Origin of the sequence: Paraburkholderia sp. J94, from assembly GCF_905220285.1 — a bacterium.
Lineage (GTDB): Bacteria > Pseudomonadota > Gammaproteobacteria > Burkholderiales > Burkholderiaceae > Paraburkholderia > Paraburkholderia tropica_A.
The window spans coordinates 173015-288357 of the sequence record NZ_CAJMZH010000001.1 but is presented as its reverse complement, the minus strand read 5'-3'; the positions used below and the strand labels follow the sequence as shown (position 1 = coordinate 288357).

The 115343-nt window shown below is 64.9% G+C and carries 106 protein-coding genes, 1 pseudogene and 2 riboswitches (2 of these 109 running past the window's edge); of the genes and pseudogenes, 40 read left to right on the top strand and 67 right to left on the bottom strand.

The annotated features are described in order from the left end of the window. From U4Y88_RS01285 to U4Y88_RS01270, 4 genes are all read right to left on the bottom strand, one after another. Positions 1–301: the start of a fimbria/pilus outer membrane usher protein gene (locus U4Y88_RS01285; protein ID WP_321781679.1), read on the bottom strand. 2069 nt of this gene lie to the left of the window's left edge; the window shows 301 of its 2370 coding nt (coding positions 1–301); the start codon lies at positions 299–301; its stop codon lies off the left edge, out of view. A 145-nt stretch (positions 302–446) separates the two neighbouring features. After that, the gene (locus tag U4Y88_RS01280; RefSeq protein WP_224005490.1) at positions 447–1232 is read right to left on the bottom strand and encodes a molecular chaperone; all 786 of its coding nucleotides are present in this window, start codon (positions 1230–1232) and stop codon (positions 447–449) included. Further along, complete coding sequence (locus U4Y88_RS01275; protein ID WP_415774377.1) at positions 1229–1765, bottom strand: spore coat U domain-containing protein; 537 nt, start codon at positions 1763–1765, stop codon at positions 1229–1231. Before U4Y88_RS01275 ends, U4Y88_RS01280 begins: the two co-directional genes overlap by 4 nt. A 459-nt stretch (positions 1766–2224) precedes the next feature. Continuing rightward, complete coding sequence (locus U4Y88_RS01270; RefSeq protein ID WP_321781677.1) at positions 2225–2782, bottom strand: ester cyclase; 558 nt, start codon at positions 2780–2782, stop codon at positions 2225–2227. A 391-nt stretch (positions 2783–3173) separates the two neighbouring features. Between U4Y88_RS01270 and U4Y88_RS01265 the strand changes: the two genes are divergently transcribed. From U4Y88_RS01265 to U4Y88_RS01250, 4 genes are all read left to right on the top strand, one after another. Next, on the top strand, positions 3174–4709 hold the full coding sequence (locus U4Y88_RS01265) for a methyl-accepting chemotaxis protein (protein WP_224005484.1): 1536 nt from the start codon (positions 3174–3176) through the stop codon (positions 4707–4709). 217 nt (positions 4710–4926) lie between these two features. Further along, complete coding sequence (locus U4Y88_RS01260) at positions 4927–5658, top strand: gluconate 2-dehydrogenase subunit 3 family protein (RefSeq protein WP_224005482.1); 732 nt, start codon at positions 4927–4929, stop codon at positions 5656–5658. Positions 5659–5664: 6 nt separating this feature from the next. Then, positions 5665–7443, top strand: a complete 1779-nt coding sequence (locus tag U4Y88_RS01255) for a GMC family oxidoreductase (RefSeq protein ID WP_224005479.1) — start codon at positions 5665–5667, stop codon at positions 7441–7443. A gap of 13 nt (positions 7444–7456) precedes the next feature. After that, positions 7457–8773, top strand: a complete 1317-nt coding sequence (locus U4Y88_RS01250; RefSeq protein WP_321781675.1) for a cytochrome c — start codon at positions 7457–7459, stop codon at positions 8771–8773. Between the two features lie 91 nt (positions 8774–8864). Here the strand turns inward: U4Y88_RS01250 and U4Y88_RS01245 are convergent, their stop codons facing one another. Together U4Y88_RS01245 and U4Y88_RS01240 are read right to left on the bottom strand one after the other, a co-directional pair. Continuing rightward, positions 8865–9257, bottom strand: a complete 393-nt coding sequence (locus U4Y88_RS01245; protein ID WP_321781673.1) for a hypothetical protein — start codon at positions 9255–9257, stop codon at positions 8865–8867. Beyond that, positions 9254–10276: a DUF6402 family protein gene (locus tag U4Y88_RS01240; RefSeq protein WP_321781671.1), complete on the bottom strand. Its 1023-nt coding sequence runs from the start codon at positions 10274–10276 to the stop codon at positions 9254–9256. Before U4Y88_RS01240 ends, U4Y88_RS01245 begins: the two co-directional genes overlap by 4 nt. Positions 10277–10710: 434 nt before the next feature. On the opposite strand from U4Y88_RS01240, the gene U4Y88_RS01235 reads away from it, so the two are divergent. The 8 genes from U4Y88_RS01235 (at position 10711) to U4Y88_RS01200 (ending at position 19486) form a co-directional block, all read left to right on the top strand. Further along, positions 10711–10914, top strand: coding sequence for a cold-shock protein (locus U4Y88_RS01235; RefSeq protein WP_224005473.1), 204 nt, complete (start codon positions 10711–10713; stop codon positions 10912–10914). Positions 10915–11187: 273 nt separating this feature from the next. Then, positions 11188–11412 (top strand): hypothetical protein, encoded by a 225-nt coding sequence (locus tag U4Y88_RS01230; RefSeq protein WP_224005470.1) that lies wholly within the window; start codon positions 11188–11190, stop codon positions 11410–11412. A gap of 185 nt (positions 11413–11597) precedes the next feature. Then, entirely contained in the window at positions 11598–11930 is a 333-nt protein-coding gene (locus U4Y88_RS01225) for a hypothetical protein (RefSeq protein WP_321781669.1), read from the top strand. 106 nt (positions 11931–12036) lie between these two features. Beyond that, positions 12037–13701: an ABC-F family ATP-binding cassette domain-containing protein gene (locus U4Y88_RS01220; protein WP_224005464.1), complete on the top strand. Its 1665-nt coding sequence runs from the start codon at positions 12037–12039 to the stop codon at positions 13699–13701. A 169-nt stretch (positions 13702–13870) separates the two neighbouring features. Then, positions 13871–14191 carry an antibiotic biosynthesis monooxygenase family protein gene (locus tag U4Y88_RS01215; protein ID WP_224005461.1) on the top strand — a complete coding sequence of 107 codons (321 nt, stop codon included), beginning with the start codon at positions 13871–13873 and terminating at the stop codon, positions 14189–14191. 212 nt (positions 14192–14403) lie between these two features. Further along, entirely contained in the window at positions 14404–16584 is a 2181-nt protein-coding gene (gene glgX / locus U4Y88_RS01210; RefSeq protein WP_321781667.1) for a glycogen debranching protein GlgX, read from the top strand. Further along, positions 16581–18980, top strand: a complete 2400-nt coding sequence (locus U4Y88_RS01205; protein ID WP_321781665.1) for an ATP-binding protein — start codon at positions 16581–16583, stop codon at positions 18978–18980. The genes glgX and U4Y88_RS01205 overlap by 4 nt, the downstream gene beginning before the upstream one ends. Positions 18981–19048: 68 nt before the next feature. Beyond that, positions 19049–19486, top strand: a complete 438-nt coding sequence (locus U4Y88_RS01200; RefSeq protein ID WP_321781663.1) for a response regulator — start codon at positions 19049–19051, stop codon at positions 19484–19486. 3 nt (positions 19487–19489) lie between these two features. Here the strand turns inward: U4Y88_RS01200 and U4Y88_RS01195 are convergent, their stop codons facing one another. The 5 genes from U4Y88_RS01195 to U4Y88_RS01175 all read right to left on the bottom strand — a co-directional run bounded on the left by U4Y88_RS01195 (position 19490) and on the right by U4Y88_RS01175 (position 24748). After that, positions 19490–19858, bottom strand: a complete 369-nt coding sequence (locus tag U4Y88_RS01195; RefSeq protein WP_224011885.1) for a nucleotide pyrophosphohydrolase — start codon at positions 19856–19858, stop codon at positions 19490–19492. Positions 19859–19923: 65 nt separating this feature from the next. Further along, positions 19924–21618: an ATP-binding protein gene (locus tag U4Y88_RS01190; RefSeq protein ID WP_321781661.1), complete on the bottom strand. Its 1695-nt coding sequence runs from the start codon at positions 21616–21618 to the stop codon at positions 19924–19926. A 105-nt stretch (positions 21619–21723) separates the two neighbouring features. Further along, on the bottom strand, positions 21724–22425 hold the full coding sequence (locus tag U4Y88_RS01185; protein WP_321781659.1) for a biliverdin-producing heme oxygenase: 702 nt from the start codon (positions 22423–22425) through the stop codon (positions 21724–21726). A 26-nt stretch (positions 22426–22451) separates the two neighbouring features. Continuing rightward, a complete protein-coding gene (locus U4Y88_RS01180; RefSeq protein ID WP_321781657.1) occupies positions 22452–22622 on the bottom strand; it encodes a hypothetical protein in 171 nt (56 codons plus the stop codon). 209 nt (positions 22623–22831) lie between these two features. Continuing rightward, the gene (locus U4Y88_RS01175) at positions 22832–24748 is read right to left on the bottom strand and encodes a PAS domain S-box protein (protein ID WP_321781656.1); all 1917 of its coding nucleotides are present in this window, start codon (positions 24746–24748) and stop codon (positions 22832–22834) included. A 439-nt stretch (positions 24749–25187) separates the two neighbouring features. On the opposite strand from U4Y88_RS01175, the gene U4Y88_RS01170 reads away from it, so the two are divergent. From U4Y88_RS01170 to U4Y88_RS01145, 6 genes are all read left to right on the top strand, one after another. Beyond that, entirely contained in the window at positions 25188–25373 is a 186-nt protein-coding gene (locus U4Y88_RS01170; protein ID WP_224011881.1) for a hypothetical protein, read from the top strand. 32 nt (positions 25374–25405) lie between these two features. Continuing rightward, the gene (locus U4Y88_RS01165; RefSeq protein ID WP_321781654.1) at positions 25406–27385 is read left to right on the top strand and encodes a putative bifunctional diguanylate cyclase/phosphodiesterase; all 1980 of its coding nucleotides are present in this window, start codon (positions 25406–25408) and stop codon (positions 27383–27385) included. Positions 27386–27449: 64 nt separating this feature from the next. Beyond that, entirely contained in the window at positions 27450–28319 is an 870-nt protein-coding gene (motA, locus tag U4Y88_RS01160) for a flagellar motor stator protein MotA (RefSeq protein ID WP_224011879.1), read from the top strand. A gap of 74 nt (positions 28320–28393) precedes the next feature. Next, positions 28394–29335, top strand: a complete 942-nt coding sequence (gene motB, locus U4Y88_RS01155; RefSeq protein ID WP_224011878.1) for a flagellar motor protein MotB — start codon at positions 28394–28396, stop codon at positions 29333–29335. A gap of 66 nt (positions 29336–29401) precedes the next feature. Continuing rightward, entirely contained in the window at positions 29402–29578 is a 177-nt protein-coding gene (locus U4Y88_RS01150) for a hypothetical protein (protein ID WP_224011877.1), read from the top strand. 137 nt (positions 29579–29715) lie between these two features. Continuing rightward, on the top strand, positions 29716–30201 hold the full coding sequence (locus U4Y88_RS01145; protein ID WP_224011876.1) for a PRC-barrel domain-containing protein: 486 nt from the start codon (positions 29716–29718) through the stop codon (positions 30199–30201). A 63-nt stretch (positions 30202–30264) separates the two neighbouring features. On the opposite strand, the gene U4Y88_RS01140 is transcribed toward U4Y88_RS01145, so the two are convergent. From U4Y88_RS01140 to U4Y88_RS01105, 8 genes are all read right to left on the bottom strand, one after another. Next, positions 30265–31452: an aromatic ring-hydroxylating dioxygenase subunit alpha gene (locus U4Y88_RS01140; protein WP_321781651.1), complete on the bottom strand. Its 1188-nt coding sequence runs from the start codon at positions 31450–31452 to the stop codon at positions 30265–30267. 691 nt (positions 31453–32143) lie between these two features. Beyond that, on the bottom strand, positions 32144–32980 hold the full coding sequence (locus U4Y88_RS01135) for a YkgJ family cysteine cluster protein (protein WP_321781649.1): 837 nt from the start codon (positions 32978–32980) through the stop codon (positions 32144–32146). A gap of 124 nt (positions 32981–33104) precedes the next feature. Further along, positions 33105–33872 carry an ABC transporter ATP-binding protein gene (locus U4Y88_RS01130; protein ID WP_321781647.1) on the bottom strand — a complete coding sequence of 256 codons (768 nt, stop codon included), beginning with the start codon at positions 33870–33872 and terminating at the stop codon, positions 33105–33107. Beyond that, positions 33869–34795 carry an ABC transporter permease gene (locus U4Y88_RS01125; RefSeq protein WP_321781645.1) on the bottom strand — a complete coding sequence of 309 codons (927 nt, stop codon included), beginning with the start codon at positions 34793–34795 and terminating at the stop codon, positions 33869–33871. The genes U4Y88_RS01130 and U4Y88_RS01125 overlap by 4 nt, the downstream gene beginning before the upstream one ends. Positions 34796–34837: 42 nt before the next feature. Further along, positions 34838–35908, bottom strand: coding sequence for an aliphatic sulfonate ABC transporter substrate-binding protein (locus U4Y88_RS01120; protein WP_321781643.1), 1071 nt, complete (start codon positions 35906–35908; stop codon positions 34838–34840). A gap of 160 nt (positions 35909–36068) precedes the next feature. Then, positions 36069–37127 carry a substrate-binding domain-containing protein gene (locus U4Y88_RS01115; protein ID WP_415774376.1) on the bottom strand — a complete coding sequence of 353 codons (1059 nt, stop codon included), beginning with the start codon at positions 37125–37127 and terminating at the stop codon, positions 36069–36071. A 96-nt stretch (positions 37128–37223) separates the two neighbouring features. Further along, positions 37224–38162: an ABC transporter permease gene (locus U4Y88_RS01110; RefSeq protein WP_224011896.1), complete on the bottom strand. Its 939-nt coding sequence runs from the start codon at positions 38160–38162 to the stop codon at positions 37224–37226. Between the two features lie 173 nt (positions 38163–38335). Further along, positions 38336–39877, bottom strand: a complete 1542-nt coding sequence (locus tag U4Y88_RS01105; RefSeq protein ID WP_321781639.1) for a sugar ABC transporter ATP-binding protein — start codon at positions 39875–39877, stop codon at positions 38336–38338. Positions 39878–40178: 301 nt separating this feature from the next. On the opposite strand from U4Y88_RS01105, the gene U4Y88_RS01100 reads away from it, so the two are divergent. The 3 genes from U4Y88_RS01100 (at position 40179) to U4Y88_RS01090 (ending at position 44491) form a co-directional block, all read left to right on the top strand. Then, positions 40179–41444, top strand: coding sequence for an acyl-CoA dehydrogenase family protein (locus U4Y88_RS01100; protein WP_321781637.1), 1266 nt, complete (start codon positions 40179–40181; stop codon positions 41442–41444). Positions 41445–41449: 5 nt separating this feature from the next. Further along, entirely contained in the window at positions 41450–42934 is a 1485-nt protein-coding gene (locus U4Y88_RS01095; protein WP_321781635.1) for an LLM class flavin-dependent oxidoreductase, read from the top strand. An 81-nt stretch (positions 42935–43015) separates the two neighbouring features. Next, positions 43016–44491 carry an APC family permease gene (locus U4Y88_RS01090; RefSeq protein ID WP_321781633.1) on the top strand — a complete coding sequence of 492 codons (1476 nt, stop codon included), beginning with the start codon at positions 43016–43018 and terminating at the stop codon, positions 44489–44491. A 100-nt stretch (positions 44492–44591) separates the two neighbouring features. Here U4Y88_RS01090 and U4Y88_RS01085 read toward each other — a convergent pair whose 3' ends face one another. Together U4Y88_RS01085 and U4Y88_RS01080 are read right to left on the bottom strand one after the other, a co-directional pair. Further along, positions 44592–44945, bottom strand: a complete 354-nt coding sequence (locus tag U4Y88_RS01085; protein WP_321781631.1) for a hypothetical protein — start codon at positions 44943–44945, stop codon at positions 44592–44594. Positions 44946–45237: 292 nt separating this feature from the next. Next, positions 45238–46455, bottom strand: coding sequence for an SfnB family sulfur acquisition oxidoreductase (locus tag U4Y88_RS01080; protein WP_224011864.1), 1218 nt, complete (start codon positions 46453–46455; stop codon positions 45238–45240). Positions 46456–46804: 349 nt separating this feature from the next. Between U4Y88_RS01080 and ilvD the strand changes: the two genes are divergently transcribed. Further along, the gene (ilvD, locus tag U4Y88_RS01075; RefSeq protein ID WP_321781629.1) at positions 46805–48664 is read left to right on the top strand and encodes a dihydroxy-acid dehydratase; all 1860 of its coding nucleotides are present in this window, start codon (positions 46805–46807) and stop codon (positions 48662–48664) included. Positions 48665–49080: 416 nt separating this feature from the next. Here the strand turns inward: ilvD and U4Y88_RS01070 are convergent, their stop codons facing one another. Then, positions 49081–49989, bottom strand: coding sequence for a hypothetical protein (locus tag U4Y88_RS01070; protein ID WP_321781628.1), 909 nt, complete (start codon positions 49987–49989; stop codon positions 49081–49083). Between the two features lie 144 nt (positions 49990–50133). Between U4Y88_RS01070 and U4Y88_RS01065 the strand changes: the two genes are divergently transcribed. After that, positions 50134–50433: a hypothetical protein gene (locus tag U4Y88_RS01065; protein ID WP_321781626.1), complete on the top strand. Its 300-nt coding sequence runs from the start codon at positions 50134–50136 to the stop codon at positions 50431–50433. A 525-nt stretch (positions 50434–50958) separates the two neighbouring features. Beyond that, complete coding sequence (locus tag U4Y88_RS01060) at positions 50959–51531, top strand: cupin domain-containing protein (RefSeq protein WP_224011858.1); 573 nt, start codon at positions 50959–50961, stop codon at positions 51529–51531. 92 nt (positions 51532–51623) lie between these two features. Here the strand turns inward: U4Y88_RS01060 and U4Y88_RS01055 are convergent, their stop codons facing one another. From U4Y88_RS01055 to U4Y88_RS00980, 16 genes are all read right to left on the bottom strand, one after another. Continuing rightward, complete coding sequence (locus U4Y88_RS01055) at positions 51624–54755, bottom strand: multidrug efflux RND transporter permease subunit (protein WP_321781625.1); 3132 nt, start codon at positions 54753–54755, stop codon at positions 51624–51626. A gap of 15 nt (positions 54756–54770) precedes the next feature. Continuing rightward, the gene (locus tag U4Y88_RS01050; RefSeq protein WP_321781623.1) at positions 54771–55391 is read right to left on the bottom strand and encodes a GNAT family N-acetyltransferase; all 621 of its coding nucleotides are present in this window, start codon (positions 55389–55391) and stop codon (positions 54771–54773) included. Continuing rightward, positions 55388–55936: a GNAT family N-acetyltransferase gene (locus tag U4Y88_RS01045; RefSeq protein WP_310629947.1), complete on the bottom strand. Its 549-nt coding sequence runs from the start codon at positions 55934–55936 to the stop codon at positions 55388–55390. Before U4Y88_RS01045 ends, U4Y88_RS01050 begins: the two co-directional genes overlap by 4 nt. A gap of 168 nt (positions 55937–56104) precedes the next feature. Continuing rightward, entirely contained in the window at positions 56105–57406 is a 1302-nt protein-coding gene (locus tag U4Y88_RS01040) for a TldD/PmbA family protein (RefSeq protein WP_321782233.1), read from the bottom strand. Positions 57407–57516: 110 nt separating this feature from the next. Beyond that, a complete protein-coding gene (locus U4Y88_RS01035; RefSeq protein ID WP_321781622.1) occupies positions 57517–58953 on the bottom strand; it encodes a TldD/PmbA family protein in 1437 nt (478 codons plus the stop codon). Further along, positions 58950–60593, bottom strand: coding sequence for a dipeptide ABC transporter ATP-binding protein (locus U4Y88_RS01030; protein WP_321781621.1), 1644 nt, complete (start codon positions 60591–60593; stop codon positions 58950–58952). Before U4Y88_RS01030 ends, U4Y88_RS01035 begins: the two co-directional genes overlap by 4 nt. After that, positions 60593–61705: an ABC transporter permease gene (locus U4Y88_RS01025; RefSeq protein ID WP_224011852.1), complete on the bottom strand. Its 1113-nt coding sequence runs from the start codon at positions 61703–61705 to the stop codon at positions 60593–60595. The genes U4Y88_RS01030 and U4Y88_RS01025 overlap by 1 nt, the downstream gene beginning before the upstream one ends. Then, positions 61659–62714: a microcin C ABC transporter permease YejB gene (locus U4Y88_RS01020; protein WP_065063906.1), complete on the bottom strand. Its 1056-nt coding sequence runs from the start codon at positions 62712–62714 to the stop codon at positions 61659–61661. Before U4Y88_RS01020 ends, U4Y88_RS01025 begins: the two co-directional genes overlap by 47 nt. Positions 62715–62722: 8 nt before the next feature. Continuing rightward, positions 62723–64639 carry an extracellular solute-binding protein gene (locus U4Y88_RS01015; RefSeq protein ID WP_321781620.1) on the bottom strand — a complete coding sequence of 639 codons (1917 nt, stop codon included), beginning with the start codon at positions 64637–64639 and terminating at the stop codon, positions 62723–62725. A gap of 134 nt (positions 64640–64773) precedes the next feature. Next, entirely contained in the window at positions 64774–67491 is a 2718-nt protein-coding gene (locus U4Y88_RS01010) for a TonB-dependent receptor (RefSeq protein ID WP_321781619.1), read from the bottom strand. Between the two features lie 363 nt (positions 67492–67854). Beyond that, complete coding sequence (locus U4Y88_RS01005) at positions 67855–68430, bottom strand: helix-turn-helix domain-containing protein (RefSeq protein WP_224011849.1); 576 nt, start codon at positions 68428–68430, stop codon at positions 67855–67857. Positions 68431–68648: 218 nt separating this feature from the next. Further along, complete coding sequence (locus tag U4Y88_RS01000; protein ID WP_321781618.1) at positions 68649–69860, bottom strand: hypothetical protein; 1212 nt, start codon at positions 69858–69860, stop codon at positions 68649–68651. 8 nt (positions 69861–69868) lie between these two features. Continuing rightward, on the bottom strand, positions 69869–70300 hold the full coding sequence (locus U4Y88_RS00995) for a biopolymer transporter ExbD (RefSeq protein ID WP_321781617.1): 432 nt from the start codon (positions 70298–70300) through the stop codon (positions 69869–69871). A 63-nt stretch (positions 70301–70363) separates the two neighbouring features. Beyond that, positions 70364–70789: an ExbD/TolR family protein gene (locus tag U4Y88_RS00990; protein WP_224011846.1), complete on the bottom strand. Its 426-nt coding sequence runs from the start codon at positions 70787–70789 to the stop codon at positions 70364–70366. A 21-nt stretch (positions 70790–70810) separates the two neighbouring features. Then, entirely contained in the window at positions 70811–71731 is a 921-nt protein-coding gene (locus U4Y88_RS00985) for a MotA/TolQ/ExbB proton channel family protein (RefSeq protein ID WP_321781616.1), read from the bottom strand. Between the two features lie 74 nt (positions 71732–71805). After that, positions 71806–72540, bottom strand: coding sequence for an energy transducer TonB (locus U4Y88_RS00980; RefSeq protein ID WP_224011844.1), 735 nt, complete (start codon positions 72538–72540; stop codon positions 71806–71808). Positions 72541–73276: 736 nt separating this feature from the next. Between U4Y88_RS00980 and U4Y88_RS00975 the strand changes: the two genes are divergently transcribed. Beyond that, the gene (locus U4Y88_RS00975; RefSeq protein ID WP_321781615.1) at positions 73277–73726 is read left to right on the top strand and encodes a hypothetical protein; all 450 of its coding nucleotides are present in this window, start codon (positions 73277–73279) and stop codon (positions 73724–73726) included. Here U4Y88_RS00975 and U4Y88_RS00970 read toward each other — a convergent pair. Then, complete coding sequence (locus U4Y88_RS00970; RefSeq protein ID WP_321781614.1) at positions 73695–74282, bottom strand: PAS domain S-box protein; 588 nt, start codon at positions 74280–74282, stop codon at positions 73695–73697. The genes U4Y88_RS00975 and U4Y88_RS00970 overlap by 32 nt on opposite strands. Before the next feature lie 271 nt (positions 74283–74553). On the opposite strand from U4Y88_RS00970, the gene U4Y88_RS00965 reads away from it, so the two are divergent. After that, positions 74554–75096: a cytochrome b gene (locus U4Y88_RS00965; RefSeq protein WP_224011841.1), complete on the top strand. Its 543-nt coding sequence runs from the start codon at positions 74554–74556 to the stop codon at positions 75094–75096. 41 nt (positions 75097–75137) lie between these two features. On the opposite strand, the gene U4Y88_RS00960 is transcribed toward U4Y88_RS00965, so the two are convergent. Then, positions 75138–75893 carry a DeoR/GlpR family DNA-binding transcription regulator gene (locus tag U4Y88_RS00960; RefSeq protein WP_224011840.1) on the bottom strand — a complete coding sequence of 252 codons (756 nt, stop codon included), beginning with the start codon at positions 75891–75893 and terminating at the stop codon, positions 75138–75140. Between the two features lie 169 nt (positions 75894–76062). Further along, positions 76063–76554, bottom strand: a complete 492-nt coding sequence (locus U4Y88_RS00955; protein ID WP_321781613.1) for a hypothetical protein — start codon at positions 76552–76554, stop codon at positions 76063–76065. A gap of 238 nt (positions 76555–76792) precedes the next feature. Then, positions 76793–76957, top strand: a riboswitch (FMN riboswitch). A gap of 75 nt (positions 76958–77032) precedes the next feature. Between U4Y88_RS00955 and U4Y88_RS00950 the strand changes: the two genes are divergently transcribed. Further along, on the top strand, positions 77033–77530 hold the full coding sequence (locus U4Y88_RS00950; protein WP_321781612.1) for a 6,7-dimethyl-8-ribityllumazine synthase: 498 nt from the start codon (positions 77033–77035) through the stop codon (positions 77528–77530). Between the two features lie 96 nt (positions 77531–77626). Here the strand turns inward: U4Y88_RS00950 and U4Y88_RS00945 are convergent, their stop codons facing one another. The 9 genes from U4Y88_RS00945 to U4Y88_RS00905 form a co-directional block, all read right to left on the bottom strand. Beyond that, positions 77627–78421, bottom strand: coding sequence for a glucose 1-dehydrogenase (locus U4Y88_RS00945; protein WP_321781611.1), 795 nt, complete (start codon positions 78419–78421; stop codon positions 77627–77629). A 25-nt stretch (positions 78422–78446) separates the two neighbouring features. Continuing rightward, complete coding sequence (locus U4Y88_RS00940; protein WP_321781610.1) at positions 78447–79916, bottom strand: FGGY family carbohydrate kinase; 1470 nt, start codon at positions 79914–79916, stop codon at positions 78447–78449. 21 nt (positions 79917–79937) lie between these two features. Next, entirely contained in the window at positions 79938–81020 is a 1083-nt protein-coding gene (locus U4Y88_RS00935) for an ABC transporter permease (protein ID WP_224011835.1), read from the bottom strand. 19 nt (positions 81021–81039) lie between these two features. After that, positions 81040–82596 (bottom strand): sugar ABC transporter ATP-binding protein, encoded by a 1557-nt coding sequence (locus tag U4Y88_RS00930; RefSeq protein ID WP_321781609.1) that lies wholly within the window; start codon positions 82594–82596, stop codon positions 81040–81042. Continuing rightward, positions 82593–83255 carry a DUF2291 family protein gene (locus U4Y88_RS00925; protein ID WP_224011833.1) on the bottom strand — a complete coding sequence of 221 codons (663 nt, stop codon included), beginning with the start codon at positions 83253–83255 and terminating at the stop codon, positions 82593–82595. Before U4Y88_RS00925 ends, U4Y88_RS00930 begins: the two co-directional genes overlap by 4 nt. Before the next feature lie 80 nt (positions 83256–83335). Continuing rightward, the gene (locus U4Y88_RS00920; RefSeq protein WP_224011832.1) at positions 83336–84283 is read right to left on the bottom strand and encodes a D-ribose ABC transporter substrate-binding protein; all 948 of its coding nucleotides are present in this window, start codon (positions 84281–84283) and stop codon (positions 83336–83338) included. Positions 84284–84358: 75 nt separating this feature from the next. Further along, positions 84359–85156, bottom strand: a complete 798-nt coding sequence (locus U4Y88_RS00915) for a GolD/DthD family dehydrogenase (RefSeq protein ID WP_224011831.1) — start codon at positions 85154–85156, stop codon at positions 84359–84361. 64 nt (positions 85157–85220) lie between these two features. Then, entirely contained in the window at positions 85221–86162 is a 942-nt protein-coding gene (locus U4Y88_RS00910) for a transketolase family protein (RefSeq protein ID WP_224011830.1), read from the bottom strand. Continuing rightward, complete coding sequence (locus U4Y88_RS00905; RefSeq protein WP_224011829.1) at positions 86155–87009, bottom strand: transketolase; 855 nt, start codon at positions 87007–87009, stop codon at positions 86155–86157. The genes U4Y88_RS00910 and U4Y88_RS00905 overlap by 8 nt, the downstream gene beginning before the upstream one ends. A 22-nt stretch (positions 87010–87031) precedes the next feature. Here U4Y88_RS00905 and U4Y88_RS00900 point away from each other — a divergent pair, with 22 nt between their 5' ends. Together U4Y88_RS00900 and U4Y88_RS00895 are read left to right on the top strand one after the other, a co-directional pair. Beyond that, a complete protein-coding gene (locus tag U4Y88_RS00900) occupies positions 87032–87958 on the top strand; it encodes a DeoR/GlpR family DNA-binding transcription regulator (protein ID WP_321781608.1) in 927 nt (308 codons plus the stop codon). 367 nt (positions 87959–88325) lie between these two features. Continuing rightward, positions 88326–89759, top strand: a complete 1434-nt coding sequence (locus U4Y88_RS00895; RefSeq protein WP_321782232.1) for a DUF2252 domain-containing protein — start codon at positions 88326–88328, stop codon at positions 89757–89759. An 11-nt stretch (positions 89760–89770) separates the two neighbouring features. On the opposite strand, the gene U4Y88_RS00890 is transcribed toward U4Y88_RS00895, so the two are convergent. Further along, positions 89771–90679: a hypothetical protein gene (locus U4Y88_RS00890; RefSeq protein ID WP_321781607.1), complete on the bottom strand. Its 909-nt coding sequence runs from the start codon at positions 90677–90679 to the stop codon at positions 89771–89773. A gap of 266 nt (positions 90680–90945) precedes the next feature. Here U4Y88_RS00890 and U4Y88_RS00885 point away from each other — a divergent pair, with 266 nt between their 5' ends. Then, positions 90946–91866 (top strand): extracellular solute-binding protein, encoded by a 921-nt coding sequence (locus U4Y88_RS00885; RefSeq protein ID WP_321781606.1) that lies wholly within the window; start codon positions 90946–90948, stop codon positions 91864–91866. Between the two features lie 4 nt (positions 91867–91870). Further along, positions 91871–92659 carry an ABC transporter permease subunit gene (locus U4Y88_RS00880; protein ID WP_321781605.1) on the top strand — a complete coding sequence of 263 codons (789 nt, stop codon included), beginning with the start codon at positions 91871–91873 and terminating at the stop codon, positions 92657–92659. Between the two features lie 65 nt (positions 92660–92724). Here U4Y88_RS00880 and U4Y88_RS00875 read toward each other — a convergent pair whose 3' ends face one another. Continuing rightward, complete coding sequence (locus U4Y88_RS00875; protein WP_321781604.1) at positions 92725–93903, bottom strand: porin; 1179 nt, start codon at positions 93901–93903, stop codon at positions 92725–92727. A 425-nt stretch (positions 93904–94328) separates the two neighbouring features. Continuing rightward, positions 94329–94526, top strand: a riboswitch (cobalamin riboswitch). Positions 94527–94615: 89 nt separating this feature from the next. On the opposite strand from U4Y88_RS00875, the gene U4Y88_RS00870 reads away from it, so the two are divergent. After that, a complete protein-coding gene (locus U4Y88_RS00870; RefSeq protein WP_321781603.1) occupies positions 94616–95677 on the top strand; it encodes a HoxN/HupN/NixA family nickel/cobalt transporter in 1062 nt (353 codons plus the stop codon). A gap of 70 nt (positions 95678–95747) precedes the next feature. On the opposite strand, the gene U4Y88_RS00865 is transcribed toward U4Y88_RS00870, so the two are convergent. The 8 genes from U4Y88_RS00865 to U4Y88_RS00830 form a co-directional block, all read right to left on the bottom strand. Continuing rightward, positions 95748–96116 (bottom strand): BON domain-containing protein, encoded by a 369-nt coding sequence (locus U4Y88_RS00865; RefSeq protein WP_321781602.1) that lies wholly within the window; start codon positions 96114–96116, stop codon positions 95748–95750. Positions 96117–96150: 34 nt separating this feature from the next. Then, entirely contained in the window at positions 96151–97296 is a 1146-nt protein-coding gene (locus tag U4Y88_RS00860) for a porin (RefSeq protein ID WP_310629924.1), read from the bottom strand. A 119-nt stretch (positions 97297–97415) separates the two neighbouring features. Then, positions 97416–97751 (bottom strand): Rieske (2Fe-2S) protein, encoded by a 336-nt coding sequence (locus U4Y88_RS00855; protein WP_321781601.1) that lies wholly within the window; start codon positions 97749–97751, stop codon positions 97416–97418. A 67-nt stretch (positions 97752–97818) separates the two neighbouring features. Next, complete coding sequence (locus tag U4Y88_RS00850; protein WP_405044935.1) at positions 97819–98349, bottom strand: RBBP9/YdeN family alpha/beta hydrolase; 531 nt, start codon at positions 98347–98349, stop codon at positions 97819–97821. A gap of 49 nt (positions 98350–98398) precedes the next feature. After that, complete coding sequence (locus U4Y88_RS00845) at positions 98399–99247, bottom strand: TauD/TfdA dioxygenase family protein (protein ID WP_224011818.1); 849 nt, start codon at positions 99245–99247, stop codon at positions 98399–98401. An 11-nt stretch (positions 99248–99258) separates the two neighbouring features. Further along, complete coding sequence (locus tag U4Y88_RS00840; RefSeq protein ID WP_321781600.1) at positions 99259–100239, bottom strand: quinone oxidoreductase; 981 nt, start codon at positions 100237–100239, stop codon at positions 99259–99261. Positions 100240–100304: 65 nt separating this feature from the next. Then, positions 100305–101615: an MFS transporter gene (locus tag U4Y88_RS00835; RefSeq protein WP_321781599.1), complete on the bottom strand. Its 1311-nt coding sequence runs from the start codon at positions 101613–101615 to the stop codon at positions 100305–100307. An 88-nt stretch (positions 101616–101703) separates the two neighbouring features. Next, positions 101704–102759 (bottom strand): 3-keto-5-aminohexanoate cleavage protein, encoded by a 1056-nt coding sequence (locus U4Y88_RS00830; protein ID WP_321781598.1) that lies wholly within the window; start codon positions 102757–102759, stop codon positions 101704–101706. Positions 102760–103030: 271 nt separating this feature from the next. On the opposite strand from U4Y88_RS00830, the gene U4Y88_RS00825 reads away from it, so the two are divergent. After that, positions 103031–104032, top strand: a complete 1002-nt coding sequence (locus U4Y88_RS00825; RefSeq protein ID WP_321781597.1) for an AraC family transcriptional regulator — start codon at positions 103031–103033, stop codon at positions 104030–104032. Positions 104033–104115: 83 nt separating this feature from the next. On the opposite strand, the gene U4Y88_RS00820 is transcribed toward U4Y88_RS00825, so the two are convergent. Then, positions 104116–104778, bottom strand: coding sequence for a hypothetical protein (locus U4Y88_RS00820; RefSeq protein WP_321781596.1), 663 nt, complete (start codon positions 104776–104778; stop codon positions 104116–104118). Positions 104779–105217: 439 nt separating this feature from the next. Here U4Y88_RS00820 and U4Y88_RS00815 point away from each other — a divergent pair, with 439 nt between their 5' ends. After that, on the top strand, positions 105218–105892 hold the full coding sequence (locus U4Y88_RS00815; RefSeq protein WP_321781595.1) for a hypothetical protein: 675 nt from the start codon (positions 105218–105220) through the stop codon (positions 105890–105892). A gap of 256 nt (positions 105893–106148) precedes the next feature. Here U4Y88_RS00815 and U4Y88_RS00810 read toward each other — a convergent pair whose 3' ends face one another. The 3 genes from U4Y88_RS00810 to U4Y88_RS00800 all read right to left on the bottom strand — a co-directional run bounded on the left by U4Y88_RS00810 (position 106149) and on the right by U4Y88_RS00800 (position 108769). After that, positions 106149–106949, bottom strand: a complete 801-nt coding sequence (locus U4Y88_RS00810) for an SDR family NAD(P)-dependent oxidoreductase (protein ID WP_310629916.1) — start codon at positions 106947–106949, stop codon at positions 106149–106151. A 54-nt stretch (positions 106950–107003) separates the two neighbouring features. Next, positions 107004–107792, bottom strand: a complete 789-nt coding sequence (locus U4Y88_RS00805) for a GNAT family N-acetyltransferase (protein WP_321781594.1) — start codon at positions 107790–107792, stop codon at positions 107004–107006. Between the two features lie 65 nt (positions 107793–107857). After that, positions 107858–108769 (bottom strand): ketopantoate reductase family protein, encoded by a 912-nt coding sequence (locus tag U4Y88_RS00800; RefSeq protein ID WP_321781593.1) that lies wholly within the window; start codon positions 108767–108769, stop codon positions 107858–107860. On the opposite strand from U4Y88_RS00800, the gene U4Y88_RS00795 reads away from it, so the two are divergent. The 3 genes and pseudogenes from U4Y88_RS00795 (at position 108768) to U4Y88_RS00785 (ending at position 109830) form a co-directional block, all read left to right on the top strand. Next, positions 108768–108908 (top strand): hypothetical protein, encoded by a 141-nt coding sequence (locus U4Y88_RS00795; RefSeq protein WP_321781592.1) that lies wholly within the window; start codon positions 108768–108770, stop codon positions 108906–108908. The two genes, U4Y88_RS00800 and U4Y88_RS00795, sit on opposite strands and share 2 nt — an antisense overlap. Before the next feature lie 45 nt (positions 108909–108953). Continuing rightward, positions 108954–109184, top strand: a pseudogene (locus U4Y88_RS00790) (metallophosphoesterase); the annotation flags it as partial. 70 nt (positions 109185–109254) lie between these two features. Then, positions 109255–109830, top strand: coding sequence for an NADPH-dependent FMN reductase (locus U4Y88_RS00785; protein ID WP_321781591.1), 576 nt, complete (start codon positions 109255–109257; stop codon positions 109828–109830). Here the strand turns inward: U4Y88_RS00785 and U4Y88_RS00780 are convergent. Beyond that, positions 109784–110665 (bottom strand): LysR family transcriptional regulator, encoded by an 882-nt coding sequence (locus U4Y88_RS00780; protein WP_310629912.1) that lies wholly within the window; start codon positions 110663–110665, stop codon positions 109784–109786. The genes U4Y88_RS00785 and U4Y88_RS00780 overlap by 47 nt on opposite strands. Before the next feature lie 150 nt (positions 110666–110815). Between U4Y88_RS00780 and U4Y88_RS00775 the strand changes: the two genes are divergently transcribed. The 3 genes from U4Y88_RS00775 (at position 110816) to U4Y88_RS00765 (ending at position 113630) form a co-directional block, all read left to right on the top strand. Beyond that, positions 110816–111973, top strand: a complete 1158-nt coding sequence (locus U4Y88_RS00775) for an alkene reductase (protein WP_321781590.1) — start codon at positions 110816–110818, stop codon at positions 111971–111973. A gap of 45 nt (positions 111974–112018) precedes the next feature. Beyond that, positions 112019–112687 carry a type 1 glutamine amidotransferase domain-containing protein gene (locus tag U4Y88_RS00770; RefSeq protein WP_321781589.1) on the top strand — a complete coding sequence of 223 codons (669 nt, stop codon included), beginning with the start codon at positions 112019–112021 and terminating at the stop codon, positions 112685–112687. A gap of 199 nt (positions 112688–112886) precedes the next feature. Then, positions 112887–113630, top strand: a complete 744-nt coding sequence (locus U4Y88_RS00765; RefSeq protein WP_224011805.1) for an SDR family NAD(P)-dependent oxidoreductase — start codon at positions 112887–112889, stop codon at positions 113628–113630. A 64-nt stretch (positions 113631–113694) separates the two neighbouring features. Here the strand turns inward: U4Y88_RS00765 and U4Y88_RS00760 are convergent, their stop codons facing one another. Together U4Y88_RS00760 and U4Y88_RS00755 are read right to left on the bottom strand one after the other, a co-directional pair. Further along, entirely contained in the window at positions 113695–114933 is a 1239-nt protein-coding gene (locus U4Y88_RS00760) for an alpha-hydroxy acid oxidase (protein ID WP_321781588.1), read from the bottom strand. Between the two features lie 20 nt (positions 114934–114953). Next, positions 114954–115343, bottom strand: partial view of an SMP-30/gluconolactonase/LRE family protein gene (locus U4Y88_RS00755; RefSeq protein ID WP_321781587.1) — the 3' portion only. Its footprint extends 546 nt past the window's final position; only the last 390 of its 936 coding nucleotides appear in the window; its start codon lies beyond the right edge, outside the window — the gene reads right to left on this strand; it ends in the stop codon at positions 114954–114956.

Genomic DNA, 115343 nt, shown 5'->3' with positions numbered 1-115343 from the left:
CGAGATCGACGTTCGCATCGGGCGCGATGTGCAGCTGCGCGGTATCCACGCCCACGGTGCCCAGGTCCTGGCCGGTCGCGAACAGATGCCCGCCCAGTTGCTGGAAATGAACGATCTGGTTCGTGCGCTGGCCGTTCACATCGACTTCGAGATAGAGGTCACGCGTGTCCTGCGCGCCCGCGTTGATCAACTGCCCCTGCGCGTGCGCAGCGGCGCTGAGGAACGCGAAACCCACGGCGACCGCCACGACCGCCATGCGCCTCACGCGGCCATGCCGGGACGCGCCTCGAATTCGTTTCATTCTGCGTCGTTCGTTTCATGTCTTCCGGCCCGCGCCTTGCGGCGACATGCGGCCACCTCCTCGTTCACTGCGGCTCGCGCGCCCCTCCCGAACGGCGCGCGGCCGTTCCCTGCCCTGTACCCTGCGCTGAGCTTGCCTGTCGCGGTCATCCACCTTGCTCGATAGCCACCGCGCCTTCCACCGGCTGCGTGTTGACCGTCGCGCGTACTTTCATGCGGCCGGGTTTCGCGTCGGGCGGCACCGGCACGTTCCATTGCCGCCCCTGATGTCCGAGCGCGTAGCCGAGCAGGCCGCGCGTGACGTCCCAGCTATGGCCCGCGTCGTCGTAGAGCTGCACCGCCGATATCTGCGCGCGCCGCTGGCCCGCGTTGTCGGCGCGCAGCGCGTAACCGTGCGCGCCGCGCACGAGCCGCCAGGTCAGTTGAGGCGGCGCGATGCCGTCGCCGCGCGGCTCGACGAACACCGGCACCGAGTAGCGCAGGCGGATCGTCACGCCGTCCGCACTGGCCGTGCCGGGCGCGGGCAGTTCGTCGATCAGCAGGCGGTAGCTCCGTTCGCCGCCGTCCGCCGATGCAGGCGCACTCGCGCCGTCCGCCGCGGTCGATGCGCCCGATGTGTTGACACGCACGAGCCTCACGAGCTGATCGCCGTGCGGCGCGATTTCGATGAGCGGCGGACTCGCGATGACGTCGGCAGTAGGCGTGAGCACATCGTCGCCGCCGGCCTGCGCCCAATGGAACACGCGCACCTGGCCGTAGAGCGGCGTATCGCCGGGATTGCGCAGCGTGAGCCCGGTCGCGTTCTCGCTCGCCGAGAACTCGATCGTCACCGGCGAGATCTGCAAGGTGGCCGCGAACGCGCCGCCCGCGAGCGCCCACAGCGACGCCGCCGCGACTGCCCGCGCGGCTCGACCCGCCAGGCGCGCGCTCAAAAGTAGACCGTCGCGGTAACCGTGGTCTGGTAGGTGTCCGGCTTCGGCGTGGTCTGCGCCGGCACCTGCCCGTACACCGTGAGTGTCTGCGCGGAGCCGGTGCCCGTGCCGGCCACCGTGTTGGTGCCCTGCGTGTTGCCCCAGATCGTCGTGCGGCCCGCATCCTGATAGAGCTGGAAGCCGACGGTGGTGGTCGTGTTGCCGGTGGCCGTGCCTGCCATCAGCCGGCTCGCGACCGTGCTGCCGGTGACGTTGCCGCCGTCGAGACCCACGTTATAGGGCGTCGTGTTGGTGCAGGTGACGCTCAGCGTGGTCTGCTGGTTGATGGCCGTGCCCAGCACGCCATTCGTGCCGAAGGCCAGCGGGTTCGCGGAGATCGCGCAGTTCGCCTGCAACGTGAGCGTGACGTTGAAGGTGGCCGTGGCGGTGCCGTTCGAATACACAGCCGCGTCGGCGAGCGGCACGAGTGGCATCACGGGCAAAACTGCAATCGATACCCCGAGTACTGCGGACGTTAGATATTGGCGTTTCATCGACCTTGCTCCTGCATGTCGTTCCGCTTGTACGGACCACATCGGAAAACGGGGAAGAAAAACGAACTCGACAAGGAATTTATACGAAGAATGTCACTTTACCTTTAATGGAATTACATTTTGTTACAGATTGCGAATGCAACGAGAATAAAGCCAGTAAGAGCTGCCTGGCACGATGCGGTTTAAATCGAATTCAGTAGTTCTTACGCGCGAATTCATGCGAAATCGATGCGCAGTCGACGCGGCGTCGCGTTCATCGCAATGCATTGCGCAAGGGGTTTTGCGTATACATCCGGGAATACGGATTGCTCGCTTAAAGCGGTTATTCTCCGATATTCTTTAAAACCTTACGCACGATCTTAATGAAGCAATGCTCAATGCGAGTTAAATCGCATTGAGCATTGCGTTAAAGCGGATCGACATCGGCATTAGCCAATTTCCCCTGGATACGACTCGCCGTTATTTCCCCACCGCGCCAACCTGCTGCAAGAACGTGAGGTTATCTTCGAGATGCCAGTTATCGGTGATCTTGCCGTCGCGAATGCGGTAGATATCCGTCGCGATGAAGTCCACCGGCTGGCCCTTGCCCTGCACGCCGTTGAACGTGCCGGTGAAATGCCCCGTGAAGTGCAGATGCGTCACCACGCGGTCGCCGGCCACCAGCATCTGCTCGATGTCGGCGTGCACGTCGGGCACCGCTGCATGAAAAACCTTCGACGCCGCGAGCGGACCCGCCACGCCTTGCGGACGTCCGGGGGGCAGCGTGCGGTCCGTGAAGTCCGGCGCGAGCGCGGCGCGAGCCTGGGCTTCGTCGCCGGTGCTCCAGAACGTGTCGTAGAGACGCGCGGCATGAATCTGCTGCTCGCGCTGTTGCGCGGGCAAGCTGCCGTCGACGATCAGTTCGTGCGGCTGCGCGAGTTCGCCGGCCGCGGCGAAGGCGGGCGTAGCGGCGCCAAGCGAAGCGGCAACGGCAGCAGCAACAAGCGCAGCGGAAGCAAAGCGAAGGGACGTTTTCATGATGGGCTCCAGAGTCGGTGGCTAAGTGGCGAGACGTTTCTCGCGCTGCCATGACGTCATTCTGCGTACCCCTGCAGCCTTTGATAATTGGCGCTCTCGTTGAAGGATTTTCAAATCTTTCAGAAAGATAGCGAAAGACTCGGCAAGACCTGTACGACCATTCGCCAACGTTTGCACCGTCTGGAAGCCTTGCCCGGCGTGCCACGGTCGTTCCCCGCATTTCCTTACAGCCTGATTTCAAAGGGATTTCAGTAGTTCCTTAAAAATATTTTAGATTTGCCCTAAATATGGTCAGACGAATGTCGATAAGGAGGAGACGCCCGCGACAGATCAGCCGCCGCATCCCTAGCTCGTCGCGCCACGTCTTCCCTGGTCAAATCGGTACAGACGCATGACACTAACGATAAGAGCGCGTATCGCGCTAACCTTCGCACTTCTCGCCGCCCTGCTCACCGTTTCCGGCGTGCTGGGCTTCATCAGCACGGAAAAGGCGAACAGCGCGAACCGTGACACCTACCGCAACAAGCTCGCCGAATCCACGGCGATCGACAACGCGGAGATCTACATCGCGCGCACGCGTCTCGTGCTCGACCGCGTGGCGCTGCATCCGGAAGCGCCCACGGTCCCCGACCAGCTGCAACGCGCGGCGGGCTTCTTCAAGAACTCCGACGAGTGGTGGACCAAGTTCCAGCAGATGCCGCACGAGCCGGACGAGCTGCCGCTGATCGAGAAGACCACCGAGCGCCGCACCAACATGCGCGACGCCGTCTCGGCCTTCACGAAGGCGCTGCAATCGGGCGACAAGGCGACGGCGGACAACATCGCGATGACGCAGCTCTCCGACCTCTACAGCGCGATGAGCGCGGCGAACAACGAGGTCAAGAAGCATCTCTACGAGAACGCGAAAACGCGCTACGAGCAGGCTGAATCGAACTTCTACATGTTCTCGACGATCAGCGCCGTGATGGTCGTGCTCGGTCTCGTGGCCGCGGGTCTCGGCTGGATCATGCTGAGCCGCGCGATCATGACGCCGCTGAACTACGCGCTCGACAGCCTCGCGCAGATCTCGGGCGGCAATCTGAGCCAGACCGTGCGCGCCAACCGCAACGACGAAATGGGCACGCTGCTCGAAAGCATCGAAAAGACCCGCAAGGAACTCGGCGGCGTGACGGGCGCGGTGCGCTCGGGCAGCGAGTCGGTGTCGGTGGCGACGCGCCAGATCGCGGCGGGCATGATCGATCTGTCCGCGCGTACCGAAGAACAGGCGGCGTCGTTGCAGGAAACGGCCGCCAGCATGAACGAACTGACCTCGGCGGTGAAGCAGAACACCGACAACGCCCGCACCGGCAGCGACCTCGCGCAGACCGCCGCCAGCGTTGCGGCGCGCGGCACCGAAGTCGTGCAGCAGGTCGTGACCACGATGGACGAGATCGAAGGCAGCTCGCGCAAGATCTCCGACATCACGGCGATGATCGAAGGCATCGCGTTCCAGACCAATATTCTCGCGCTCAACGCAGCCGTGGAAGCGGCGCGCGCCGGCGAACAGGGCCGCGGCTTCGCGGTCGTGGCGAGCGAAGTGCGCTCGCTCGCACAGCGTTCGGCGGCGGCGGCGAAGGAGATCAAGGATCTGATCGCCAACTCGGTCGAGACGGTTTCGCACGGCACGAACCTCGTGTCGTCGGCGGGCGCGACGATGTCGGAACTGCACACGGCCGTCGAGCGTGTCACCGCGATCATGAACGAGATCGCCTCGGCTTCGGAGCAGCAGCAAAGCGGCATCGAGCAGGTGGACACCGCCGTCACGCAGATGGACGAAGTCACGCAGCAGAACGCCGCGCTCGTCGAGCAGGTCACCGCCGCGGCGCAGGCGCTCGACACGCAGTCGACCAAGCTCAGCAGCACCGTGCAGATCTTCCGCGTCGCTTGACGCGTTCGGGCGGGCGCGTTTTCGAGGGATGGGAAACGCGCGCCGCCGGATCGGCCGGATTCAACGCATCCGCTTCGTTTTAACCAGGCAACACCCACGCAGTAACCAGGCAGCACCCACTAGCAACACACGCGCGTCATCGCGGCCTGCGCAGCGCTGCACCGCCACGCCGCCGACTGCACGCACCCCACACGCCACTCGCTGGAGTCCCCCTCTCATGACATCGCCTGACAAGGCGGGCCGCCGCTCGTTCCTCAAAGGATCGATTGCGATCGTGCCCGTCGCCGCCGTCGGCACGGCCTCCGCCGTGCTGCGTCCCACCGCGGACGACATCAAGCGCTCCGCGCCTCCGCCCGACACCCCCGCGCAGGAAAACTATCAGCCCGGCTATTTCACGCCCGACGAATGGGCCTTCGTGAACGCCGCGTGCGACTGCCTGATCCCGAAGGATCACAACGGTCCCGGCGCCGTCGAACTGGGCGTGCCGCAATACATCGACCGTCAACTGCAAACCGGTTACGGCGACGCTTCGCGCTGGTATATGCAAGGACCCTTCCAGAAGGGCGCGCCCGAGTTCGGCTATCAGTCGAAGCTCACGCCGAAGGAACAATATCGCCTCGGCATCCGCGCGATCGACGCCTATTGCAAGGCGCATTTCGGCGGCAAGACCTTCGCGCAGCTCGACAAGGAAAAACAGATCGCATTCCTGAAGGATGTCGAAGGCGGCAAGATCGAGGACGACTTCAACGTCAAGTCGTTCTTCAGCGGCTTCCTGCTCAAGAACACTATGGAAGGCTTCTTCGGCGACCCGATGTACGGCGGCAACAAGGACATGGCCGCGTGGAAAATGATCGGCTATCCGGGCGCGCGCGCGGATTACGTCGAGTGGGTCACCGAATCGAAACCGTATCCGTACGGCCCGGTCAGCCAATACGGAAAGCGAGGTTAAAAGAATATGGCAACAGTGAAAAAGAAGGCCGTGGATGCCGTGATCGTCGGCTTCGGCTGGACCGGCTCGATCATGGCGATGGAGTTGTGCAGCGCGGGCCTCGATGTGGTCGCGCTCGAACGCGGCGACGGCCGCGACACGATTCCGAATTTCGCGTATCCGCAGATCGTCGACGAAATCAAGTATTCGGCGCGCAATGCGCTGCTGCAGAATCTCGCGAAGACCACCGTCACCACGCGTCACACGAAGAACGATACGGCCCTGCCCTATCGTCAGATCGGCTCGTTCAAGCCGGGCGAAGGCGTCGGCGGCGCGGGCACGCACTGGTCCGGCGTGCAGTCGCGCGTGACGGCGGAAGAACTGCGTCTCTATAGCCGCGTGAAGGAACGCTACGGCGAGAAGTTCATCCCCGAAGGCATGCAGCTGCAAGACTGGGGCGTGACCTACGACGAACTCGAACCGCACTTCGACCGCTGGGAATATGTGTGCGGCACCTCGGGCCGCGCCGGCAACATCAAGGGCAAGCCGCAGGAAGGCGGCAATCCGTTCGAAGCGTATCGCTCGCGTGAATTCCCGCTGCCGCCGCTGCCCGATCATCCGACCGGACGCCTGTTCGCCAAGGCCGCGCGCGAACTCGGCTACAAGCCGTTCGCGCTGCCCGCGGGCAACGCTTCGGGCGCGTACACGAACGAGTACGGCTGCCAGCTCGGCCCGTGCAACTTCTGCGGCTTCTGCAGCGACTATGGCTGCCTGAACTACTCGAAGGCCTCGCCGCAAACCGCGATCATTCCGGCGCTGCTGCGCAAGCCCAATTTCGAACTGCGCGTGAATTCGCACGTGCTGCGCGTCGAACTCGACAAGGACGGCAAGCAGGCCACGGGCGTCACCTATATCGATGCTCAGGGCAACGAAGTATTCCAGCCGGCCAACATGGTCGTGCTCGGTGCGTTCCAGCTGCACAACATCCGCCTGATGCTGTCGTCGAAGATCGGCACGCCGTACAACGTCGATACCGGCGAAGGCACCGTGGGCCGCAACTTCTGCTACCAGGTGCTCAACAGCGTCAACATGTTCTGGGACAAGGACGTCTACATCAACCAGTTCATGGGCGCGGGCGGCGGCGGCCAGGCCATCGAAGAGTTCAACGCGGACAACTTCGATCACGGCTCGCTCGGCTTCATCGGCGGCGGCATCATCTGGGGTCGTCAGACCGGCAACGGTCCGGTGCGCGGCATTCCGCTGCCAAAGGGCACGCCCAAGTGGGGCGGCGAATGGAAACAGGCCGTGGCGGATAACTTCCTGCACACGGGCCGTATCGAATCGCAGATCAGCAACATGGCGTATCGCGGCTGCTTCGCCGACCTCGATCCGACCTACAAGGACGCTTACGGCGAACCGCTGCTGCGCATCACGCTCGACTGGCAGGACAACGACCTGCGCGCCTCGGAATACGTGGCCGGCAAGATGATGGAGATCGGCAGGCAGATGAACCCGAAGAGCATCTCGGGCCGCATCCTGAAGCCGGGCGCGCACTGGGATACCCGCGCGTATCAGAGCACGCACGTCAACGGCGGCACGTCGATGGGCGCCGACCCGAAGACCTCGGTGGTCAACAAGTACCTGCAAAGCTGGGACGTGTCGAACGTGTTCGTGCTGGGCGCGAGCGTGTTCGCGCACGGCATCGGCTACAACCCGACCGGCCTCGTCGGCGGTCTGGCGTACTGGGCCGCCGCGAATATCCGCGAGCGTTATTTGAAGAACCCCGGCCCGATGGTCCAGGTTTGAGGAGCCACACGACATGCGCAAACTTTCTGTAGCACTCGTCGCGGTCGTGGTGGTCGTGGGCGGCCTGTGGGCCGGCAGCCACTCGAAGCCCACCGTGACCATCGACCCGCAGGCGCTCGCCACGCCGGGCAACGCCGCACGCGGCGAATACCTCGCCCGCGCGGGCGACTGCATGGCCTGCCACACCGCCAAGGGCGGCGCGCCGTTCGCGGGCGGCGTGCCGCTCGCGACGCCGCTGGGCGCCGTGTATTCGACCAACATCACGCCCGATAAGGAACACGGCATCGGCGACTGGAGCTTCGACGACTTCGTGCTGGCGATGCGCGAAGGCGTGACGCCGAAGGGCCGCCATCTGTATCCGGCGATGCCGTACACGTCGTATGCAAAGGTCAGCGACACGGACCTGAAGGACCTGTACGCGTACTTCACGAACCAGGTCGCCGCCTCGCCGCAGCCGAACACGCCCTCGGACATTCCGTGGCCGCTGAACGCGCGCTGGCCGCTCGCGTACTGGAACCGCGTCTTCCACGACGACACGCGCTTCAAGTCCGACGACGCGCACAGCGTCGAATGGAATCGCGGCGCGTACCTCGTGCAAGGCCTCGCGCACTGCGGCACCTGCCACACGCCGCGCGGCGTGGGCTTCCAGGAAGTGGACCTGAGCGGGCTGGGCGCGCGCTACCTGAGCGGCGCGAAGATCGACGGCAGCGCGCCGGTCAATCTGCGCGGCGACAAGGGCGCGGGCCTCGGCGACTGGAAGGAAGAGGACATCGTGGCGCTGCTGAAGACGGGCCGCAACGCGCATTCGGCCGTCACGGGCCCGATGGGCGAAGTGGTCGAGCACAGCACGCAGCATCTGACCGATGCCGACCTGCACGCGATCGCGGTGTACCTCAAGAGCCTGACGCCGGCTTCGACGGACGCTTCCGCGCCCGCGTACAAGGCCGACGACGCGACGCTCACGGCGATCATGACGGGCCATGCGAACGACATCGGTTCGCGCATCTACATCGATAGCTGCGCGGCGTGCCACCGCCAGAACGGTGAAGGCGCGGCACGCGTGTTCCCGTCGCTCGCGGGTAACCCGTCGGTGCTCGCCGAGCATCCCGACTCGCTGATCGCGGTGATCCTCGCGGGCTCGCGCCTGCCGTCGACGGCATCGGCTCCGGCCCCGCTGGCGATGCCGCCGTTCGCATGGCGCTACGACGACGACGAAATCGCGCAACTCGCGACCTTCGTGCGTTCGGCGTGGGGCAATCATGCGAGCGCGGTCAGCGCGGATGATGTGAAGCGCGTTCGGGCGCAGATGGGTATTGAGGCGAAGCGGTAAGGGCTGAGTCGTGTTGGCTGGTGTCGATTGTGATGGTGGTGATCGACGCCAGCCTTCTACCCTTTTGCCTCAGTTTCGGATGTGTTCGAGTTCAGGGGATTTTTGCGCGTAACCGCTCAAGCCAGTTCGGCGGAATCGCGATTACGCCGGCCCCTGAACCATTGCCTTCTCCTCGCCTGAACAGCACGGCGCTTTCGTCGGGCATGAATTCAGGCAAACCACCGTCCAGCGAATCGAAGTCGGTTCGCGCGAGCAGTTCTCCGCTGCGGACGTCGTACAGTCTCCCAACATAAATGAGCACGTTGCCGTCGCCGCCTGTGACACAGGATTCGGCGCGATATGACCCGCTCTTTGAAATCACGCTTTGGCATTCGCGTGCGACTGCACGCGCTCGTGCATCGAAAACGTATTGCATGACGCTGAACGCCACAAGCACGAAGACGATGAAAAACACGACACGGCGGACCGGATTACGCGCCGTCATTTCTTCACCCGGAACTTGATGGGATCGATTTTCACGACCTGAAAATCGGAGAATAAAACCATATCGCCGCCCGCATTGTGCGTGTCCTGCCAGCGACGGAAATCGCTATTGTGAACAGGCCAGAACGTGCGCCCGAATGGACCTTCGGGCTTGATGACATAGTTGCTCCAGTTTCCCCAGTTTGCCCGCTGCGCGACATAACCTTCGGGAACGAGACAGATCCCGTCCTTGTTCCAATGCCCGAGATATTGCGACCCACCCTGACTCGCATCGTCGAAATAGGAATAGGGATTTTTGACGTACAGCGCGATTTTGGTGACTTCGACGTCGATGCTACCGATCATAGTTGGTTTGAAGCGGGCCTCGGCAACGGCCGCATAGATTGCGAAGCCGCCTAATGCGCCGGCGAGATCGTCGGGCTTGCCGTGATGAAGGATGGCGCCAAAGAATTGCTCGGCTTTTTCAAGCGCGGACGTGTCGACTCTGAACAGTTGAAACTGAAACCTGTTGTGTAACGCGCTGACGCTGCCGCCAGTCAACTCTAGCGCGTCGAGACGTGAGCGATCCCGATAGGGATAGACCGCCTTGACCAGCGCATCCGATGTCCCGGTCTGCAAATACCTCGACTTCTGCAATTTGGCGAATGCGGCTTTCGCGCGAGGAAAGGACAGCACCCAATCGAGCTTGACCGTATCCGTGTCGATCCGATCGCCGGGATACGCACCGGTGCGCCAATCGCTATTGATACCATGCGCTTTTTGAAAGGGATTCCCAGCCTGATTCTTCGGCGCGTAAGCAAACCATTTTCTGAGCAAGGCCGCCGACTTGTGCCAGCCCATTTTCGACATTGCGGCCGGAATTTCGGTGACTTCGAACTGCTCATCGGTCAGAAGATATTGCGCGTCGCGCGCGACGCCGGGAGCATTGCCCGACTGACGGTTCACGTACCAGACATCTCCGGCCTGTTGCCGCCATTCACCGCCGTTCGGCGTAAAGACCGACAATTCCTGAGCGCTCATGGGGTCTCGCTCCAACATGAAGGAATCGTCTGTCTATCACTGGGCAGCGACCTGATTTGCCAAAATCCGTCAAAGCGACGACTACGACAAATCAGAGGGCGTCGAATCTATGCAACCCGCAAAAGTCCAGGCGAAAAGAAACGCCAATGCCCCACAGCGCGCCCCACACGCAATGAACCGCGCAGCCAATCAGGGCCACATTCCCCGCCACCAAACCCGCCATTCAGCACCTGCATAACAAAACAGTTACAAATCAAATCTTGACGCCGACCCACCCGCACGGTTAGTGTGGCGGTCGAAGGTCAAGAAGTTCGATTGCTGTTCATCAATTGCTCGCTTCCCAGCGGTATTCGTGGTCCATTCCCTCCTTGTCGCTTCGCACACGCTCTCTTTAAAAGAGTGAATCTTCGTATTTTTTCCTCAAGGGTAATTTCATGGAAACCGGTACCGTTAAGTGGTTCAACGACAGCAAGGGCTTTGGCTTCATCACCCCGGACAAGGGTGGCGACGATCTCTTCGCGCACTTCTCCGAGATCAAGACCGACGGCTTCAAGACGCTCGCTGAAAACCAGAAAGTGAGCTTCGAAACCAAGCAAGGTCCGAAGGGCCTGCAAGCGGCGAACATCAAGCCGATCTAAAGTTTGAAGGACCCGGCGTCCGACACGGACGCCGGGTTGCAGCGACACCCTCGCGGAGCACAGTCTCCCCAAGTTGGCGCGATCGCATCTGGCTGCCCCTTATATCCGGCAGCTTGTTCGACGCCACACGCCTCGTTGCACCTCATTCTCCCCTTCGGCGACTACGCCTTTTTAGCTTTCCGACTGCTTCAGATTCGGCTCGCAATGGCTTGAATCAGCTCGCCTGTGCACGTTCTCACGGCACACGCGCGTTCGGACATCAATAAAATTAAAATGCAAGACAAACACATTCATCAATACAACGGCTATGCCGTCCAACCGTCCGCACATCGTTTGCCCGACGGCTGCTTTTCCTCCAATCTGCTGCTCGAGCGCACCAACAGCGCGCAAGCCGAAACCAGCTACCGGTTCTATTCGCTCGACTACTTCGCGACTGAAGAACAGGCGCTGGAGCATTCGACACGCTGGGCACGCCACTGGGTCGACACGCGCGGATAAAGCCGCGTCCCCGTGGCCCGTGATTAGCGCCCAGGCGAGCGCAATCGCCTAAGCGCCAATCAAATTTCACCCCGCGTGTGGTGAAAATGCAAAATCCGTCGCGCGCATTTTTGAAATGGATTTTTAGAGCGCCATCATTGGGCAACGAACATTGAATCAGGTTTGTAGCCAAATGGGGGCAAGTTATGGGCAGTGCGCTGGTTTGGGCTGCAATCCCTCACAACAGTGACGGGGTCGTGTTTCAGGTTCGCGTGATTCGCGGACTTCAGCGTTTTCATCTCCCACGCCGGGCGCTCGAGGCCGTTTTCGGCCTGGCGCCTCATGCATCGGATGCGCGGCAACTCGAACTCTTTTACCGGCACACGGCTCACATCCTGAGCCAGGCCATGCGCAAACGCCCGATTGCCGGTGCGGACACCGCGGCGCTCCAGACCACCGATTTCGCTTCCGTCGTGGAAGCAGAGTGGGATGAGGCCGCGTATCGGCCGCAAACGCCAGGCTATCTGGCTTTGGACTGAGGAATAAGCTCAGCCGGCTGGGCGCCGCACAACGCGGACGACGCAAAAAAGACGGCCCCGCACGCCTGGTCGGCTATCATGCCATTCCTCTCCGAAGTAGCTTCTTATGATTTCCGTCCGTAATGTCACGCTGCGCCGCGGCGTCAAGGTCGTGCTCGACAGCGCGTCCGTCACCTTCACCCCAGGCGAAAAGATCGGTCTTGTCGGCCGCAACGGCGCCGGCAAGTCGTCCTTCTTTGCCCTTCTCAACGGCACGCTGCACGAAGACAGCGGCGAATTCTCGATTCCCGCTGCCTGGCGAATGGGCCAGGTCGCGCAGGACATGCCGGAGACCGAGCAGGGCGCGACCGACTTCGTGGTCGAGGGTGACACGGCCCTGCTGGCTGCCCAGGCCGAAGTCGCCGCCGCCGAGGCCAGCGACGACGGCATGCGCATGGCGCACGCCTACATGGCCCTGCACGACGCCGGCGCGCACGACGCCCCCGCGCGTGCCCAGGCGCTGATCCTCGGACTCGGCTTTACCGCCGCGCAGCTCGATCAGCCGGTCAACAGCTTCTCCGGCGGCTGGCGCATGCGACTCCAGCTCGCGCGCGCGCTGATGTGCCCGTCCGATCTGTTGCTGCTCGACGAACCGACCAACCACCTGGACCTCGACGCGCTGGTCTGGCTCGAAGCGTGGCTCAAGCGCTATCAGGGCACCCTGGTCGTGATCAGCCATGACCGCGAATTCCTCGATGCGGTGACGCAGGTGACGGTGCACGTCGATAACGCCAAGCTCGTGCGCTACGGCGGCAACTACAGCAAGTTCGAAGACATGCGCGCCGAGCAGCTCGAGTTGCAGCAGGCCGCGCTCGCCAGACAGGCGGACAAGATCGCCCATCTGCAGAAGTTCATCGACCGTTTCAAGGCCAAGGCCTCGAAGGCGAAGCAGGCGCAGAGCCGCGTCAAGGCGCTCGAACGCATGGAGAAGATCGCGCCGGTGCTGGCGGAAGCGGAGTTCACCTTCGAGTTCAAGGAACCGCTCAACGTGCCGAACCCGCTGCTCTCGATGCTGGACGCGAGCTTCGGTTATCCCGCGCCGGACGACGCCGTGCCGGGCACGCCGCCCACGGTCATCGTGCAGGGCATCAATCGTTCCGTGCTGGCCGGCCAGCGCATCGGCATTCTCGGCGCCAACGGTCAGGGCAAGTCCACGCTGGTGAAGACGATCGCGCACGCGCTGACGCCGATTACCGGCGAAATCAGCGAAGGCAAGGGCCTGAACATCGGCTATTTCGCGCAGCAGGAGCTGGACGTGCTGCGACCGCAAGACACGCCGATGGAACACATGATCCGCCTCGCCCGGGACACGCCGCCGCACATGCGCGCGCCCGGCCAGAGCGGCACCGAACAATCGCTGCGCACCTTCCTCGGCACGTTCAATTTCAGCGGCGACACAGTCCATCAGGCGGTGCACACGATGAGCGGCGGCGAAAAGGCGCGCCTCGTGTTGTGCATGATCGTGTGGCAGCGCCCCAACCTGCTGCTGCTCGACGAGCCGACCAACCACCTCGACCTGGCCACGCGCGAAGCGCTCGCCATGGCGCTCAACGAATTCGAAGGCACGGTCATGCTGGTCAGTCACGACCGGGCCCTGCTTCGCGCCGTCTGCGACGAATTCTGGCTGGTCACCAAGGGCGGCGTCGAACCCTTCGACGGCGATCTCGACGATTACCAGCAGTTCCTGCGCGACGAAGCGCGTCGTATGCGCGAGCAGGCCGACGCGGCGTAAACATCGTCATCTGAGATTCCGCGCGGGATTTCGATCGTCAGTATCCGATGTGCCTGTTTTTCTCTGTCGCTGCAGGGAAAAACAGGCACGGTCATGCAACAGCGCCCCGCCTCCTCACAACCCTATAATCGAAAAGGCACACCCAACCCAAAACCGAGGAGCCCGCCTCATGTACATCGCCATGAACCGCTTCAAAGTCGCGCCCGGTTCCGAATCCGCCTTTGAAGAAGTCTGGAAAAACCGCGACACGCATCTGAAAACCGTCCCGGGCTTCATCGAGTTCCATCTGCTCAAAGGCCCGCAACGCGACGACCACACGCTCTACGCGAGCCACACGATCTGGGCGAACCACGCAGCGTTCGAAGCCTGGACCCGCTCGGACGCCTTCCGCGCCGCGCACCGCAACGCGGGCAATGCAGGCGAGAGCCGCCCCCTGTACCTGAGCCACCCGGAATTCGAAGGCTTCGACGTCATCCAGACCGTGAAGTAAGGCGAGCGCCGCCTCGCACGCGCCCGGAAAAACCGGGTGAAAACTTCACAGCCACCCGGCCAAACTTACACAAAGCGGGGCCACACACGCGCAAACACTGCGCCGAACTCCCCGCCCACACGCGCCACGCGGCCTTGTCCACCTGGGCCCGGACCTTGCTTCCCTCACTGCGCCCCTCCCGCGCCCCCGCCCGCGCCCCTCCACGAGAGCCCATGAGCAAGAAGACCGCCACTGCCATCGCCGAAGGCCAGCCGTTTCCGCTCGGCGCGACCTGGACCGGACGCGGCGTGAACTTCGCACTGTTCTCCGCCAACGCGACCCGGGTCGAACTCTGCCTGTTCGATGCCACCGGCCTGCGCGAAATCGAACGCATCGTGCTGCCCGAATACACGGACGAGGTCTGGCACGTCTTCGTCCCCGACCTGCAGCCGGGCGCGATCTACGGCTACCGCGTGCACGGCCCCTACGAACCGCAGGCGGGCCATCGCTTCAATCCGCACAAGCTGCTGCTCGATCCCTATGCGAAGGCGCACGTGGGCGCGCTCAAATGGCATCCGTCCGTGTTCGGCTACACGCTCGATCACCCCGACGCCGACCTCTCCTTCGACACGCGCGACAGCGCGCGCTACGTGCCGCGCTGCCGCGTCGTCGATCAGACCTTCAGCTGGCACCATCCGCTGCGCGAGCGCGTGCCGCGCGAACGCGCGGTCGTCTACGAAACGCACGTGCGCGGCTACACGATCCGCCACCCCGACGTGCCCGAAGACGATCGCGGCACCTTCGCGGGCCTCGCGCATCCGAAGGTGCTCGAACACATCCGCGAACTCGGCGTGACCTCGGTCGAACTGATGCCGATCCACACCTTCGTGAACGACTCGCATCTGCTCGAACGCGGCCTCACGAACTACTGGGGCTACAACACGATCGGCTTCTTCGCGCCCGACCCGCGCTATTCGGTCGGCGCGCACGGCTCGATCGACGAGTTCAAGAACATGGTGGATCGCCTGCATCAGACGGGGCTCGAAGTGCTGCTCGACGTGGTCTACAACCACACCGCCGAAGGCAGCGAACTCGGTCCGACGCTGTCGTTTCGCGGCATCGACAACGCCTCGTACTACCGCCTGCTGCCCGACGAGCCGCGCTATCACATCAACGACACGGGCACCGGCAACACGCTCAATCTCTCGCATCCGCGCGTCCTGCAGATGGTCACGGACAGCCTGCGCTACTGGGTGCTCGAAATGGGCGTCGACGGCTTTCGCTTCGACCTCGCGACCATTCTCGGGCGCGAACCGTATGGCTTCGACGAAGGCGGCGGCTTTCTCGACAGTTGCCGCCAGGACCCGATTCTCGCCAGCGTGAAGCTGATCGCCGAGCCGTGGGACTGCGGCCCGGGCGGCTATCAGGTGGGCGGCTTTCCGCCGGGCTGGGCCGAGTGGAACGACCGCTTCCGCGACACCGTGCGCGCCTGGTGGAAAGGCGACGAAGGCCAGGCCGCCGATCTCGCCACGCGCCTCGCCGCTTCGGGCGACAAGTTCAACCGGCGCGGCCGCCGTCCGTGGTCGAGCGTCAACTTCGTGACCGCGCACGACGGCTTCACGCTGCACGATCTGGTCTCGTACAACGAGCGCCACAACGAGGCCAACGGCGAAGAGAACCGCGACGGCCACGGCGACAATCTCTCGTGGAATTGCGGCGTGGAAGGCCCGACCGACGACGCGGAAATCCGCGCGCTGCGCGAGCGCCAGAAACGCAATTTCCTCGCCACGCTGCTGCTGTCGCAAGGCACGCCGATGCTGCTGGCCGGCGACGAATTCGGCCGCACGCAGCAGGGCAACAACAACGCCTATTGCCAGGACAACGCGATCAGCTGGGTCGACTGGGACGGCATCGGCGACGAAGGCCGCGCGCTCGCCGAATTCGTGCGCAAGCTCACCACGCTGCGCCACGCGCTGCCGGTGCTGCGCCGCAACCGCTTTCTCACGGGCGAGCACAACGAAACGCTCGGCGTCACCGACGTCGAATGGCTCTCGCCCGCGGGCGTGCCGCTCACGGCGGAACAATGGAGCGATGCGCAGATGCGATGCTTCGGCATGCTGATCGATGGACGTTCGCAGACGAGCGGCATCATGCGGCTCGCCTCCGACGCGACCATGCTCATCGTGCTCAACGCCTATCACGACGTGGTGGATTTCACGCTGCCCTCGGTGCCCGGCAACGACCAGTGGAGCTGTCTCATCGACACCAACATGCCCGTGCGCGATGAACTCCCCGAATTCGAGGCCGGCGACGTCTATCAGGTCACGGGCCGCTCGCTGCTGCTGTTCGCGCTGCACGCGCGCGGCGCGACCAGACGCGTGTTCGAGCGGCTCGAAGAGGACCTCACCGCATGAGCGTGAATCCGCAGACCGATTGCGCACGCGAACCGATCCACGTTCCCGGCAGCATCCAGCCGCACGGCTATCTCGCGAGCCTCGACGACGCGGGGCGCATCGTGCAGCTCAGCGCCAATTGCGGCGCGCTCGCGGGCACCACCGCCGACGCGCTGCTCGGCGCGCCGCTCGCGCGGCTCGTCGGCGAACCCATCGCGCACGCCGCGCGTGAGGCGCTGGCCGCGCCCGGCGCGGACGGCACGCCGCAACTCGTCGGCACCATCGACGATCCGCGCGGCGGCGAACGCGCGCCGCTCGCCGTGGTCGCGCACCGCCACGACGGCGTCGCCATCGTCGAACTCGAACCGGCGCTCGGCACCGGCGACGTGTTCTCCTCGCTCTACCCGCTCGTGCGCACCTTCCTGCGCGGCCTGCAAACGAGCCCCGGCGTCGAAGCACTCGCACGCCTCGCCGCCAGCGAAGTGAAGCGCATCACCGGCTACGGGCGCACGCTCGTCTACGGCTTCGACGAAGCGGGCAACGGTCACGTGATAGCCGAAGCGCTCGATCCCGGCTACGCCTCGTATCTCGACCAGCGCTTTCCGGCCGCCGACATTCCGTCCCAGGCGCGCGCGCTCTACGTGCACAACCGCATTCGCCTGATCGCCGACGCCGACTATGCGAGCGTGCCGCTCGTGCCGCCGCTGCATCCCGCCACGGGACGCCCGACCGATCTCACGTGGGCCTCGCTGCGCAGCGTCTCGCCCGTGCACGTGCAGTACATGAAGAACATGGGCACCGGTTCGTCGATGTCGATGTCGATCGTCGTGCGCGGCCAGCTCTGGGGCCTGATTTCGTGCCATCACGCGAGCGCGCGCCTGCCCGCGTTCGAAGTGCGCGCAGCCTGTGAGCACATCGCGCAGATGCTTTCCTTGCAGATCGAGGCGCGCGAGGACGGCGCCCGGGCCGAGTACGGACTCGCGCTGCGCCGCCGGCTCTCGCGCCTGCTCGCGAGCATGGCGAACAGCGAGCACTTCGTGAGCGCGCTGGCCGCCGAGCCGCACGAACTGCTCGGCCTCACGGGCGCGAGCGGCGCGGCCATCGTGTTCGACGGGCGCATCGTGACGGTCGGCGTCACGCCCGCCAAGACGCAGCTCGAACAGATCCTCAACTGGCTCGACAACCAGCACGGCGACGTGCATGCGAGCGAACAACTCGCGCGCGACACGGGCACGGCGTTCCATCACGACGCGGCCGGCATGCTCGCGGTCTCGATCTCGCGGCTCTTTCGCAATTACGTGATCTGGTTCCGCCCCGAGGTCGTGCGCGCTGTGAAGTGGGCCGGCGATCCGCGCGAGAAGCTCGCGCCATCCGCAACGGACGCGGACAATGCCACGGCCTCGCACGCGCTTTCACCGCGCGCAAGCTTCGACGTCTGGACCGAAATCGTGCGCGAACGCGCGCTGCCGTGGCGCGCCGCCGAAGTCGACATCGCGCGCGAATTCCGCGCCGCACTGCTCGACATTGTGTTGCGACGCGCCGAGGAACTCGCGCAACTCGCGCTCGAACTGGGCCGCGCGAACGAAGAACTCGAAGGCTTCTCGTACACGGTCTCGCACGATCTGCGCGCGCCGCTGCGCCATATCGCCGGTTTCGCCGATCTGCTCGCGCACACCGAAGCCGACGCGCTCTCCACGCGCGGAAAGCATTTCGTCGAGCGCATCGCGGCGTCGGCGCGTTTCGGCGGCAAGCTCGTCGACGACCTGCTCGCGTTCTCGCACATGGGACGCGCGGCGCTGCACAAGCAGGCCGTCGATCTGAACCGGCTCGTCAAGGAACTGATCGCCGATCAGCAGCGCGAGCATCCCGCGCGTGCGATCGACTGGCGCGTGGCGACGCTCTGCACGCTCACGGCCGATCCGGTGCTCATACACGTGGTGCTGCGCAATCTGATCGACAACGCCGTGAAGTTCACGCGCAATCGCGAAGAGGCCGACGAGCGCGCGATCGTCGAAATCGGCTGCGCGCCGGGCGAAGGCGAACTCGCCGATCACGATATCGTGTTCGTGCGCGACAATGGCGTGGGCTTCGACGCGCGCTACGTCGACAAGCTGTTCGGCGTGTTCCAGCGCCTGCATCGCTTCGAGGAATTCGAGGGCACGGGCATCGGACTTGCGAGCGTCAAGCGCATCGTCGAGCGTCACGGCGGACGCGCGTGGGCGGACGGCGAACTGAACGTGGGCACCACCGTGTCGTTCGCGATGCCGCGCGTCTCGCTCGCGCGTGCCGCGCAAACCGCGCCAGGCGTCATGCAGGACGGCGCGCGCAACGATGAATCGGCGGCGGCGGCCGTGGCGCGGCTCGCGTCGGTGACGCCCGGCGCGCAGCCGTTTCGCAACGTGCGCAAGCCGGACTAGCCGCATGCCGCCAACACCGTGCACCCATACCAACGCGCCTTGAGGCGCGGGAGAAAGAGGACACCGTCGTGCTGAGACCCATCCTGCTCGTGGAAGACAATCCGAACGATATCGAGCTCACCCTGATCGCGCTCGAAAAGGCGCGCCTCGCGAACCCGGTGGTGGCGCTGCGCGACGGCGTTGAAGCGCTCGACTATCTGCGCCGCGAAGGTCAGTGGGCCGATCGCCCCGACGAAAACCCCGCGGTCATTCTGCTCGACAAGAAACTGCCCAAGCTCGACGGCCACGAAGTGCTGAAAGTCGTGCGCGAAAATGCGCATCTGCGGCGCATTCCGGTGGTCATGCTCACGTCGTCGCGCGAGGAAAAAGATCTGCTGCGCAGCTACGATCTCGGCGTGAATGCGTATGTGGTGAAGCCCGTCGAATTCGACGACTTCATGGAAGCGATCAACGATCTCGGCGTGTTCTGGGCCGTGCTCAACGAGCCGCCGCCTTACACGCGATGATCTTCACAGATCGGAGTGCTTCTTCGCATTGCCCTTCGCCTTCTCGACCGGATAGCGCGTTTCGTTCACGCGCACCTTGTCCGCTGCGGCTTTCACGAGATCGAAACCGGCCGTGTGCGCGGTCAGCAGCAAATAGATGAACACGTCCGCGCATTCCTGTTCGAGATGGGCGCGCGCGGCGGGATCGTCGAGCATCGCCGCGATCTGCGCATCGTCTTTCCATTGAATCGTTTCGAGCAGTTCGCCCGCTTCGATACTCGTCGACACGATCAGATTGCGCAGCGTATGAAACTGCCGCCAGTCGCGCGCCTCGCGAAACGCGAGCACCTGCGCGATGAGCGCGTCGAGCGGCGTGGGAGTGGAGTCGGTCATGTCGGCGGCGCTCAAGGAATCGGAGCGGCGATTGTACCGCCGCGCGTCGTACCCATTGCGCGCCCTCACCGATACCGCGGCACCACCACCACAAACGTCGCGCCCCGCCCTGCGCCCTCGCTTTGCGCGTGGATCGTGCCGCCATGCAAACGCACGATGCTGCGCGCGAGCCACAAGCCGAGCCCGAGTCCCGACGCGCGGCCGCTGCCGCCCGCCTGATAGAAGCGTTCGAAAATGCGTTCGAGCACATCCGCGCCGATGCCGCGTCCGGTATCGCGCACGCGCAGTTCGGCCTGCTCGCCGCGCACGCCGACGCTCACCGCGATCTCGCCCGCTTCCGTGAACTTGAGCGCGTTCGACACGAGATTCCAGATCACCTGGCGCAGCCGTTTTTCGTCGGCCATCACGATGCAGGATTCGAGATCGTCGGCGACGAGGCGCACGCCCTTTTCCTCGATGCGCATGCGCATGTCCTCGGCGATATTGCCCGCGAGCGCGCCGAGATCGACGGGCGCGGGTTCGATCGACAGCTTGCCCGTGGCGATCGCGCCGCTGTCGAGCAGGTCGTCGACCATCAGCGCGAGCTGACGCGCGTTGCGCTCGATGACCGTGCCCGCGCGCGCCATGTGCGCGAGGTCGGCCGAGCGTTGCAGCAGCGTGGCCCACGACTGGATCGCGCCGAGCGGCGAGCGCAGTTCGTGGCTCACGGCGGCGACGAAATGATCCATCGCGCGCGTGGCCTCCTCGCTGCGCTCGCGCGCGGCGCGCTCGGTCACGGCGGCGGCCTGGTGTTCAAGCTCCGACTCCTTGCGCATCGAAATATCGAGCGCGAGCCCGATGATCGACACCGCCGCGCCCGGCTGCTCGATGCCTTCAATGGCTTCGATGCCTTCAATACCTTCGATGGTTTCGATCCCGCGCGGACGCGTCGCGCGCAGCAGAATCCAGCGCCGCTGCCGGTTCGGCCAGGTCACGCGGAAATCGACTTCCACGGGCATATCGGTGTGACGCGCGGCGTCGAACGCGCTGCGCACGCGCTCGCGATAGGCCTCGTCGATCAGTTCCTCGAAGAGACGACGCTCGGTGATGGTCGCCGCGCCCGGCAGACCCAGCAGCGTCTTGAACTGCTCGTTGCAGGTGAACACGCCCGTGCGCGTCTGCAATTCCCACGCGCCCACGCTCGCGAACGCCAGCGCGTGCTGCAACTGTTCCTGCTGCATGCGCAGCTGCTCGTTGGCTTCGTCCACCAGCACCTGGCGCAGCCGCGCCTGCGAGCGCAGCTTGGCGCGCTCGCGCTGCTCGCGCGCTTCTTCTTCCATGCGTTCGGTGATGTCGTGCACGCAAAGCCCGTAGAGCGGCTCGCCGCGCGCGGTGCGCATGAGCGTCGCGCGCACCTGCCAGTAGCGCGGCACGAGCGGCCCGACGCCGTCGAGCGCGAGGTCGTAGCGCAGCGGCGGCGCGAGGCGGCTCTCGCCGGGCGCGCCTTGCGCAAGCAGGCTTTCGAGCCACTGGCGGCGCGCCTCGCGCTGCGTCGCCGAGCCCGCCTGATTGATCGCGTAAACCGACTGCCCGACGATCACCTCGCGCTCGCACGAGACCAGCGTCAGATAGGCGCGATTGGCCGCGACGACGTTCGCGTCGGCGTCGAGGATCAGCCACGCATCGGGCAGCGCCTCGAAGATATCGGCGACATCGAGCGCCGCCGCGGACTCGGACTCGGCGGACTCGATGGACTCGGGATCGAATAGAGGCTCGGACATCGGCTCGGGGATCGATTCGGAAATCGGCGGGAACAGGGGCAAGGGCTCGGGCTCGGGCTCGGCGATGAGGCGATGACGCGATGAAGCGCCCACGCCGCGTGCCGCTCAGGCCGCGGCCACGCGCGCCTCGGGCATCGCCGTCGCGGCTTCGGTCTGCGACGCTTGCGGCAGCAGCGCGATCAGCCGGTCGAACGCGGCGCGCGCGCCCGCGCAGGCGCGGTCGACGTCGGCGGGTGTATGGACGTCGCGCCGCATCGCCGCGATGAAGGCGTGCCAGCGCGGGCCGGGCGCGTTGCCGTCGCCGCTCAGATAATCGAGCGGATGCGGCGCGAAAGCCAGCGCATGCTTGCGCAGCAGCACCGCACCGCCCAGTTGCGAGCCTTCGATCACGTAGCACGCGCCCCAGCGCCACGCGACGTCGGCGGCGAGCGCGGCGGACGGCGCAGGGGCTTCGGCGCGCTGCCCGCTGCGTGAATCCGCAAATGCATCGGCGAGTTCGGCGGCTTCCCGCGCATGCGCGCGCAACGCCGGATGCGCGAGGTCGCGCTCGATCAGCGGCAGCCGCGCGAGTTGCGGCAGGCTCGCAGCGTCCTGCGGACCATCGGCGAAACGCTCAAGCCACGCTTCGAGCGGCGCGAGCCAGTCGCGCAGCACCTGAAGGTGCAGCCGGTAATGCGCGAGCGAAGGCGCGCCGCCGGCGAGCGGCATCGCGCCCTCGACGGCCTCGTGGCGCGCGGCGGTCGCGAGACGCAGGGCGCCGAGGACATCGACGAACGAAGATTCGGCGGCGGATCGGATAGCGGTCACGGTCGGGTCCTGTCCTGGTAAGCAAATCAAGCCAAACGGCGGTAATGCGGCAGCAAAGCGGCAGCAAAGCGGCAGCAAAGCGGCAGCAAAGCGGCAGCAAAGCGGCAGCAAAGCGGCAGCAAAGCGGCAGCAAAACCGCAGCAAAACCGCAGCATACGACAGCGCCCCATCACGGCGATGAACGGGTTCGCCAGCATGATACCGGCGCGGCAACGCCAGGCACATCTGGCGCGCCCCAATTATCGCGTCGCGGGGGCGTTCATGCGTGGACGCGCGCAGGCGCGCCACCACGGTTCGTCGTTGAGCAGGTTCCGTGCCCGAGCGGGCGAAGAAAGCGCGGGGCGGAACGTGGCCGCGCCGCGCGAAAGAAAGGTGCGAGAGAAAAAACCGAAGAAGTACGACCCGGCTAGGCCGAAACGACCGGAAGCGCCGCGAGCGTTCCGTCCGCAGCGTCCGCACGCTGCACCCAGGCGCCACCGAGCCGCCAGGTATTGCGCCCGGCACGTTTGGCCTCGTACATCGCGCTATCAGCGACCGCGAGCAGATCGTCGCCTAATGCCCCCAACGCGCCCAACGCGCTCCCTGCGCCCGCCGGCTCGCGGATCGCCACGCCCACGCTCGCGCTGGCTTCCACCCGCATGCCGCCCGTCACGAAGGGCCGCGCGAGCGCGTGGCAGATCGACTGGGCGATGCGTCCGGCGGCCTGCGCGTCGGCGACGCCACGGCTCACCACGACGAATTCGTCGCCGCCGAGACGGCTCACGAAGTCGCCCGCACGCACGGTCGCGGCCAGCCGCCGCGCGGCCTCGCGCAACAGCGCGTCGCCCGCATCGTGGCCGAAGCGGTCGTTGATGCCTTTCAGGCCGTCGAGATCGACGAAGAACAGCGCGAAACGGCACGCGCCGAGCCGCGCCGCCGCCAGTTCCTCTTCGAGCGCGCGCCGGTTCGCGAGCCCCGTGAGCGCGTCCACCAACGCGCTCTCGCGCAGACGCTGCTCCGTGCGCCGCTGCTCGGTCACGTCGTGCGCCATCACGTAAAAACCTGTCACGCGGCCGTCGCGCTTCGCCGGAATATAAGTTGTGCACCAGACGCGGTCCTCGTCCTCGCGATACTGCACCTCGTCGCAGGTCACGCGCTCGCCCGCGAGCGCACGCGTGAAATGCGGCTGCAGTTGCGCGAACACCTCGGGGCGCAGCGTTTCGGCCACGTTCGCGCCCACCTCGCCGGGCGCGCGCGGACCGAGCACGCGCTTGAACGTGTCGTTATAGAAGCGGTAACGCAGATCGCGATCCACCACCGCGATCATCACGGGCAGATTGTCGGTAATGGTCTGAAGCGCGTCGCGGCTGCGGCGCAGTTCGCCGGTGCGCTCGCGCACGCGTTCTTCGAGTTCCGCGTGATAGTTGCGCAGCGCTTCCTCGCTGCGCTTGCGGCTGTCGATGTCCTGCACGGCCGCGATGAAATGCGCGGGCACGCCCGCCGCGTCGCGCAGCAGCGTGACCGCGAGATTCACCCAGATCGCCTTGCCATCGGGCCGCATGTAACGCTTTTCGATCGTGTAGGTCGACTGCTTGCCCGCGAGCAGTTCCGACACCAGCGCGAGGTCGGCGGCCACATCGGCGGGATGCGTGACTTCGGCGAAGGTGAGCTTGCGCAGCGTCGCCTCGTCGTAGCCGATGATCTCGGAGAAGGTCGGGTTGACGTCGAGAAAACGCCCGTCGAGCGCGACCAGCGCATTGCCGATCGGCGTTTCGCGAAACACGGTCGTGAAGCGCGCCTCGCTGATCGCGAGCGAGCGGCGGTCGCGTTCGTGCGCCGTGCGCGAACGGATCAGCCTGCGGCGCACGTCGAGTTCGCGCTCGACGAGTTGCGCGTAGTCGATGAGCGTCTGCACGTCGTCGGCTTCGAAGGTGCGCGGCACGGTGTCGATCAGACAGAGCGTGCCGACCACCTCGCCATCCGCGAGACGCAGCGGCGCGCCCGCATAGAAGCGGATATGCGGCGCGCCCACCACGAGCGGATTGTCGAGAAACCGCTCGTCGTCGAGTGCGTCCTCGACCACGAGCAGGCGCTTGCTGAGCACCGCGTGCGCGCAGAACGACATGCTGCGCGGCGTTTCGCAGGCCGCGATGCCGTGATGCGACTTGAACCACTGACGGTCTTCGTCGACCAGCGAAACCAGCACGATCGGCACGCGGAACGCGCGCGCGGCCAGGCGCGCGATGCGGTCGAACGCCTCCTCCGGTTCGGAGTCGAGAATATCGAGCCGATGCAAGGCACGCAGGCGGATGTCCTCGTCGAGCGGAAGCGGAGCAGTAATCATGGGTCGGGATCTCGCAATGGCGGACGCGTCGCGCGTGACGCCGTGGCCGGGGCTCGAACACGGGTCTCGGCTACGTTAACGGCAGGCGGGCGGCAAACCTGACCCCAGCTCCGGTCAAACGTTTTCCCGGCGAACGCTGAATAAAAACGCACGTGCGTGCGCGATCGTCCACGCAAAAACAAGCGGCGCGATACGGGTATCTCCGCATCGAGCGCGGCGCACGATTTCATCCGAATGGCGGCGCGCATGGGTATTCGGCAATTTACTTCCATTATTACGGATGCCTGATTAATTAACACGAACCCGATGCGACACACAATGATCGCGCCCCCGAAAAAAAACTCGCAGGACGACTTCAGCAAGCGGCGACGCCGCCGTAAAAATGGCCAAGCTTCATGTTCGCGCAACAATCATGAGATCACTCGCCCAAGCTGCAAAATTGACTTCACCCTCTTCGTGGGCCAGCGCCGCGCGTCTCGCGGGCCGCCGCACGCCCGCTGCCCGCGTGAGCGCCGCGCCGCACGCACGCCGTGCGGCCGCCGCTCGCCGTGGCCGCGGCAGCGACGCCGCCACCAATTTCGCCACGCGCCGTTTGCTCGCGCGTCAGCGCACCCGGCACGCCTGAGGCTCATCGAGACGACGTCTATGGACCACACGATGAAGCCCGTCTCCCGAGCGCCGCAAGCGCGCGACGCCTGGTCGCTGCGCAGCGCGACCGCTGCGTTGCGCCGCTCGGTCCGCACGCGCACGAAGCTGCACATCGGCATCTTCATCGCGCTGTTTGCCGCGCAAACGCTGTTGCTCACGAGCCAGTTGGTCGCTGTCAACGATGCGCTCGAACACGCCGAACAGGACCTGCCCGAGCACGCGCTCGACACCGTGGACGCGGTGCACGCCATGCCCGCGCGGCTCGTGCTCGCCGCGCGTCAAGGCGAGCACAACGCCGACGGCCTGCGTACGGTCAGCGCCGAAAGCGCGCCCGGCCTGCACGACGATCAGGGCGTCGCAGGCGTGCACGACGCGGCCCGCCACGCGCGCCGGCTCGTCAAGCGCACGCTCGAAGCGGCGCTCGCCATTGCCTGCCTCACGCTCCTGCTCGGCGTGGCGCTGTTCCGTCATGTCGAGCGCACCATGCTGCAGCCGCTGCTCGCGATCACCGATTCGCTCGTGCGCCTCGCGCGCGGCGAGGACCTGGAGACGCTGCCCGAGCTCGAACGCAGCGATGAAATCGGCGCGATGGCGAAGGCCTTCGACGCGCTCTGCGCGAAGTCGCGCGAGCTGAAGGACGCGCACGAAGCCACGCGCGCCGCCGAGGCGCACGCCCAGGCGCTCGCGCGTCACGATCCGCTCACTGGCCTGCCCAACCGCCGCCTGCTCGCGGCCGAGATGGGCGCCGCGTTCGAGCAGGCGCGCCGGCGCGGCAGCGGCTATCTGGTGATCGTGATCGACCTCGACCGCTTCAAGCCCGTGAACGACCTCTACGGTCACGCGGCGGGCGACACCGTGCTCTGCGAAATCGCCGCGCGCCTGCGCCGCACCGTGCGCGAACGCGACACCGTCGCGCGTCTGGGCGGCGACGAATTCGCGGTGCTCGCGCTCGCGCCGCACGACGAACAGGCCGATGTCGCGCGCGAACTCGCACAGCGTTTGCTGGCCGCCGTGCGCGCGCCGATCGACGTGGGCGGCGTGCGCCTGAACGTGGACGCGAGCATCGGCATCGCCTGCTGCCCGCGCGACGGCCAGGATGCCGACGACCTGCTGCGCGCCGCCGATATCGCCATGTATCGCGCCAAATGCGAAGGCAAAGGCACCTACCGCTTCTTCGAACAGAAAATGGACGACGAACTGCGCGAGCAGGCCACGCTCGAATCCGAGGTGCGCCGCGCGCTCGCGGGCGGCGAGATCCGCCCGTACTATCAGCCGCTCGTGCGGCTCGACGACGGCCAGACCGCCGGTTTCGAGATTCTCGCGCGCTGGCATCACGCCGAACGCGGTTGGGTGCCGCCCGATTTATTCGTACCCCTGATCGAACAGATGGGCATCGCGCCGGTGTTCACGGCGGCGATCCTGCGCCGCGCGTGCCGCGACGCGCTGCGCTGGCCCGCGCGCTATCACCTCGCGCTCAATATCTCGCCCGCGCAGTTCAAGGACGAACAGCTCGTGTCGCTGCTGATGCCGATTCTCGCCGACGAAGGCTTTCCGCCCGAGCGGCTCGAAATCGAGATCACCGAATCGGCGCTGATGGGCGATTTCGATATCGCGCGCGCCGTGCTCGCGCAGTTCCGCCGCGCGGGTCTGAGCATGTCGCTCGACGACTTCGGCACCGGCTATTCGAGCTTGCAGCATCTGCGCGAACTGAAGTTCGACAAGATCAAGATCGACCGCTCGTTCGTGCTCTCGATGTCGTCGTGCAGCGAAAGCGCGAAGATCGTCGACGCCATCGTCGCGCTGGCCTCGAATCTCGGCATGGCCACCGTGGCCGAGGGCGTCGAAACCCAGGAACTCGCGCGCATGCTGCGTCTGAAGGGCTGCGAGTACGCACAAGGCTATTACTTCGGCAAGGCAATGGCCGCGCGGGACATCGACGCGCTGCTGAACGTGGACCGTCCCAACGCGCTCGCGCAAAACGCGGCGTAGACGTCACGCAGGCGTCACATCGGCGTCGGATCCGTTTCAACACTCTGGTAAGCAAGGGAAAATCATGTTTGTCGCAATCGGCTGGATCGTGGTCCTCGGATCGGTGATCGGGAGCTTCGTCGGCGTGGGCGGCCATCTGCCCGCGCTCGTGCAACCGTTCGAACTCCTGTGTATTTTCGGCGCGGCGCTCGGTGCGTTCGTGGTGAGCAACCCGAAGTCCACGCTCGGCAAGACCATCAAGGCGCTGCCCACGTGCTTCAAGGGCGGCGGCTATACCAAGGCGCAGTATCTGGAGCTGATCGCCCTGCTCTACGAACTGCTGCAAAAGGCCCGCAAGGAAGGGATGATGGCGCTCGAAGTCGATATCGAAGCGCCCGACAACAGCCCGATTTTCCAGAAGTACGCGCGCGTGCTCGCCGATCATCATCTGCTCGACTTCATCGTCGACTATCTGCGCATGATGTCGGGCGGCAACGTCAATCCGATGGAAATGCAGGACCTCATGGACGAGGAGCTCGACACGCATCACGCCGAAGTTTCGGTCGCGCCCAACGCGATCCAGAAGATGGCCGACGGCCTGCCCGCGTTCGGCATCGTGGCCGCCGTGATGGGCGTGGTGCATACGATGGGCTCGGTCGGCCAGCCGCCCGCCGTGCTCGGCGAGATGATCGCGGGCGCGCTCGTGGGCACCTTCCTCGGCATTCTGCTGGCCTATGGTTTCGTCGGTCCGATCGCCGATCTGCTCAACGCCAAGGGCCGCGCCGCCACCAAACCGTATCAGTGCGTGAAGGCCGTGCTGCTCGCCTCGCTCGCGGGTTATGCGCCTCCCGTGGCCGTGGAATTCGGCCGCAAGGTACTGTTTACCGCCGACCGTCCGAGCTTCCAGGAACTCGACGAAACCGTGCGCGCCACCAAGACGCCGAAGGCCGCTTAAGCGCCAGGTAAGCGCCACATAAGCACGGCGCACGCGCCACGCTGACACACCGCAACATCCGGGGAGAGAACGACATGTCGCAAAGACAGCGCGCCGCGCAAGAAAGCCAGAACAGCAAGCCCGCGCCGGTCATACGCCGCGTGAAGAAAGGCGGCGGCCACGACGCGCATCACGGCGGCGCGTGGAAGATCGCGTATGCCGACTTCGTGACCGCGATGATGGCGTTCTTCCTGCTCATGTGGCTGCTCGGCTCCACTTCGCAGTACGACCGCGACGGCATCGAGAAATACTTCAACACGCCGCTGTCGAGCATGCTGGGCGGCAAGCCGAATTCGGCGAACCCGAGCCCGAGCGTTATCAACGGCGGCGGCCACGATCTGTCGAACAAGCTGCCCGCCGTGGGCGGCGCGAACGCACAGCCGTCGCAGGCGCGGGCGATACCGGTCGCCGTCGCGCCCGCCGACGCCGCCGACAAGGCGCGTCTGCAGCAACTGAAGGCGAAGCTCACGTCGCTGATCGAGCAGAAGCCCGCGCTGAGCGCGTTCAAGGACCAGATCCGCGTGACGATCACCGACGAAGGGCTGCGCATCGAACTCGTCGATTCGCTGAAACGGCCGATGTTCGCCACGGGCAGCGCGAAACTCGAAGACTATGCGTACGCGATCCTCGTCGAGATCGGCAGCGCGCTCAACGACGTGGCGAGCGGCGTGTCGATCGCGGGCCACACCGATTCGGTCCCGTATTCGGGCGGCCTCGCGGGCTACTCGAACTGGGAGCTGTCGAGCGAGCGCGCGAACGCGGCGCGGCGCGCGCTGGTGGCCGGTCATCTGAGCGAGGACCGTCTGCTCCAGGTGCGCGGGCTCGCCGACGTGCTGCCGCTCGAACAGGGCAGCGCGGATAGTCCGCTGAACCGCCGCATCAGCATCCTCGTGATGAACCAGGCCGCCGAGCGCGCGTTCTTTCAGGACGCGCACCGCTACACCGTGGCCGGGCAGAAACCGGGGCAGGCGTCGTAAAACCGCGTTCCCGGCGGGCGCGGACTTTGCGGTATCGGGCACGTCCACTTCGACAGGAGCGACGCCATGACCGCGAAAGACCCGCACAATCCGCAACCCAAGGACCTGCGCCATCCCGAGCCCGCACAGCACAGCGACAACGTGCACAGCAGGATGCCCGAACGCGACGACCGCAACCGCAAGCAGTCGCCCGCCGACCGTCCCGGCAAGCAGCCGGGCGAAGGCGAGCCGTCGGTCAGTTGAACTGACGGGTTCGAACAGGCCGCAAAGCGCGATATCCGCGGCACGGGCATTGCTCAAGTGAAGGCACGACGGCCGGACGCATCAAGCACCATTGCACACGCGCCGGCCGAACTCAACGCACTTCAGAGGAGGCGATCATGCCCACCTTCACCCCCAGCAACATGCCCACGAGCCAAGGCAGCGAGGGCGCGCGCATCGTCGGCAAAGGCAGCGAAACAGCCGCCGGTCCCGGCCCCGACATCATGGCCGCCAGCACGCTCGACAGCGATCGCGTGCTGAGTTCGGATGGCGAGGAAATCGGCAAGATCAAGGAGATCATGCTCGATGTGCAAGGCGGACGCGTCGCCTATGCGGTGCTGTCGAGCGGCGGCTTTCTCGGCATCGGCGACAAACTGCTCGCGATTCCGTGGAATGCGCTCACGCTCGATACCAACCGCAAGTGCTTCCTGCTCAATGTGTCGTCCGAACGCGTGCGCAACGCGCCGGGCTTCGACAAGGATCACTGGCCCGCGATGGCCGACGCCAAGTGGGGCAGCACCGTGCACGCCTATTACGGCAGCGAGCCGTACTGGGAAGGCGTCGAACCCGTGGTGCCGCCGCGCGACGATCTGGGCCGTCACTGATCACGTTTGATGGGTGATCGACACGCGCGGGCGCTGTTTTTCAGGCGCCCGCGCGTGACTTTTCTAGTCGCGCGATGGCGCTGCGTTGTCGCCCGTGACCGGCATGATCGGCATGATCGGCACACTCGGCACAGTCGTCGCGACTGGCGTAAGCGCGCCGTCGAGCGCCCACGTCGATACTTCGCGCCGCGCGGGACACGCGATCACGTTGATCGCGCGTTTGCTCTCGACATGACCTGACGCTTCAGCGGAACCCGGCGGCGCCGCGAGCCAGCCCTGCTTTTCAAGCGCACGCACGCGCTGGCGAAACGCAATCTGCAACGCATCCGATTTCACCGACACCTCGCTCTGCCAGCCATCCGGCACGCACTCGGGACGCACGCGCCGCAACACCGCGTGATCCTCCTCGAAGATGCGCAGATTGCGCGCGCGAAACCGCGCGTCGAGCAGCGGACTCTTCAGGAACGTGCGCCCCATCATCCAGTACGTGCGCGTGTGCAGCGCATCCACCGGCACATGCGCCGACACGATATAGATGCGCCAGCCGTTGCCCAGTTGCAATTCGAGCGTCGCGCACGGGCCGCTCAGGTGATAACCCGTCTGCGTGACGACTTCCACGTGCTCGCCGCTCGCTCGGCGGCGCAGCAGTCCGCGGCGCACGGGACGCTGCATCACGAGCCGCGCGTGGCCGCTCCACGCATCGGGCGCGCTCACATCGAAACCATCGATCTCAGGCCGGTCCGGCGCACCGAACGAGGTGCCGTGCACGAACGGCGCATGCGCGAAATCGAGCCCGTTCTCGACGATGCGCTCCCAGTTCGCGTCCCAGTCGAAGGTGCCGTGCACGACGCGCACGTTGGGGTCGTCGGCCCAATCGAGCGGCGGCAGCGGCGGCCGTTCCGCTTCGGGCAGATCGCCGAGGAACGCCCAGATCCAGCCGTGACGCTCGACCACCGGATAGCCGTCGACGCGCGCGCGCGCCGGAATGCGCGCCTGCGGCTGCGCGGGAATATGCGTGCAGACGCCGTCGCCGCCATAACGCCAGCCGTGATACGGACATTGCACCTCGCCGTTCACGCGCTGCCCCGCCGCGAGCGACGCGCCGCGATGCACGCAGATATCGGAGAGCAGGCGCGCGCGGCCTTCGGTGTCGCGAAACGCGACGAAGCGATGGCCGAGCAGCGTGACCGGCAACAGCGCGTCGCGCAGATCGGCCGATGCGGCCACGACGTACCAGAGATTTTTCAGCATGGGATCGGCAAAATCGGCGACAAAAAAGCGGCAAAAGTTACAGCAGGTAAGACGTGATCGATGCTGCGTTGCGGACGGCACCGTCGAAAAAAGGGCCAGCGCGTCATGGCAGCAGTCTAACCGTTGCAGCCGCTGCATGTCGCGTGCCACGCAGACGACGCGAAATCCCTGCGCAGTAACGTCCGCCAACGCACGGAACGTCACGCGCGCATGCGCGAAGCTAGGTTTGCTGAACACGCACGCGCACAACCATCCCCATAACCCGCACGCGTGTGTGCAAACCGCAACAACTCGGCGCGCAGTCCTTTTCAGGTACCCGAGTTGCGGCGCAACATGCAGGTAAGAAGCCAGGGCGGCGCGGCACCTGGCATGAATGCCCGAACTGACCGGTCAATCCGGTTGTGCTCGACGCTTCGTCTGCAGGGGCTCGCTCCTAGACTGGCCTTGCATTCAAACCAACAATGGGGAATGGCAATGGGCGTGACGAACTGGATCCTGGTGCTCGAATGTGCCTACATGGAATTTTCGAGCTGGCGCGGCAAGAACATCTATCGCCGGACCGTGGACTACGATCGCGTGGTGTGGTGCTGAGCTTGCGCTGATGTCGTGCTGAACGCGACGCGGGCCGCCCGGCTCGCACGCTGCTGCGGCGCTTCGGTGGCGCTTCTGTGACGCGTCAGTCGCGCGTCACTCACGCCTCGCTCGCGGCATGAAAGCCCAGGTAGTGCTGGGGCATCGGCGATGTCATCAATGCATCGGGTGGCGCGGCTTCGGCGTCCACTGAAGCGAGCGTCGCGCGCGTGGCGTGCCGGTTCGAAATCACCGTCCATGCGCCGGGGTCGATTTCATCCGTGTACTGCGCCGAATACTGCGCCGTGTTTTGCCTCGCGTTTTGCCCCGACGTTTCGACGTGCGCGATGGCGGCCACCAGCGCCGCATCCATCGCGTCGCGGCCCGGATTGACGATCACGAAACCTTCATTCGCGAGCGCGGCCATGCGCACGCCGAGTTCGCCGCAGAGCGCGCGCTTGCCCGGCACATCGGCGACATCCGAACCGCGGCGCAGCGCGATATCGGCCTGCACCGTCTCATTGACGTAACGCCCCGCGATTTCAAATACCGGATAGCGCGATTCCCACGCCTCGGGCGGACAGCCCTTCGCGGACGGATCGAACGCCACGAAGGGATTCACTTCGGCGGGATAGATGCGGCACACGCGCGGCCGGTGATCGTAGGCGCCACAGCGCAGATCGGGCAGCAGATTCGGACACGGGCCGTCGAACGCGGCCACCACCATCGCGACGATGCGCACCGGCAACGTGCCGCTCATCGCGGCGAACGAGCGCGCGCGTTTGTACGCGGCGTGGGCGTCGTCGGCGGAGGGTTCGACCGGCCAGGGCAAGGCCTCGCAGAAGAGTTGGACGTCGCCGCCGTCGCGCAGCCACACGCGCGCTTCGGCCAGGCTAAGGGGAATGCGCAGATCGTGGCAGCAGCGGCCACACATCGTGCATGAAAAGTGGGTGGACATCGTTTTGACAGCGGTGAAGCGGCGTGGCTCGCGCGCGAGCGCACACCCAAGGCACCGATGCTAACGTGCGCGCCTTACGATCGCCTGAAAGCGTGACACGCCGCCCGCCCTCCCCGACGCCACATCAAGCCGCCAGCGGCGCACCCACCGAGGCCTCCAGCCGCGCCATCAGCTCCGCGCGCAACGCGCGATCCGTGCCCTGCTCGCGGCGCTGCGCGCGCGGCTGCGTCACGTCGAATACGTGGCTCGTGGCACGCGTGGCCGCGCCCTTCGCCGGTTCCAGCAGTACGACGCGGTCGGCGAGATACAGCGCCTCGTCGATATCGTGCGTGACCACCAGCGCCGCCATGCGATGCGCCTGCACGAGCGTGAGCAGCAGGTCTTGCAGACGCATGCGTGTCATCGCGTCGACGGCGCTGAACGGTTCGTCGAGCAGCAGCAGGCGCGGCTGCGCGAACAGGCCGCGCGCAATGGCGACGCGCTGCGCCATGCCGCCCGAAAGATGCTTGGGCCAGCGCGCGCCGTCGTCGGCGTGCAGGCCCACTTCGTCGAGCAGCGCCGCCACGCGCGCCGCCGACGCGCCGCGCGCACGCTCCGGGAAGCAGACGTTGTCGGCGACGCGCAGCCACGGCAGCAGACGCGGCTCCTGGAAGATCACGCCCGCGAGCGGCGACGGCCCGCGCAGCGGCGCGCCGTCGAGCGCGACCGTGCCCGCGTAATCGCGGTCGAGTCCCGCTGCGATGCGCAGCAGCGTGCTCTTGCCGCAACCGCTCGGGCCGAGCAGCGCGACCACTTCGCCGGGCGCGAGCGTGAGCCGCAGCGCGTCGAGAATCGGCCGCGCGCCATAGCGTTTGCTGCGGATGTCGAGATCGAGCAAGGCAGGGGCGTTCATGCGCGCGCTCCGTCGTGTGCCGTGTCGCGCCATGCGAGCACGCGGGTTTCGACCAGACGCATCGCGCTGTCCGTGAGTTTGCCGAACAGGCCGAGCAGCAGGATCGCGCCGAACACGATGTCGGGCCGGCCCGTTTCGCGTCCGTCGCTGAGCAGATAGCCGAGGCCGCGCGTGGCCGCGATCAGTTCGGCGGCGACCACGAACATCCACGAGACCGCGAGCCCCGTGCGCAGGCCCGTGAGAATCTGCGGCAGCGCGGCGGGCAGCAGGATGCGCGTGAACAGACGCCACGGCGGCAGCCGGTAGACCGCGCCGAGTTCGACGAGCTTGCGGTCCACGTTGCGGATGCCGGACACCACGCTCAGATGCACGGGAAAGAATGCGCCGATCGCGACGAGCGTGATTTTCGGCGCTTCGTCGATCCCCATCCACAGCAGCAGCACAGGCACCCACGCGAGCGACGGAATTGCGCGCAGTGCCTGAAAACTCGGGTCGAGCAAGGCGTCGAGGCGTCGGCTCAGGCCCATCGCCGCGCCCACCGCGATGGCGAGCGCCGCGCCGCAGCCGAAACCCAGCGCGACGCGCGCCGTGCTCGCGGCGATATGCAGCGAAAGCCGCGCGCCGCCCAGTTGCCAGAGCGCCTGGGCGATTTCGCTTGGCGCGGGCACGAGGTTGTCGGGCAGCACGCCGCCGCGCACGAGCGCTTCGAGCAGTGCGAGAAACGCGAACGGCAGCAGCGCGCCCGCGATGCGCCAGCGACGCGGCGCGCCTGCCGCTGTGTGCTCCTGCTGAGCGGTTTGCGTATCGGCGTGCTCGGCCTCATGCGCCCCGCCCTGCAACACGCGCGGCGCGTGAGCGCCCGGCGAGCCCGGCGCGGCGGCGGCGCGCGTCAGGGTGGGCACGCTCAACTCGTCGATAGCCATCGCGAATCCTCTTAACCTGCGCTTATGTGCGCTTATGTGCGCTTACTGGCGCTGCGCCGACGCCAGCGCCGACTCCGATGCCTGCGTATCGATCAGCGACTCGATCACCTGGTTCAGATTCGTCCCCGGCTTGACGAGGTTTTCCTGCACGAGAATCGGCGCGGCAGCTTCGAGCGCCTCGATCTGCTTGGCGCCCGGCTGCGGCTGGCTGAAATCGTTGCGGCTCAGTTGCAGCTTCGCGACCGCAAGCGATACTTTGGAATCCTCTGCAACGATCTGCGCCGCCTCGTTCGGATGCTCGCCGATCCACACGCGCGCGCGTTCGTAGACCTTGAGCACGCGCGCCACGGTATCCGGGTACTGCTTGAGGAAATCGTCGCGCACGTTCAGAAAGCCCCACGTGTTGAAGTCGACGTTGCGGTACAGCAGACGCGCGCCGTTGTCGATCTGCGCGGCGGCCATGTGCGGATCGAGCCCGGCCCACGCATCGACCTGGCCGTTGACGAGCGCGGTGCGTCCGTCGGGATGCTGAAGATTGACGATCTCGACGTCGTCGCGCGTGAGACCCGCCGTATGCAGCGCGCGCAGCGTGAAGAGATACGGATCGGTGCCCTTGGTCGCCGCGATCTTCTTGCCCTTGAGGTCCGCGAGCGTCTTGATCGGCGAATCCTTGCGCACGACCAGCGCGGTCCATTCGGGGCGCGAAAAGATATAGACGGTCTTGATCGGATTGCCGTTGGCCTTGCCGAGCACCGCCGCGAGACCGGCGGTCGACCCGATGTCGATCGCGCCGCTATTGAGGTATTCCAGCGCGCGATTGCTGCCGAGGCTCAGCACCCAGCGCACCTGCGTGTGATCGGGCGCGAAGGCCTGTTCGAGCCAGCCGTTGCGCTTGATGACGAGGCTTTCGGGCGAGTAATAGGCGTAATCGAGCTTGAGTTCGGCGGGCGCGGCGCTCGCGGCCTGCGCGTGCGAGGGCGACACGGCGAGCAACGCCAGCGGCGCAAGCGCGGCAGCGGCGCGCAACGCGGCGGTCAATCGGCGCCAGAGCGGCGTGTTCCCGCGTGCGTCGTCGTGCGTGTTCGTGAATTGGTTGATCGTGTGGTCCCGCATCGGCTTTCCCCTGTTTGTCTGGCTGCATGGGGAGGCACGCAGTGTGCCTCCCGAATTCGCCAAGCATAAGAAGCGCGGACGCCAGAACGAACCAACAATCGCTCAGATCGTAAGCAGCGAAAGGAATATCCGCGCGGGGCGGGTGCGGGGAAACGGCCGATCAGTCCACCGGAATCCACGCCGCCGTCGCCGCGTCGCTGACGCGGAACGCCGGGAATTTCGCGCCCAGCTCGGCGATCGTGTGGATGTCGTTTTTCACGAGATCGTCGCGCGTGACCAGAGTCGGCTTCACGACGATGTGATGCGCGAGCGGCTGCCCCGCCACATCGAGCGCCGCCGCGCGCACCGAGACCGCGCCCACCACGGCGGGATTGGTCGCCGCCGTCGCCACCCAGGCGCTGCCCGGCGCGCGGATCGCCTCGATATCGGCGGTGGAAATATCGGCGCTGTAAATGCGCAGCTTGCTCGCGACGTTGGCCTCGTCGGCGGCGAGGCTCGCGCCGCGCGCGAACTCGTCGTAGGGCGCGATCACCACGCGGATGTCGGGATGCGCGCGATACGCGGCCGCCGCCTGATTCGCCACCGACTGCGCGATCGGATTGTCGACCGTGCCCCAGCGCGCCTGCTCGCGCACGCCCGGATGCGCCTGCTTGAACGCCTGCCACACGGCGTCGCGGCGATCGAGCGGCGCGAAGCCCGCCACGTAGACATACCCCGCCGAGAACGCGTTGCCGTTGTCCTTCACGGCCTGGCCGAGCAGCAGCGTGGCGAGGTCATGATCGCTCTGTTCGATCTGTGGGATCTTCGGATTGGCGAGATCGACGTCGAAGGCCACGACCTTGATGCCCTTGTCGAGCGCCTGCTGCACGACGTCCTTCAGCGACTCGGGCAGCCCGTGATTGACGATGATCGCGGCCACGCCCAGATTGATCGCCTGCTGGATCTGATCGCGCTGCTGCGCGGCGTCCTGGCGTCCTTCGTAGATGCGCAGGTCGATGCCGAGCGCCTTCGCCTGCTTCTGCGCGCCCGCCTCGTAGGCCTGGAAGAAGTCGCCTTCCGAGAGATAGTTGACGAGCGCGATCTTCACGCCGCCCTTGTCGAACGGCGCGGGCGCGCCCTTGAGCGGCGCGGCCTGCGCGGAGACGGCGCCGAACAGCGCCGCCGCGCTCAAGGCGATTGCACTGATTGCGCCGATCGCACGGCGGCTGGTACGGGACATCGACTTGTTCATATTGCTCCTCTTGTTATTCAGGTTTCCTATGTTTATCGGACCCACTTTTTCTTCGAACGCATTCTCTCTACCTGACCCCACGCTTCACGCGCGGGCGTCGTTCCTGCGGCCGATGCTGAAGGTGAACGCCAGCGCCACCACCAGCAGCGCGCCCTTGATGCAATCCTGCAAGTAGTACGGCGCGTTCAGCATCGTCAAGCCGTTGAGCAGCACGCCGACGAACACCGCGCCGATCACCGTGCCCGGCACGTTGGGCCGCTTCGCGCCCCACACCGCGTAGCCGACCAGCGAGGCCGCCACGGCGTCGAGCAGCAGCGAATGGCCCGCGCTCACGTCGCCGCGCCCCACGCGTGCCGCGATCAGCAGACCGCCGAGCGACGCCAGCGCGCCCGAGGCCACATAGGCCGCCACGCGATAGCGCGCGGCGGGCGCACCCGCGAGCCGCGCCGCCGTTTCGTTGCCGCCGATCGCGTAGATCACGCGGCCCCAGCGCGTGGCCGCCATCACGACCGAGACGAACACCGTGAGCACCGCGAGCACGAGCACCGGCGCGGGCACCACGTCGAAGAAGAAACGCGCGCGGCCCAGCGCGAGAAAGGCATCGGGGAAGGTGCCGCTCGCTTCGCTGCCGTCGGGCAGGATCGTGCCGGTGGCGAGCGAGCGTCCGCCCGTGGGGATCAGTTGCAGGCCCGCGAGCAGAAACAGCGTGCCGAGCGTCGCGAGCTGATCGGGCACGTGCAGCCGCGTGATGAGCACGCCGTTGAACAGCCCCGCCGCCACACCCAGCGCGAGGCAGGCCGCCGCCGCTTCCCACGCGTTGCCGTGCCAGACCACCAGCACGTAACTGGCCGCCATTTGCGCCGACGCCGCCACGCTGCCGACGGACAGATCGAAGCCGCCCGCCGCCAGCGTAATCGTCACGCCGATGCCGAGCAGCGCGACGATCGAGACCGCCTGCAAGATGCTGAAGAGATTCGCGACGTTCAGAAACGCAGGCTCGCGCGCGGTGAACAGCACGAGCATGGCGGCGAGCACGAGCAGCAGGCCGCTGCGTTCGAGCAGTACGAGCAGGCGGCGCGTTTGTGATGTCTGTGACGTACCGGACGCGGTATGCGGCAGCGGTTGCTCGGTGACATCGGTGACGAGCGGAGTGGCGGCGCTTTTCATGGTCGCTTTTGAGTTGCTTAGTGTGTCGATTACGATTCGATGGCTTCGGCAGGATGGCGGGCTTCGAGCGAATCGGCGGTCTCTAACGCGCCAAGGTCTAACACGCCGCGATCTAACGCGCCCCGATCGAAATACACGATGCGGTCGGCGACTTCGTGCGCTTCCTCGAGATCGCTCACCAACACGAGCGTCGCGCGGCCCGGCGCTTCGCGCCGCAGCGTCGCCGCGATATCGGCGCGCGCGCCCGCGTCCACGCCCTGAAACGGTTCGTCGAGCAGCAGCACGCGCGCGGGTTCGGCGTGCCAGCGCGCGAGCAGCACTTTCTGCTGATTGCCGCCGGACAGTCGCGGCAGACGATCGTCCGGGCCCGCGCAGCGAATGCCGAACGCGTCGATGGCCGCACGCGCGGCGGCGCGCTCGCGCTCGCGCGCGACAAACGCGCCCCGGCTCCAGCGCGACAGAAACGGAAAGCCGATCGTCCCCGCAATCGAGGCGAAGGGCACGGCATCGGGAAACAGCGAGGTGCGCCAACGGTCCTCGCCCGCGAGAAACACACCCGCGCGGATCGCGTCGCCGGGTGTGCGCGGACGCCACACCGCGCCGTCGAGCCGCATCTCGCCCGCGAACGCACGCGTCGCACCGAAGATCGTCTGCGCGAGTCGCGACTTGCCTGCGCCCACCGGCCCCACCACGGCGACGATTTCACCGTCGCGCACGTCGAGATCGAATGCAGCGGTACGGTCGGTGAGACGCAGTTGGCGCAACTGCAGAATCGCCTCTCCGTTATTTAGTTCGTCATACGAATCAATACGCGGCGGCGGCAAGGGACGGCCGATCATCGTTTCGAGCGCGGCGTCGAAGTCGACCGGCGCGCTTTGCTGCGATACGACGCGGCCGTCGCGCAGCACCGCCACGCGCGTCGCGAGACGGCGCAGATCCGCGAGCCGATGCGAGACCAGCAATACGGCCACGCCCTCGTCGCGCAAGGTGTCGACGAGCGCGTGCAGGCGCGCGGCCTCGGCGGCGGACAGGCTGGCCGTGGGCTCGTCGAGGATCAAGAGACGCGGCCGCGTGGCCAGAGCACGCGCCAGCACGACGCGTTGTTGCGCGGCCAGCGCGAGCGTGCCGAGCGGCGCATCGAGATCGGCATCGAGCCCCACGCGCGCGGCCAGTTCACGGGCACGTTCGCGCCGCGTCGCGCGCGGCGTCCACCAGCTTTGCGCGCCGCCGCAGAGTTCGTCGAGCAGCAGGTTATCGGCGATCGACGAAGCGGGCACCACGGCATCGGCGATCGATTGATGCACGGTCGCCACGCCCAACTGGCGCGCGGCCAGCGGCGAAGCCGGCGCGTAACGCCGGCCGTCGAGCTGCATCGCGCCCGCGTCGGCGCCCTGCACGCCGCTCACGATCTTCACGAAGGTCGATTTGCCCGCGCCGTTCGCGCCCATCAGCGCGACCACCTCGCCCGCGCCAATCGAAAAGTCGAGATGCGAAAGCGCGACGGTCGCGCCAAAGCGCTTGTCGATCGCGCGGGCGGAGAAAATCGGGGCGGAAGAATTCGGAGCGGACATGCGGGCGTCTCGGTCTCGCAGGCACAGGATGGCGTCATCGTAGCGAGACGCTTCGTTGCGCCCAACGAAGCGATGCTCATATTGATCCGCGCGCCATCGATAAGGCGGCTGAACGCGGCAAAACCCCGCGAGCGCTGTTTTTACGGCGTTTTATCCGTGATAACGCGATGCATCGCGCACAAATACGCGCCGCCGATATCGATTCGAGAATCCGTTATTGGAGCGTCGCGATGCGCATTTCTATACTGGCCCTTCACGCCATCCGAGGCCGAGTCCCGATGGAGAAACCCGGAGGAACACCATGACAATATCGCGATCCGCTCCCATTCCCGACCTTCACGCCGTCGCGCTCTCGACCGGCACGGACTACGAAACGCTCGCCGCGCGTTTTCGCCCGATCTTCGCGGAGATCGCGCGCGGCGCGGCCGAACGCGACCGCGAACGCATCCTGCCGAACGAGGCCATCGCCGCCTTGAAGGACGCCGGTTTCGGCGCGGTGCGTCTGCCCGTGCGCGACGGCGGTGCGGGCGCGTCCATTCCGCAATTGTTTCAGTTGCTGATCGAACTGGCCGCCGCCGATTCGAATCTGCCGCAAGCGCTGCGCGCGCATTTCGCCTTCGTCGAAGACTGGCTCAACGTGCCGCCCGACGCAGATCAGCGCGCGTGGTTCGACCGCTTCGCGAGCGGCCAGATCGTGGGCAGCGCGTGGTCCGAAGTGGGCAACGTGGCCGTGGGCCAGGTGCAGACCCAGGTCTCGCAGCGCGACGGCCGCTTCGTCGTGAACGGCGCGAAGTACTACAGCACCGGCACGATCTACGCCGACTGGATCGACGTCTACGCGCAGCGCGAAGCCGACGGCAGCGACGTGATCGCCGCCGTGAGCACGCATCAGCCGGGCGTGGTGCGCGAGGACGACTGGGACGGCTTCGGCCAGACCACCACCGGCAGCGGCACCACGCGCTTCAACGATGCCGTGGTCGAACCGCGCAACGTGATCGACTTCGCGCGCCGCTTCAAGTATCAGACCGCGTTCTATCAGCTCTTTCACGTCGCCACGCTCGCGGGCATCGCCGAGGCCGTGCAGCGCGACGCCGCCGAACTCGTGCGCACGCGCACGCGCGTCTACAGCCACGGCAACGCGCCGCACGTGAGCGAGGACGCGCAGATCCAGCAGGTGGTCGGCGAAATCGCGTCGTGGGCCTATGCCGCGCGCGCGGTCGCGCTACTGGCGGCCGAACCCGCGCAACGGGCCTACGAGGCGCGCTTCGGCGGCGACGAAGCGGTCGAACGCGCCGCCAACGTCGAAGCCGAAATCGCGTCGGCGCAAAGCCAGCTCACGGCGTCGGACTTCGCACTGCGCGCGGCCACGCATCTGTTCGACGCGCTCGGCGCCTCGGCCACCAGCACGCGCCTCGCACTCGACCGGCACTGGCGCAATGCGCGCACGGTGTCCTCGCATAATCCGCTCGTCTACAAGGCGCGCATCGTCGGCGACTGGGCCATCAACGGCACCGAGCCGCCCTTCGTCTGGCAGATCGGCAACGGTCCGGGCCGTGGGAGCAAGTGAACGTCATGAGTAAAAACATCCGCCTGAACGCCTTCGAAATGAACTGCGTGGGCCACCAGTCGCCGGGGCTGTGGACGCATCCGCGCGACCGTTCGTGGCAATACAAGGACCTCGAATACTGGACCGATCTCGCGAAGATTCTTGAGCGCGGCATTTTCGATGCGATCTTTATCGCCGATGTGATCGGCTATTACGACGTCTATCAGGACGGCAATTATCACGCGCTGCATCAGGCCGCGCAGATTCCCGTGAACGATCCGCTGCAGCTCGCCGCGCCGATTGCGATGGTCACCGAGCATCTGGGCATCGGCATCACGGCGTCGACAAGTTTCGAGCATCCGTATACGTTCGCACGGCGTCTGTCCACGGCCGATCATCACACCAAGGGGCGGCTCGCCTGGAACGTGGTGACCTCGTACCTCGAAAGCGGCGCGAAGAACGTGGGCCAGTTGGGCCTGCGCGATCACAACGACCGTTATGCGGTGGCCGCCGAATATCTCGAAGTGCTCTACAAGCTTTTCGAAGGCAGTTGGGAAGACGGCGCCGTGGTGCGCGATCGCGAGAACCGCGTGTTCACGCATCCCGAGCGCGTGCATGAAATCGGCCACAAAGGGAAATATTTCGAAGTCCCAGGTTATCACCTGTGCGAGCCGTCGCCGCAACGCACGCCGGTGCTGTTCCAGGCGGGCGCATCCGGTCCCGGCAAGCGCTTCGCCGCCGAACACGCCGAATGCGTATTCGTAGCCGCGCCCACCCAGACGCTGCTGCGCGACTATGTGGCCGACGTGCGCCGCCAGGCCGCGCTCGCGGGCCGCGATCCGCGCCAGTTGCTGATCTACAACCTCGTGACCGTGATCGTCGACGAAACCGACGCCAAGGCTCAGGCGAAGTTCGAGGAGTATCAGCGGCACGTCTCGTACGACGGGTCGCTCGTGTTCATGTCGGGCTGGACCGGCATCGACTTCGGCCAGTATCTGCCGACCGATACCGTGAAGCGCGTGGAAACCAATGCGATCGTCTCCGCCGTCGAACATCTGGCGGGCGGCGACAAGGCGTGGACCATCGAGGAACTCGCGCGCTGGGGCGGCGTAGGCGGACTCGGCCCGGTGTTCGTGGGCTCGCCGTCCACGGTCGCGGACATTCTCCAGCAATGGGTCGAGGCCACCGATGTCGACGGCTTCAATCTCGCGTATGCCATCGCGCACGAAACCTTCGAGGACGTGGTCGAGCATCTCGTGCCGGAATTACAGCGGCGCGGCGTGTATCCGCGCGCCTATGCGAGCGGCACGCTGCGCGAGAAGCTGTTCGGCGCGGATGCGCGTCTGCCGCAGGATCATCCGGCGGCGCAGTTTCGCGATATCGAGCGTGTGAAGCGTGAAGCTGCCGCGCAAGTGAACGCGCAAGTGAACGCGCAAGTGAACGCGCAAGCGGACGCGCAGTCATCCACACATTCATCCGCGAAAAGCGTGCAGGCGGAAGCCACGGCCTGAGCGGCCGGATTCATCACGCGCCCGCGCCATGGCGGCCCGGGCGCGTCTCATCCCGACACCTACACTCACCGGACCACACCTATGACTGAACTCGCGGCCACGGCGGCGCGCGACGGCACCTTGCGTCGCGGCTATCTTTCGTTATCCGAACTGATTGCACAATCGATCGGTCTCGTCGGCGCGGCGGGCGGCGCGGGGCTCCTGATCCCGGCGGTGTTCGCCACGGCGGGCAACGGCACCTGGCTCGCCTATCTGTTCGCGACCGTGGGCCTGCTGTTCGCCTCGTGGAGCATCACGCAGTTCGCCAAACGCACGGCCTCGCCCGGCGCGCTCTACACCTATGCCGCGCGCGGCCTCGGCCCGATCTGGGGCGCGGTGGCGGGCTGGTCGCTGCTGATCGCCTATGGCGTGGGCGCGGCGGGCATTCTGCAAGGCACGGTCAACGAGATCGTGGTGCTGTTCAAGGATATCGGCGTGGCCTCGGGCGCGGGGCTCGCCGTGACGGTCGCGATCACCGTGTTCGTGACGCTGGGCGCATGGTTCATCACGTGGCGCGACATCCGGCTCTCGACCCGCACCACGCTGTGGATCGAGTTGAGCACCGTGGCGCTGATTGTGTTCGTGATCGTTGCGGCGCTGTTCGCGAAGCATCGCTGGATCGATACGCATCAGCTGACGCTGGCCGCCGTGAAGCCCGATCAGTTGCGGCTCGGCATGGTGCTCGCGTTCTTCAGCTTCACGGGCTTCGAAAGCGTGACCGCGCTCGGCGCGGAAGCGCGCGAACCGTTCCGTCTGATTCCGCGCGCGGTGATCGTCAGCATTCTCGGCCCGGCGGCGCTGTTTCTCGCCGCCTCGTATGGGCTCGTCGCGCTGTTCCAGGGCGCGGCCACGCCGCTCGACCAGGCGAGCGCGCCGCTTTCGGCGGTCGCGCATGGCATCCATCTGGGCGCGCTCGGCGTGCTGATCGACGCGGGCGTGGCGCTGAGCTTCTTCGCCGCGTTCTTCTCGTCGATCAACGCCGCCGCTCGGCTGCTCTACACCTTCGCGCGCCAGGGCCTGCTGCACGCAGCAACGGGCCGCGCGCACGCGGGCAACGCCACGCCGCACGTCGCGGTCACGCTGCTCGTGGTGCTTTCGCTGATCGTGGCGGTGACGTTCCAGTTCGCGGGCACGTCGCTGTTCGACGCGTACGGCTATCTGAGCACGATCGCCACGTTTGGCTTCCTGCTGACCTATGTGATCGTGGCGGTCGCCGCGCCCTGCTTCCTGCGCCGTCGCGGCGAACTCAAGCCGCGCCATGTGGCGATCAGCGCGGCGGCCATCGTGCTGATCGGCATTCCGTTCGTCGGCAGCATTTATCCGGCGGCGCCCGGCGTGTATGCGGTGCTGCCCTATGTGTTCGGCGCGCTGCTCGCGGCGGGACTCGGTTGGTTTCTGGCTTTGCGCGTGGTCGCGCCGCATCGGCTGCGCGAGATCGAAGCGGAACTCGCGGATGCGGATTCGACGCGCGAGGAAGGCCCGACGCTCGCCGATGCGCGTGGCGTGTCGGCGGCTTGAAGGCGGTTGATGGCTTGTCGCGGCGCTTGAACGCGCCGCCTTCAGGCACAGATTGAACGCGCCGGCTAATCCGCTGACCGAGGCGCCGCTCAGCCCGGGCTCAAGCCGCCGACACACCCGAGCACCGTCCGCATGAGCGCGCCTGGCCGAGCCGCAGGCGGCCGGCGCTGACCGTCACTTCGGCGCCGCATTCGCATCGGCACACCCAGACGCCATCGCCCGCGTAGCGCTCGGTCGTCAACTGGCCGAACACCTCGCCGCCCTTCAAGGACGGCGAACCCGGGCGCGAGCGCCAGACCTGGCGCTGCTCGCGGCAGCCGCAATCGCGCGTCTGGCCGCTCTCCACCGCATCGAGCCGCGCGCTCACATGGCCGCCGCAGCGGCAGCGCCAGAGCCACACGTCCGCGCCGCGATAGCGCAGCGCGACGAGCTGGCCGTAGGTGCGGCCAGCCACATCGCGAGTCGGCGGGAACGGCCACGCGGGCGGCAAGGGGTCAGGGATACGCGAATTCACGACGAATAAATGGGATTCGGCGGCCGGCTTTCAACGGCTCGTGGGGTGCCCTCATTCTACAGCGACGGCGCAAAAGCGCCGCGCGCCGCCATATGGCGGGAAACCCTCGGCATGCCGCCCCAAAAAATGCGCCCCAAAGCAAACGGCACACGCGACGGAAATTCCGCCCGCGTGTGCCGTTCTTGTCAGGCTCCCGCGCCTTCAGCGCGAGAGCGGCGCGATCGCCCGTCCCTCAATTCCACGCATGGCGCGCGGGCTTTTTCCCGTTCAGATAGTAATTGCCGACGAGGTGATACTTCCAGCGCACCGGATCGTGCAGCGTGTGCGTGCGCGCGTTGCGCCAGTGGCGGTCGAGGTTGTGCGCCGCCAGCGTCGACTGCGTGCCGCCCAGTTCGAACAGCTTTTCGCCCGCCAGCAGCGCGGCTTCGGTCGTCAACACCTTCGCCTCGCCCACGGCGACCGAGGCGCGCGCAACGTCGTCCTCGCTGATCGTGTCCTGTGCGGCGATCGCGTCGAACAGCCGCGCGGCGCGTTCGAGCAACGCTTCGGCGGCGTGCAGCTGAATATGCAGATGGCCGATTTCGCGCAGCGTGAGCGGATCGTCGGCGGCACGCTCGACGCCGCTGTCGACCCACGGACGCGCGCGCTCACGCACAAACGTGAGCGTGTCGGCGACGGCGGCGCGCGCGATGCCCGCGTCGATGGCCGCCTGGATGATCTGCGAAACCGGGCCGTTCAGCGTCGGCTGCTCGGAGACGCGATGCGCCGGAAACACGTGCGAAGCGCCCACGCGCACGTTGTCCAGCGTGACCGTGCCGCTCGCCGTGGTGCGCTGGCCGAAGCCGGACCAGTCGTCGGTGATCGCGAGGCCCGGCGTGCCCTGCGGGATCCACGCGAGCCAGCCGCGCCCATCCGCGTCGAGCCCGAGCACCGGCACGTAGTGCGCGAACAGCGCGCCCGTCGAATAGAACTTCGTGCCGTTGACCACGTAATCGTCGCCGTCGCGCAGCACGCGCGTCCTGAGGTCGAGCACGTGTTTCGTCCCTTTTTCGGAGAAGCCGTTGCCGAAGCGCTTGCCCGCCAGCACCTCGCCGAAGAAAAAGCGCTTCTGCTCCTCGGTGCCCGTGAGCGCGATCACGTCGACGAGCCCGAAATGGTTCTGCGGCAACTGCCCGAGCGACGGGTCGGCGGCCGAAATCAGCTTGACGACTTCGGTCAGCGTGACGAACGAGACGCCCGCGCCGCCATAAGCCTTCGGCACCGTGATGCCCCAGAGGCCCGACTGCGAGAACCATTCGATTTCCTCGCGCGGCAGCCGCCGCTCGCGGTCGCGCAGCGCGGCGTCTTCGGCGAGGCGCGCGGCCAGTTCGCGCGCGGCGTCGAGCGCTTCGTTGTCGTCGGCGATGACGCGCGCGGTCGTGCGCGCGGCCCGGTCTCCGGTCTCTGCCATGGATGGCTCCGCGTGATGAGGTCGATCGTTGATGGATGGCGTGCGCCTGGCACGCGGGACCAATCTAGCAGCGCGCCCGGCGCGGCCCAACCGAGCGATTGGCACATCGATATTCCGCGCGGGACTAATCCCGTTCGGGGATGCGCGGCGGCATGCGGGGAAAAAGGCGCGGCGGCCCGGGAAATCGCCCCGGCGGGCGGGCCGGGCGGCCCTGCTGCGGGTGTGGGATAATCGCTGAGTTTGCCCAAAGCGCAGCTCAAAAGGTTGTCCGCACGGGCGCGCGAAGGGCCTTTATTCCCGTGGCCCGCTGTTTTCCTGCGACCTTTTCGACCTTTTCATAGCACCCACGATGCCCGCATACCGTTCCAAAACCTCCACCGCCGGCCGCAACATGGCGGGGGCGCGCTCCCTGTGGCGCGCCACCGGCATGAAAGACGAAGACTTCCAGAAGCCGATCATCGCGGTGGTCAACTCGTTCACCCAGTTCGTGCCCGGCCACGTGCACCTGAAGGATCTGGGCCAGCTCGTCGCGCGCGAGATCGAGGCCGCCGGCGGCGTCGCCAAGGAATTCAACACCATCGCGGTCGACGACGGCATCGCGATGGGCCACGACGGCATGCTCTACTCGCTGCCGAGCCGCGACATCATCGCCGACTCGGTCGAGTACATGGTCAACGCGCACTGCGCCGACGCCATGGTCTGCATCTCGAACTGCGACAAGATCACCCCGGGCATGCTGATGGCCGCCATGCGCCTGAACATCCCCGTGATCTTCGTCTCGGGCGGCCCGATGGAAGCGGGCAAGACGCGCCTCGCGAACCCGGTCACGAAGGCCATCGAAGTCAAGAAGCTCGACCTGATCGACGCGATGGTGATCGCCGCCGACTCCAAGTACAGCGACGCCGAAGTCGCCGAAGTCGAGCGCTCGGCCTGCCCGACCTGCGGCTCGTGCTCGGGCATGTTCACGGCCAACTCGATGAACTGCCTGACCGAAGCGCTCGGTCTCTCGCTGCCGGGCAACGGCACGGTGGTCGCCACGCACGCGGACCGCGAACAGCTGTTCAAGCGCGCGGGTCACCGCATCGTCGAACTGGCGCGCCAGTACTACGAGGAAGAAGACGAACGCGTGCTGCCGCGCTCGGTGGGCTTCAAGGCCTTCGAGAACGCCATGACGCTCGACATCGCCATGGGCGGCTCGACCAACACGATCCTGCACTTGCTGGCCATTGCGCAGGAAGCGGGCATCGACTTCGGCATGACCGACATCGACCGCCTCTCGCGCGTCGTGCCGCAGCTCTGCAAGGTCGCGCCGAACACGAACAAGTACCACATCGAAGACGTGCATCGCGCGGGCGGCATCATGGGCATCCTCGGCGAGCTGGATCGCGCCGGCAAGCTGCACACCGACGTGCCGACCGTGCACGCGCCTTCGCTCAAGCACGCGCTCGACCAGTGGGACATCGTGCGCACCGACGACGAAGCCGTGAAGACGTTCTACATGGCGGGTCCGGCGGGCGTGCCCTCGCAGGTCGCGTTCAGCCAGAACACGCGCTGGCCGAGCCTCGACAGCGATCGCGCCGAAGGCTGCATCCGCTCGTACGAGCACGCGTTCTCGAAGGAAGGCGGCCTCGCCGTGCTGACGGGCAACATCGCGCTCGACGGCTGCGTGGTGAAGACCGCGGGCGTCGACGACAGCATCCTCGTGTTCGAAGGCACGGCGCACGTGACCGAGTCGCAGGACGAAGCGGTCGCGAACATCCTCGCCGACAAGGTCAAGGCCGGCGACGTGGTGATCGTGCGCTACGAAGGCCCGAAGGGCGGCCCCGGCATGCAGGAAATGCTCTACCCGACCAGCTACATCAAGTCGAAGGGTCTGGGCAAGGCCTGCGCGCTGCTGACCGACGGCCGCTTCTCGGGCGGCACCTCGGGCCTCTCGATCGGCCACTGCTCGCCGGAAGCGGCAGCGGGCGGCGCGATCGGCCTCGTGCGCGACGGCGACAAGATCCGCATCGACATTCCGAAGCGCACGATCGACGTGCTGGTGTCGGACGAGGAACTCGCGCGCCGTCGCGAGGAGCAGAACGCCAAGGGCTGGAAGCCGGTGCAGCCGCGTCCGCGCAAGGTCTCGGCGGCGCTCAAGGCGTATGCCAAGCTCGTGATGTCGGCCGACAAGGGCGCCGTGCGCGATCTTTCGCAGCTCGACGACTGACGCTTGCGCGATCTTTTGCTGGATCGCTGGTGAAAAAGCCGCTCTCAGGAGCGGCTTTTTTTATGGCTGATGACGCGATGAATATGAATTGTGTGGCGCACGGCGCGCGGCAGTTATTTCGGATTCCTCCGCGATTTGAAGCGGTAAGGACGATTGCATGCGATGCAATTGAACAACCCGCACGGGCGCATCGTAGCGCCGAATCTTGCCGATGGTGCCGATCGGCTTGAAGCACGCGAGCGAAGTGCTGCGCTATTTCTCGCTGGTCAGCACGCTCGGCACGCCACAGCATGTGGCCGCGCAGACGTTGCGCGTCGACGAGCGCACGCAGGCGCGCCACGCGCAACTGATCACGCAGCCTTCCACGCCATCGAGCGGCGCGAGCGCGCATCAACTACGCGCACGCACCCGCTCGCTCACTGATCGTCGTCCGGTCCCGGCGAGCCCGAATCGATATGGCCCGCCGTCCCCACGCCCTGCGCGGCGATGGAGCGCGCAAGCAGCCGCTTCGCTTCCTGGCTCGACGCGTCGATCGTCACCGCATGGCCCGCGTTCTGCCACGCGCACGACCACTTGCCCTCGCGCGCGCAAAGCCGCCCATAACCGAGAAGCGCATCGCGCTCTTGTTCGCGCGCCTGCAAATCGGCCTTCATCTGCTGCGCCTCGGCGTTGCCGGGCTGCGCGGCGAGCGCGCTCGTGATCGCGCGGCGCGCGGGCCACAAGCGGTTCTTGTCGAGATTCGTGCGCGCCACAGCGAGATTGCGCGCGACATCGGCGCGCGTGGCCGTACCGCCGTTTTTCTCCGCGGATTGATCCGCCGATGCCCGAGCGTCCACGCCCGCATTACGCGGCGTGGTCGCAGGGTGAGCGGATTGGGTCGGCACCGCGGCGACCGAAGGCACCGCGCGCGCCGTCGCGTCGCGGGGCCCGGCCAACGGCGCTGCATGCACCGTGGCCGTCGTGGCCGAGGGCGCGCGCGTGCCGTCCTGCTGCGACGACACCGCGCCCTCCACCGACTGCCCGATCATCGCGCTGGCCGGCGCATCGCGATGCGAAATCACATAGCCCGCCAGCGCGGCCGCGACCAGCGCCACCGCGCCGAACGCGTAGAGCGGCAGACGCGAGCGCCGCGCGCCGTGCGATTCGTGCGCGCGATAGCCGTCGTAATCGGCGTAAAAACGTTCGCGCCCGAAACCCGCCGGCACCGCGCCGCGCTCGGTATGGAAGCGCTGCGAGACGACGCGCGGCCGCTCGGGCGTGCCGCCCTCGCCGCCTCGCGACGCGCCGGCAAGCTGGTTCGCGCCGCATTGGGGACAAAATATCAATGGCGCATTCAGCCGGTTGCCGCAGTGGGGACACTGCCTCGGACCGGGGGCGCCTCGACCTGGTTCGTTAAACATGGGAAGAGCTAGCGATTCGAAAGCTTCAAGGGCCGCCGCGGCCCGAAGGCGACATGCGGCGGATGACGAATGGCGAAGCGCCGCAATTTGCGTGCCGCTGCGCCGGATGCGCGAACAACGCGAAGGAGGATGGGCGAGAAAGTGGAAACGAATATGAGCCACTTCCGCGTGAAGATCAATCGGCGGATTCGGCCACGATGGCGGATCTGGATGACGCCCCATGAAACCCTCGCCGCTGAGCGCCGCAATGCGGACAGCGCGCAGAATAAAAATCAATCTGAATATCGGCGCCGAGCGGCTGTCACATCGAATTACAGAACGACGTTCGCTGGAACACAGTTCGTCGGAGAATATGCGCGACTGTGGTGAAACCGGGGCGAAACCGGGACGAGATTCAGTTCGATTGAATTGCCGATTTATGCGGGTGCTGCCGACTTATCATTCAGGCGCTGCCGAATAACGCGCGATGCGGCTTGCAGCGTGCGTTTCGCGGGGAGCGGGCAGAAACGGCGCGAAAGTCGGCGCGCAAGAACCCGCACATCGCTCACATGTAAGAGAAAGAATAAGAAACAAACTCCGATATCCTCAGAAAAATGGCGATGTTATGCTTGAGACACAGTGAAGTGATCCCGATGCATACGACATCGTTGATTTTCACTAATGCGCGCCGGCGGATTTTTTTACGCGCACATTTACTAGAACGAAATCCATGGAGAGAAGCGAATTGATTCGCAGCGGGGAAATCCAGCCGGAATGCGCGTTTTTTTCAGCGCTGCGCGCAACAATCCGCATCGAATGCGCACGCATTCGCATCCATCAGACAAATCATTCCCGCTAGCGCGCCGGCAGGCGGATGACCACTTCTCGCACCCATTCCAACGACTCGCCCCCAACATGGCATCGAAAACCGTCGAAACCCAGAGCGTCGTCTCCGTCGGCAGCAAGATCCGCTCGCTGCGCCAGCGCCAGGGGCGCACGCTGGACGACATCGCGACCGTCTCGCAGCTTTCCAAGCCCTTTCTTTCGCAAGTCGAGCGCGACCACGCGAGCCCGTCCATCACCTCGCTCGTGAGCATCGCGAAGGCGCTGGGCGTGCCCGTCAGCTATTTCGTCGATACGCCGACCGAGGAAGGCTGCGTGCGCCGCCGCAAGGACCTGCAGTATTTCGCGTTCGCCGATTCCGCCGATCTGTTCGCGCGGCTCTCGAATCAGTCGGGCGGCCGCCAGCTCGAAGCGATTCTCGTGCGCATGCCGCCCGGCGAGCGTCCGAGCGAGGTGACCACGCACGCGGGCGAGGAATTCGTCCACGTGCTCAGCGGCGAAGTGACGATCACGCTCGAAGGCAAGTCGTTCGTGCTCGGTGCGGGCGACAGCGCGCACTACGAATCGACGGTGCCGCATAGCTGGACCAACGCGCGCGACGACGAAGCCGTGCTGGTCTGGGTCGGCACGCCGCGGCTGTTTTAAGCGCAGCGCAGCGAAGCGCGCGGGCGCGCGCGTCGCTGCACGCGCGTTCGCGCGCCTCCACTCACGCGCCTTCGCACACCCTCACTGCGCGCTCACTGCGCGTTTTCCTCGAACACCGCCTCGCCGCGCGCCGGACCGCGTGGGCGTCGCGGACGGCGCACGCGCCGCACCGGCGAGCGCGCGGCCACCGCGCAATAGAGCACCGGCGCGAACACAAGGCCGAGCACCGTCGCCGCCAGCACGCCGCCGAGCACGCCCGTGCCGATCGAGTGACGGCTCTCCGCGCCCGCACTGTGCGAGAGCGCGAGCGGCACCACGCCCAGCACGAAGGCCGCCGACGTCATCACGATCGGCCGCAGCCGTTCCGCGCAACCCGCCACCACGGCCGCGCCCACGCGCATGCCGCGCTCGCGCCGCGCGTTCGCGGCCTGCACGATCAGGATCGCGTTCTTCGCCGTGAGCCCGACCACCGTCACGAGCCCGACCTTGAAATAGATGTCGTTGGGCAGGCCGCGCAGCAGCATCGCCGTGACCGCGCCGAGCGTGCCGAGCGGCACGACCAGCAGCACCGCGAGCGGCGTGATCCAGCTTTCGTAGAGCGCCGCGAGCACCATGAACACCGCGAGCACGGAGAGCCCGAGCAGCAGCGGCGTATCGCGCGCCGCCTCGATCTGCTCGAACGCGGTGTCGGTCCATTCGTAGGCCACGCCCTGAGGCAGATCGAGCGCGAGCCGCTCCATTTCCGCCATCGCCTCGCCGGAACTGTGGCCGTGCGATTCGCGCCCGCTCACGTCGAGCGACGGATAGCCGTTATAGCGCGCGAGCATCACAGGGCCGCGCGTCCAGCGCGTGCTCGCCAGCGACGAAAGCGCCACGGTCGCGCCCGTGCTGGTCTGCACCGGCAGGTCGAGCAGTTGACGGTCGGCCATGCGCGCGTTCGCGTCGGCGGACACGATCACGCGGCGCATGCGTCCGCCCGCCGGAAAGTCGTCGACGTAGGTCGAGCCGAAGGTCGTGCTCAGCACATCGGCGATACGGTCGAACGGCACGCCGAACGCGTAGGCCTTGGCGCGGTCGATGTCGAGATCGACGCGCGGCGCATCGGGCAGATCCTCCGAATGCACGCCCGCGAGCACGGGGCTTCGCGTGGCCGCGTCGATCAACTGGCCGCGCGCCGCCTTGAGCGCGTCCATGCCGACGCCGCCGCGATCTTCGAGCCGGAACGTGAAGCCCTCCGAGTGGCCGATGCCCGGCACCGGCGACGGCAAGGTGGCCTCCACGTCGCCGTCCAGGATCGCGGCGAATTTGTCGTTGAGGCGGTCGCGCAGCGCCTGCGCGCTGATCGAGCGGCGGTCCCAGTCCTTGAGATCGACGAAGGCCATGCCCACGTTCTGCCCGCTGCCCGCGAAGCTCCAGCCCACCACGCCCGTCACGTTCTCGACCGCGCTTTCGCTGCGCAGGATGGCCTCCGTGCGTTGCAGCACCGCGAGCGTGCGCGCCTGATTCGCGCCCGCCGGCAACTCGATCATGACCTGCAACTGGCCTTCGTCCTCAGCGGGCAAAAAGCCTTCGGGCATCTGCCAGTAGAGCCACGCACCCGCGCCCAGCAGCACGGCGTAAATCGCGAGCACGCGGCGGCTGCGGCGCAGCAGCTTGATCACGATGCCGCGATAGCCACGCGACACGCGCGCGACCCGCGAGGTGCCGTGCGCTTCGATATGCTTCGGTTTCCTGAGCATACTTGCGCACAACGCAGGCGTAAGCGAGAGCGCCATGAACGACGACACCAGCATCGACGCAATCATCGCCACCGCGAACTGACGATAAATGCCGCCCACGTTGCCGGTGAAGAACGCCATCGGCACGAACACGGCCGTGAGCACCGCCGTCACGCCAACGATCGCCCCGCCGATGCGCGACATCGCACGCCGCGTAGCCTCGCGCGGCGGCAGCCCTTCTTCGTGCATCGCGCGGTGCACGCTTTCCACGACCACGATGGCGTCGTCGACGAGAATGCCGATCGCGAGCACGAGGCCGAACAGCGTGAACACGTTGATCGACATGCCGCCGATATAGAGCGTGAGAAACGCGCCCATCAGCGTGACGGGAATCACGACCGTGGGCACCAGCGTCGCGCGCAGATCGCGCAGGAACAGCCACATCACGCAGAACACCAGCACGATCGCTTCGAGCAGCGTGATGATCACTTCGCGGATCGCCACGCGCACGAAATGCGCGCTGTCGAATGGAATCTCGACGGTGATGCCGGGCGGCATGCGCTTCGAGAGTTCGGCGAGGCGCGCGCGGATCGCGTCCGAGGTTTCGAGCGCGTTGCCGCGCGGGCCGAGTTGAATGCCGACGGTCGCGGCGGGCCGTCCGTTGAGCCGCGAGAAGAACGAGTAATCGCTGCGGCCGATTTCCACGCGCGCGATGTCGCGCAGACGCACGATCGAGCCGTCGGTTTTCGCCTTGAGCACGATCTCGCCGAACTGGTCGGGCGTCTCCAGCTGGCCTTTCACGTCGACCGACGCGTTGGTCTGCTGGCCCGCCGCGAACGGCGCGTCGCCGATCGTGCCCGCCGTCACGGGCGCATTCTGCGCGCTGATCGCCGTGGTCACGTCGCTGGCCGCCAGCCCGTATTCGCGCAGCCGGTACGGATCGAGCCAGATGCGCATCGCTTCGTCGGCGTCCCATAGCTCAGCCGAACCCACGCCGGGTGCGCGCTTGAGTTCGCGCAGCACGTAGCGGTTCAGATAGTCGGCGAGCTGCGCCGAGTCGCGCGAGCCGTCGGTCGAAGTGAGCGCCACCAGCATCAGGAACGTGTTCGACGCCTTCACCACGTTCACGCCCTGCTGCACCACCGCTTGCGGCAGACGCGCCTCGATCTGCTTGATGCGGTTCTGCACATCCACGAGCGCGATATCGGGATTCGTGGCGGGCGCGAAGGTCACGTCGATCTCGAGATTGCCGAGGCCGTCGCTGGTGGTTTCGTAGTAGAGCATGCCGTCCGCGCCATCGAGACTTTCCTCGATGATGCTCGCGACGTTGTCGTCCACGGTTTGCGCCGATGCGCCCGGATACTGCGCGACGATCACGATGCGCGGCGGCGAGAGGCGCGGATACTGCGCGATGGGCAGTTGCGTGATGGCGAGCGCGCCCGCCACCATGACGGCGAGCGCGATCACCCACGCGAAGACCGGCCGGTCGATAAAGAAGTAGGGCACGCGAGGCGTCCTGGCTTAGAGGGCTGTCGGGGAGTCCGGGGTGGTGTCTGCGCTTGCGTTTGCGTTCTCGCCTGTCGTGTCGGCGGGCGGCGCGAACGCGGGCGCATCGACGAGCCGCGCCATGTGCAGCACGTCGTGCAGCGCGCCGTCGCGGATCGCGTCCGCGCGGGCGCACGCCTCCACCTCGAAACCGAACTTGCGATAGAGCGCGAGCGCAGGCGCGTTGTCGGCGAACACCTGCAGTTCGATGCGGCGCAGGCCGAACGCGTTGTCGGCGGCGTCGAGCAGCGCGGCGAGCAGCAGCGAACCGACGCCGCGCCCGTGATACGCGTCGTGCACCGAAATGCCGAGCGAGCCGCAATGCGCGCGCCGCCCGTCGTGCGCCCGCAGTTCGGACTGCCCGACGATCTGCCCTTCGTATTCGGCCACGACCGTCATCGAGTCGGCCTTCTGGCTCGCGAGCCAGGCGCGCACGGCTTCGCCCGTGCGGTAGCCGTGCGAAAGCGTGCCCGGACGCACGCCCGGCAGGTTCATGAGCGCCGCCATCGCGTCGGCGTCGTCGACTTCGGCGGCGCGCACGCGCAGCGCTTTCGCGAACGCGGCGCGCTCGGCCGCGGCATCGTGGGGAAGATTCATGATGCCTCGCTTTCGACGTAAGGAAGCGGCGCGCGCAGACGCCCCATCAGAAACGAATCGACGTAAGCGCCGTCGCGCAGCATGTTGCCGCGCAGCCGGCCTTCGATCTCGAAGCCGCTCTTGCGATAGAGCGCGATGGCGGGCGCGTTGTCGACAAAGACCCTGAGTTCGAGACGGCGCAGGCCGAGCCAGTTGTCGGCCAGATCGAGCATCTCTTCGACAAGCCGCGTGCCCACGCCGCGCCGCTGCCAGTCGCCGTGCACGCCCACGCCGATTTCGGCCACGTGCGCGCGGCGCATGCGGCCGATCTGCACCTGGCCTTCGCCGACCAGTTCCTCGCCCATCCAGGCGCCGATCATGACGAGTTGCGGCGTGCGTTTGGCGAGCCATTCGCGCGTGGATTCCAGCGTGCGAAACGGCGTTTGCGGATCGCCGTGCGCCATCGACGGCGAGTAGATCAGCGCGTGCAGTTGCTCCGCGTCGCGCTCCCGTATGCCGCGCAGCACGAGCGGCCCGCCCGTCTGCGGATTTGCGTTATTCGACATCTGTGCATCCTTGTTGTTTTACGTTTTGCTGCACTTCCGTACTGCGCGTTCTTTACTGCTTTTCTGCTTTTCTGCTTTCCGGCTTTCCTGCTTTCCTCCACCGCCGAAATGCACGCGCGGCGCGCGCCCTCGTGCGCGCCGCGTGACCTCCCGTCCCGCTCGCGCGGGCTACAACACCAGTTCGAACGACTTAACTAGCGCGCCCGGCAGTTGCAGGCCGCCGGTCGCGCGCTGTCCCCAGGTGGAATCGGAGAGCAGCAGTTCGGACTCTGCGCCCAGCGCTTCCAGACGCTCGCCGAGCAGGCCGTACAGGCTGTCGTCGAAACGCATGGCGTCGACCGGCGCGACGATCTCGCCGTCTTCCACCCAGAAGGTCGCGAAACGCGTCATGCCGGTCAGGCGGCAATTCATGCGGTCCGAGAAGTTCACGTACCAGAGATTGCCGACGTAAAGCCCGGTGCCCAGGCGCGCGAGCACGTCCTCAGGCGCGAGGTCGCCAGTCGCCATCGAAACCGTGGTCGCCCTTTCCTCCGGCAGCGCGCCGTTCGGTTCGAGCCCGTACTCGCGCGCCGAACGCGCGCTCGTCAATTGGCCCACGCCGCGACCGCCTTCGATCAGCGGCACGCTCGCGCGCAGATAACCGTCGTCGTTGAATGCAGGCGAGATGCCCAGTTCGAGCGATTCCGCCAGCGACACGCGCGGATCGAACGCGGCCGCGCCCGTGTTGAGCTTGTAGAGCGGGCTCGTCGAGGCCGCCTGGGCGCGCGCCGAAAAGCCGCCCCACGCCATCGACTCCACGAATTCGGCGAGCGCCGACGGCGCGAGCCACGCGCGATAGCCGCCCGGCGTGAGCACGCGCGGCGCGCGCAGCAGCACCGGCAAACGCGCCGCCGCCTCGCTCACCTTCGCCGCGAACACGGCGTCGTCCCACGCGTCGCCCGCGTAGCGCGTCTTGATCGCGCGCCCGTTCGGCTGATACAGCGACCAGCTGAAATTGAAGTTCTCTACTTCGTACCAGCCGCGGCTGCCCGTGGTGGACGCGAAGCCGCGCGAGAGCGTGCCGCCCGCGTAGAAGCCCACGAAATCGAGCCCTTGCGCGCATTGCGCGACGAGTTCGACGAGCGCCTGCGGCTGCGGCAGCTTGCCGTTGCGGCGCGTGCTGCGCGACCACGACGTGGTGTCGAACAGCACGTGCGGATCGTCGGGCGCGTCGAGCAGGCTTTCGCGCAGCGCCGCGAGCGCCTCGGCGACGTTGCGCACGTCGGCGTTCGCGTCGCCGCTGAGGTCGAGCGTCGAATACGCCTGGCGCGCGCCGTGCACGAGCCGCAGCGTCAGACGCCCCTGCTCCACCTGGCCGCTCTGGCGCACCTTGCCCGCGTTGAAGCGGATGAAATCGGACTGCTCGCCCGCGAACGCGCTGAGCACGGTCTCGCCGGGCTGGCGCTGACGCTCGATGGCGTCGGCGAGCATCGCAAAGTGCGCGTGCCAGTCGATCGACGCACCCGCTGCGCGCGTGCCTGTGCGGGCTTCGGTGCGGGCCTCGGTGCGGGCGTCCTTACCGGCAAAAAGCGTGTCGCTCATCAGGCGGCTCCGAAGACTTCGACGTTGGAAAACACGCAGGCCGGCGACGCGTGGCCCACGCGGATGACCTGCGCGGGCTCGCCCTTGCCGCACATCGGCGTGCCGTAGACCTCGCGCGTGGACGCGTCGCCCACGGCCGCGAGGCTGCGCCAGAAGCTCGCGGAAATGCCGCGATAGCTCGGCCGCTTGACGATCTCCGTGAGCTTGCCGTTTTCGATCAGCTGACCGAACTCGCAGCCGAACTGGAACTTGTTGCGATGATCGTCGATGGACCAGGACGTGTTGGTGCTCATCAGAATGCCGTGCTCGATGCCCGCGATCAGCGCGTCGAGCGGCTGGTCGCCCGGCTCGATGTTGAGGTTCGCCATGCGGTCGATCGGCGGACGATTCCAGTTCGCCGCGCGCGAGTTCGCCACGCCCGGCAGGCCCGCGCGCTGCTGCGAAAGCGCGCCGCCGAGCGGCCGTTCGAGCACGCCCTTGCGAATCAGATATTGCTTGCTGGCCGCGCTGCCGTCGTCGTCGAAGGCGTAGGCGGCGGCTTCCTCGCGCGTGTCCGGGTCGAAGGTCACGTTGAGCAGTTCGGAGCCGTACTGGTAGCTGCCGAACATCTCCGGCTTCACGAAGCTCCAGCCCGCGAAATTGCGTTCGTCGCCGAGAATGCGGTCGAGTTCGAGCGGATGGCCGATCGACTCGTGAATCTGCAGCATCATCTGGTCGGGCATCAGCAGCAGGTCGCGCTTGCCCGTGGGGCAGTTCGGCGCGGCGAGCAGTTGCAGCGCCTCATTCGCGACGCGCGCGCCCGAGCCGTCGAAGCCATAGCGCCCGAGAATTTCCATGCCGCCCTGCGCGAGCGTGCCGTAGTGGCCGCCGAGCGTGCGCTCCTGGGTGTCGCCGTCGTCGTGCGCGACCACCGCGACGTTGGGCATCAAAAAGCGGAAGCGCTGCTCGATGCGCACGCCGTCGCTCGTCAGGTAAAGCTGGTCGCTCTGCGTGACTTCCATGCCCGCCACGCGCTGCACGATGCGCGCATCGAGCTTCGCCGCCGCGCATTCGTGCGCCAGGCGTTCGAGCCATTCGCGCCGCGAAGGCAGCGCCGCCTGCGCGTTCGGCGACACGTATTCGCCGCTCTGCGCGGGCCGCGCGATCTCGCGATGGTCGATCAGCCCGTGCGCCGCGCTTGCCTGCGCGCGCGCCGTGGCGATCTCCAGCGCGCGCTGCAAACCGCTCGCCGTAAGGTCCGCCGTGGCCGCGTAGCCCGCGCCCGCGCCGGCCCACGCCGTCACCATCGCGCCGCGCTCGCGCGCGATACGCAGCGGCAGCGCCACGTCGTTGCGCACGACGTGATCGTCCTTGCGTTCGTCCACGAAACGCACCGACCAGAAGTCGGCCGCGCTGCGCAATCCGCGCGCAGCCAACGTCCAGCTTTCATCGATCATGCAATGTTCTCCTTGAGCGCGGCGGGATGCGTGGCGGGATTCGCCAGCATCGATGCCGCGAGCAGCGATTGCGTATAGGGATGCGTGGGCGCGTCGAGCACCGCGAGCGTGTCGCCCTGCTCGACGATGCGCCCCGCCTTCATCACGATCACGCGATGCGCCATCGCGCGCATCACCGCGAGATCGTGCGTGATAAACAGATAGCTCAGACGATACCGCTTTTGCAGGTCCGTGAGCAACGCCAGCACCTGTTTCTGGATGGAAACGTCGAGTGCGCTGGTCGGTTCGTCGAGCACGATCATCTCGGGCTCGACCGCGAGCGCGCGCGCAATCGCGATGCGCTGGCGCTGGCCGCCCGAGAATTCGTGCGGATAGCGCAGCATCGACTCGGCGGGCAGCCCGACTTCCTCCAGCAGCCCGCCGATGCGGCGGCGCTTCGCCTCGCCCTTCAGTTGCGGCTGATGCACCGTGAGCCCTTCGCCGACGATCTGCTCGATCGTCATGCGCGGCGAGAGCGAGCCGAAAGGATCCTGAAATACGACCTGCATACGCTTGTAAAGCGAGAGGCGTTCGCCCGCGCCGCGCAGCGCGGCGAGCGGCTGCCCGTCGATGCGGATCTCGCCCGCCGCCGCGCCCTGCAAGCCTAACACCGTCGAGGCCAGCGTCGATTTGCCGGAACCCGATTCGCCGACCACGCCGAGCGTTTCGCCGCGCTTGAGCGTGAGGCTCGCTTCGTGCACCGCGCGGAAGGTATCGCCGCCGAACAGCGAGCGCCAGCCCTTGCCCGCCGTGCGGTAATCGACGGCCAGATCTTTCACGTCGAGAATCACGGGCGCGTCGGGCGCGACCGGCTGCACCGCGCGCGACGGCTCGCTGTCGAGCAGACGCTGCGTGTACGGATGCTGCGGATTCGAAAACAGCGCCTCGGTCGTGTTGGTTTCCACCAGCACGCCCTTTTCCATCACGGCCACGCGCTGCGCGAAACGGCGCACGAGATTCAGATCGTGCGTGATCAGCAGCACGGCCATGCCGCGCGCGGCCGCTTCCTGCTCCTGCAATTCGAGCAGCAAGTCGACGATCTGCTGGCGCACGGTCACGTCGAGCGCCGTGGTCGGTTCGTCGGCGAGCAACAGGCGCGGACGGCACGCGAGCGCCATCGCGATCATCGCGCGCTGACGCTGGCCGCCCGAGAGTTGATGCGGGAAGCTGTCGATGCGGCGCTCCGGTTCGGGAATGCCGGTGCGCCGCAAGAGTTCGATGCCGCGCGCGCGCGCCGCGTTCGGGCGCAGGCCTTCGTGCAGGCGCAGGCTTTCCGCGATCTGCTTGCCGATCGTGAACAGCGGATTGAGCGCGGTCATCGGCTCCTGAAACACCATGGCGATGTCGCCGCCGCGAATGCCGCGCATCTGGCGCTCGCTTTGCTGCAACAGGTCCACGCCGTCGAGCAGCATGCGCCCGCCCAGTTCCGCCTGCGCGACGAGACCGAGGATCGACAGCGCGGTCACGCTCTTGCCCGAACCCGACTCGCCGACCAGCGCGACACGCTCGCCGCGCCCGATCGAAAGACTAAGATCGCGCACGGCCAGCTTGTCGCCGAAGCGCACGGAAAAGTCCTGAATATCCAGCAACGGTGCGCTCATCATTTGCCTCCGCCGAATGCCGAGCCGCGTGCGCGCGTGTCGAGCGCATTGCGCAGCGCGTCGCCCATGAAGGTCAGCAGCAGCAGCGTAATCACCAACGCAGCGAACGCCGAAATCGAAATCCACCATGCGTCGAGATTGTTCTTGCCCTCTTGCAGCAGCTCGCCGAGGCTCGGCATCGGCGGCGGCACGCCAAGGCCCAGGAAATCGAGACTCGTCAGCGAAAGAATCGCCGCGCTCATGCGAAACGGCAGGAATGTGATGACCGGCGTGAGACTGTTCGGCAGCACGTGACGCCACATGATCTGCCAGTTCGTCAGGCCCATCGTGCGCGCGGCCTTCACGTAATCGAGCGAGCGGTTGCGCAGGAATTCGGCGCGCACGTAATCGGACAGCACGAGCCAGCCGAACATCGAGAGCAGGATGAACAGCAGCCACAGCGTGGGCTCGAAGATCGACGCGAAGATGATCAGCAGATACAGGTCCGGCATCGAACTCCAGATCTCGATCAGGCGCTGGCCGATCAGGTCGGTGCGTCCGCCGTAGAAACCCTGCACCGCGCCCGTGAGCACGCCGAGCAGCACGCCCGAGACCGTGAGCGCGAACGCCATCAGCACCGAGAGGCGGAAGCCGTACAGCAGGCGCGCGACCACGTCGCGGCCGAACTGGTCGGTGCCGAGCCAGTTGCTCGACGACGGCGGCGCGGGATACGGACGCGCCGCGAAATAGTCGATCGTGTCGTAGCGGTACGGATTCGGCGGATAGACCGCGAAATTGCCGTGCGAAGTCAGCTTCGAGCGGATGTACGGGTCCAGATAATTGGTCTGCGCGGGGAAATCGCCGCCGAACAAGGTCTCGGGATAGTTCTTCACGATCGGGAAATAGTAGTGCCCGTCATAGCGCACCACGAGCGGCCGGTCGTTCGACAGCACTTCGCCGAACAGGCTCACGACGAACAGCACCATGAAGATCACGAGGCTCCAGTAACCGAGCCGCTGCGCGCGAAAGCGCAGCCACGTGCGACGCCACGGCGAAACCGGCTGCGCGTGCGCGAGCGTGGCGGAATCAGCGGTCCAGCCGGTGGAACTGGATGCGGGGGTCGACGAGGACATAGCAGACATCGGCAATGAGTTTGGTGACGAGGGCGATCAGCGTGAACAGAAAGAGCGAGCCGAGCACGACGGGGTAATCGCGGCGGATGACCGAGTCGTACGAAAGCTGCCCCATGCCATCGAGCGAAAAGAGCGTTTCGATCAGCAGGTTGCCGTTGAGGAACGCGCCCACGAAGGCGGCGGGCAGACCGGTGACGAGCGGAATCGCCGCGTTGCGCAGCACGTGTTTCCAGAGCACGTCGCGTTCGGGCGCGCCCTTCGCGCGCGCGGTCAGCACGTACTGGCGGCCGATTTCTTCGAGGAAGGTGTTCTTCGTGAGGATCGTGACGATCGCGAAGTTGCCCACCACCGAGGCCGTGACCGGCAGCACCATGTGCCAAAGATAATCGAGCACCTTGCCGATCGCGCTGAGGTCGTCGAAGTTGTCGGAGGTGAGGCCGCGCATCGGAAACACCTGCCAGAACGTGCCGCCGCCGAACATCATCAGCAGCAGCACGCCGAGCACGAAGCCGGGAATCGCGTAGCCCGCGAGCACCAGCACGCTTGTGACAGTGTCGAAGCGCGAGCCGTTGCGCACGGCCTTCGCAATGCCGAGCGGCACCGAGATCAGATACGTGAGGATCACGGTCCACAAGCCCAGCGAGATCGACACCGGCAGCTTCTCGCGGATCACCTGCCACACGCTCGCGTGCTGGTAGTACGACTGGCCGAGATCGAAGGTCGCGTAGTCCTTGAGCATCATCACGTAGCGCGTGAGCGGCGGCTTGTCGAAGCCGAACTGCTTCTTGATCTGCTCGATCTGCTGCGGGTCCACGCCCTGGCTGCCGTGATAGCCGCCACCGCCCGCGCCCACTTCGCCGCCGCGCGCGCCGCTGCCGTGGCGCAACTGCGTGAGCACCTGTTCGACCGGACCGCCCGGCACGAACTGCGTGACGATGAACGTGACCGTGACCACGCCGATGAGCGTCGGCACCATCAGCAAAAGACGTCTGAGAATATAGGCGTACATGCGGCTCCTTACTGCGCGGCGGCGGTTTTATCGGCCGCGGCGGGTTGGGTGGACGAAGCCCCGCCCGCGCGCGCGGGATCGGGCGCGCCGGGTTTGCGGAACCAGTAATCGATGGCCCACTCCTCCGGCACATAGGTCAGCGGCAAGACCTTCGGCCGCCCGATCGTGGTCTTGAAGGCGATGCGCTCGTTGGGCGCGTAATACTCGGGCACGAGGAAATACTCGTTCATCAGCACGCGGTCGAGCGCGTGCGTGGCCGTTTCCAGATCGGCGAGCGTGCTGGCTTTCTGCACGTCGTCGATGAGCGCGTCGACCACTTTCATCTTCACGCCCGGATAGTTCTCCGAACCCACCTGGCTGGCCGCCGCGCTGCCGAAACGGCGCACCAGTTCCGCGCCCGGAATCGTGGTGGGCGCGTAGATATAGGTGGTCAGGTCGTAATCGAAATTGTCGATGCGCTTCTGATAGAGCGCACTGTCGATCTCGCGCAGATTCGCCTGGATGCCGAGCATGCCGAGCGCCTGCGTGTACGGCAGGATCAGGCGATCCATGCCGGGCTCGTCGTCGATAATCTCGACGGTCATGGGCTCGCCGGCCGCATTGCGCAGCGCGCCGTCGCGATAGTGCCAGCCCGCCTGCGCGAGCAGATCGCGCGCTTCGCGCAGATTGCCGCGCAGCGAATTGGGCGGCAGCGTGTTCGGCAACTGCATCATCGGGCCGAACACTTCCGGCGGCAGGCTCGCGCGATACGGGTCGAGCAGCGCGAGTTCCTGCGGCGAAGGCAGGCCCGTGGCCGCGAATGGGCTCACGTCGAAATAACTCTTCAGACGCGTGTACTGACCGTAGAACATCATGCGGTTCATCCAGTCGTAGTCGAACGCGAGCGAGAGCGCGTGGCGCACGCGCACGTCCTTGAAACGATCCTTGCGCGTGTTGATGAGCATGCCCTGGAATTGCGCGGGGCTGATCGCGAAGTCGCGCTTTTCCAGCATGCCGTTGCGGAAATTCTTGCCCACGTATTTGCGCGCCCATTGCGTCGCGCTGTATTCCACATGCACGTCGGCGTCGCCGGCCTTGAACGCTTCGAGCTGCGTATAAAGGTCGAGATAGAGATTGAAGACGATGCGCTGGAAGCGGTACATGCCGCGCCGCGTCGGCAGATTCGCGGCCCAGTAATCGGGATTGCGGCGATAGACGATCTGCTTGTCGTTCTTGCGCGACTCGATCAGATACGCGCCGCTCGCAATCGGCGGCACGTTCGAAAGCTGGTTGAACGCAATCGTGCTGCCGTCGGCCTGCTTCGCCCACTTCGGCGAGAACACCGGCAGGTCGCCCGCGATCAGCGGCGCGTCGCGTTCGGCGCGGCGGAAGTCGAAGCGCACCGTGTGCGGGTCGATCACCACGGCGCGGCGGATCACCTCGAACTGCGCGTTGAACAGCGGCGAGGCCTGCGGGCTCGTGAGCGTGTCGAACGAATACTTCACGTCGGCGGCCGTGATGGGATCGCCGTTCGAAAAGCGCGCGCGCGGGTCGATATGGAAGGTCGCCGATGTGAGGTCGGGCGCGACGTCCACGCTCTGCGCGATCAGCGGATATTCGGACGCGAGTTCGTCCCAGCTACGCTGCATCAGCGTGTCGAACATCAGGTTCTTGATGTCCGGCGCGGGCGAGCCGCGCACGAGAAACGGATTGAGCGAATCGTAGCTCTGCGCCTGATCGAAATTCTGGAAGCTCAACGTGCCGTCCATGGGCGCGTCGGGATCGGCGTAATCGAAATGCGTGAAGCCGGGCGGATATTTGGGCGAGTCGTACTGCGCGATGGCCGTGGCCGCCTGCGCGGCACCGGCAAACGCCGCGCCCAGCGTGCATGCTGCAAGCGCTGCGCGGGCTGCCGCCACGACGCGCGCACACTTCGTCAGTCTCATCTTCGGTCTTTCTGTCCGCATGGTTTGCGTTGGCGGCACGCGGCGCGCGCAGATGATGCGCGCGCCGCGGCCTGGCTGCGTCCTTCGTGAGGACTGGGCCGGTTGCCCGGCCCGTTCCTGCTATGCCACTGCGTTTAGAACTTGTACGTCGCGCCGATCTGGAGATAGCGGCCCACGTAGTTGTACAGCGACTGGTCGTAACCGGTCTGGTCGATCGAGCCGAGCCAGAGCGGATCGAACGGCGGCGCCTTGTTGAAGATGTTGTTGATGCCGCCGTAAATCGTCCAGTGCTTGAAGCCCGTGTACGCGACGTTCAGGTTGAACTGGCTGTACGAGCCCGTCGAGTAGTCGTAGCCCAGCGCATCCGAATACGGGCCGACGTACTGCCAGTCGAGCGTCGCATTCCACTTGTGCCAGTTCCACGACAGATCGGTCGTGCCCTTCCAGCGCGGGAACGAGCCGCCGAACGGCTGGGCGAGCGTCGCATCGTTGCCCGCGCCGTCGGTCGTGCCCGAATCCCCGCCGATGCCGTCCATCTTGAAGTGCCAGACGTAGGCCCAGTCCGCCGACAGCGTGAAGCGGCCGATCTTCGTGTTGATCGACTGGCTGAAGGTGGTTTCGAAGCCCGACGTGTCGAACGAACCGAGGTTCTGATACGGCTCGACCATGTAGGCGATCGAACCGTCCGAGTTGTAGACCGTCTTGCTCGGGTCGACCACCGCGCCGATCGCGTTATCCACGTGAATCTTGTAGAAGTCGAAACCGATGTCGGTGCCGCGCGCCGGCGAGAGTTCGAAGCCGATGTTGTAGTTCTTCGTGCGTTCCGGCTGCAGCGCCGTGTTCCCGGTCGTGACGACGGTTTCATCCGCGCCGTTCGGACCGACCGGCGAGATGCCCGTGCTGGTCGAGTTGGTGTTCTCGACGAAGCTCGGCGCACGGAAGCCGCGGTTGTACGAGGTGTACATCGTCAACTGCTGGATCGGCTGGAAGCGCAGCGCGAAGCGCGGCGAGAACGCGCCGCCGAAGTCGCTGTAGTGGTCGTAGCGGCCCGACTGGCTGAAGGTCAGGATGTGCTGCCAGAGCGGAATGTCGACCTGGTAGTACACGGCCGCGACGTTGCGCTCGCCATCCACCGTTTGCAGCGACGGATTCAGCACCGAGCCGTCCATCGTGTTGGCGCCCTGGTCGATGCGCTCGCTCTGGTGCATGAACTGGCTGCCGAGGCCGAGGCCCACGTCGCCGGTCGGGATATGGAACAGGTTCGGCGTGGACAGCGTGGCGTCCACCACGTCGAGCTTCGACACCGCGATGTTGTTGGTGTCGGTGAACACGCCATTCAGGCCGTTAGGCGTAGCCGACGGATTCGCGAAGTCGTAGGTGCCGTTCGCGAGCATGTTCTCGACGCCCGCCACGCTCAGTTCGCCCGAGTAGGTGTTGGTCACCGTGCTCTGCGAATGGCCGTACGACAGCGCCCAGTCCCAGTCTTCCTTTGAGACCGAGAAGTTGCCCTTGATACCCATCGCCGCGCGGTAGAAGTTCGCTTCGGTGGTATTGGAGACCGTGTTCGGCAGCCACGTGAAGATCGTCGCGTCGGTGCCGTAGGGGTTGTACGGGTTGCTGGCCGGGACCACGGCCTGCCACGCGGAAAGCGTGCCGGTGGCCGGGTTGTAGACCGTCTTGTTGCCGAGGTACGACGTGAAGTCGTTGGTGACCGTCTTGATGTTGCTTTCCCAGAGGTCGGCCCAGGCGGTGGTGTTGTCGTTGACCTTGAAGTCGGCGTGAACCTTGGCGTTCCAGCGCTCGGTCCACGGATCGATCGAGCCCGATTCGGCGGTGTTGTGGCCGCACACCGTGCCGCCCGACGCCGCGCCCGTGTTCGACGCGATCACGTTGCTGCCGTAGGGCTGGACCGTGCCCGAGCAGGGGCTCAGTGCGTCAGCCATGCCCGTGTTCGGATTGAGCCAGTACGACGGCGAGAGGACCGAGCCGCCGAAGCCCTTGTTGCTGAAGTCCTGGTTTTCGGTCGTGTCGCGGTCGGCGAGCGTGAAGCCGTTCGACTTGTAGTAGCTCGCCGTGGCCGTCACGTTGAAGCGGTCGCTCGTGAGATTGCCGAAGCCGCCGAGAATGCCGAACTTGGTCGTGCCCGCGCCGCCTTGCGTGGCGCCGCCGTAGCTGCCGTCGAGCTGCAGGCCCTGGAAGTCGTGCTTGGTGATGATGTTCACGACGCCTGCGATCGCGTCCGAACCGTACTGCGAAACCGCGCCCGTCTTGACCACTTCGATGCGTTCGACGGCGTTCAGGGGAATGGCGTTGAGGTCGAAGAAGGTGTCGGTGCCGTTCACGGCGAAGCCGTAAGGCGCGACACGCTGACCGTCCACGAGCACGAGCGTGTACTTCTCGCTCAGACCGCGCAGTGCGATACCGGCGCCGCCGGCCGCGAAGCTGTCGTCGTTCGACTCGCCCCAGCTGTTCGCGGAGTTCGCCGAGATCGTGCGCATGTAGTCCGAGACGCTCGTCGCGCCCGAATTCTGGATCTGCTCCGGCGTGATCGTCTGCACCGCCTGATAGCCGGTCTTGTCGGACTGGCGGATCAGCGAGCCGGTCACCTCGAACTTCTTGAGCTGCGCGACGTTGTCGCCGTTCGCCTTGGTCGTCGTGGACGACGAAGACGACGTTGCAGCGTCCGATGCACCCGTGGGCGCGGCGGCCGTGGTGGTGCCGCCGCCGGCGGTCGCGCCGCTCGTGGCGGCAGGCTGGCTTTGCGCGAATACCGGTGCCGCGATGGCCGCCGATAGTGCGAGTTCAGCCCAGATTATCCTTTTGATGGCTAGCGCCAAAACCCTCTGTTTCACTTTTTCCCCTTCTCACTCGTCAGTCACGCCCACTTACGTCACGCGGAGCGAGGTCTTGTGAACCTCGCCGTCGATTGACGACGCTGTCGCGTCGCGCCCATTGCGCAAATCGCTCCGGCGGCGCGGTTGCGTCCGTCGCGGCGATCTACCCAAACCCCTTTTGAAATCGGACTACTAACGGCTTTCAAAGCATGTGCGCCACGCAATCGCACTACCCTGCCAATCGTTGCGGACGCCTTCGTGCCCGCGCGGCAACCCCTGTTTATGCTTGCGCGCCGCGCGGGTGAAGTCTTCACATTACATTTGGACTACTAATATTTCTGTATTGCCGTGAAGCGCTTTGTTCTGTTGCAACGGCGTTTCTCAAATCAGTTTCGGCGTACCCACCCAGACGAATACGCTTTCCGTATCGGAGGGATTGGCCCACGCATGCGGCACCGCCGATTCGAAATGCGCGGTATCACCCGCGCGCAACACGAACGTCGTGTTTTCCAGCGTGAGCGACACTTCTCCGCTCATGACATACAAGAACTCTTCCGTAGCCTGCGCGACGACGTCGAAGCGTTGCGCACCGGCCGGCATTCTCACGAGCTGCGCGTCGAGCTTGCGATCGCCGCCCGTCGACGTGAGCCGTCCATACTGATTCGCCGACCCGGTGAAGCCAAAGAACTTCAGGCGCTCGGCGCGGCGCACGACCTGTTCTTCCGCCGGTGTTTCGATGAAGTACTGCAAGGTCACGCCCAACGCCCGCGCGATGCCGATCAGCGAACGCAACGACGGCGTGGCGCGCCCGCGTTCCACCTGCGAGAGATAAGGCTTGGATATTCCCGCCAGCTCCGCGGTCTCCTGCAACGTGCGCCTGAGGCGCTGTCGCAAGGCGCGGATGCGGCGGCCGGTGGTTGCTGCAACGTAGGCCTTCTCGTCAAGTGGCGAAACCATAGCAAGACAAAATAACGCGTCAAAATTTGTTTGATGAGATCGAACCTCTTTTTATGGCGCGACACCTCCATCGGCTTGCTCCGTAAAGCGAGCCGTTTCTATTTCGACCGTTTGAATGCACAACGAGAAAAACGTCCTGCGTAAAACGCCTGCTTTCGGTGCCGTCAGCAATAACATTGCAACGACATTGCGATTTCCTTACCGCTGCATTTCCGCGTTTATTTCGCCGCGATCAATAACCAGAGCTGCGCGAGATCGGCCGATCCGTCATTGCCCTTGACCGCCTTGAAGGCCGTCACCGCGCGCGCTTTCTGGCCCGCGAAGTAATACGCCTCGCCGAGCCGCAGACGCGCCAGATCGGGATGATCGACGCCCTTGGCGAGCGCCGCTTCCATCGCCGCGAAACCGGCCTGCTGCTGACCCGCGAATACCTGATTGAAGCCCGCATCGAACGGCGCGAGCGGATTTTGCGGATCGGCGGGCGCGCTCGCGCGCTTCGCGGCGAGCGCCTGCAGACGGCGCTCGCGGTCCGCTTGCGCGTCGTGGCCCAGTGCACCGCTCGTAAAGCCCTGATCGACGATCTGCTTGCCTTCCGCCGTCGAGCCCGCCACGATCGCGAGCTGCGTGAATTCCATATAGTCGTTCGCGCCCGAAAGCGAACCGGCGGCGCGGCGCAGCCGGTAAACATCGACGTCGAGCGCGGAGAGATAACCGGGCTTGGCGCGGATCGCGTGAATCAGATCGTCCCAGTAAGCGGGCTTCGGGTGATACGCGACGAGCTTTTCGAGCGCGCCGCGATACGCCGCCTGATCGTTGGCCTTCTGCGCGACCGTGCCGAGCAGCTGCAACTGGTCTTCCTCGGGCGCGTGACCAGCGCGCACCTGCGCATCGACGTTCGCGCGCAGCAGCGCGAGCGCACCCGCGTTGTCGCCGGAGAGGTAATACGCCTCGATCAGCAGCGTCTGCATCTGCGGATCGCTGCCGCCCGCCTTCTGATAGCGCTGCGCGGTCCTGATCGCCTTCGCGTAATCCTTCTGCTGGAAATACAGCCCGGCGAGCGCAGCCGCCGTGCGTTGCTCGTCCTCGCCCCTCACCTGGCCGCCCGCGAGCAGCGTTTCGTACGCGTGCTCGGCGGTGGCGTTGTCGCCTGCCGCCACCGCTGCCGCGCCGCGCATCTCTTCGACCATCAAGGTCTCGTAGTCGGTGCGGTTGGGCACGGCGGCCGCCTGCGCGATCTTCGCGAGCGCCTCGCTATAGCGATGTGCACGATAGAGCGTCTGCGCGTCGTTGAGCGGCTTCGCCACTTCGGGCCGCAAGGTCGGCGCCGCCTGAGCAGCCTGCATCGCGAACGGCGCCGCGCCGAACACGCCTGCGCCGCCCAGCGCGGCGGCCAGCACGGCCTGTCTGAATCGTCGGGAAATACGCGCCACGTCGTTCCTCACTGCATGTACTGTTCGTTGCCGATCAGGCCGATCTTCGTCGCGCCCTCGCGCTGCGCCGCGGCCATCACGGCCGCCACGTCGCGATACGGCACGAGCCGGTTCGGCCGCACATGAATCTCGGGCTGCTCGGGCTGCGCGGCCGCCTGCGCGAGCCGCGACTCCAGGTCCGCCTCGGTGGGCACGGGCTGGCCGTTCCACGTCGTGGTGCCGTCGAAGTCGATGTCGATCTGCACGATCTGCGGCTGCGTGGCGGGCGGCGGCGGATTGCCCACCGGCAGATTCATCTTGATCGAATGCATCTGGATCGGAATGGTGATGATCAGCATGATCAGCAGCACCAGCATCACGTCGATCAGCGGCGTGGTGTTGATGTCCACCATCACTTCCGGCTCGCCGCCGCCCCCGCCCGACCCCACGTTCATACCCATGACTTTCCCCTGCTCTATGAAACCGCCGCCCTCAGACGGGCGGATGGAACCCGCTCGCTGCGCTCAGCCGCCGCGTGCTGGCGGCTCCGTGATGAACGACACCTTCGCGATACCCGCGCGCTCGCACGACGTGAGCACGCGGCCGATGAACTCGTAACGCGTGCCCTGATCGCCGCGCACGTGCACTTCCGGCTGCGGCGTCTGCTGCGAGGCCGTTTTCAGGCGTTCGAGCAGCGTGGGCGCGTCGACGAGCGACTCGTTCCAGAAGAAGTTGCCGTCGCGATTGATGGCGATCTCGACGCTTTTCGGCGTGGTCTGCAGCGGCTGCACCGTTTGCTTGGGCAGCTGCACAGGCACCGTGTGCGTCACCACCGGAATCGTGATCAGGAAGATGATCAGCAAGACCAGCATCACGTCGACGAGCGGCGTCGTATTGATGGCGGAGATGACTTCGTCGTCGTCGCCTTCCTGCCCCACGCTCATGGCCATGGCGTACCTCGCTCGACAGAGTTATTCGGCCATCGCGACGGCGCGCGACGCAGCCTGCGCGCGACGCTTGCCGCCGGCTAGCAGGACCGCGTGCAACTGGGCGCCGAAGGCGCGCACGCGCTCCATCACGGCCTTGTTACGACGCACGAGGAAGTTGTAGCCGAGCACCGCCGGCACCGCGACCGCGAGGCCGATGGCCGTCATGATCAGCGCTTCGCCGACCGGACCCGCGACCTTGTCGATCGACGCCTGGCCCGCAATGCCGATGGCGGTCAGCGCGTGATAGATGCCCCAGACCGTGCCGAACAGACCGACGAACGGCGCCGTCGAACCGACCGTGCCGAGGAAGGCGAGGCCGTCCTGCAGGCGGTTCGAGACGTTGGTGATGGCGCGCTCGACCGAGACGTCGATCCACGTGTTGCGGTCGACCGCTTCGAGCAGCGCTTCGTCGTGATGCTCGCCCGCTTCGATGGCCGTTTCGGCGATGAAGCGGAACGGCGAGGTTTCTTCGAGCTGCTTCGCGCCGTCGGCGAGCGTGGGCGCGTTCCAGAGCTGATCGTCGGCCGACTTGGCGCGGCGGTTCGCGCGGGCCTGCTCGATGAACTTGGTGATCATGATGTACCAGCTGCCCATCGACATGATCACGAGCAGCAGCAGCACGAAGCGCGCGACGAAGTCGCCGTTCTTCCACAGCGCGCCGAGGCCGTACGGGTTGCTCACGGTTTCGGACGTGGCGGGCGGCGGCGGCGGCTGGTCGGCTGCCGGGACCTGCGCGGGCGCCGCGGCGCTCATGGCCGTCGCGCTTGCGGTTGCGCTGGCCGAGGCCGTGGCGCTGGCGTCGCTTGCTTGCGCATTGGCGAGCGTAGGTGCAACAAAGGTGTCGACCGTGGCTACGGCGAACAACATGCTGGCCGCCAGTGCGGCGAAAGAACGCTTCTTCATGCCTGCTCCAGTTCAATCGTTGAACTTGTGAATCGTGACTAATGAATCGCCACCCGAATGCTGCCGCCCGCGCCTCAGTTGAGGTTGAACGAGAACGGCACCTGCACGCGGACCGGCTGCCCCTGCGAAATGCAATTGAACTGCTTCACCGCGTTGAATGCCGCACGATCGAGGCTGTCGTCGTCGGCGGACTTCGCCACGCGCTCGTTCGTGATATGGCCTTGCGCGTCGACGACGAACTCGATCATCACGTCGCCGGTCACGTTGTTTTCCTGCGCTTCCTGCGGATACTTGATCGACGAACGGATCTGGTCCGAGTTCGGGCACACCACGCCCACCTCGTGGCTCACCGGCTTGGCCGGGGCCGTCACGGGCGCAGGCGGCGCGGGCGGCGCCGTGACCGGCGCGCTCTGCACCGGCGTCGGCGCATGCGTGATGGTCGCCTGCGGCGGCGCCTGCACCGGCACCTCGGGCGGCGGCACGAACGGCGGCGGTGGCGGCGTGAACTTCGGCGGCGGCAACTGCACGGTCGGCAACGGCGGCGGAGGCGGCGGCTTCACCGGCTCGATGATCTTCGTTTCGATCGGATGCTGAATGACCTGCACGACCTTGGTCGCGAGGCCGTTGATCAACGCGTAGATCAGCACGATGTGCAGCAGCAGGACGATCGCGATGCCGCCGAAACGGCGCACCGGGTTCTGCTGCTTGCGGCCGAACTCGCGAGGCCGCGCGGGCCGTTGCAGCGCGGCGCCCGCCGATTCAACCGACTCCACCGATTGCGCCGATTGCAAAGCGACTTCCCCTTTCATCACCACCTTCGCTCCCTCGGGCGCCTTGCGCCCACTTTCCGCTGTGCAGCGACGCTGGCCGCAAGTCCGGCGCGGCGCGTCGCATCAAGTCAGGTGTTTCTTTCGCAGTCCGAATGGCATGGATTGCATCGGGAACCGTCGCGGCAAACCCGATTCATGCACTGGCACGGAAGCTGTCTACGGCATCGCGTCATTTCAGGCGCTTCGACAGCCGCGCCTCGCATGGCGCGGTGACAATCGTGTGTCGAAACTCATGACGCGTGTGGCGGACTGAACGATAGCAAGTAAAAAAAGGCTCAGTAAACTTTTTTTGATGGGAGATTACCGAAATTAGAAAAATCACTCTAAATCGCCAGAAATCCCGACCAGAGCGCGTCCTGGATATTGACCCACTTTAAATTTAAATGCAGGAAGTCGAATAACTTACAAAAACCAGAATGAACATTTCTATTTGATTTCAGTTTAAGTGAAATGAATCAAATTGGTGCGGGGCATTTAAAACGCCGCATATTGGTGCATTAGTCGATTTTTACCGATCGAACATTGATCGCTGTAAAACATTCGTCATTGGTCGCGTATCGACGGTTTGAAATCGCTGAATTTCTCTTTTACTTCGCAACACGAATAGTTTTTATCGACGCTCTCAATTCACCATCGATGCTACGGATTCCAAAGTAATTATTCGGCATGATGAATGCGCTCGACGCCGCCGAACCACCCCTCTGATTAGCAGGGTATGAGCCGTCTGACAGCTTCGCTACCATCAGCTTACAAGCAGGCGAACCAGGCGCTTCGCGGCACGGCAGTCGGCCACGGGCGCAACAAACCGAACACGCCGCAGCAACCTGAGAGATTCCCAATGAAAGCGCAGGCAACCGGACAGGAGCCCGGCATGGCGCCGTATTGCGCGAAGACGATCGACGCCGCCGTCGCGCATCTCGAACGGGCGCTGTCGATCGACGTCGACTGCACGATCTTCGACCAGCGCTACTGGCGTCAACGCTTGATGCATCTTTACGCCACGCCCGGCCTGCTGCCGGCGCATCGCGCGCGCGTTCAGCGCCTTCTGGACGGCCTGCTTGCGATGAACGGCAGCGCCGCTTCAGACACGGCTTCCGAAGCCGCCTCCAGAACCCAGTCCCGCCAGCGGTTCGTCAAAGCAGATTCGCGCCGGAAAGATGTTTGAGCCACAGGCTCATCAAACCCGCGCGGCCGCGCACGCCATATTTGCGAAATATTCCCGTGATATAGGAATGCGTGGTGGATACGGCCAGCCCCAGACGTTCGGCGATCTGCTTTTCCGTGGCTTCGGTCAGCAGCAACTCGACCACGCGCCGCTCGTGCGGCGCGAGCATCGCGAGCAGCGGCGCGGTGTGATCGGGTCGCCGAAGCGAAGTCACGTCGCGCGCCACGCCCACGCGCAGCCGCTCGCGCGCGAGCCAATGCGCGGACCACGAGATCGACACGTCGCTGCCATCGCTATGCCGGTAGCGGTTCTCGAAACCGACGCGCTTGCGTCCCGCCAGCACTTCCTTCGCTTCCTTGCGCGTGGCGTCCTGATCCTGCGGCACCACGAAGTCGATAATGAATTGATCGGCGAAATCACGCGGCACATAGCCGAAAATGGATTCGCAGGCAGCGCTTACATGGCGGATGCGCCCTTTCTCATCGACGAGGAAAATCGCATCGGGCGACAAATGCGCCGAGGCGACGATCAGATCGCTGCTGAGCTTGTCTTTCATGGACGTTATCGATCGTGTGGTTCGAGCGTGGTTTTATTGGGCGTAAGTCCGTGTTTATCCGATCTTAGCGCATAAAAAAAGCGGCTCGACACGCACGTCGATGCGGAAGCCGATGCGGAAGCCGATGCGGAAGCCGACGATGACTTCAATGCGGCTTGCAAACGTCCGCGAAACCTTCGGCCGTCGACTTATTCACGCCTTAATGTTCCGCTAAGTTTCGGTTTCCTAAAATCGCGGTTTTGACTGTTTTTTATCGACCCAAGGAGACCTCATGCACGCCGACACTCACGCGCGTTACGACCTCGTCGCCCGCCTGCTTCACTGGCTCGTCGTGCTGCTCGTGGCGGCGCAGTTCGTGATCGGCTGGACCATGCCCGACGTGCATCGCGACACGCAGCCCGTTGGCGAGATCGCGTGGCATCTCGGTGTCGGCAGCGCGCTGCTCGCGGCGATGGTGTGCCGCCTGTTGTGGCGCGCGACGCACCGTCCGCCGCGCGACGATTTCTCGGCGCGCTTGCCCGCGTGGATGCGCGCCGTCTCCGCGCTCACGCACGGCGCACTCTATGTGCTGTTGTTCGCGGTGCCGCTGCTCGGCTGGATCAATGCGTCGTCGCGCGCGTGGACGGTCGAACTCGCCGGCCTCGCGCCCTTGCCCGCGCTGGCCGCGCAAGGCTCGTCATTCGGTCACGCGATGGGCGACGTCCACGGCGTGCTCGCGTGGGTGCTGTTCGGCCTGATCGTCCTGCATGTGGCGGGCGCACTCTATCATCGCTTCGTGCTCGGCGACCGCGTGTTGCAGCGCATGTCGCTCTAACGCCACCAACACCACTAACGCCGCTTGAGTCGCGCCGCGCGCTACGCCTTCACGATCGTCAATCCGGCCTTTTCGAGCGGCTTCACGAGCCGCGCGTCGGCGCCCGCTTCGACGATGAGCGTCTGCGCCAGATCGAGTTCGCCGATGCGATACGGCGACGCCGTGTTGAGCTTCGAAGCGCACGCGAGCACGACCGTTTCCGCCGCGCGCTGCGCGAGCGCGCGCTTGACGTAGGCCTCCTCGAAGTCGCCGGTGCTCAGGCCCGCCTTCGCATGCACGCCGGTCACGCCCATGAAGTACAGGTCGGCGTGCACGTGCGACATGGCCTCGACCGCCGCCGCGCCCACCGCCACGAGCGAATGCTTGTAGAGCTTGCCGCCGATCAGCACGACCTCGATCGACGGATGCGCCGCCAGCGCGACGGCCACGCTCGGGCTGTGCGTGACCACGGTCGCCTCCAGATCGGGCGCGAGGCATTGCACGAGTAGCGCCGACGTGGTCCCGCCGTCGACGATCACGACCTGGCCGCGCTCGATCATCGCGGCGGCCTTGCGCGCGACGCGCTGCTTCGCGGCCACATCCATGTCCTGACGCTGCGCGAGCGGCGCGACGGCCGGCGACGCCGGCAGCGCGCCGCCATGCACGCGCTGCAGACGGCCTTCGGCGGCCAGTTCGCGCAGATCGCGCCGCACCGTGTCCTCCGACACGCCGAATGCCGCGCTCAACTCGCCCGCCAGCACCTGGCCTTCGCGTTCGAGTGCGTCGAGGATCGCTTTCTTGCGTTGGCTCGTCAGCATGATATGCACGAATTTTCTTGTAATTTCACGAGCCTGCACGGTAGCACGGGGCGGGCGTTCTGTCGAATCGAGCCTGCGGGCGCGCGAAGGCCTGGATCGATATCGCGTGCGGCGGCCTGATCATCGCATTGGGCATCCGCCAGGCAGTGCGCCAGATTCGTCAGGATAACTACATACTGATATCGGCAGCGGCTTCGCGCGGCATCTTGCGAACAAGCGGCGACACCGTTTGCGGCGTTGCCAGCAGCCTGTCCAGCCGCTGGACGGCATCGCAGTAAACTCGCGCGCTCACGGACGACAACTGTTCGTCGTACACCTTGAGCAAGGCCTCGATCGCAGCAACGTCATCGGCGCTCACGATCCATTGCCCGCTGCGCACCGCATGCTCGACCGTCACGTTGAGCACGTCCTCCACTTCCGCATAGACGCCCGCTTGCGCGTGGCCCACGCCCGCTTCCCACATGAAGAACGACAGATAGGTCAGGCGCGTGAGTTCGTTGAGCATGTGCTGATTGCCGCGTTCCGCGCGGCACGCTTCCAGCGCCAGATGCGCATTCAGCGACAGGCTGCGCACCGACTCGTGCGGCATCGGCAGCAGCCATTGCTTCGACCAGCGCGGCGGTCCGCCCACGCCGCGTCCCGGCGCGCGACGACGGCTCACGGACGCCATGACGAGGCCCCGTCCGTCACGGCCACGCCCACCCGCCGCGCGGCGCTCAAATCACGCTGATGCTTCATTGCATTCGCTCCTTGTCTGCTCGACTGCCGCAACCGCCAGCATGGCGTCGGCATTGAATTCAGTGCCAGATTTAGAAGGGAAACTCAGGCTGTTTGCGGCTGTGCACAAACGGCTGATTCGTGCTACCGTACAACCCGTTCGTGAATAAGCATGCTCACGAACACGTTCTCGGGGCGGGGTGAGATTCCCCACCGGCGGTAATCGTCCAGTACGACGTAGCCCGCGAGCGCTCTGCCATCGCAACCTGCTTGACGCGATCGCAGAGGTCAGCAGACCCGGTTGGATTCCGGGGCCGACGGTATAGTCCGGATGAAAGAGAACAGGATGGCCCGCGCCTTTTCGCGTCTCGCGAGAGGCGCGGCCGTCCTTCGCCCTGTTCACACAAAACAGGCTGAAGTCCATGAACATCTCTAGCAACATCGAATCCCAGGCCGTCGCTGCCTCCGCCGACAACCGTCCGCGTCTCGCTTTCATCCAGGCTTGCTGGCATCGCGACATCGTCGATCAGGCGAAGCATTCCTTCGTGCAATCGATCCAGAAGTACGGCTATAGCGCCGACGACATCGATCTCTACGAAGTGCCCGGCGCCTTCGAAATCCCGCTGCACGCCAAGCGCCTCGCGCAAACGGGCCGCTACGCCGGCATCGTCGCGGCGGGCCTCGTGGTGGACGGCGGCATCTATCGTCACGATTTCGTCGCGACGGCCGTGATCGACGGCCTGATGCAAGTGCAACTGGAAACCGGCACGCCGGTGTTTTCGGTCGTGCTCACGCCGCATCATTTCCACGGCGAAGAACACGTGAAGTATTTCCGCGAGCATTTCGTCGTGAAGGGCGCGGAAGCCGCGCACGCCTGCGCCGATACGGTCAGCAAGCTCGCCGCCCTGCCGGTGCGCTAAAGCGCTCTCGCGCGGCTGCCCGTCGAGGCAGCCGCGAGCGACGCCGGTGCCTCGCACGGCGTCGCTCGCATGGATCACGTCTGCATCACCCCCGCATCACGACATGAACATGCCGCCGTCCACGTTGATCGTCTGGCCGGTGATATAGGACGCGTCGTCCGACGCCAGAAACGCCACCAGCCCCGCCACGTCCTTGCCGCTCCCCGCGCGCTTCATCGGGATGTTGTCGACCCATTCCTTCATCAGCTCGCCCGGCTTGTAGTCGCCGAGCAGCTTGCCCCAGGCCTCGTCGTTGTACGCCCACATATCCGTGGTGATGATGCCCGGACAGAACGCGTTGACCGTGATGCCCGTGGGCGCGAGTTCCTTCGCGAGACTCTGCGTGATGCCGAGCACGCCGAACTTGCTGGCCGCGTAATGCGGCGTATAGACAAAGCCCTGACGCGCCTGCCCCGACGCCGTATTGATCAGCCGCCCGCCCTTGCCCGCGCGCAGCATGCGCGTCGCCGCTTCCTGGCAGCACAGGAACACGCCCTTGGTGTTCACGGCCATCACCTTGTCCCAATCGGCTTCGCTCAGATCGGGCAGCTTCGCAATCGTGATCACGCCCGCGTTCTGCACCGAAATATCGACTTCGCCGAGCTTCGCCGCCACTTCGTCGTAGAGCGCGACCACCTGCGCCTTGCTCGTCACGTCGGCCTCGACGGCGATCGCTTCATAGCCCGCGTCGCGCAAGCCCGCCGCTGCGTCGTGAACGCTCTTTTCGTTCGCCGACACGCACACCTTCGCCCCTTCGCGCGCGAAGCGCTCGGCAATGCCCAGTCCAATGCCGCGGCTGCCGCCCGTCACGACGACCACCTTGCCTACGAACCGCTTTGCTTCGTCACTCACGTTGCTCTCTCCCAAAACCCTGCGTTTAAAGACGGCCGATCCACTTCAGCCATTGCTCGTGATTGCGCGCGGCCGCGTCCACGCCGCTGCCCGGCTCCACGCGCCGCGCGATCGCTCGGTTTTCGCGGTGCGCGTCGAGCGAGGGAATCAAGCCGGTTTCGAGCAGCGCCAGCGCCGCGGCGCCCGCCGCCGAAATCTCGCTGAGCGCGAGCGTGCTGACCGGGCGATTCAAGGTATCGGCGAGGTATTGAAGCAGGAAGGGGCGCTGCACCAGACCGCCATCGAGATGCAGCTCGCTCAGGCGCACGTTCGCGGACTGTTCCATCACCGTGATCACATCCTTGATCTGATAGACGATGGATTCGTACGCGGCGCGCGCGACGTGCTGCCATGACGTCGAGAATTGCATGCCGACGATCTGCGCGCCGCCCGGATATTTCCAGTGCGGGCAGCCGATACCCGAGAAAGCCGGAATCAGAAACACGCCGCCGTTGTCGTACTCCGTGAAGGCGCGTTCGGCCTCGGCGAAATCGCCGAACAGATTCAGCTTCTCCTTGAGGAAGGCCGGCGTCGAACCCGCGCTGATGATGATGCCTTCCATCGCGTAGTCCACGCGCGAACCCGTGGCGAAGCACAAGGTCGAGACGAGGCCATGCGCGGGCGGCTGCGGCTCGCGGCCGACGTTCATCATGATCGACGAGCCCGTGCCCATGGTGGCCTTCGCGACGCCGGGCATCAGGCAGCCCTCGCCCACGGCGGCCGCGTGCGAGTCGCCGATCATCGAGACGATGGGCACCGGGTGCGCGAGCAAGCCGTTGAAATCCGTTTCGCCGAAGTGCGAAGCGGACGGCTTCAGTTCCGGCAAACGCAAGCCGCGCAGGCCGAGCGCGTCGACCAGTTCCTGATCCCATTCGAGCTTCGCGAGATTGAACAGCATCGTGCGCGACGCATTCGTATAGTCGGCGCGATACGCCGCGCCTTTCGTCAGCCGATACAGCAGCCAGCTATCGACAGTGCCGAAGCGCGCGCTGCCGCGCTGAATGTGCTCGCGCACACGCGCATCGTTTTCGTTGAGCCAGATGAGTTTGGTACCGGAAAAATACGGGTCGATCAGCAAGCCGGTTTTCTGCGCGATCAGCGGCGCCATGCCGTCGCGCTTGAGCCGCTCGCAGATCGGCAGCGAGCGCTGGCATTGCCACGACACGGCGGGCACGATCGGCTTGCCCTGTTCGTCCCACAGCACGACGGTTTCGCGCTGATTCGAAATCCCCACGCCGACGATATCGCGCGGCTCGCCGTCAAACGCGGCCAGACACGCCGCGACGGCCTGCAAGACCGAATCGTAAAGCGCGTCGGCGTCCTGCTCGACGAAGCCCGCCTGCGGATGCGTGCACGCCACCGCCGCGAAGCCGCGCGCGTGCACCTGCCCTTCGGCGTCGAAGACGAGCGCCTTCGTGCCGCTGGTTCCCTGATCGATAGCCAGAACGTAGTGCATGTCTTTTTCCCGGGTATCGGATCAGGCGGTCAGCGAAACCATGCGCGATTGCAGACGCTGCTGCAACTGGTCGACCACCACGGCGAAGATAATCACGAGCCCTTTGATGACCATCTGCCAGAAGTCGCTGATCCCGCACATCACCATGCCGTCGCCGAGGATGCTGATCACGCACGCGCCCACCACCGAGCCGAACACCGTGCCGCGTCCGCCCATCAGCGCGGTGCCGCCGAGCACCACGGCCGCGATGGCGTTCAGTTCGTAGGTCTCGCCGGTCAGCGGGTGCGCGGTCTGCAATTGCGCCGTAATCACCAGCCCGACGATGGCCGCACAAAAACCCGAGAACGTGTAGACGAACAGCTTCACGCGATTGGTGCGAATGCCGGAAAAGCGCGCGGCCTGCTCGTTGCCGCCGATCGCATAGATGCGTCGTCCGAGCGGCGTTTTACGCGCGATGAAAATGGTGATGGCCGCCAGCGCGAGCATGATCCACACCGGCACCGACAGGCCCATGATCGTGCCGTTGCCGAGGAATTCGAAACCCGTGTTGCCGAGCGCCGGATTGCCTTCGAGGTCCGCATAGGTGCTGCCGTTGTTCACGAGCAGCGCGGCGCCGCGCACGACATAGAGCATGCCCAGCGTGGCGATGAACGGCGCAACGTTGAGCGCGGTGATCAGATAACCGTTCACCGCGCCGATCAGCGCGCCGAGCAGACACGCAATCAGCGCGACGCCAACCGGATTGAAGAACACCACATAGTGGCCGATGTGTATGCCTTGAAGCAGCAGATAACCGGCCGCCATGCCGCTGATCCCGACGATCGAACCCACCGACAAATCGATGCCGCCGGTCAGGATCACGAGCGTCATGCCAATCGACAGAATCGCCACGACCGTCACGTGCTTGGCCATGATCAGCATATTGCCGGTCGAGAGGAAATTGTCCGCGGTGAGCGAGAAAACAATGAAGATCGCGAACAGCGCGATAAAGATGCGCAGCTTGAGCAGATTGACCGCGAAGCGCGCCGCCACATAGGCGCCCTGGCGATTGTGTTTCGTGTGCACCGGATGCAGCGAAGGATTGCTGCTATTGGGAGTATTCATGGTGTCTACCTCGGTTGCCTCAGACCACTGCCGTGGCCGGTGTCGATGCGCGCACGATGCGTTCGCTGTCAAACTGCGAGCGCTCCATGATGGCCGTGAGCTTGCCGCTGGCCATCACGAAGACCCGATTGGAAACCGCCACGGCTTCGTCGAGTTCGGAGGTCGCGTAGATAACCGCAATGCCGGACTTCGCGAGCAGGCTGATCGTCTTGTAGACGTCTTCCTTCGCGCCCACGTCGATACCGCGCGTCGGTTCGTCCATCAGCAGCACTTTCGGCGACGTCAGCAGCGCCTTGCCGATCACCACCTTCTGCATGTTGCCGCCGGAGAGCGACGTGATCGGCGCATCCACCGAAGCGGCCTTGATGGCGAGCCGCTTGACGATATCGTCGGCCGCTTCGACCTGCTTCTCGCGCTTGAGCGCGCCGAATTTCAGCCGGTTCGCGAATTTGCCGAGACTCGACAAGGTCATGTTTTCCAGTATCGACATCAGCTGGATCATGCCCTGCTTCTGGCGATCCTCGGGCACCAGCGCGATGCCCGCTTCGATGCGCTTCGGAATCGGCAGATCCTCGATGGCCTTGCCGGCCAGTTCGATTTCGCCCACTGCGTTCGGCTGCGCGCCCAATAGCGTTTCGAGCAGTTCGGTGCGGCCCGCGCCCATGAGCCCGTAAATGCCGATCACTTCGCCGGCGCGCACCGAGAACGACACATGATCGACCGCGTAAATGCCGTTCGAGCGCTTGAGCGAAACGTCGCTGACTTTCAGCACCTCGTTGCCGATCGCGTGCTGTTCGAACGCGAAACGTTTCTTCGACGAGCCAACCATCGCTTCGATGATCCACGGAATGTCGATATTCGCAATATCGTCTTCCGCGACGAGCCGCCCGTTGCGCAGCACCGTGATGCAGTCGCCGATCGCCATGATTTCCTCAAGGCGGTGCGAGATATAAATCACGGTCACGCCTTCTTCTTTCAGCTGACCAATGATCTTGAAGAGAATCTCCACCTCGTGCCGCGAGAGCGCCGACGTGGGCTCGTCCATGATCAGCACCTTGATGTGCCGCGAAAGCGCCTTGGCGATTTCCACGAGCTGCTGCTGACCGACATAAAGATCGCCGAGACGCGTGCGCGGATTGATCGGAATCTGCAGACGGTCCAGCAGGATTTTCGCCTGATGAATTTCGTCTTTCGAACGAATCACGCCGCCGCTCGTCAATTCGTTGCCGGTGAAGATATTCTCGGCGACACTCAAATCGGGAAAGAGATTGAGTTCCTGAAAGATGATGCCCACGCCATGCGCCTCGGCGCTGCGCACGTCGCTAATCGTCGCGAGTTGCCCGTCGATATGAATCTCGCCCGACGTCGCGGTTTCGGCGCCCGCGAGCAATTTCATCAGCGTCGATTTACCCGCGCCGTTCTCGCCGATCAGCACATTGACCTTGCCGCGCCGAACCTTGTAATCGACGTCCACGAGCGCCGCGGTGCCGGGATAGATTTTCGACAGCCCGCGCGTCTCGATCACATTCGCGGCGTTCGCGAGCCGCGACTCGTTCGCTTCGATCGTTTCGCTCATTTCCATGCCACCGGTATCGCCCGAATTTCGCCTGCCGGTTCGCTCCAGCTGCTATAGACGGCCGCGACATCCACGGTCTGGCCGACCTTGAGCTTGAGCGATTCCTGCGCGCGCGCCACAACGAGCTTGTTGATTGCCTGACCGAACACCGCGAACTTCGATTGATCGTCGAAGTCGCCGTATTTCACGCCGGGGAAGCCGTCGCGCACGCCGGTGCCGATCACGACCGGGCCGGTTTCGAGCGCGACGTGCACCGGCTCGCCGCCGCTCGCGGGCGTCACGTCCACATAGGCGCGGCCGACGCGCGAGGTGGTGTCGATACGCGTGACTTTGCCTTGCACGCGAATCCAGAAATTGCAGGGGAATGCCGAGCTTTGCCGCACGCCGTATTGCTTGCAGGCGTCGTCGAAATTCTGGCTGAGCGCGCCGATGACCTGGGCCGCCGGTTTGGCGTTCTTGTCGGCGTAGGGAATCATCTGCTCATTGAACATCGCGACCGGATCGGGACCATGATGCTGGCCTTGCGCGCGTATCGCGGCCAGTTCCTGATCCGTCACGACATGACAGCCCGCCAGCGAGGCGACACCCAGCACAACGAGCCAGCTTTTCGCGGCACGACCACCCTGGCTTCGTACCACGGTGCAAATCGAATCAACCATGACGACCTCACTTGAAGACTTCCACGGGCGCGGCGCATGCCACGCTTTGCCGGCCGCGCCCGCGTGACACCGAAATGCTTTTACTTGGTGTAGTAGAAATCGTTCACCTTGGAGGCGTTGTCTTTCGTGATCAGAATGCCGCGCGTGAGTTGACGCTCGGGTTCGCCCGTCGCGCCGGTGCGGATGTATTTGTCGAGCAGATCGACGCCATGCTGCGCGATGCCTTGCGCCTGGAGCATGACGGTCGCCTTCAGCTTGCCCGCGCGGATCGAGTCGCGTTCGTCGTTGCTGCCGTCGATGCCCATGACAATCACGTCCTTACGGTTGGCCGAATCGAGCGAGGCAATCGCGCCCAGCGCTGCCGGACCGTTACCGGCGATCACACCCTTGATATGCTGATGCTCCTGAAGAATCGAATCCATCGCCTGCTTGGCCGGCAGCAGCGCGCCCTTCACGTCCTGGCGCGCGACCATCTTCAGGTCGGGATACTGATCGAGCACCTGATGAAACGCCTGCGAGCGCGTCACGCAATTCTTGTCCGCGAGATTGCAGGTCAATTCGACATATTCGCCCTTTTCGCCGATGGCTTCGACGAAGCGCTGCGCGACTTCCGAACCCGCTTCGAGATTGTTGTGGCTCAGTTGCGCGATGGCGATGCCGTCCTTCGGAATCTCGCGATTGATCAGCACCACCGGCACGTGCTTCTCTTTTGCAGTCCGAACCGTGGCGACGCTGGAATTCGAATCGGCATTGTCGAGAATAATGCCCTTCACGCCCTTGCCGATAACGAGATTCACCAGTTCATTCTGCTTGTTGACGTCCTCGCCATGGGAAAGCACGATCGTGTCGTAGCCGAGCTTCTTCGCTTCCTTTTCCGCGCCCTTCGCTTCCGCCGCATAGTACGGGTTGTCGAGCGCATTCACGAGAATCGCGATGGTGCCTTTACCCGCCGCGAGCGCGTTGACGGGTTGCAGGGCAGCCACGCAGGTGGCGGCGACCGCGGCCGTGAGTGCAAGCTTCTTCCACATGTTTTGTCTCCGGATTGAACGTCTTTTTTTCATGAAGCGGCCCGCATCGCGCGGGTCCGCACCAGACCTGCCGTGTCAGCAAATGGTGTAGCCGCCGTCGATCATGATGTCGGCGCCCGTGATCATGTCGGCGCCGTTCGACAGCAGGAACAGAATGGCGGCGGCGATTTCGTCGGTGTAGGCGAAGCGGCCCACCGGAATCAGCTTCTTCATGTTCTCGCCCTTTTCGCCGTCCCACGCCGCCGCGCCCATCGGCGTCAGCACCACGGTCGGCGAGACCGTATTCACGGTAATGCCGCGCGCGGCCCATTCCTTCGCGAGCACCTTGGTCATGCCGATCAGACCCGCCTTCGCCGACGTGTAGGCGCAGTGCTGATCGATCGCGACCGTCGCCGCCTGCGAGGCGATATTGACGATCTTGCCGCCGTGGCCGCTCGCGAGCACATGGCGCGCGAAGTGTTTTGAGCAGAGGAATGGACCGGTGAGATTCACGCCGATCTGCTTCTGCCATTCGTCGAAACCGATGTCCACGGCGGGCGTGAGCGTGATGCAGCCCGCCGCGTTCACGAGCAGATGGAGGTCGCCGAAGTGCTGGACCGCCGCCTTGATGGCGCGCTCGACATCCGCTTCGTTGGCGACGTCGCAGGCGAAGGCCTTCGCGTTGGCCGCGCCCAGTTCCTCGACCGCGGCCTGCACGCGTGGCTCCTCGAACGCCGGATAAAGGATCGCGACGCGCGCGCCCTTCGCGATCAGCGCTGCGTTGGTCGCCATGGCGATGCCGCCGAGGCCGCCCGTCACGACCGCGACCTTGCCGTCCAGACGAAAGTCGAAATCGACGCCGTGGCGCAGCGACATGTCATATTGAATGCTCACTTTTCCGTCTCCTTCCTGTGCCTCTCGGGGCTGAAATTGGATGCTGTCCGATGCGTCGCGCGGCTCAGCGCGCGGATTGTGCCTGCACCGCTTCGGCAATGCCATCGGCGTCGATACCGTAATGGCGGCGAATGCCCTTGCGCGTGCCGTAGTGCGCGAATTCGCCTTCGGTCACGCCGAGCGTGGTCAGGCGGCGCGGAATCTGGCGGCGCGCCATCAGCATCGCGACGATCGCGCCGATCCCGCCATGCAGCGAATGTTCCTCGACGGTGACCACGGCATCGTGCCGCTCGATGATCGTGGCGAGCGCGTCCTGATCGAGCGGGCGCAGCGACGAGAGATTCACGAGCGTCGGATTCATGCCTTGCTGCTGCAGACGCTCGCAGGCTTCGAGCGCCTCGCCGACCACCGAGCCCAGCGCGATGACGGCGACGCCGCGGCCTTCGATCAGCACATCGGGACGGCCCGGCTCGAAGCGATACGACGCGTCGTGGACCACGGGGAATTTCGCGTTGTCGAGGCGGATATAGACCGGCCCGTCGACGGCGGCGGCGTAGTCGATCACCTGCACCACTTCCGCTTCGTCGCACGGCGCGAAGATCTGCACGTTGCCGAAGCCGCTCATGATCGAGATGTCGTCGATGGCATGGTGGGTCGACGCCAGCGGACCGTAGGCCACGCCCGCGTTCAGGCCCAGCATCTTCACGTTGGTCGCGCTGTAGCAGATGTCGTTCTTGACCTGCTCGTTCGCGCGGCCCACGAGGAACGGCGCGGCGTTGGCCGTGAACACGATGTGCCCGCCCAGCGCGAGACCGGCGGCCATGCCGACCATGTTCTGCTCGGCGATGCCCACGTTGATGACGCGCTCGGGCCAGCTTTCGAGAAACGGCCCGATCTTCGAAGTGGACGTGGAGTCGGCCACCATCACGATGATGTCCTGGCCCGCGGCCGTCAGGCGGCTCAGCGCGCTCACCGCGCCATCGCGCAAATCGGCGGAATCACGCATGGTCCAGCTCCTCCAGTGCTTGCTTGAGTTGTTTCTCGTCAGGGAACTTGTGATGCCAGGCCGGCACGTTCTCCATGAACGACACGCCGCGACCCTTGATCGTGTGCGCAATCAGCACTTTCGGCTTGCGATTGGCGTAATCGAGACTTTCGATTAGTTTCCAAACGGCGTCGGAATTGTTTCCATTGACGTCGTGAACTTCGAATCCGAACGCGCGGAATTTCTCATCGAGCGGGTCGAGGTCCATGATGTTGTGGGTGAAATCGGCGAGTTGCAGACGGTTGCGGTCGACGATCACCACGAGGTTCGACAGTTCGAAGTGCGCGGCGGCCATGGCGGCTTCCCAGTTCGAACCTTCCTCCAGTTCGCCGTCGCCGGTCAGTACGAACACGCGCCCCGTCGGACCTTCCGATTGTTCGGCGTGGCGCTGTTTCGCCATCGCGAGCCCCGCCGCGATCGGCAGGCCGTGGCCCAGGCCGCCGGTATTGACGGTCACGAGCGTCGGCAGCTTTTGCCGCACCGGATGGCCCGGCAGCCGCGAATTGTCCTGCAGATAGGTGGGCAGCTCGGCGCCCTCGATCCAGCCGAGTTCCGCGAAGCAGGAATAGAGGCCGCCCACGCCGTGCCCCTTGCTGAGGATGAACTCGTCCTGCCACTTCACGGTGCGGTCGGCCTGCACCTCGTAGCGCAGCACATGGAAATAGAGCGCCGCGAGGATGTCCGCTTCCGACATGTCGCCGCCCGTATGACCGCTTTTCGCCGCCGAATTCATCGTGCAAATCTTCTTGCGGATTTCCTGCGCCCGCCTGTGCAGCGGCTCGCCAGACTGCTTGTAGGGGTTTTCCATTCCCTGCTCCCGAACTTCCTGTTTGCGTGAAATCGAGTTTCTGTTACTTTCTATAGAAAGTCAAAGAGAAATCAAAGCAAACAGGGAAAACACCAGGCCGGTCGCGGTACGGCCTCGAATCGGGCAAAATACAGGCCGTAACGTCCGGATTTGCGGGGCGGGCGGCTTGCAGGGAAAAAACATGGACCAAAGGACCAGAACAGAGAAGATTTTCGAAAAGGTGCAGGCGGCCAAGCTGGTCAAGCTTTCCGAGCTTTCCAGCGAATTCGGCGTTTCGATGCCCACCATTCGAAAGGACATTGACGAGCTGCAGCGCCTCGGACACGTCGAACGCGTCCATGGCAACGTGCGCCTCAAGACCGCGCAAGCCGAGCCCGCCCAGAAACTGCCGAGCGCCAGCATCCTGCCGACGAGCGAGGAAAAGGCGCAGATCGGGCGCAAGGCGGCGACGCTGATCGCGAACGGCGACGCGGTCATTCTCGATTGCGGCGCGACGACAACCGAGCTTGCGAAGAATCTGCTCGACCGCCAGAACCTGCGCATCGTCACCAACGCGCTGAATATCGCGATCCTGCTGGGCGCCGAGCCGACCAACCGCGTGATGCTCACGGGCGGCATCTTCAAGGCGGAGACGATTGCGGTGTCGGGCGAGAAAGCGTCGACGTTTTTCGAAGGCATGTTCGTCGACAAGCTCTTTCTCGCGGCGGGCGGCGTCGCCATGGAATCGGGCATTTCGTATCCCGACTTCATCGACCTGCACGTGAAGCGCGCGATGATCGACGCGGCAAAAACGGTCTATCTGCTCGCCGATTCGAAGAAGTTCGGCAAGCGCGAATTCGCCACGTTCGGCGCGATGGACCAGATCGACTATCTGATCACCGACGAAGGCCTGGACGCGGAATTCGCCGACTGGGTCACGAAGCTCGGCATCAAGATCATCTACGCGTAAGCGTTGGGCGCGAAGCGTGGCGCGCAGTCGTCCTCACAGGCACATACGCACACACGCACACACGCACGCTGATCGCGCCGAACACGACGTCCCCTTCCATATCGCTTCGGCTGCGCAAGTCACGCAGCCGAAACGCGATGCAGCAATGTCAATGCGCTGCCCTGCCGCCGTTATCGTCGCCGTGCGCGACCGGTCAACGGCCATAGGACCAACGTCCGATTGACTCAAAATCCCGCCGCGCCACCATAAGATCCAGCCGCCAGTATCGCGTTCGACAACGGTTTGCGAACATCGACGCCGTTCGAGCCACCGCTCCCGGCCCGTCACGCCGTCTGGAGGCGTGACCTCTACTGCGCTGACCTACCTGATGGGAGATGTCGTGGACAAGGCCATTTCACGCAAAAACGCGCAGCAACACGGCACGCCGGCGCCCGCTTACAGCTCGCCGGACGAACGGGCCGCACAGGGGCGGACCCTGCGCGACGCGGTGCCCCGCTCGTCCCAGGCCGGGTGGAAGACGCCGGAGCCGCGCCCCGATCTGGTCGAACTGCTCGAAGCCTCGAACGAAGGCCGCATCGCGAGCCTGATTCCGGTTCGCTTCGGCCGCATGGCGGCGTCGCCCTTCGCGTTCTATCGCGGCGCGGCGGCGGTGATGGCCGCGGACCTCGCGACGACGCCCACCAGCGGCCTGCGCGTGCAGGCATGCGGCGACGCGCATCTGATGAACTTCGGCGGATTCGCGACGCCGGAACGCAACGTGATCTTCGACATCAACGATCTCGACGAGACGCTGCCCGCGCCGTTCGAATGGGATTTGAAGCGTCTTGCCGCGAGCGTCGTGATCGCCGCGCAGCATCTGGAACTGCCCTACAGCGACATTCTGCGCGTGACCACCGACCTCGCGCGCGAATATCGCGAGCGGATGCTCGACTACGCGTCCATGCGCGCGCTCGATGTCTGGTACGAGCGCATCGATCTGCAAAAGTACGAGGACCGCGCGGGCGATCCCGCCGTCGTGGAGAGGGTGCGCAAGCGTATCGCCCAGCGCATCGAAACCGAGCGGCGCAAGACGGTTCCCGACCATCTCTATCCGAAGCTCGTCACGGAGGCAGGCGGCCATCCGCGCATCAAGGACGAGCCGCCGCTCATTTACCATCCCACGGGCGACAGCGTCCCCGGACTCGAATCGGGCTATGCCGAGGCGATCGCCTCGTATCGGGAGAGCCTGGCCGAGCACGTGCGCGTGCTGTTCGACCGGTTCGCATTCGTCGACCTGGCGATCAAGGTGGTGGGCGTGGGCAGCGTCGGGACGATGTGCGCGGTCGGCCTGTTCATGGCCTCCGACAACGACCCGCTATTCCTGCAGGTCAAGGAGGCGAAGGCGTCGGTGCTCGAAGCCTATGCGGGAAAGAGTCTGCATGCGAATCATGGCCAGCGCGTGATTGCGGGGCAGCGCATCATGCAGTCCGCCAGCGATGTTTTCCTCGGCTGGTGCCGGGGAAAGAACGGGCGCGATTTTTATCTCCGGCAATTGCGCGACATGAAAATGTCGGTGGTGATCGAATCGCTCGATACGGGCATGCTCCGCCAATACGGACGCATGTGCGCCCACGCGCTCGCGCGTGCGCACGCGCGTTCGGGCGATGCCGCCGCCATTGCCGGTTATATGGGATCCGGTCAGACCTTCGACGATGCCATTACCGAATTCGCCACGGAATACAGTTCGCAGAACAAACGGGATTATCGGGAATTCATCAAGGCGATTCGTGAGGGCAGAATTACGGCCATCATGGAGGATTGATCAAGGACCGATTAAATCCCGCTTCGCCCGCAGTAAATGTCGAATAACGCGCGAAAGAACCGGTCATAGGCCGGCGCGCGAGGATCGCGGCGCTCGCATGCGCGGAGATAGACGGATTCATACTCCTCGCGCTTGCGGCCGCGCCCGACCCAGATTTTGTGCTCGCCCCACACCTCGCCAACAACCGTCACCCGATTGGCGTTTCGGGCAACGTCGAGTTGCGCATAGCACCAGAGTTGCCCCCAGATATTGGGCCAGAGATTCGACGGAATGGTCATCCAGGAGTTTTTGATCTCCACCACCATGACTTCGTTAAAACGCGGATGCCGATAAATCAGGTCGGGCGCCGCTCGCAACGCCTCGCCGTTCACGCGCAATGAGTCGATGGTGAAGTAATCGACATGATCCTGACCGGGCATGTGCAGCCCATTGTGAATCAGCCGCCACTCCGAGCCGATGCTGCGTAGAAAGCCGTCGTGAACGCCGCCTTGCCCCTGCAATCGAGTCTGGTAAATCAACGGTTCGCGCGCCTTGCCGCGCTCGCGATCTTCTTCGTCGCCATATGCGGAGGCGTAAAGCGAATAGATCCATTGCGAGAATGCCGATACGGTGGCTTGCGGATCTTCCGGCCGCATGCGCTGGGCGCGGCGCAGGAATTCGGATGGCACGATCTGAAATGGCGCAGGCGTCGTTCGCTTGAAACTCAATCCCGCCTGAGGATCACGCGGTAATTCGTGACCAAAGAGCACATTGGCGCGGTGCTCCATCCTGCCGCGCAGTCCGTCTGCGCTCACGCGGCGGCGCGGATACACGCGCCAGGCAACCCCACTCGCAGACGGCAATCGAGGACCGACCAGTTCCGGCGCAGCCTCTTCCCGCTCGCCGCTTTCCCCGTCATCTTCTTCCCATTCGCTGCTCATTGTTCTTGCATCGGAATTATTTGCACGCAGCTTACCATTTCCTTCCGATCTTCTTGTTCGATGAGGCATTCGCAAGCGCGCGCGCCTTAACATTTTCTTGATGACAGAACGTGTATAGGCAACGAAGCGGCCTGGTTAATTCCATCCCATTCGCCACTGTGGTCCATACGAAATACGCAAACTGTAATCGTCCAATACAACGACGAGACACTACATTGAGGATGGCTTAACGGCCTCTCGCTTGTGAAACACGAATAAGGAATAGCATGAAATCAAGTATCGCTGCGTGGATGTCCACCGCAGTCGTCGCACTGTCTTTCGGAACCGCACATGCTGAAGACACCGTGAGAGTGACCTATGCCGGTTCGATGGGTGTCGTGATGGATCAGGGCCTGGGGCCGGCCTTCGCAAAGGCAAACAACGTGCAATACCAGGGGCAAGGCGAAGGCGCTTATGGCATGGCCCGCCTTCTGGCGTCGAAGAAAATGGTCGCCGACGTATTCTTTTCCATCACACCGGGGCCGATGGCCATTCTGAAGCGCGCGGGACTCATCGATGAAGCAATTCCCGTGGCCAGCACCAGCATGGTGATCGCGTACAACCCGAGGAGCGCCTACGCGCAGCAACTCGCCAGCAGTCAATCCAACGGCGCGAAGCCGTGGTGGGAAGTGCTTGCGCAACCGGGCCTGCGCTTTGGTCGAACGGACGCGAAGATCGATCCGCAAGGGCAGAACATCATCTTCACGATGAAGCTGGCCGAACGTTACTACGGGCAACCAGGTCTCGAGAAAAAGCTTCTCGGCGACGTGGAGAATCCGCAGGAGGTCTTTGCGGAAGGCGGTCTGCTGACTCGCCTGGAAGCGGGTCAGGTCGACGCATCGTCGGGATATGAAAGCGCCGTCAAGTCGGCCGGCCTGCCCTATATTCCGCTTCCCGATCAGATCAATTTGAGCAATCCGGCTTATGCGAAAGACTGGTACAACACGGTCTCTTTCGATATCCGCAATCCTCAAGGCGACATAAAAACACTGACGCCGCAGCCACTCGTGTTTTATGTCGCGATCCTGAAGAATGCACCGCATCCCGAGGAAGCGCAGAAGTTCGCCGCATTTGCCCTGAGCCCCAGCGGGCAGGCCATTTTCAGGGAAAAAGGATACGGACAACCGAAGGGCGATACGCTGCACTAGGTCGATGCTTGCCCACCTCACTGCGCCCGGCCGAAAGCGTCATCGCATTTTCGGCTGGGCTTTGCGTCTTCCGGCGCTCGCCATTATTGCGGTGCCGTTGCTCGCCTTGATCTGGGAGACACATTGGCGCCACCTCGAAGCGGCCTACGGCGATTGGGACGCCGTGCGTGTTTCATTCAGCCTCAGTACCTGCGCACTGGCGATCATCGTCGCAATCGGCACGCCGCTTTCATTCTGGCTCGCGAAAACAAAAGGATGGCTGGCCCGGGCGGTCGAGACACTCGTGCTGTTTTCCTTACTCACGCCGTCGCTCGCAACCGGCATTCTGCTCGTCAGTGCGTATGGTCCTTATGGGCCAATCGGCTCGCTTCTCGCTCATCTGGGCCTGTCGATCAACAACAACACACCCTCTTTCATCGTCGCGCAGATTTATGGCGGACTGGCGTATTTCATTACGTCTTCCAAAACCGCTTTCGAAAACATACCGCCGACGCTTGAGGAAGCGGCACAAGATCTCGGTTGCACGCCGTGGAAAGCCTTCTGGCTCGTGAATCTCCCGATTGCCGCGCGAGAAATCACGACGGGCGCCGTCATTGCCTGGGTGAGAACCATTGGTGAATTCGGTATTGCAGCGGTGTTTTCGTATTTTCCCCAGGGCGTGCCCGTCAAACTGTTCGTCAACCTGCAAAACGACGGGCTGCAGTCGGTGTACGTGCTCGTCTGGATTTTGCTGCTTGCCTTGCCGATTCCCATCATCCTGCTCTCGATCTTTAAACGCATGGGCCGGGATTGAGACTTCGCACTCGCGGCGCTCGCCTTGTCGGGCAAGCGTCCGCGAGGCGCGGCTAATCGGAACGATCAGAACTTATGGCGCAAACCGATTCGCAAAGCGAGTTGACTGCGCGCGCCCGTCCCCGAATTGCCGATGAAACTCGTGCTCGATCCAATTTCCGCCTGGACCGGAACCCACTTGCCGTCGATGAAGTTGCTGCCCGATGCGCGTTGATAGACGCCCACCGCGTACACGTCAGTAGTCTTCGACAAGGCGTAATCCAGGGCGGTATTGATCTGATTCCAGCGGCCGGCGTATTGGCCGCTCAATTGCGAGAACGTGTAGCCCACGCCCGCGCTCAACGCCGGGCTAATGGCATATTTCCCGCCGATTTCATAGTTATTGAACGTGGAAGCCGTATTCGTGAGCGTCGAAAGCCACGTGCGTGTCCAGTTACCCCACACGGTAAAGCGCGCGAGTCGATAGCGCGCCCCGACACCGAACGTCTGCAGATCGCGCAGACCACCCGTATCCACGTTCGCCACACTGACACTGAAAGCCGGGCTCGCGCCATTCGGATATCGGATATTCGTATAGGCCGCCCCCGCTGCGAATGACCCCGCTGCATAGTTGGCGCCAAAGCTATAGGTGCTCGACGAGCCTTGCGTTTTCACGCCGTCGACCGTGGTCGTCGGCGTACCGGCGAAGCTGCCGGCCTGATTCGAAAAACCATACAACGCGCCGAATTGCAGACCGGCATAATTTGCGCTGCTGAACTTGACCGAATTATTAATGCGGCTAGCGGTGAGCTGGTCGAGATCGTTGATATGGAACGCGTAGTTCCCCGCAACGGTTTGATTACCCATCGTGTAATTCCCGCCGATATATTCATCGGAGAGCGAGTATTGACGGCCGAACGTCAGCGTTCCAACGCCCGCCTGAGCAATGCCGACCGCGGCATGGCGCCCGAATAATGCGCCGCCTTGCGCAGACGATCCATCCGCGCTGCTGAACCCGCTTTCGAGAACGAAGATCGCTTTCGTACCTCCGCCGAGATCCTCCGACCCGCGAATCCCCCACCGGCTGCCCTGCGCCACGCCATCGCCATATTTAACCAGGCTGTCATGACCGGACGACGTCGCCGCATTGTTGACATAGGTGATGCCGGCGTCCACCAGCCCGTAAAGGGCAATACTGCTTTGCGCATGGGCCGCTGTGCCGATACAACCCGCCGCGACTGTGAGGATGATCTTTCTGTTATTCATTGCTTTAGCCTTCTACCAACTTGATACCGTGGCATTCGACCGATTCAGCCAGACAAGGCGTGATTGAATCGGCGGAATGACGCTCCGCATGCTCAACCCGATTACCGGGTCGATATGCCCGCCGAAATATATCGAAGCGGGCACAATGCCAACGGGCACAGTTACGGGAGATCGCAATGAGTACAGTGATTCAAGGGTATTGTTTCAAGCGATGCGGCATTTACACCTTGTCGCGTGAATAAAACGTTAAGCCCACTCAAGCAGAAACGCGCATTTGACAGAAATAAAATCTGAGAATTCTGGGCGATTAACACGGCGAAAGATCACGGCAGCGCAGGATAAATTCGACCGCTTTTACATCGATTCATCGAGCCGACCAGGCGCTTTTTTCTCCCCTCGCAATTGACGCGCAGCCCCTCCGCCCTTTACCCTTGCGCACTGATGGTTCCCGGCAACGGGATCAAAAGGGAACGCAGTGACGACGCCCGGCGTCGAGTCTGCGGCTGCCCCCGCAACTGTAAGCGGCGAGTTCGTGCCATTGAGCGCCACTGGGAAACCGGGAAGGCCGGCATACGAACCGTGACCCGCAAGCCAGGAGACCTGCCATCGACCGAGGTCCATGCAGCCGCAACGGGCGGGGTGTCCCAATGCGCAAACCACGGCTTCGTGCGGTGGTCCGTTGCAGGACAGCCCCGACCTCAGGAACTGTCATATGTCCATCGCTCTCGAAACGGCCGCCGCGCCGGGAGCCCTTCGCCGCCGCGTCGCCGGCATTTACGTCGTGCTCGCGGTATTCAATATCGGCGCATGGATCTGGGCCTTCATCGCCTTTCACGCCCAGCCGCTGCTGCTCGGCACCGGCCTGCTCGCCTATGGATTCGGCTTGCGGCACGCCGTCGACGCCGACCATATCGCCGCCATCGACAACGTCACCCGCAAGCTGATGCAGGACGGCCAGCGTCCGGTCTCCGTGGGCTTCTTCTTCGCGCTCGGCCACTCGGCCGTGGTGCTGCTCGTGGCGATCGCCGTCGCGGCGACCGCGGCGGCGCTGGAGAGCCGCTTCGAGGCCTGGAAAGATATCGGCGGGGTCATCTCGACGAGCGTCTCCGCGCTGTTTCTGTTTCTGATCGCCGCGATGAACATCGTGATTCTGCGCGGCGTGTGGCGCGCGTTCGGCAAGGTCCGACGCGGCGAGCGTTACGACAACGACGATCTCGATCTGCTGCTGAATAGCCGCGGCCTGCTTTCGCGTCTGTTCCGCCCGCTGTTTCGTCTCGTTTCGCGACCGCTGTGGATGCTGCCGCTCGGCTTTCTGTTCGGACTCGGCTTCGACACCGCGACCGAAGTGAGCCTGCTCGGCATTTCCGCGAGCCAGGCGGCGCAAGGCGTGTCGATGGGCGTGGTGCTCGTGTTTCCCGTGCTGTTCGCAGCGGGCATGTCGCTCGTCGATACGACCGACGGCATCCTGATGCTCGGCGCCTACGACTGGGCCTTCGTGCGCCCCATCCGCAAGCTCTATTACAACCTCACGATCACGCTCGTTTCGGTCGCGGTGGCGGTGCTGATCGGCGGCATCGAAACGCTCGGACTGCTCGCGGACCACTTCAACCTGAAAGGCGGCTTCTGGGACGTCATCGGCAGCCTCAACGACAACTTCAACAACCTCGGTTTCATCATCATCGGCGTGTTCATTTTTTCGTGGGTCGCGTCGTTTGTGATCTATCGCCTGAAAGGCTATGACGACCTGGTGGCGCCGCAGTCCGACAAGCCATAAAAAAAGGCCGTGGCGAGGACATTCCCCGCCACAGCCATGACCCAACTACGACGTCACGCGAACGAACGCGTCACATGCCGCCAAACGGCTTCTTCACCGTCAGTTTGTTGGTCACCGACACGACGCCGGGCACGCCTCGCGCAATCGCTTCGACTTTCGGAATCTGCGCCGCGTCGGTCACGGTGCCGTTCAAGGTCACCGCGCCATCCTTCGCGCTCACGCTGATATCGCCCGCGCGAATCTCCTTGACCTTCACGATCTCCGCATAGACCTTCCTGCGCAGCGCGCGATCGGCTTTCCTGCCCGTCGGCGCGCTGGCGCTGGCGCCGGACGCGGCGACCGCCGCGTCACTGGCCGTTGCCGGCGTTTGCGACCACGCGCTCAGCGAGATCGCGACGATCGAGGCCGCCGCCAGCCCGAATACCGTGGATGTTTTCATCAGTTTTTTGCTCCGCTTGATCAGCATGGCTGGATCAGAAGTTGTGCCGGAGGCCGATCATGGCCGCCGTGGTCGAGACGCCCGGCGCAACCGGCGCGCCGTAGATAATGGTCTGGTTCATCGTCCCCTTGTTGTCCACGTAGCCGACCTGGGCATAGGCCTTGGTCCGCACGGACAGGTTGTATTCGGCGCCGATGGCGATTTCGGTCGAATGATTCGCCGAGTGATTGCGGTCCTTCAGGTAGTAGAAACCGGACGTGACCTTGAAGCGCGGGCCGAACTGGTAGCCAATACCGCCCGATGCCATTTCGTAGTCGACGAGATTGCTTTTCTCAGGATTCCTGCCGATTGCATAGGAACCGGACACCGACCACCCGGAGATCGTGTACATCGCGCCGAAGTAGTAGAAGCGATTGTTGTCCACGCCGGTCGCCGCGGCCGCCGGTGCGGCCGGATAGGTCAACGGAAACGGATTGGTGTCGTGCCCGTTGTAGTAAACCGCCGAGAGATTCAGGCCATAGTTCGAATACTTGAGCACGGCCGATTCGCGCGTGCCGCCCTGGAAATGCCCTGCCACGCCGCCCGGCGCATATTCGAGCGCGAACGACGCGCCATGGAATTTCGGCGACGTATAGACGAGCGCATTGCTGTCGTACAGCGCGCCGATCGGCGCATTCGTGCTCGTGCCGGTCCAGCCCGCCGCCTGGTTCATGCCCAGCCAGGCCGTGAGAATACTGCCGAAATACTGCGCGCCGCGAACGTCGGTCTCCGCCATCGCGTAGATCATCGGGATGATCTGGCGGCCGGCGTCGAACGTGCCGAACGGCCCCGATGCCCCGATCGTCGCGAACTGGTTGAAGATCGCGGTCGTGCCCGGCGTATCGGAGAGCCCGAACCGGCCGGTCGCGCTGTTGAACGTTCCTTGCAGCTTGAAGTTGACCTTGTAGCCGCCGCCAATGTCTTCGCTGCCCTTCATGCCCCAGAAGCTCGAATAGATGCCCCCGTCCTTCAATTGATACGTATGCCCCTGGTTCTTCGCAGTAGGCAGGAACGTAGCCGCCGAGGTGCTCTGGTACAGGAATCCGCTATCGATCACGCCGTACAGCGTGACCGACGACTGCGCATGGGCGGCCGTGGCGAACAAGGCCAACGCTGCCAGGCTGCTCAACTTCACTTTCATTTCGTCGTCTCCTCCAGAAACATCCGCGTGCGCTGTCGTGGCGGCACCGTAGGTCTTGGGGTTATTGTGGGAAATATAACTGCTTGTCTCTCAGGTTCAGATCCGGCTTTCGGCGCTGGCTAAGCCGCCGGGCCGGGCGCTACGGGGTCGTCGATGCAGACCCTCCATCTCCCGTCTACGGCCTCGACCGGGAACGTCGTCAGGCACAGTCCGCCAGCCCCCGCCATGCGGCCCGTGCGCAAGTCGAAACGCAGGCCATGCGCGGGACAGCGCAGCACGCTGCCTTCGAGCTGGCCTCCGGCCAGTGCTGCGCCGTTGTGGGGGCACGCGTTGTCGATGGCGCAGAGCGTGCCTTCGATATTGAAGATCGCAATGCTGCGCCCGTCGACGAAGGCCAATCTGCGCTCGCCCGGCGCGAGGCCGTCGAGTGTGCCGATCTGAATTTCACGTTGCATGCGCCCCACCTTTAATCAGCAATCCAAATTAAAAACCATATCGTCACGCCGTCAACGACGTGTGTTTTCAGACCAGTTCGTCGATCAGCAACTGCGCCATCGGCCAGTCGCCGAAACCCGAGGCCGGGTTCAGATGACCGACGTCGCCCAGGTCGACGAGACGGCTGCCCCAATCGTCCGCCATGGCCGACACGCGCTCGAACGACGCGAGCGGATCGTTGCGGCTCGCGCAGACGATGCTCGGAAACGGCAGCGCCTGTCGCGGCAGCGGATGCCAGCCATTGATGGCCAGCGCGTCCATCGCGGGATACCCGGCGGGCAACGGCGTTTCCAGATCGGCGGGCGCGGCGAACAGCGCGCCGTGAATCTGGCGGCGGCACCACTGCGCCCAGTGCACCGTGATCATCACGCCCGCACTATGCGCCACGAGAATCACCGGCCCTTCGATCTTCGCCAGCGCCGCGTCGAGCGCGGCCACGCGCGCCGCGCAGCCGAGCTTGTCGTGTTCGAGCGGCGGCACCGAAGCCGCCTTGGGCAGCTTGCGTTCGAGCAGCGTCTGCCAATGTTCGGCGACGTGATCGCGCAGCCCGGGGACCATCAGGATGGTCGGTGTCGTATCGACAGTCACGATGCACTCTCCCGCGCGCTCAGTAAGGCTTGTCGCCGATAATGCCCGCGCGCTCCATCTTGCGATGGCAAGGCGCGTAATCCATCACCGCGTAGTGCTGCGTGCTGCGGTTGTCCCAGATGGCGATGCTGTTCGGCTGCCAGCGCCAGCGCACCTGGTACTCTGGAATATAGGCCTGACTGACGAGATAACGCAGCAGATCGCCCGCGCCCGGATTCGCGTCCTGCCCGAAGCGCACGCGCTGCGCCGTGTGATAGTTGGTGAAATGCGTGGTGAACGCATTCACGAACAGCACCTTCTCGCCGGTTTCGGGATGCGTGCGCACGACCGGATGCTCCGCGTCGGGAAACTGCGCCTTCAGCGCGAGCCGCTTCTCGATCGGCATGGCGGCGCCGAAGCTCGCCTCGATGCTGTGCCGCGCGCGCAGGTCCGCGATCTGCGTCTTGATGTGCTCCGGCAGATTCTCGTAGGCGAGCACCATGTTGGCCCACATCGTGTCGCCGCCAACGGGCGGACATTCCACGCAACGCAGCACGGCGCCGAACTGCGGCGCTTCGCGCCAGGTCGCGTCCGAGTGCCACGCGTTTTCGTAGCGGTCGTTGGGCTGCTCCGGGTTCTTGTAGATGCGCACGAGGCCCGGATACTCCGGGTCGCTGCCCGCAACCGGATGATCCTCCAGTTCGCCGAAGCGCCGCGCGAAGGTCACGTGCTCGGCGCGCGTGATGTTCTGATCGCGCAGGAACAGCACGCGATGCTTGAGCAGCGCCGCGCGGATCTCGGCGAAGAGGCCGTCGTCGCGGATCGCATCGGCGAGATGCACGCCCGTCAGTTCGGCGCCGATCGCGCAGGTCAAAGGTTCGACTCGCACAACGTGCCTCCTCAGATAACGAAGACCGACGAGCCGGTCGTCTTGCGCGATTCGAGATCGCGATGCGCCTGCACGGCATCTTCCAGCGCGTAGCGCTGGTTCAACTCGATCTGGATACGGCCCGTGGCCACGTGCGCGAACAGCTCGTTGGCCAGCGCGTTCTTTTCCGCCGGATCGGCGATATAGTCGGCCAGCGCCGGGCGGGTCAAATACAGCGAACCCTTCATCGCGAGGATTTGCGGATTGAACGGCGCGATCGGGCCCGACGCCGTACCGACGCACACCATGAGTCCGCGACGCTTGAGTGAATCGAGCGAGCCTTCGAAAGTATCCTTGCCGACGCTGTCGAACACGACATCCACACCTATGCCATCGGTCAGCTCGCGCACGCGCTTCGCGACGTCCTCGCGGCTGTAGTCGATCACATGTTCGCAACCGTGTTGACGGGCCACTTCACCCTTGCGCGCATTCGACACCGTGCCGATCACCGTCAATCCGAGCAGCTTCGCCCATTGCGACACGATCAGGCCGACACCGCCGGCCGCCGCGTGCAGCAGAACGGACTGGCCCGGCTTGAAGTCGTGAATGCGGCGCAGCAGATATGCAGCGGTCAGGCCGCGCATGGTCATGCCCGCAGCCGTTTCGCACGCAATCGCATCGGGCAGCTTGATGAGCGCCGCGGCCGGAATCAGGCGTTCGGTGCTGTACGCGCCCAGCGTGTTCAGAAAGCCCGTGTAGGTGACGCGATCGCCAGCGGCAACGTGGGCCACATCGGGACCGACCGCCTCGACCACGCCCGCTGCCTCGACGCCCATGCCCGCAGGCAGCGGCACCGGATAGAGACCCGAGCGGAAATAGGTATCGGCGAAATTCAGGCCGACCGCTTCGTGGCGCAGACGCACCTGCCCAGGGCCGGGCTCACCGACTTCAACGGTCTCGTAACGCAAGACTTCAGGGCCACCGGTTTCATGGAAACGCACTGCTTTTGCCATGGAGAATCTCCTTTGCTTATCCAGATTACTTGTTCACTTCGCGGAGCGCCAGGCCGTCTGCCCGTTCAGGACGCGGCCTGCTCACGCAGGTTGTTCACGCGATCGAGGTCGGCGGCATAGCGGCGACGCCCGATATAAAACGCGATGGCGGCGGCCAGCGGCGCGAGCGGCACGATCTGCAGCGCGCCCAGCAGGCCGATCCGGTCGGCGACCATGCCGGTCAGGACCGCGGCCGGCGCGAGACCCAGCAGGTTGTTCGCAAGCGTCAGGGTCGCGAACGCCGACGCATGGATGGACGGCGGCGTGAGATTCGCGACCATCGCGCCCGACGGGCCCGTGGCACCGGCGCAGAAGAACATGCCGGCGGCGATCATGAGCAGCTGGGCAGGCCCGGCGGGCAGATGCAGACCGATCCCGAGCAGCACGAAGCAGAGCAGACAGCACACGATCGCCGTGGACCATTTGCGCACGGGCGCATGCTTGCCGAAGCGGTCGGCGAGATGCCCGCAGGTGACCATGCCGAGTGCGGTCGTCAGCACGAACAGCGCCGCGCCCATCGCCGCCTGGCCTGGCGCCATGCCGTAGTAGCGATTGAGGAAGCTCGGCATCCACGCCCACACCGCCGCCGGCACCAGCAGATGAATCCCGCTGCCGATATAGGCGCAGACCACGGACCTCGTCGAAAACAACTCGCGGAGCAGACTGCGCAGGCTCATCGTCGCGGGCGTGCGGCGGGTTGCGCGGCACGCCTGCAACGGCGCGAGGCGCTTTTCGGAGACCGCGATCCGGTAGATCACCAGCAGCAGGAACCCGAGGATCGCCATCGCGCCGAACGCCGCGCGCCAGCCGAGGTGCGCCGCGACGGCGCCACCCAGCGCCATGCCGAGCACCGAGCCGAACGCGCCGCCCGCCATGAATGCCGCCGTCACGGTGGCGCGCAGCCGCACCGGAAAGATGCTCAGCACCACCGCGACGCCCACGCTGCCATACGCCGCCTCGCCGATGCCGACAAACGCACGCGCCAGCAACATCTCGCCATAGTTGGCCGAGACCGCGCAGCCGAGCGTCGCGAGACTCCACATCGCGGCCATCAGGACGATGCTTCGCACCCGGCCCCAGCGATCGGCGAGCACCGAGAGCGGGAAGGTGAGCACGCCCACCATCAGCGCGACCACGCTGCTGAGCGATCCGAGGTGCGTGTCGGAGAGCTGCCAGGCGGACTTGAGTAGCGGAAATACCGCGTTGAGCACCTGCCGGGACATATAGTCGGAGAGCAACAATCCGACCGTCAACGCGAACACGACCCAGGCATAAGCCCGTACATCCGTCTGTCCCTTCGTCACTTCGCCCGCTGCGGGCTCCGCATGCGTGAGCATGTGTGTCTCCTTCATCTCGATCCGGCTCCGATGGAACCGGCCTTGCCCATCCTGGCGAGCCGCTGCGTCCGCGCGGCCGCCCGCTTCCTCAAGCCACGCGCAGCGGCAGATTCTTCACACCGGCTTCGCGGTTCGGCGCCATGCCGTTGGCCGCGAGCGTTTCGCCGATTGTTTGGTACTGCACACCAATCCGGTAGATCTCGCGCGCTTCCTTGCCCGTCGCGATCTCGCGGCCCAGTTCGTGCGCCACGCGCACGCACTGCTCGATCTGCTGCACCGAGGTCATGCGCTTGCCGTGCTGGTCGATGATCGTGTCTTCGATGCCGCAGCGCGGATGCAGCCCCATCGCCATTGCCATCATGTTGAACGGCAGCACGTTCTTCAACAACGATTCGGCAGTCAGCGTGCAGCCGTCCGGCGCGCGATGCACGAAGTTGAAGAAGTTGAACGGATTCGGCCCGTCGAAGCCGCCGCCGATGCCGATCCACGTGAGATTCAGCGGTCCCTTATAAGCGCCCTTGCGCACGAGGCGTTCGAGTGTCTCCAGCGCGTGGATGCCCGTGAGCTGGAAATGCGGCTGGATGCCCGAGGCCTGCAGGCGGCGCAGATGCTCCTCGACCCAGGCGGGACCGGCCGGCACCGTCATTTCACTATAGGCCGCCATGAACGCCGGATTGGCGAGCGACGTGCCAGCCAGATACTCGGGATAGAGCAGCTCCATGATGTTCATCTGCGTGGTATTGATCGCCACGGTCACCTGGTCCGGCTTCGGATCGAGATCGGCCAGCATGTGGCGCGTGTCGTCCGAGAGCCATTTCGCCGCTTGCCCATCGTCTTCGGGCGCGAACGAAATCGAGCCGCCCACCTGGATGATCATGTCCGGCACCACTTCACGCACGCCCGCGATAAGCTCGTTGAATTTCGACAGACGTTTGGAACCCTTGCCGTCGAGTTCGCGCACATGCAGATGCAGCACGGTTGCGCCGGCGTTGTAGCAGTCGACCGCCTTCTGGATCTGCTCCTCCATCGTCACTGGAATGTCTTCGGGAAAGTCCTCGGGCATCCACTCGGGACCATAGGGCGCCGTCGTGATGACAACCTTGCTCTGATTCTCGGGATGCAGCGAATCGTCTAGAAATTGCATCGTGTTCTCCGTGTTGGGTGGCGATATTCCGGTCACGGCGATCGGTTGATTACCCGAGTTGCGACCGGAAGATGACGAACTGATGAGATGGCACGATACGGCAATCCCGCACTATACTTTTGTGATAGCGCGCCATTGTTTTAGCTTTCGATGCCACCGGCGTTAAACCAGGCGTTAACACCGATCCCAACGAGCGCGCACGAATAAACGTTGATAAACATGGAGATACGGACGGCGAGGCGCAGTCCGTCCGCAGCACGGAGACACAACGATGGAGACAATGCTGCGCTCGGTCGCCCTGAGCGGGTATTTCGACGTGACGCGACGTGTGGGACTGAATCCCGTCGAACTGGCGAAACAGGTGGGGATCGATGCGGCGGCGCTCGCGAGCCCCGACGAACGCATTTCGGCAGCGGCTGCCTGCCGGCTGCTCGAACTCACGGCCGAACAGGCATCGTGCAGCACCTTTGCCTTGCAGATGGCGGAAACACGGCAGAAGTTCGGCACCGGCGTGGTCAATGTCCTGCTGGCGCACAAGCGCACGCTGCGCGAAGTGCTGCTCGCCACCGCCGAATACCGGCACCTGCTGAACGAGGCGCTCGCGGTGTTCGTCGAGGATGCCGGCGCAACCGTGACCATCCGCGAGGAAATGGTCGTCGAACCCGGCACGCCGACGAACCAGGCGATCGAACTCGCGGTCGGCGTGCTGGCGCGTCACTCCAGCGCGCTGCTCGGCGAACACTGGAAGCCGCGCTCAGTCCATTTCGTTCATCGCGGTCCCGCCAGCCTGACGTTTCATCGGCGATTCTTTGGGTGTCCTCTTGAATTCGGCAGCGACTTCAATGGCTTCGTCTGCGCAACCGCCGATCTCGACTACCCGAATCCCGCCGCCGATCCCGAACTGGTGCGATACGCCGAAAGCCTCGCCGACGCCCTGAACGTCTCGGGCGCGGACACGACCCCGCTCGAAGTCCGCAAGGCGATCTACCTGCTGCTTCCGCTGGAGCAGGCGACGGTCGAGTGTGTCGCCAGTCATTTGCATATGAGCGTGCGCACGATGCAGCGCCAACTCGAAGTGGCGCAAACCAGTTTCTCGCGTCTCGTGGAAGAAGTGCGCGGTGAACTCGCGGTGCGGTATATGAGCAATCCACGCTATCCGATCGGACGCGTGGCGGCCTTGCTGGGTTATTCCCAGCAGGGCTCGTTTACGAACTGGTTTAGTGGACGATTTGGTGAGACGCCGCGCGATTGGCGGCGGAGCCATCCGAAGTGATGGCTGACGGGGGCGTGCTGACGGCGACTGAAATGCGCCGCCCTCGCCCCCTGCGCTGCCACACTCATTCCCAACGACGTTGATCAAACCAGCGCGACGACCGCCACGACACCCGCGACGATCGTCCCGGCAGCCTTGAGGCCGTCCTCAACCTGTTTAAGCAGGATTCCCCAATCCCAGTTAACGTTCGCCGACCACTTCCAGTGAGACCCGGCACACAGCGCGGCCCAATGTGCATGGATCTGCGGGTTGTTTCCCGTCTGGTGCCAATCGCCGTCACGAGATCCCGATTCAAACGTGCCGTTGAGGTGAACCTTGGCCTCGAAACTGAAACCCGTGCCTTCGTTGTCGACGATGACCCAGGCAATTCCGGCGTCATAGGACGGAGCACCGGAGTCGTGAAAATGGCCCCAGAACTCGTAGTTTCCATTCTTGTAAAGACGAATCTCGGCCCAACCGCCTACCGGACATCCGTTGCTGAACGTTATCTGATTCGTCCTGAAGTCAAGCGATGCCGGGAGAGCATCCCAGATCGCCTGCTGTTGGGCTGCCTCGGCGGCCGCCTTGGCCGCTGCGGCGTCCCTCGCCTTCTCCGCAGCCTTTTCCCGGGCGATTTCCTGCATCTCCTTTAACTTCGCGAGTGTGGACGGTGACAGTTGAACGATCTGACTGTGCGGCCCCTTGAACATACTTTCACCAGAAACAAGTGCAGCGCCCGCCAGCCGTCTAGCTTGCAATGTTGACATTCTTATCTCCATTCGGACGTAACTAGTACGTGTAATCAAACACATCATCAGTAGTACGACTCAATTTACGGATGCCTTGTTTCCCGGGTAGGCGAGGCTAATTGTAGGAAAGTATTTTTCTTTGGAAAGAATTTATTAATACAATTGTCGGGAAATCAATCGGCAATTGCATCCCCTTGTGATCGCACGACGAGAGGCTTATTTAAATGGCTACCGCAGTCGGGAGAGAATCAGCCGAAGCAGGCTTTCAGATTCCGTGGAGAACATCGAACCGCTTCAATAGTTGCGCTGAAGTTGTCAAACGTGGAGTTGATCCTGATTTCCGGATTGGCCGAAATGGACCCGCGAATCGAGGGATATTTTTTTCCGTTATTACCTATCCTCTATGAAGCGGCGTTCTCTTGCGCGTTCGTCAGTTGCGCCGCGCAGGAGGTAGCACATGAATCCCAACGTCCCGACGGCACGGTTCCCTATACGTCTGCACCGGTATGGTCATGCTGCAGTCTTGTTCGCCTCCCTCATCACACCTATTTCCGCCCAGGAGCCCACTACGCCTGTTGCCGACGCACCGGTCTACCAGGTCGGTGACACGTGGACGTTTTCGACAGTCAAGGCGAACGGCGACCCCGGCGACACGACCGTACAGACAGTCATGGCAGTGAGTGGGAATCAGACGCGAATCGACGCGTCGAAAAACGGCGAGCCGCCCTACGAGGTCGATCTCAACAACCAGGGCGACATGTTTCGAAGCGGCGACACAACATGGGAACCCAGCATCGGATGGCTTAGCTTTCCGATGAGGGTCGGCAAGAGCTGGAGTTTCCACGATCTCAAGCGCACCCATTCGGCGATTGCAGACATCGCCGAGGATGTAAAGGTCGTGGCGTTCGAGCGTGTTCTGGTGCGCGCTGGAGCGTTTGACGCTTACAAGATCGTCATACGCGGCGTGTATGCAAAGCACCTTGGCGGTGGGCTAGCGGTGCAAATCCATTCGACCTACTGGTATGCGCCCAGCGTAAAGGCGATCGTCAAGTTCGAAACCGGTTGGACAAACTATCACAACGGTAATAGCGAAACCACCGTTGAAATGACCGCTTTTTCACTTGCACAGTGAGAAGCCGAACCGTCACGAGTCTGTACGGCAAAGGGCCAACGCGATCACGTCGCCACGTGTGCTTGATGGCGGCGTCGACTGTGAGCACCTCGCGCTACCCGAAACAAAGTGAGCATGCCGGACCGTCTGCAACGACCATTCCTCTGCGTTGGGTTAGATAAGATCCGTGATCTTTGCGGCAAGGATCGCCACTGTTGATACATCGAAGTCCCGCCCGGCGATCACCGGTCAACACCATACACTCACCGTCCCACACTCAAAACGCAGACCGAATCGTGCCGCCGTCGACCCGGATCGTCGCGCCGCTCACATAATCGGCATAAGGGCTCGCCAGATAGGCAACGGCCGCCGCGATCTCTTCCGGGCGGCCAAGACGGCCCACGTCGTTCGGCACCATATCGCGCACACAACCGCGCTCGATGTCCTCCCACGTCTCGCCCCATCCGTGCTGCGGCGCGATCTTCTCCAGCAGCGCCTTGACGGACGGCACGAGAATCGCGCCAGGCGCCACGATGTTCGAGGTCACGCCCGAGTCTTTGAGATCGCGCGCCAGCGACACCGCCAGATTGTGCCGCGCCGCCAGCGACGCGTTGTAATCGGGCTGCATGGGAACAGGCTGACCCGCGAGCCCGCCGCCGATCTGGATCACGCGCCCCCAGCCGCGCTCGCGCATCGCGGGCACGAGACGCTGGATCATGCGCACGGCGGACAGCACGTTGACCTCGTAGGTCTCGATCCATTTGTCGGGCGACGCCGTGACCCAGTTCAGATGGTGATAATAGCCAGCGTTGTTGACCAGAATATCGATCGCACCGCCTTCGCGCGATTGCGCGGCCACGGCGTCCGCTCCCGCGTCGGTGGCCAGATCGCCCAGCGCGATCTCGGCGTGGCCGCCCGCAGCCGTGATCGCTTCCACGACCGCGCTTGCACGATCGCCGCTGCGGCCGTGGACGATTACCGTCGCGCCTTCCGCCGCCAGCAGTTTCGCAATCGCCTCGCCGAGTCCGGCGGTCGAGCCCGTCACCAGCGCACGCTTGCCATTCAGTTGCAGATTCATGATGTTTTTACCTCATCGCATCAACGTTTATATGAGTGTGTCAATCGGCGTGCATCAGGGCGTCGCGTAGACCAGCCACGTTTCCGCAATCGAAAAGCCCATCGATTCATAAACGCCGCGTCCTGCGGGCGTGCAATGAAGAAAGGCGGTGTGAGCGTCCTGCAAATACGCGTCGCGCAGCACTGCGGCGGTTGCCGCGCGCGCGTAGCCGCGTCGCCGGTAGGCGGGTTGTGTCGATATGTTGAATACGCCCACGTGCCCATTTATCAGCACGCCGAACGATGTCGCAACGGCAGTTCCATTTTCTTCAACCAGATAAGCCGTCATGCCTTCGGCACCCAAAACAGCGGGCGCGCTGAAACCTCTGAAGACCTGTTCGGGCGCTTCGTAGCCGCAGGCCAGCGCGCGGTTATACACCTCGTGATCTTGCGGGGGAACACGCCGGATGCTGACCGCATCGGGCAGCGTCACGTTCGTTACGTCGGCATCCAGACGCCGCATCATGAACGGCAGAGCGAAGGACTGCGTCAGGCCGCAGCGCATCGCGATTGGCTCAATCGCAGCATCGCCACCCGTGCCGCGCGACTGAATGCTCCACGGAAGGCCCTTGTTGCCGAACGATGCAGCGAACGCGCTCAACTCGTCCACATCGGGCTCGCGCGTCGTGCTGATGACCGCGTTCAATACCGATACCGGCGTGCCGCTCACCATCGCTCGCGTGCCGTGCGGTCCTGCTTTTACGTCGCCGTCCGGTTGCAATCGGCAGAATGTTTCGATCGCGTCATGCCACGCGGCAACGGCGAGATCGATGGACTCGTTTGCGTAATTCATTGCGTTGCTCATATTCTCAACGTGTTATCTGATTGTGATAAAGACGATCATCGTGATTACTGAAGCGCGCAAAAAAATCAGCGCTCAAAATGACGTGCGTTCTTTTCTTCGAGTAACTTCACCAGCGTATGCAGCGTGCGATTCGCGGGCGTTGGAATACCCGCGATCTCGCCTCGCCGCACGATCGCGCCATTGAGAAAGTCGATCTCGCTAGATTTGCCGCGCGCCAGATCTTGCGCGGTGGACGAATATTGACCACCCGGAATCGTCGCTTCGATCTGCTCGACCATGCGCGCCGCGTCGTGCTCGAAGTGCACGCCTTCGGCGGCGGCCACAGCCAGGCATTCGGCGACCACTTCACGCATGGTGTCGCGCAGCGCGTCGCGATGCGCCATGGCGCCGAGCGGCAACTGCACGATCGCGGAAACCGCGTTATAGGCGCAGTTGAGAATGAGCTTTTGCCACAGCGTCGTTCGCACGTCCGCGGCGATTTCCGTGGGAATGCTGGCCGAACGCAGCACGCGCGCCAGGGCTTCGCTCTGAAGCGACGCTTCGATCGCCAGTTCGCCCCGGCCGTGATGCAGCAGATGACCGGGCCCGGCCATTTCGCTCGCGACATACACGGCCGCGCAAATCACGGGCTGCGCGAGGCGTTCGCGCAAGAGCGCGGCGTTGTCGACGCCGTTTTGCAGACTCACCACGATCGCATCCGGCGCGAGCATCGCGTCGAGCCCGCGAGCGGCTTCGGTAGTATCGGTCGACTTCACGCAGACGAACACGACATCGGCGTCGGCGGCGGCCTCGATATCGGTTGCGGCGCGCACGGGCAGCCGCATGTCGAACGATTGCGACTGAATGCGCAAACCGTCCTGATTCATCGCCGCGACATGCGCCGCCCGGCCAATCAAGACCACGTCATGACCATGGCGCGCGAGCATGCCGCCGAAATAACAGCCGACCGCGCCGGCGCCCAGTACCGCGAACCGCATGATGCCTCCCGTTATGCACGCCACTCTCAACCTCACCGAAACACGCGAGGCGGGCCGCTTATTCCATGCGGTGTTCGAGAACATCAGCGGCACGCTTACGATGGATGGCGCATTTCCCTTTTTATCGGCGTTGAAATGAGCCATTGCGTCAACGGCCCGAAACTGGCGACAATCCCCTCTCGCCCTTTACGATCCGGGCAGCGTCGGCCTTCAGGCTTACGCGGACGACCGGCCATTTCCGCATCGGATGGAAATGGGCTCGCCGCACGCGCGCTATGCCTTCGCCACGCTCACCGAGTCGGGCTGGATCGCGGAATGTCGCGCCGTGGCCTATGACTGGGACACCGCCTCGGCAATCGCGCAACAGAACGGACGACCCGATTGGGCGACGGCGCTGCGCAGCGGCTATTGCTGAATCACGGCCCGACCCGGCTTAACCGACCAGGCTCAACCGGCCCGACTTAACCGACCAGGAATTCGACAACATGAAGTTGCTGGCCATCTCCGGCAGTACGCGCCGCGAGTCCACCAATACCGCCTTGCTGATGGCGATGCAGGATTATTTGCCGCCAGGCGCCGAGTTGTCCGTCGTGGCGTGGCTCGACAAATTGCCGGTTTTTTCACCCGACGCCGAGCACGGCGCGCTGCCCGCCCCAGTGGCCCGATTCATCGAACTCGTCTCACGCGCCGACGGCATCATCATTTCCAGCCCCGAATACGTCCGCGCCCTGCCAGGCGGCCTCAAGAACGCCATCGACTGGATGGTTTCCCGATTCGAAGTGATCGGCAAACCCATCGCCATCGCGCATGCGTCACATCGCGGCGAAGACATGCTCGCCTCGCTGCGGCTCGTTCTCTCCACCATCAGCGACGGCTTTCTCGACTCCGCCTTTCTGCGCATTCCTCTGGTCGGAAAATCGCCGGAAGACGTCAAAACCGCGCTGCAAACGCCCGACAACGAAGCGGCCATCACGCAGTTTCTCGCCACTGTCGTCGCGTCGATTCGCTCGACCCTCACCCCTGCAACACCGGCCCCAGCTTTTCCACCAGAAAGTCGATAAATACCCGCACGCGCGCCGTCATATGGCGCTGATTGCTGAAAATCACGTGGATATCCTCGATATCGCCGGGGTTGTAATCCGCCAGCAATTCCACCAGCCGCCCGGAAGCCAGATCGTCCTTGATATGAAATAGGCCGAGGCGGCTGATGCCGAGCCCCGCGAGCGTCAGCTGGCGCATCGTCGCGCCGTTGTTGGTGAGAATGTCGCCGCGCACGGGAAAGTGAAACGTGCGCCCGTCGATGCGAAACGGCCATTCGTCCATCGAGCGTCGGAAATTGAAATTGAAGCAGCGGTGGCCCGCGAGATCCTCGGGCGCGCGCGGCACGCCGTGCGCCTCCAGATATCCCGGCGCGGCCACGACCGCGCGCCCCGTCGAACCGAGCTTGCGCGCGTGGAAATTCGCATCCGATAACGGCCCCGTGCGCACCGCGACGTCGACGCGTTCGCGCTGTAAATCCACCACCGCGTCCGTCAACGACAGATCCACGCGGATGCCCGGATAACGCGCCGTAAACAACGGCATCAGCGGCACGATGTAATGCGTGCCCATCGGAATCGACACGTTGATGCGCAGCGCGCCGTGCGGCGCCGTGATGCCTTCCGAAATGCCGTGCTCGGCTTCGTCGATGTCGTCGAGAATGCGCACGCAACTGTCGTAAAACAGCCGCCCTTCGTTGGTCACCGCGAGGTGCCGCGTGGAGCGCTGGAACAGCAGCACGCCAAGCCGTTCTTCGAGGCGGCTGATCACCTTGCTGACCGCCGACGGCGTCAGCTCCAGCGTCTTGCCCGCCGCCGAAAAACTGCCGGTTTCGACCACGCGCGTGAAGACCCGCATCTCTCCGCTTCGACTGTCCATGTCACCGCTTATTCGAGAATTAATTTCATAAATGATATTCCATTGCACCAGCTAGGAAAAGGAATGCACGGCGGCCACAATGGATGTCTCGAAGGCGCACGCACGCCGCAGCCAAGTACAGGAAGCCACATGACGACACTTTTCGACGCATACGATCTCGCGGGCCGACCGCTGCGCAACCGCGTGGCGATGGCGCCGATGACGCGCGCCCGCGCGCCGGGCCACGTGCCGAACGAGGAAACGGTCCGCTATTACGCGCAGCGCGCGAGCGCGGGCCTGATCGTCACCGAGGGCACGCCGATCAGTCCCGAAGGCAATGGTTTCGTCGATTGCCCCGGCATCTGGAACGATGCGCAGGTCGCCGCGTGGCGCCACGTCACCGATGCGGTGCACGATCTCGGCGGCACGATCTTCACGCAGATCTGGCACGTGGGCCGCATGAGCCACGTCTCGCTACAGCCGGGCGGCGCGGCGCCGGTCAGCTCAACGTCCGCGCAGGCGGCGAAGAGTTCCGCATTCGGTTACGACGACCACGGCCAGCCCGCGTTCGTGACGGCCAGCCAGCCGCACGCGCTGACGCTCGACGAGATCGCGCGCGTGATCGAGGACTTCGCGAACGCCGCGCAGAACGCCGTGGCCGCGGGCTTCGACGGCGTCGAGATTCACGGCGCGAACGGCTATCTGGTCGAGCAGTTCATCAACGGCGCGGTCAACGACCGCACGGACGCCTATGGCGGCGACAGCGTGGAAAACCGCGCGCGCTTCGCGCTCGCCGTGGTGGACGCCTGCATCGCGCGCATCGGCCGCGAGCGCGTCGGCATCCGGCTCTCGCCGTTTGGCCGCCTGCACGAACTCGGCGACTTCGAGGGCGAAGCGGAAACCTTCCTCTATCTCGCCCGCGAACTCGGCGCGCGCGGCATCGCCTACGTGCACATCATGGATCAGGCGAGCCGCGGCGCGCCCGCCATGCCGGCAGGTTTTCTCGAACGCTTCCGCGAGGCGTACCGTGGCACGCTGATCCTCGCGGGCGGCCTCGATTTCCAGAAGGCCAGCACGCTGATCGGCAATGGCACGATCGATCTCGCCGCGTTCGGCGCGCCCTATATCGCGAACCCGGACCTGGTCGAGCGCCTGCGCCACGGCTGGGCCATCGCGAAGGTCGATCAGCGCACGTACTACGGCGGCGATGCGCGCGGTTACACCGACTATCCGCATTACACGGGCGATGTTGCGGACGAACGCGCGGATGAACGCGCGGATGAACGCGCGCACGACGTCGTTGCCTGATTGTCCCCACACGCTGTCCCCACACTCACTCTTTCGCACATCGACATGAAACCGGTACTTATCGTCATGACCAGCCACGGCAGCAAAGGCGAAGGCGGCGACCCGACGGGCTTCTACCTCTCGGAAGTGACCCATCCGCTCGCCGTGCTCGAAGCCGCCGGCATCCCGGTCGAATTCGCCTCGATCCAGGGCGGCGAGCCGCCCGTGGACGGTCTCGATCTCGACGATCCGGTCAACGCGCGCTACTGGAACGACGCGCGTTTTCGCGCCGCGATTGCAGGCTCGACAGCGCTCGCCGATGTCGATGCGAGCACGCTTTCCGCGATCTTCTTCGCGGGCGGCCACGGCGCGATGTGGGACTTCCCGACGAGCGCGGCCGTCAACGACACAACCCGCGCGGTGTGGGAAGCGGGCGGCGTCGTGGGCGCGGTCTGCCACGGCCCGGCCGCGCTGGTCAACGTGACGCTCAGCGACGGCCGCTATCTGGTCGCGGGCCGCAAGGTCGCGGCGTTCACCGACGCCGAGGAAGAAGCGGTCGGGCTCACCGACGTCGTGCCGTTCCTGCTCTCCAGCACGCTCGCGCAGCGCGGCGCGCAAATGCAGCCCGGTGCGCAATGGACCTGCACCGTGGCCGTCGACGGCCAACTCGTGACCGGCCAGAACCCGCAGTCGGCGACCGGCGTGGGCGAAGCGATCCGCGATCTGCTCAAGTAAGCGGACGTATCGGCGATTCGATGCGGCGTGCGCGGCGCTGTTTCGCGCAGGCCGCAGGCGAGTGGGACTGGCGCGAGTCGCGCGCGACGGCGCGTCGCTGCGGGCATTGATCGATTGGCTGCGCGAGGAGCGCGGGTGACAGCCTCCGCCGAATCATCGACAATCGACGGCTGGCTCGCTCCAATCCCTCACTGCCCTCATGCAAACCACTCGACCTGTCGCCCTCGTCACGGGCTCGACTTCCGGCATCGGCGCCGCGATTGCGCGCCGTCTTTGCGCCGACGGTTATTCAGTTATCCTGCATTCCCGCAGTTCGGCGCAAGCCGGACACGCGATGGCGCGCGAACTCGAATCCGCCGCCTACGTGCAGGCCGATCTGGCGAACGATGCGGATCGAACCCGGCTCATCCGCGAAGCGGGCGCTGTCTGGGGCCGCCTCGATGTGCTGGTCAACAACGCGGGCATCAGCCGCGTGATTCCTCACGACGATCTCGCCGCCGCCACGCCCGATGTCTGGCAAGAAATGAACGAGGTCAACGTAGTCGCGCCGTTTCGCCTCGTCACCGAAGCGCTGCCGATGTTGCGCGAGGCCGCCGCGCGCGGCAAGGCGGGCTGCGTCGTCAACGTGAGTTCGCATGCGGGCGTGCGGCCCAAAGGCGCGTCGATTCCCTACGCGGCGAGCAAGGCGTCGCTGAATCACGTCACGCGCCTGCTCGCGCTCACGCTCGCGCCCGATGTGCGCGTGAACGCCGTCGCGCCGGGTCTCGTCGATACGCCGCTCACCGCGGAGTGGACACAGGCGCAGCAACTCTGGAGAGAACGCTCGCCGATGCGGCGCGCCGCCAGCCCCGAGGACATCGCTCAGGCGGTCGCCATGCTCGTTGCTTCGGATTATTTGACGGGCGAGATTCTGCTCTCGGATGGCGGGCTGAACCTCACCTGAGCGAAGCGCGACGACCGAAGCCGCGCGCTCGTTATTAACGCGACATTGACTCGCTACTGACTCATCACGCGCCGCGCCGCCTCAAACGACTCGCATCGACCTCATCGGGCCGCGTCACGCCGAGCAGCGCCATATTGCGGCGCATTTCCGCCGCGACGATCGCGAACGCGTGCAGCACGCCCGCCTGCCCCGCCACCGCGCCCGCGTAGTTGAACGGCCGGCCGATGAACACCGCGCGCGCGCCGAGCGCCAGCGCCATCAGCACGTCGCCGCCGCGCCTAAAGCCGCTGTCGATCATCACCGGGCAGTCCGCGTCGACGGCGGCCACCACGCGCGGCAGCGCGCGCAGCGGCGCAATCGAGCCGTCGAGTTGACGTCCGCCGTGATTCGAAACGATCAGCCCGTCCACGCCGAGGTCGCGCGCGCGGCGCGCGTCGTCCGCGTCGAGAATGCCTTTCACGACCAGCGTGCCGCGCCAGCGCTGCCGGATCATCCGCAGATGTTCCCAGCTCAGATGATCGCGCGCGCCGAAGTCGCGCAGCACGTTCGACGAGAGAATCGGCGCGCCGCGCGTGACGCGCGAGTTCTCGAAATGCGGCATGCCGTGCCGCCAGAGCGTGCGCAGCGCCGTGCCGAGCAGCCAGCGCGGATGCGTCAGCCCATCCCACGCGAGACGCGGGCCGGGGCGCAGCGGCGTGGAAAAGCCCGCGCGCAGATTGTTCTCGCGATTGCCCGACACCGGCACATCGGCGGTCAGCACCAGCGTGCGAAAGCCCGCCTGCGCGACGCGATCCACCAGCGCCGCGATCGTCTCCGGTTCGCCCGGCACGTACATCTGGAACCACGCCTGCGGATTCGCCTGCGCGATGGCCTCCATGCGGATCAGCGACGAACCGCTCATGATCATCGGCAGATTGGCGAGCGCGCTCGCCTGCGCCTGGATCAGATCACCGCGATACGCCGAGAGCGCGCTGATGCCCATCGGCGCGATGCCGAACGGCGCGGCATAGGTGTGGCCGAACAGCGTCGTGTCGAGCGTGCGTTGCGAGGTATCGACGAGCACGCGCGGCACCCAGTCGTACTCATCGAACGCGGCGCGGTTCTCGCGCAGCGAGCGGTCGGTTTCGCAGCCGCCGCTCACGTAGGCGAAGATCGGGCGCGGCAGATGGCGGCGCGCCGCCGCTTCGAAATCGGCGAGCGAGAGCACGCGCGCGAGACGGCGCGGCACAGGCGGCGACGCGCCCGTGCGCGGCGCGGAATGGTTCGCGAGCGGATAGTCGCTCAGGCTGAAGGCGGCGGTCATGGCGCGCTCCTCGCAGCGGATCAGGCCACGCGCGGCAAGGCGATGCCGGGCGCGACGGCGTCGGCGACCAGCACATTGCCGAGCTTCGATTCGGTGATGAAGATCTGCTTGCGTTCGCGCCCGCCGAAGGCGAGATTGGTCACCGTCTCGCCCGCGCACGACTTCACGCGCGCGATGCACGCGCCGTTCGGCGCGAACACGAACACATGGCCGAGAGAGGCGTGCGCGACGTAGAGATGGCCCGCTTCGTCCATCGCGAGGCCGTCGGGGCCGCTCGTGCCGAACAGCGTACAGAAGCGGCCGACTTTCGCGGTGCCGCCGTTGTCGAGCAGCGGCACGCGCCAGACCGCGTTGTCGCGCGTCATCGCCACGAACAGCACGCGGCCCGACGGATCGAGCACGAGTCCGTT

Coding starts and splice junctions, on each gene's coding strand:
- U4Y88_RS00960 (WP_224011840.1), bottom strand. CDS start 75,893: ATGCTGACGAGCCAACGCAAGAAAGCGATCCTCGACGCACTCGAACGC.
- U4Y88_RS01145 (WP_224011876.1), top strand. CDS start 29,716: ATGCCCACCTTCACCCCCAGCAACATGCCCACGAGCCAAGGCAGCGAG.
- U4Y88_RS00795 (WP_321781592.1), top strand. CDS start 108,768: ATGATGCCTCCCGTTATGCACGCCACTCTCAACCTCACCGAAACACGC.
- U4Y88_RS00895 (WP_321782232.1), top strand. CDS start 88,326: ATGGGAGATGTCGTGGACAAGGCCATTTCACGCAAAAACGCGCAGCAA.
- motA (WP_224011879.1), top strand. CDS start 27,450: ATGTTTGTCGCAATCGGCTGGATCGTGGTCCTCGGATCGGTGATCGGG.
- ilvD (WP_321781629.1), top strand. CDS start 46,805: ATGCCCGCATACCGTTCCAAAACCTCCACCGCCGGCCGCAACATGGCG.
- U4Y88_RS00785 (WP_321781591.1), top strand. CDS start 109,255: ATGAAGTTGCTGGCCATCTCCGGCAGTACGCGCCGCGAGTCCACCAAT.
- U4Y88_RS01005 (WP_224011849.1), bottom strand. CDS start 68,430: ATGGTTTCGCCACTTGACGAGAAGGCCTACGTTGCAGCAACCACCGGC.
- U4Y88_RS01220 (WP_224005464.1), top strand. CDS start 12,037: ATGATTTCCGTCCGTAATGTCACGCTGCGCCGCGGCGTCAAGGTCGTG.
- U4Y88_RS01050 (WP_321781623.1), bottom strand. CDS start 55,391: ATGAATCTTCCCCACGATGCCGCGGCCGAGCGCGCCGCGTTCGCGAAA.
- U4Y88_RS00855 (WP_321781601.1), bottom strand. CDS start 97,751: ATGCAACGTGAAATTCAGATCGGCACACTCGACGGCCTCGCGCCGGGC.
- U4Y88_RS00970 (WP_321781614.1), bottom strand. CDS start 74,282: ATGAAAGACAAGCTCAGCAGCGATCTGATCGTCGCCTCGGCGCATTTG.
- U4Y88_RS01180 (WP_321781657.1), bottom strand. CDS start 22,622: ATGCTGGCGAACCCGTTCATCGCCGTGATGGGGCGCTGTCGTATGCTG.
- U4Y88_RS00950 (WP_321781612.1), top strand. CDS start 77,033: ATGAACATCTCTAGCAACATCGAATCCCAGGCCGTCGCTGCCTCCGCC.
- U4Y88_RS01140 (WP_321781651.1), bottom strand. CDS start 31,452: ATGCTGAAAAATCTCTGGTACGTCGTGGCCGCATCGGCCGATCTGCGC.
- U4Y88_RS00925 (WP_224011833.1), bottom strand. CDS start 83,255: ATGGTTGATTCGATTTGCACCGTGGTACGAAGCCAGGGTGGTCGTGCC.
- U4Y88_RS01215 (WP_224005461.1), top strand. CDS start 13,871: ATGTACATCGCCATGAACCGCTTCAAAGTCGCGCCCGGTTCCGAATCC.
- motB (WP_224011878.1), top strand. CDS start 28,394: ATGTCGCAAAGACAGCGCGCCGCGCAAGAAAGCCAGAACAGCAAGCCC.
- U4Y88_RS01165 (WP_321781654.1), top strand. CDS start 25,406: ATGAAGCCCGTCTCCCGAGCGCCGCAAGCGCGCGACGCCTGGTCGCTG.
- U4Y88_RS01260 (WP_224005482.1), top strand. CDS start 4,927: ATGACATCGCCTGACAAGGCGGGCCGCCGCTCGTTCCTCAAAGGATCG.
- U4Y88_RS00985 (WP_321781616.1), bottom strand. CDS start 71,731: ATGAAGAAGCGTTCTTTCGCCGCACTGGCGGCCAGCATGTTGTTCGCC.
- U4Y88_RS01255 (WP_224005479.1), top strand. CDS start 5,665: ATGGCAACAGTGAAAAAGAAGGCCGTGGATGCCGTGATCGTCGGCTTC.
- U4Y88_RS00990 (WP_224011846.1), bottom strand. CDS start 70,789: ATGGCCATGAGCGTGGGGCAGGAAGGCGACGACGACGAAGTCATCTCC.
- U4Y88_RS01120 (WP_321781643.1), bottom strand. CDS start 35,908: ATGCGGGACCACACGATCAACCAATTCACGAACACGCACGACGACGCA.
- U4Y88_RS01030 (WP_321781621.1), bottom strand. CDS start 60,593: ATGAGCGCACCGTTGCTGGATATTCAGGACTTTTCCGTGCGCTTCGGC.
- U4Y88_RS01150 (WP_224011877.1), top strand. CDS start 29,402: ATGACCGCGAAAGACCCGCACAATCCGCAACCCAAGGACCTGCGCCAT.
- U4Y88_RS00800 (WP_321781593.1), bottom strand. CDS start 108,769: ATGCGGTTCGCGGTACTGGGCGCCGGCGCGGTCGGCTGTTATTTCGGC.
- U4Y88_RS00865 (WP_321781602.1), bottom strand. CDS start 96,116: ATGAAAACATCCACGGTATTCGGGCTGGCGGCGGCCTCGATCGTCGCG.
- U4Y88_RS00910 (WP_224011830.1), bottom strand. CDS start 86,162: ATGCGTGATTCCGCCGATTTGCGCGATGGCGCGGTGAGCGCGCTGAGC.
- U4Y88_RS00890 (WP_321781607.1), bottom strand. CDS start 90,679: ATGAGCAGCGAATGGGAAGAAGATGACGGGGAAAGCGGCGAGCGGGAA.
- U4Y88_RS01020 (WP_065063906.1), bottom strand. CDS start 62,714: ATGTACGCCTATATTCTCAGACGTCTTTTGCTGATGGTGCCGACGCTC.
- U4Y88_RS00780 (WP_310629912.1), bottom strand. CDS start 110,665: ATGCGGGTCTTCACGCGCGTGGTCGAAACCGGCAGTTTTTCGGCGGCG.
- U4Y88_RS01230 (WP_224005470.1), top strand. CDS start 11,188: ATGCAAGACAAACACATTCATCAATACAACGGCTATGCCGTCCAACCG.
- U4Y88_RS01015 (WP_321781620.1), bottom strand. CDS start 64,639: ATGAGACTGACGAAGTGTGCGCGCGTCGTGGCGGCAGCCCGCGCAGCG.
- U4Y88_RS00850 (WP_405044935.1), bottom strand. CDS start 98,349: ATGGTCCCCGGGCTGCGCGATCACGTCGCCGAACATTGGCAGACGCTG.
- U4Y88_RS01235 (WP_224005473.1), top strand. CDS start 10,711: ATGGAAACCGGTACCGTTAAGTGGTTCAACGACAGCAAGGGCTTTGGC.
- U4Y88_RS00965 (WP_224011841.1), top strand. CDS start 74,554: ATGCACGCCGACACTCACGCGCGTTACGACCTCGTCGCCCGCCTGCTT.
- U4Y88_RS01175 (WP_321781656.1), bottom strand. CDS start 24,748: ATGATTACTGCTCCGCTTCCGCTCGACGAGGACATCCGCCTGCGTGCC.
- U4Y88_RS00825 (WP_321781597.1), top strand. CDS start 103,031: ATGGAGACAATGCTGCGCTCGGTCGCCCTGAGCGGGTATTTCGACGTG.
- U4Y88_RS01095 (WP_321781635.1), top strand. CDS start 41,450: ATGAGTAAAAACATCCGCCTGAACGCCTTCGAAATGAACTGCGTGGGC.
- U4Y88_RS01135 (WP_321781649.1), bottom strand. CDS start 32,980: ATGTCCACCCACTTTTCATGCACGATGTGTGGCCGCTGCTGCCACGAT.
- U4Y88_RS01090 (WP_321781633.1), top strand. CDS start 43,016: ATGACTGAACTCGCGGCCACGGCGGCGCGCGACGGCACCTTGCGTCGC.
- U4Y88_RS01045 (WP_310629947.1), bottom strand. CDS start 55,936: ATGTCGAATAACGCAAATCCGCAGACGGGCGGGCCGCTCGTGCTGCGC.
- U4Y88_RS00815 (WP_321781595.1), top strand. CDS start 105,218: ATGAATCCCAACGTCCCGACGGCACGGTTCCCTATACGTCTGCACCGG.
- U4Y88_RS00805 (WP_321781594.1), bottom strand. CDS start 107,792: ATGAGCAACGCAATGAATTACGCAAACGAGTCCATCGATCTCGCCGTT.
- U4Y88_RS01190 (WP_321781661.1), bottom strand. CDS start 21,618: ATGTCCGAGCCTCTATTCGATCCCGAGTCCATCGAGTCCGCCGAGTCC.
- U4Y88_RS01240 (WP_321781671.1), bottom strand. CDS start 10,276: ATGAGCGCTCAGGAATTGTCGGTCTTTACGCCGAACGGCGGTGAATGG.
- U4Y88_RS00765 (WP_224011805.1), top strand. CDS start 112,887: ATGCAAACCACTCGACCTGTCGCCCTCGTCACGGGCTCGACTTCCGGC.
- U4Y88_RS01115 (WP_415774376.1), bottom strand. CDS start 37,127: ATGTCCCGTACCAGCCGCCGTGCGATCGGCGCAATCAGTGCAATCGCC.
- U4Y88_RS01245 (WP_321781673.1), bottom strand. CDS start 9,257: ATGACGGCGCGTAATCCGGTCCGCCGTGTCGTGTTTTTCATCGTCTTC.
- U4Y88_RS00980 (WP_224011844.1), bottom strand. CDS start 72,540: ATGAAAGGGGAAGTCGCTTTGCAATCGGCGCAATCGGTGGAGTCGGTT.
- U4Y88_RS00760 (WP_321781588.1), bottom strand. CDS start 114,933: ATGACCGCCGCCTTCAGCCTGAGCGACTATCCGCTCGCGAACCATTCC.
- U4Y88_RS01100 (WP_321781637.1), top strand. CDS start 40,179: ATGACAATATCGCGATCCGCTCCCATTCCCGACCTTCACGCCGTCGCG.
- U4Y88_RS01025 (WP_224011852.1), bottom strand. CDS start 61,705: ATGTCCTCGTCGACCCCCGCATCCAGTTCCACCGGCTGGACCGCTGAT.
- U4Y88_RS00885 (WP_321781606.1), top strand. CDS start 90,946: ATGAAATCAAGTATCGCTGCGTGGATGTCCACCGCAGTCGTCGCACTG.
- U4Y88_RS01105 (WP_321781639.1), bottom strand. CDS start 39,877: ATGTCCGCTCCGAATTCTTCCGCCCCGATTTTCTCCGCCCGCGCGATC.
- U4Y88_RS01065 (WP_321781626.1), top strand. CDS start 50,134: ATGGCGAAGCGCCGCAATTTGCGTGCCGCTGCGCCGGATGCGCGAACA.
- U4Y88_RS01080 (WP_224011864.1), bottom strand. CDS start 46,455: ATGGCAGAGACCGGAGACCGGGCCGCGCGCACGACCGCGCGCGTCATC.
- U4Y88_RS00905 (WP_224011829.1), bottom strand. CDS start 87,009: ATGGAAAACCCCTACAAGCAGTCTGGCGAGCCGCTGCACAGGCGGGCG.
- U4Y88_RS00810 (WP_310629916.1), bottom strand. CDS start 106,949: ATGAATCTGCAACTGAATGGCAAGCGTGCGCTGGTGACGGGCTCGACC.
- U4Y88_RS01270 (WP_321781677.1), bottom strand. CDS start 2,782: ATGAAAACGTCCCTTCGCTTTGCTTCCGCTGCGCTTGTTGCTGCTGCC.
- U4Y88_RS01040 (WP_321782233.1), bottom strand. CDS start 57,406: ATGCTCGCCGACGCCATCGAGCGTCAGCGCCAGCCCGGCGAGACCGTG.
- U4Y88_RS01275 (WP_415774377.1), bottom strand. CDS start 1,765: ATGAAACGCCAATATCTAACGTCCGCAGTACTCGGGGTATCGATTGCA.
- U4Y88_RS00775 (WP_321781590.1), top strand. CDS start 110,816: ATGACGACACTTTTCGACGCATACGATCTCGCGGGCCGACCGCTGCGC.
- U4Y88_RS00835 (WP_321781599.1), bottom strand. CDS start 101,615: ATGCTCACGCATGCGGAGCCCGCAGCGGGCGAAGTGACGAAGGGACAG.
- U4Y88_RS01125 (WP_321781645.1), bottom strand. CDS start 34,795: ATGGCTATCGACGAGTTGAGCGTGCCCACCCTGACGCGCGCCGCCGCC.
- U4Y88_RS00840 (WP_321781600.1), bottom strand. CDS start 100,239: ATGGCAAAAGCAGTGCGTTTCCATGAAACCGGTGGCCCTGAAGTCTTG.
- U4Y88_RS00930 (WP_321781609.1), bottom strand. CDS start 82,596: ATGAGCGAAACGATCGAAGCGAACGAGTCGCGGCTCGCGAACGCCGCG.
- U4Y88_RS00830 (WP_321781598.1), bottom strand. CDS start 102,759: ATGCAATTTCTAGACGATTCGCTGCATCCCGAGAATCAGAGCAAGGTT.
- U4Y88_RS01195 (WP_224011885.1), bottom strand. CDS start 19,858: ATGACCGACTCCACTCCCACGCCGCTCGACGCGCTCATCGCGCAGGTG.
- U4Y88_RS00820 (WP_321781596.1), bottom strand. CDS start 104,778: ATGTCAACATTGCAAGCTAGACGGCTGGCGGGCGCTGCACTTGTTTCT.
- U4Y88_RS00920 (WP_224011832.1), bottom strand. CDS start 84,283: ATGTGGAAGAAGCTTGCACTCACGGCCGCGGTCGCCGCCACCTGCGTG.
- U4Y88_RS00860 (WP_310629924.1), bottom strand. CDS start 97,296: ATGAAAGTGAAGTTGAGCAGCCTGGCAGCGTTGGCCTTGTTCGCCACG.
- U4Y88_RS01250 (WP_321781675.1), top strand. CDS start 7,457: ATGCGCAAACTTTCTGTAGCACTCGTCGCGGTCGTGGTGGTCGTGGGC.
- U4Y88_RS00935 (WP_224011835.1), bottom strand. CDS start 81,020: ATGAATACTCCCAATAGCAGCAATCCTTCGCTGCATCCGGTGCACACG.
- U4Y88_RS01265 (WP_224005484.1), top strand. CDS start 3,174: ATGACACTAACGATAAGAGCGCGTATCGCGCTAACCTTCGCACTTCTC.
- U4Y88_RS01110 (WP_224011896.1), bottom strand. CDS start 38,162: ATGCTCGTGCTGTTCACCGCGCGCGAGCCTGCGTTTCTGAACGTCGCG.
- U4Y88_RS00870 (WP_321781603.1), top strand. CDS start 94,616: ATGTCCATCGCTCTCGAAACGGCCGCCGCGCCGGGAGCCCTTCGCCGC.
- glgX (WP_321781667.1), top strand. CDS start 14,404: ATGAGCAAGAAGACCGCCACTGCCATCGCCGAAGGCCAGCCGTTTCCG.
- U4Y88_RS00975 (WP_321781615.1), top strand. CDS start 73,277: ATGAGCCGTCTGACAGCTTCGCTACCATCAGCTTACAAGCAGGCGAAC.
- U4Y88_RS00770 (WP_321781589.1), top strand. CDS start 112,019: ATGAAACCGGTACTTATCGTCATGACCAGCCACGGCAGCAAAGGCGAA.
- U4Y88_RS01225 (WP_321781669.1), top strand. CDS start 11,598: ATGGGCAGTGCGCTGGTTTGGGCTGCAATCCCTCACAACAGTGACGGG.
- U4Y88_RS00875 (WP_321781604.1), bottom strand. CDS start 93,903: ATGAATAACAGAAAGATCATCCTCACAGTCGCGGCGGGTTGTATCGGC.
- U4Y88_RS01130 (WP_321781647.1), bottom strand. CDS start 33,872: ATGAACGCCCCTGCCTTGCTCGATCTCGACATCCGCAGCAAACGCTAT.
- U4Y88_RS01060 (WP_224011858.1), top strand. CDS start 50,959: ATGGCATCGAAAACCGTCGAAACCCAGAGCGTCGTCTCCGTCGGCAGC.
- U4Y88_RS00880 (WP_321781605.1), top strand. CDS start 91,871: ATGCTTGCCCACCTCACTGCGCCCGGCCGAAAGCGTCATCGCATTTTC.
- U4Y88_RS00995 (WP_321781617.1), bottom strand. CDS start 70,300: ATGGGTATGAACGTGGGGTCGGGCGGGGGCGGCGGCGAGCCGGAAGTG.
- U4Y88_RS01205 (WP_321781665.1), top strand. CDS start 16,581: ATGAGCGTGAATCCGCAGACCGATTGCGCACGCGAACCGATCCACGTT.
- U4Y88_RS00940 (WP_321781610.1), bottom strand. CDS start 79,916: ATGCACTACGTTCTGGCTATCGATCAGGGAACCAGCGGCACGAAGGCG.
- U4Y88_RS01035 (WP_321781622.1), bottom strand. CDS start 58,953: ATGATCGATGAAAGCTGGACGTTGGCTGCGCGCGGATTGCGCAGCGCG.